This window comes from Halomonas heilongjiangensis (genome assembly GCF_002879645.1).
Lineage (GTDB): Bacteria > Pseudomonadota > Gammaproteobacteria > Pseudomonadales > Halomonadaceae > Halomonas > Halomonas heilongjiangensis.
This window is the reverse complement of sequence record NZ_PNRE01000036.1, coordinates 59,302-169,787: the sequence shown is the minus strand read 5'-3', so window position 1 is coordinate 169,787 and position 110,486 is coordinate 59,302. Positions and strand designations below refer to the sequence as shown.

Below are 110,486 nucleotides of genomic sequence, written 5' to 3'. Positions count from 1 at the left end.
CCGGGTATCGAGTTCGGGGGCTGCCTTCTGCAGGTTGCGTGCTGCGCCCTCGACTTCACCGAGCTGGAGCTGGGCCGTGCCCAGTCCCAGCAGCGCCTCCGCGTTCTCGATGTCGAGAGTGAGCGCAGTACGGAACGCCTCCTTGGCGGCCTCCGCGTTACCGGCGGCGAGGCGTGCCTTGCCGAGCCGAACGTGGATGTCGGGGGAGTCATCCGACATTTCCAGGGCTCGCTCGTACATGGCGGCGGCAGTCGCATGGTCGCCGCGCTGGTTGATGTCATCTGCCAGGCCGAGCAACCGGGCTTCCTCCCCTCGCGGGCCGGTGGTCGTGCAGGCAGCCAATGCCACGCAGGACAGCAGGAGAGAAAGGCGTAAATGGGGACGTCTCACTGTCGGGTTCTCCTTCTTCCGGGCTCTTCGGGGTCCTTGGAATCACGGGCAAGGACGAGTCGGGTATGCCTGTGCCGCATCAAGGACTTCATTGCATGACGTAACGCGGTGGCTGCAGCAATGGCGTGATGATTCATCGCGATATTATTCGAAACCTTCTCTCCTTGATACATCGGGTGGTGAAAATATCGAGATCGGCAATGGCACGGAAGGACGACGGGTATCCAGTCTCCCTTCCGAGGTTGGCTTGGGTATGTCCTGGGCCGGGGGGATGCCACGCAAGCGTCTCGGAAGATGGTTGCGTCTCATCGGTTTTATCATCATGACATCCGTCGTCAGTTTCGTCTGGTCAACGGATACTTCAGCCAGCGATGACGCAGGATGGCTCGGTGACGAGTGGCAGGATCGTGAGTATCGCTATGTCATCATCGATCAGGATGTTCGCGACGTATTGAAGGAACTGGGCCACAACCTGTCCATGCCCGTGGAGATTTCTCGTGAGGTAAGAGGGCGCGTGCGTGGTGATATCCGCTCCGGAAGTGTCGAGGAATTTCTCGAGCAGGTCAGTGCCTCGAATGGTCTGGCCTGGTTCTTCGATGGTGGCGCCCTGCATGTCACCACTCGCCAGGAGATGGCCCAGCGTCGCTTCGACCTGGAGGGGATCGATTCGCAGCGCCTGATGGAAGAGATCGACCGCGCCCGTATCGGTAACCCCCTGAGAGCAAGATTGATAAACGGCGACTCGACACTGCAGGCCTGGGGACCCGAGCCCTGGATCGACAGTGTGGCACGGCACGTCGAGCGCCTGAGGCAACCGGCCCCGAGAGGCCCTTCCGGGGTCCGGGTATTTCGTGGAGGAACGGCGACGGAAACCTCGGTCGCCGAATGAGTGAACTGCATAAGGAGAAGTGACATGGCGACTATCGAACCCACCGGTACTCCGGGACCCAACGACGTCGCGGGGTCCGATCAGCAGGCCTTCGATGCGGCGGTCGACAATGCCAGAGTGACGGAGATCGTCGGCGAGGCCGTTGGCTCCTTGGCGGCATCTCACCTGTTGGGCTACGCCGGGGACATGCTCAAGGACGAAGGCTGAATCTTCGCCTGGTCGCGTGCGGTGTGATCCAACGGGTGACGCCGCACTTCCCATGATGGCAGCGAGGGAGGGAGCGAGATGACCCCCACGACAGCGATAGGCGCAGGCCCGATGCCGGCGTCGGCCAGTGGCCCCGATCTCGGGGCCCTGGCCTCGCAGAATCTGTTCGAACACATGGCGAGCACATCCGGCGCGACGCTGCAGGCCGTGACGCCTGCCGAGCTGGGCGGCAACCTCATGAGCAAGCTGGAAGGCACTATCGAACGGGTACAGAACTTCTCCGGCAGGGTCGGCGGAGACGCCGGTGCACCACCGTCCATTGCCGATGGCGAAGGCATGCGCAGCGAGGAGGCCAGCGGCTTGGGTGACCCCCAGTTCGACCGCATGATCGAATCGTTCGGCGCCATGTTCGATCATGCGGTCGAGGCGCGACTGATCTCGTCCTGTGCTTCCCAGGTGTCAGGGGCCTGCACGACCTTGCTGCGGGGACAATGAGCCTTGTTCTCTACGGATCGGACCCGGGCACCACGCTCCCAGGCCGCCAGGCTGCTGCTGATCATCGTCGCTGCCCTGCTGCTGCAGGCCTGCGATGCCGAACTCTATACCGGCCTGAGCGAGCGTGAAGCCAACGTCATGGTGGCGACCCTGGCGCGGCATGGCATTCCTGCCAAGCGGGTGGCCGAGGATGAGGGGCGCATGACCGTCACCGTCGACGAGGACAGCTTCGCCGAGGCGGTCGAGATCCTCGACCGCCTCGGCCTGCCCCAGGAGAGGTTCACCAACCTCGGTGAGGTCTTCCAGAACAACAGCCTGGTGTCATCGCCGGTACAGGAACGGGCTCAGATGATCTATGCGCTCAGCGAGGAGCTGTCGCATACGGTCTCCCAGGTCGACGGTGTGCTCTCGGCCAGGGTGCACGTGGTGTTGCCCGAGAACGACCTGATGCGCCAGAACAGCACGCCGTCGTCGGCATCGGTGTTCGTTCGTCATGCCCCGGAACTCGACGTCGGCCCCTTGATCCCGCGGATCAAGACGCTGGTCGCCAATGGCATCTCGGGGCTCGCCTACGACAATGTCTCGGTGGTGCCGGTCGCTGCCATGCGGCTGGAATCCCGGGTCGACGTCGCACCGTCGACGAGCTCCTTTCTGGGCATCGCCATGCCGGCCACGAGTGTGGGGCGTGCCGGATGGATCTTCGGCATCCTCATCGTACTGGTGCTGGGACTGGCCGGTGCCCTGGGCTGGATGGCCTGGCAAAGACGCCGACGGGATACCTATGAACTGGAAACCCCGCCATGAGCTCCACTTCTCGCGTCTTGCGCCCTGGGCGATCCGCCGGCGGCAGCCCCCGGAGGCCGGCCTTCCTCGACTCACCGGCACGCTGCATCGCACCGCGATGGCTGCGCGACTGCCTGGGCGATATCGCCGACGACGCCACCATGGACAGCCTGGCAGGTCATCCCCGCTTCCAGCGGCGCTTGCTGCAGTTGTTGATCCGACGGCATGACTTGCCGCCTCCCGAGTCGCTGCCCGTGCCAGGGGCGTCCGATCTGACACTGCTGCGGCTGCCATCCGATGCCGGTGACACCCTGGTGCACTACTGCGGCATGATCTGCCACGCCATGGCCTTCGTTCGGGAGATACGTGCACCGCGGGTGGTCGCCCTCAAGGAGCGTTTCGGCGAGGCCGCCTTTGCCGCTGCACTGGCCAACCGGGAATTGGCGATCTCCGGCGCCACCTTCGCCGACGATGATGCGCTCGCCCTTGCCGTCCGTCGCGATGGCTCGGCCTGTGTCGCGGCATGGCTGTCGAGTCAGCCGGCAGAGCTCGTCGCCTGGCTACGCCTGGGACTGGCCTGCGACCTGGAAACGAGTGACGCCGGCATGACGCCGGACATTCAGGCACGGGGCGTCCCCATTACCCGCCGTGCCGCGGCCATCCTCGCCGATATCGAGCCCAGGGAATCACACCATGAACGAGCTACCGACACGTCCGAGCAAGACGATTCTGCGTAACGGCGAAGCGCAGGCATGGATAGACGGCTACGCCTTCCTCGAACGCGCCAGGGCGCGTGCCAGCGAGATCGACGCCGAGACGCGCCGTACCACCGCCACTGCCTATGCCGATGGTTTCGAGGAGGGGCGCCGCGAGGGCGAAGCCCAGGCGGCCGAACTGCTGGCACAGACCACGCAACGCGTGACGCGCTACCTGGGCGGCCTCGATCGATCGATGGCCGAGCTCTGCCTGCAGATGGTGCGCCGCATCCTGGGCGAGTTCGACGATGCCGAACTGATCGGCCGCTGCGTGCGCCAGGCGCTGTGCGAGTATCGCCATGACATGAACGTGACCGTTCGCGTCGCCCCAGAGCGAGTGGCGGATGTCGAAGCGCTGCTGGCCGCCGTGCCGGGCGCACCCGATGGCCCGGCCTATCGGGTCGAGGGCGATGCCCAGTTAGGCCCCGGGCAGTGCCTGCTGGTCAGCCCGGTCGCGGTGGTCGACGTCGGGCTCGACTCTCAGCTGACGACCCTGCGCCGTGCGCTGATGACCAGGACGGAGCCGCGTCGATGAGCGCCCCCGAGATCGATTTCGACTCGCTGCTGCCGCGCCTGGGCGAGCGCCTGGCCGAGGCCGAACTGCGCCCGGTGCACGGTCGCGTACGCCGCATCCGCGGCTTGCTGGTGCATGCCAGCGTCGATGGCACCGGCATCGGCGAGCTGTGCTACCTGCGCGACCCGCTGAGCGGCCGCCATGTGGCCGCCGAGGTGATCGGCTTCGAGGACGAGGACGCCATCCTGTCGCCGATCGGCGATCTGCAGGGCATGTCGACCCGCGCCGAGGTCATCGCCACCGGCGGCCCCCAGGGGGTGCCGGTGGGGGAAGCGCTGCTCGGCCGGGTGATCAGCCCGCTGGGAGCGTTCGTCGATGCTGCCCCGGGGGTCGATGTCGGCACCTTGAGCGCCTATCCCGTCCATGCCGAGCCGCCCATGCCGTTGTCGCGACAATTGATCCAGCACCCGCTGGCGTTGGGCATTCGCGCCATCGATGGGCTGATGACCGTGGCCAAGGGCCAGCGCGTGGGGATCTTCGGTGAACCGGGGGTCGGCAAGTCGTCGCTGCTGTCCGCCATCGTGTGCGGTAGCGAGGCGGATGTCATCGTGCTGGGGCTGATCGGTGAGCGTGGCCGCGAAGTGCGCGAGCTGCTGGACGTGCAACTGGATGCCAAGGCACGCCGGCGCACGGTCTGTGTGGTGGCCACTTCCGATCGCCCGGCCATCGAGCGGGCCCGGGCCGCCATGGTCGCTACCAGCGTGGCGGAATACTTTCGCGACCAGGGGCGCGACGTCCTGCTGCTGGTCGACAGCATCACCCGCTTCGCCCGCGCCCAGCGCGAGATCGGTCTGGCCGCCGGCGAGCCGCCGACCCGGCGGGGCTACCCGCCCTCGTTCTTCGCGGCCCTGCCGCGTCTGCTGGAACGCGCGGGGCCGGGTGCCACCGGCAGCATCACGGCGCTCTATACCGTGCTCACCGAGGGCGACGGCACCCTCGACCCGGTGGCCGAGGAGACCCGTGCCATCCTCGACGGCCACATCATGCTCAGCGCCGACCTGGCCCGACGCGACCACTTCCCGGCCATCGACGTGCTCGCCAGCCGCAGCCGCCTGATGGATACCGTCACCTCGAGCGAACAGCGCCGGAACGCCAGCCGGATACGCGACCTGCTGGCCCGCTACCGCGATGTCGAGCTGTTGCTGCAGGTCGGCGAATACCGCGAAGGCAGCGATGCCCGCACCGACGAAGCGGTCAGCAAGCACGCCGCCATCGAGGCCTTCCTGCGCCAGGACGGCGCGGAGCACAGCGATTTCGAGGAGACCCAGCGACGCATGAGCGAGCTCCTGTCATGAGCGACCGCCAGCGCCTCGAACGACTGATGATGTTGCGCGAGCGTCGCGAACGCCTGGCCCAGGCCGCCCTGCAGGAGCAGCACCACCGCTGTCAGGCCGAGGCGCGGCGCATCGACAGCCTGGACGGCGACCTGGCCCGGGAGCGCAGCGACTTCGATCGCCTCGAGCGCGAGTGGTTCGACGCCATGCAGGGCACGACCCTGTCGGCACAGGAGCTGGAACAGGCGCGGCAGGCCATCGACGATCACTACCGGCGCCAGGCCGAATTGACCGAGGCCCGACGCGCCGCCGACCTCGAGCATCGCCGGCAACTCGCCGAACGCGAGCGGTGTGCCAGCGAGTGGGTCCGCCGGACCCGTGCCAGGCAAGCCCTTGGCACCCTGCTGGAGCGTCACCGCCATGCCGACCACATCGCCGCGGAAGGGCGCCAGGAACTGGATATCGAGGACGACGCACCCCGGGGAGGAAAGTGATGGTGGAGCTCGAGGTGCCGCGCGACGATGAGCGGCAGCATGTCCCAGCGGATTTCCCGGCCGGCGCCGTGCCTCCACGGCTGCCGAGCCTGGACCCGCAGCTCGTCGACACGCTGAACGCCCTGAATCGCCCCCGCCTGGCGTTGACGCTGCCCCTTGGCGAGCGTGAGCTGCTGGTGCGACTCGACAAGGGGGCCGAGCCGGTATCCCCGTGGATCGCGATCGCGGCAAGCATCGGTGAAGCGCCAGCCGTGCTGCACGTTGCTCACGAGAGCCTGGCGGTGCTGACGGCACATCTGGCGCTGCACCGCTCGCTGTCGGAGTGCACGCCCGACCAACGGGCGCTGTGGCTGGAGTACGCCCTGCTGGAGTGGATCGAGCCCCTGGAGGAGCATCTGGGCCAGCCGATCCGGTTGCTCGGCGATGCCCCCGAGTCCGAGGCCGGGCTGCCCATTCGTCTGCCGCTGCGCCTGGAGGTCGACGGCCAGGCCTGTCGCCTGTCGCTGTCGCTGGGCGTCGCCACCGCCCGGACCCTGCTGCCACTGCTCGATGAGCACTGCCCGTGCACACCGACGTCCTGCTCGGCGCTGCCGCTGCCGCTGCAATGGATCGCCGGCTACCAGGACCTGGCGCTGGCCGAGTTGCGCAGTCTCACGCCCGGCGACGTGGTGCTGCTCGAGCGACCGGAGATGGCGGTGGCGGTTGCCGGTCGCCTGATGATCCGGGTGGCCGAGCAACGCGGCGGTCTTCACCTGGCCGTGCCACCGGCCGCCTGGCACGGCGGCGACCTCGACGCGTCTCCGGCGCCCGCGAACAACGACAACCCCCAGAGGAGGAGTGACGACATGGAAGACGACCCTCGGAAACCGGCACCGCCACGTCTGGATACGGCGACCCTGGACCGCCTGCCGGTACGCCTGGTGTGCGAGCTGGGCCGCCTGGAACTCTCCCTCGGCGAGTTCCGCGAACTGGACCAGGGCAGCGTGCTGCCGCTGTCGCGGCCGGCGGAGAACGCCGTGGATATCGTGGTCAACGGCCGGCACATGGGGCGCGGCCGGCTGGTGGAGATCGGCGACAGCCTGGGCGTGCAGATCGTGAGGCTGTCCAGTGATGAGTGACTTCGAGCCCAACCTGATCGGGATGATCATCGTTGTCGCCTCGCTGGGCCTGTTGCCACTGGCGGTCGTCACCATGACCTCGTTCCTCAAGATCGCCGTGGTGCTGTTTCTGATCCGCAATGCGCTGGGCATCCAGCAGACGCCGCCCAACCTGGTGCTGTACGGCATCGCCCTGGTGCTGACCGTGTACATCACCACCCCCCTGGTCGGCGAGATGGTCTACCAGTTCGAGAGCCACACCGGCGAGCTGGAGAACGTGGAGGACATTCGTGCAACCGGCGCGCTGCTGCGCGAACCGTTGCAGGACTATCTCTCGCTCTATGCCAACGAACGCGAGCGCGCCTTCTTCATCGATGCCACCCAGAACATCTGGTCGGAGCAGGCGCGCGAGAACCTCGAGAGCGACGACCTGGTGGTGCTGATGCCGGCCTTCGTCACCTCCGAGCTCGCTCGCGCCTTCGAGATCGGTTTCCTCATCTACATCCCGTTTCTGGTCATCGACCTGATCGTGGCCAATGTGCTGATGGCGATGGGCATGGTGATGGTGGCCCCCCCGCTGATCTCGGTGCCGTTGAAGATCTTGCTGTTCGTCGCCGTCGACGGCTGGTCGCGGCTGATGCATGGCCTGATTCTCAGCTATGGGGGGTAGTAGTAGCCGATGACGGATGACATCTTTCTGACGTTGATGAACAACGCCCTGTGGACGGTGCTGCTGCTGTCGGCACCGGCGCTGCTGGCCGCGATCGTGATCGGTTTCGGCATCGGCCTGCTGCAGGCGCTGACACAGATCCAGGACCAGTCCCTGCCGCAGTCGATCAAGGTCATCGTGGTGATGCTGGTGCTGATCGTGGCGGGGCCACTGCTCGCCGGCCAGCTGGTCAACCTGACCGACCAGGTGCTGGACAACTTCGCCGTCTGGTCGCGTTAGGTTCCGGCATGGTGTTCGACGAGATCGTCCGTTTTCTCACCGAGCTGGTCTATCCGCTGCTCGCCGCCGCGGCCATCGGCATGGCCCGGGCGATGGGCGTGATCCTGATCACCCCGGCGTTCAACCGTCTCGGCCTGACCGGCCTGATCCGCACCGCCGTCGCCGTGACCATCTCGCTGCCGATGATGGTGCCGATCTTCGCCACGCTATCGTCGATGGATTCCCTTTCGAGTTTCACCATCGCCGCCCTCCTGATCAAGGAACTGCTGATCGGCGCGATCATCGGCCTGGTGTTCGGCATCCCGTTCTGGGCGGCGGAGGTCGCCGGCGAACTGGTCGACCTGCAGCGAGCCTCGACCATGGGGCAACTGCTCGACCCGATGGGCAGCACCGAATCCGGCGTGACCAGCACGCTGCTGGTCGTCACGCTGGTGGCGCTGTTCTTCGTGACCGGTGGCTTCATGGTCATGCTCGATGGCTTCTACCGCAGCTATGCGCTATGGCCGGTGGAGGCCTTCGTCCCGGTGCTGGAAACCCGGGCCGCGCTGGCCGTGCTGGGCCTGCTGGACCAGGTGATGCGCGTCGGGGTGCTGATGGTCGCGCCCCTGGTCATCGCCATCCTGGTCGCCGATCTGATGCTTGCCTACCTGGCGCGGATGGCGCCCAACCTTCACGTGTTCTCGCTGTCGCTGGCGATCAAGAACCTGCTGTTCACCTTTCTGATGCTGCTCTACATCGTGTTCCTGGTGCCGCAGATGTTCAGCGAACTGGGGGCGTTGGGCGACGACTACCAGCGTCTCGAAGCGCTGATTCGTACGAGGTCGTGATCCCCCGGCACAAAGGAGGCATCCGCCATGAGCGACAAGCCCAGCGAAGAGAAATCGCTGCCGCCATCGGAGAAGAAACTGCGCGATGCGCGCCGGAAGGGGCAGGTGGACAAGAGCTCCGACATGGTCACCGCCATGACCATGCTCGGCTGCACGCTCTATCTCGCCAGCGCCGCCGGCGACATCGAGGACCGGGTGCGCAACCTGATCAATACCACGACCCGGCTCTATCACGAGCCCTTCGATACCCTGTGGCCGCGCCTGCTGGGGCTGGGCTCGGAGATCGTGGTGCGTGCGGTGCTGCCGCTGATCGTCATCACCATCGTGGCGGTCGTGTTGACCAACATCGTCATCATGCGCGGCATGCTGTTCTCGGCCGATCCGGTCAAGCCGAAATTCGAACGCATCAACCCGGCCGAAGGCGCCAAGCGCATCTTCTCGGCCCGCGGCATCATCGAATTCATCAAGTCGCTGATCAAGATGGGCTCGCTGGCCGTGGCCTTCGTGGTCGTCTATCGGCTGGGGCTGCAGGCGCTGATGGATTCGCCCCGCTGCGGCTTCGGCTGCCTGGAGGGCATCCTCGTGGCGCTGCTCCGGCCATTGATCATCACCGCGCTGGTTGCCTTTCTCATCGTCGGCTTGATCGACGTGCAGATGCAGCGCTGGCTGTTCCGGCGCGATCAGCGCATGACCCGGACCGAGCACAAGCGCGAGCGCAAGGACATGGAGGGCGACCCGGAAATTCGCCGGGCACGCCAGAAGCGGCGCCGCGACATGCAGGCCGGCTCTGCCCGCACGGGCATGCAGCATGCATCGATCATGCTCGGCGCCGCCGGCGACTGGCTGGTGGGCCTGCGCTACGTGAGCGGCGAAACGCCCGTGCCCGTGGTGGCCTGCCAGGCGGATCCGGAGCAGTCCACGGCGATGCTCGAGGACGCCGCCAGGCACGGCGTGCCGGTGGTCGACGAGCGCGAACTGGCGGCGAGGATCGCCAGGCGCGCCGCCAACGGCGAGGCGATCCCCGACGACACCTTCCAGCCGGTGGCCGACGTGCTGGTCGCGGCCGGGCTCATCTAGCCCGTGACGATGTCGCGGGGCTCCATGCTGCTAAGCTGAGAGCAGGCGAGTCAGCGCCTGGCCAGGTGGAGGGGAGGTATGTTGCCGGAACTGTTGATGGTGGTCGCGCTCGGCCTGGAGTCCGATCCCTTGTCGGCGGCCCTGTCGCATTTCGAGCGGGTGCCTGCCTACCAGTTGACCGTGCGCAGCGAGGGGCGGCGTGGCGAGGAGGTCATCCGCTACAGCTATCGTCGCCCCGGGTTCATCCGCATGGACATGGTCACGCCCTACCGCGGGGCCGTGCTGATCTACAGCCCCGAGACCCGACGGGTCCGGCTCTGGCCCTTCGGCTCCCCCGAGCGACGTGCCGGCCTGTCCCTCAGCCCCCTCAACCCCCTGGTACGCAGCGCCCGAGGGCACCGGGTGGACGAGTCGGACGTGGGCACCCTGCTGCGCAACGTGCAGCGACTGCAGCAGCAGGGGGAACTGCATCACCTGGGCGGCGCCGTGGTCGATGACCGGCGCAGCCAGCATCTGGTCGTGCAGGGCGAGGAGGGCCATCGGGTGGGCGAGGTCGCCCGTTACGAGCTGTGGCTCGACGACGAGACCCTGTTCCCGCTCAAGGTCATCAGCTTCGACCGGCTGGGGAGCGTGATCGAGAGGGTGCGGCTGGAGGAGCTCGCCATCGACCCCGACCTGCCGGAGGACTTCTTCTCGCCCTGAGCGCTGGTCGTGAGCGCACGCAAGGACCCCGAGCATGGCGGAATTCCGGTTCGTCACCACCTGGCGGTTCGAGGCGCCGATCGACGAGGTGTATCGGGCCATCAGCGACTCGCCGTGCTGGCCGGCCTGGTGGGAGAGCCTCTGCTCGGTGGAGGAGCTGGCGCCGGGTGATGCCAACGGTATCGGCCGGCGGTATCGCTACACCTGGAAGAGCCGCCTGGGTTATCGCCTGCGCTTCGAGATCCGCGTCACCCGCGTCCGGCCGGGCCGGTCGATCGAGGGAAGCGCCAGTGGTGACGTGCAGGGTAGCGGCCGCTGGCAGTTGACCGAGGAGGGGCGAGTCACCCGGGTGCGATACGAGTGGCGGGTGCGTCCCGTCCGGCGCTGGATGGCCCTGGTGGCCCCCGTCGCGGGGCCGCTGTTCGCCTGGAACCATCATGCCGTGATGCAGGACGGTGCCACCGGGCTCGCCCGGTGGCTCGATGTGCGGCTGCTCGGGACCAGCCGTGAGTGATGCGGCCATCGACATCACCCGCGCCCTCGATGCGCTGTCGATTCGCACCGCCGTCGCTCGACCCTTGAGCAGGCAGCGCCTAGGCTGCTTGGCAATCGAGGAGATTTCGACATGCAATACATGCTGATGTGCTGTATCGACGAGGCACTGTGGGAGGCGCTGCCCGAGGCATCGCGCGATGAGGTGATGGACGACTACCATGCGCTGATCCAGGAGATGGTCACCAGCGGCCACTACCGGGGCGGGGCACGGCTGCAGTCGGTGGCCACCTCCACCACCCTGCGCGAGCAGGACGGCAAGGTGGTGACCCTCGACGGCCCCTTCGCCGAGGCCCGCGAACAGCTGGGGGGCTTCCACGTGGTGGAGTGTCGTGACCTGGACGAGGCCCTGGCCCTGGCCCGGCGCATCCCGCCGCTGCGGGTGGGGGGCGCGGTCGAGGTGCGGCCGGTGGATCCGGCCTATCGCATGTGATGGGCGCGCAGGTGGATCTGGCCGCCCTCTATCGCCGTGAGTATGGCCGCCTGCTCGCCGGCCTGATCCGCCGCTTCGGCGATTTCGCGCTGGCCGAGGATGCCCTGCAGGCGGCCTTCGAGGCCGCCATGGTGCAGTGGCCGGCCGAAGGCGTGCCGCCGACCCCGGTCTCCTGGCTGGCGGCCACCGCCCGCCACAAGGCCGTCGACCAGCTGCGCCACCGGCAGATGCGCGAGCGCAAGCAGGGCGAGCTCACGACCCACCTGGCGCTGCTGCTCGAGTCGGCGGCGGATCCCGACGATCCCGAGCCGCTGGACAGCCTGCGGCTGATCTTCACCTGCTGCCATCCCGCCCTGTCCCGGCCCGCCCAGGTGGCGCTGACGCTGCGTACCCTGGGCGGGCTCACCACCGAGGAGATCGCCCGGGCCTTCATGGTGCCGGTGCCCACCCTGGCCCAGCGGCTGGTGCGTGCCAAGGCCAAGATCCGCGACGCAGGCATTCCCTTCGAGGTACCGGGCGACGGCGACCTGGCCGAGCGCCTGGAGGCGGTGCTGGCGGTGATCTACCTGATCTTCAACGAGGGCTATGTCGCCAGCTACGGCCACCGGCTGATACGCGTCGAGCTGTGCCATGAGGCGATTCGCCTCGGCCGCCTGCTGGTCGGCCTGCTGCCCGCCGAACGCGAGGCCCGGGGGCTGCTGGGGCTGATGCTGCTGCATGACGCCCGGCGCGAGACGCGTACCGATGCCGCCGGTGACATCGTGCTGCTCGAGGACCAGGACCGCACGCGCTGGGACCGGGAGGCGATCGACGAGGGCGTCGCCCAGGTCGAGCTGGCCCTGCGCGGTCGCGCGCCGGACGCGCGTTCCCTGCTGGCCGGGCCTTACACGGTCCAGGCGGCGATCGCCGCCCTGCATGCCCAGGCGCCCACGGCGGCCGAGACCGACTGGCGGCGCATCGCGGCACTCTACAGCCTGCTCCACGGCCTCCAGCCCACCCCGGTGGTGGCCCTCAACCGCGCCGTGGCCATCGCCATGGCGGACGGCCTGGAGACGGGCCTTGGCCTGCTCGAGCAGATCCACCTGCCCGGCTATCACCTGCTGCCGGCGACCCGGGCCGACCTGCTGCGTCGGCTGGGCCGATACGGCGAAGCCGCCGGGCAGTACCGCGAGGCCCTGGGCCTGGTGAGCCAGGCGGCAGAGCGGCGCTTCCTCGAGCGGCGTCTGGCCGAGGTCGAACGCCTGCGGGATTGAGCGCGTTCGCCGGCTCAGACCAGCCAGGCCAGTACCAGCCCCGCCAGCAGCGAGGCGAGCATCGGCAGGGCGACCCGCTGGCCGAGCCGGCGGGTGCCGAAGCCGGCCGCGAGGCCGGCCTTCACCAGGTTGTTCACCGCGGCGGCGATGACGATGCCCAGCACCGCGGTGGAGGGGTCGATGCGGCCCAGCGACATGCGGGTCAGCGACAGGGTGATGGCGTCGACGTCGGCCAACCCGGAGGTGGCGGCCAGCAGGTAGATGCCGGCCTCGCCCAGCCACTCCCTGAGCCACTCGCCGAGCAGCATGATCAGCGCCAGCAGGGCGCCGAACAGCAGTGCCGTGCGCAGCTCCAGCGGGTTCTGGATCAGCGCCGGTCGGTCGAGCTTGAGCGCCCGATGCCGGGTGCGCCAGAAGTAGAGGGCCGGAGCATAGAGCAGCGCCCCCATCACCGTGACCGGCAACAGCAGTCGAGGCAACAGGCCGGGGCTGACCACCGCGGCGTAGATCAGGATGCGCGGGAACATGGTGCCGCAGGCGAGCAGGATGCCGGCGGCCAGCATCGCCTGGACCTCCTGGTTGTGGCGCGACTGGCGGGCGAAGTGCAGGGTCAGGGCGGTGGAAGAGCTGAGCCCGGCGAACAGGCCGGTGAAGAGGATGCCCTTCTCGGGGCCGCCGACGCGAATGGCGAAGTAACCGACGAAGGAGATCGAGGCGATCAGCACCACCATCCACCAGATCTGGTAGGGATTGAGGGCCTCGCCCGGCCCCATCCCCTGGTTGGGCAGTAGCGGCAGCATCACCACGGTGATCAGCAGCAGCTTGAGACCGGCGTCGAGCTCGTGGGCCTGCAGCTTGCCCAGCAGGCCGTGGATCTCGCGCTTGTTGTCGAGGATCACCGCGGTGATCACCGCACAGGCGGTGGCCAGGGTCAGGTCGATGGCCACCGCGATGGCACCGAAGCAGAAGGTGAGCAGCAGCCCGATCAGGCCGGTGATGCTGTAGTCGCGGTATTCGCTCACCCGGGCCCGCCAGGCCACCAGGCCGATGGCCGCCACGGCCAGGAACAGCAGTGGGAAGGCCCAGGCGATGAGCCGTTCGGCGAGCAGCGCGGCGATGCCGCCGAGCAGCCCCACCAGGGCATGGGTACGGATGCCGGCGATGCGTTCGCCGGACTTCTGTTCCCGTGCCACCCAGCCCCGCTCGAGGCCGATCAGCGCCCCCAGCAGCAGCGCCACCGCCAGTCGGAGGGCGGTCTCGTTGGCAGTGATGAACTGGCTGGCGACCTCGTCCATGGGCATGGGATCCTGGCCTGCAGAGAGGCGACGCTTTCATGGTGGACCGTGCGACGGGCGGCATCAATCGCGGTGCTTGCGAGAGTTTCACTGTATTGCGAAACCCCGGGCTCGAGCCTCGATTTTCTCGCTATGCTGGAGAAGGACCGACTGGATAGGGATGTCCTGCCGACCACTCCTCATGACGACAACGGTTTGGAGGCAGACATGTCCGACGACAAGAAGGCAAGAGGGTTACGCGAGCTCTACGACCAGGACCCCGAACGCGCCGACTGGCTGACGTTCGGGCGCATCACCGGTACCAATCGCCGAGGCTTTCTCAAGGGTGCGGGACTCGCCGCCATGACCGCTGCGGTGGGCGCCGCCTCGATTCCCTTCGCCCGGCACATGCCCGGCGGGCTGATCCCGGCGGCGCTGGCCGACGAGGTGGGCAACTTCGAGATCCTCGGCAAGGAGGGCATCATCATCCGCAACGACCGGCCGGTGAACCTGGAGACGCCGCCGCACCTGCTCGACGACGACGTCACGCCGATCCGCCACTTCTTCGTGCGCAACAACGGCGGCCTGCCCGACGAGGCAGCGGACCCCGACGGCTGGACCCTGAGCGTCGACGGCGAGGTCGACGAGCCCTTCGAGATCACCCTGGGCGAGCTCAGGGAGCGCTTCGAGACGATCACCCGCCAGGCCCAACTGGAGTGCGGCGGCAACGGCCGCGCGGGCTTCAACCCCTCGCCGCGGGGCAACCAGTGGGTCATCGGGGCCGTGGGCAACGGCGAGTGGACCGGTTGCCGGCTCAAGGACGTGCTCGAGGCGGCGGGCGTCAGGTCGTCGGCGGTCTACACCGCCCACTACGGCGCCGACCCGCATCTCTCCGGTGACCCGGAGCGGGAGGCGCTCAGCCGCGGCGTGCCGATCGAGAAGGCGCTGGAGGAGCAGAACATGCTGGTCTGGGAGATGAACGGCGAGCCGCTGCCGCTGGCCCACGGTGGGCCGCTGCGGATCCTGGTGCCCGGCTGGCCCGGCTCCTGCTCCCAGAAGTGGGTGACCCGGATCTGGGTGCGCGACCGGGAGCATGACGGCCAGGGCATGACCGGTCACTCCTATCGGGTACCGCGCCATCCGGTGGAGCCGGGCGCCGAGGTGCCCGACGAGGACATGGTGGTGATGGAATCGATGCCGGTGAAGTCGGTCATCACCCATCCACAGACCCGGGTCGAGGCGCCCAGTGGCGAAGCGCTGGCGGTGCGTGGCCACGCCTGGGCGGGGGACCGCCAGGTCGCGGCCATGCACCTCTCCATCGACTTCGGTGCCACCTGGCAGGAGGCCGAGTTGGACGAGCCGGCCAACCCCTATGCCTGGCAGCACTGGCGTGCCGAGATCGCGCTGCCGTCACCGGGCTACTTCGAAGTGTGGGCCCGGGCCACGGACGACCACGGCGACATGCAGCCGGCGGTGGTGCCGGGATGGAACCCCCGGGGCTATCTCAATAACTCCCAGCACCGCATCGCGGTCGTCGCCGTCTGACCCGGGGGTGACGATGAATCGATGCCTGCCGGTCGCGCTGCTCGGCATGGCGCTGGCCGTGCCGCTGCAGGCCAGCGATGACGACTTCGATGGCCTGCCCGAGGGGGAGGGACGGCTCGAGACCTACCAGAACTGTGTTGCCTGCCATTCCACGGCGATCATCCGCCAGCAGAACCTGTCCCGGGAGACCTGGGACGAGGTGCTCGACTGGATGGTCGAGGAGCAGGGCATGTGGGAGATGGCCCCCGAGGTACGGGAGGCGGTGCTGGACTACCTCGCCGAGCAGTTCGGGCGCGAGTGAACACCGGGCGGCAGGGTGGCCGGACGGGATGCTTCACGGCACACAACCCTGTGACGCGATATTTGCCAAGCGTCACGGACTGCCGGATACTGTATGTAGATACAGTTATTCTGGGAGATGTCCATGTCGTTCGCTGCTCGGGTGTGCGTGAGTGGTCGCGCCGTCCTCGGATCCGGGGGCGGGGCGCAGCCGCTGATGGGCTGCCGGGTACGGGCCGGTTTCCCCAGCCCCGCGGATGACCATCTGGACGTCGAGATCGACCTGCACGCCCATGTGGTGCGCCGGCCGGCCTCGACCTACTTCGTGCGCGCCGAGGGCGACTCCATGCTCGGCGACGGCATCCACGACGGTGACCTGCTGGTGGTCGATCGTAGCCTCGAGCCGCTGCCCGGCCGGGTGGTCGTCATCGCCGTGGACGGCGAGCCCACCGTCAAGCGGCTGGCTCGCCTCGGGGCGCGCACCGTGCTGCTGGCCAGCAATCCGCGGTTTGCGCCGATCCCGCTGGAGGGACGCGAGTGCCAGGTGTGGGGCGTGGTGACCCATGTGCTCCACGCCCTGCCGGGGGCGGCGCCGTGATCGCCCTGGTCGACGTCAACGATTTCTATGTCAGCTGCGAACGCGCCTTCGCCCCGCGCCTCGAGGGGCTGCCGGTGGGGGTGCTCTCCAACAACGACGGCTGCGTAGTGGCTCGCTCCCGGGAGCTCAAGGCGCTGGGCGTCGCCATGGGGGCGCCGATGCACCTGCTGCCACCGGCCATTCGGCGCCAGGCGGTGCTGCTCTCGAGCAATTACGCGCTCTACGGCGACATGTCGCGGCGGGTGAATGCGATCCTCGCCGAGTTCTCGCCGGACGTGGAGGTGTATTCCATCGACGAGAGCTTCCTGGGCTTCGCCGGTATCGAGCCGGCTACCCTCGAGGCCCATGGCCAGCGGCTGCGCGAGACGGTGCGCCGCGACACCGGTTTGCCGGTCTGCGTGGGTGTGGCGCCGACCCGGGTGCTGGCCAAGGTGGCCAATCGGCTCGCCAAGCGGCAGCCCGCCTTCGAGGGCGTCTGCCCGCTCGAGGCCGACAGCGACGTGACCCGCCATGTCCTCGAACGGCTGCCGGTGGTCGAGCTGTGGGGCGTGGCGCGCCGCACCGGTGAACGGCTGGCGCTGATGGGCATCGACACGGCCTGGCAGCTACGCCAGGCGGACCCCGCGCGCATTCGCCGCGCCTTCTCGGTGGTGATGGAACGCCTGGTCTGGGAGTTGCGTGGCCATCCGGCCATCGACATCGAGGATCTGGCCGAACCGCGCCAGCGGATCCTGGTGTCGCGCTCCTTCGGCCGCCTGACCGGCGAGCCGAGCGACCTGCAGGCAGCGGTGCGCCAGCACGCCGCCCGGGCGGCCGAGAAACTGCGCCGCCAGGGGAGCCTGGCCCGGGCCGTCCAGGTGTTCCTGCGCACCAGCCCCTTCCCGGTGGGCGCTCCCCAGTACCGCAATAGCGTGGTGGTGCCGCTGGCACGGCCCTCCGCCGATAGCCGCGACCTGCTCGAGGCCGCCGGCCGTGGACTCGCGGCGATCCTTCGCGAGGGATATCGCTACCAGAAATGCGGCGTCATGCTGCTCGACCTGGTGAGTGGGCAGGCGCGCCAGCTCTCGCTGCTGGAAGAGGTGCAGAGCGAGACCACACGCGGCCGTAGCCAGCGCCTGATGGCCACGGTGGACCGCCTCAACCGCGAGATGGGGCGCGATACCGTGCGCTTCGGCCTGCCTCGCCAGGACAGCCCCTGGGCGCTGCGCTGCGAGCGTCGCACTCCGCGCTACACCACCCGCTGGGACGAATTGATGAGGGTCAAGACCGGCTGAGCAGCGTGCCGGGGCAGGGCGAGCGGCCGGCGTGACGCTGCCTGCCGCCCGTATGGCGCGGCGGCGACGAGGCTGCCATGCTGAAAGGGCATTCACTCTGCCGCCGGCACGATCCTGCCCAACCGTCGGGGCCGGCGGTCGCGAGGCGCCCATGTCCCCCACCTTTCTGCCGTCGCTCCGGCGCCTCCTGGCGCTGTCGTTGCTCGTCGTGCTGCTGGTTGCCTGGGGGCAGGCGGCCGCACGGGAACTCGCCGCCGAACCGGACACCATGGTCGAGGTGGAAGTCGCCACCGTCGGCATCGCCGGGTTCGGTGGCGTGCCGGTGGTGTTGCTGCGCGAACCCGGTGCCCGGGAAGTGATCCCGATCTTCATCGGCCCGGTGGAGGCCGGCGCCATCCTGCGAGGCCTGAGCGGCGATCGGCCCCGTCGACCGATGACCCACGAACTGCTCGGCGACGTGCTCGATGGCATCGAGGTGAGCCTGGAGCGGGTCTATGTCGACGCCATCGTCGACAACACCTTCCTCGGCATGCTCGAGCTGCGTCTGGCGGGGCGTGACGATCCGGTGCGCATCGACAGCCGGCCCAGCGATGCCATCGCCCTGGCCCTCACCGCCGGGGCGAGCATCCACGTCGCCCCCCAGGTGCTGGAAGCCGCTCGCGAGATCGAGTACGAAGGGTTCGCCGACCAGGTGGTGGTGGCACTGGGCATCACGGTCACGCCTCTCGACGACGACCTGCGCGAGGCCCTCGGGTTGCCGGAAGAAACCGGCCTGCTGGTCAGCGACGTCAGCGGCCCGGCCCTGGAAGCGGGCATGGCCCCGGGGTCGATGCTGCTCGAGGTGAACGGCGAGCCGCCGGAGACCCCGATGCACTTTCTCGAGCTGGTTCGCGACACGCCCGAGGATGAGGATGCCCGGCTGCGCTACTGGCAGGAAGGCGAGGAGCACGAGCTCGAACTCTCCACCGATGTTCCCACGCCCCGCCCGCGTGCGCGCGAACCGGCCACCCCGGGCATCGAGACCTGAGTGCGCCCCGTGCAGACGAAGACAGCCGCGCGGCATCTGCCGGGCGGCTGTCTCGTGGTGTCTTCTGGTGCCGGTGATAGGAGTCGAACCTACGACCTACGCATTACGAGTGCGTTGCTCTACCGACTGAGCTACACCGGCGTTCGTAGGCGATGATAGTGACAACCCCGGGGCATTGCCAGTGGCGGGGAGAGGGCGGTGCCTCAGCGCCGCCGCGTCAGCCCCTCCTGGGCCGTGGAGGCGACCAGTCGACCGCGGCGGTCGTAGATGCTGCCGCGGGCAAAGCCACGGGCACCGCCGGCCCAGGGGCTGTCCATGTCGTAGAGCAGCCAGTCGTTGAGCTTGACGTCGTGGTGGAACCACAGGGCGTGGTCGAGGCTGGCGATCTGCAGCGCCGGATCGCCGAAGGTGATCCCGTGGGGCACCAGTGCCGTGGTCAGCAGATTGAAGTCGGAACTGTAGGCGAGCAGGTAGCGGTTGAGCGCCGGGTCGTCGGGCAGCTCGCCGGCCAGGCGGAACCAGAGCCGCTTGCGGGCGGGCTGGCCCGGGTCGGCCTCGTCACCGAGGTGCAGGAACTCGATGGGGTGGCCGGGGAAGCGTTCGAGCCGTGCATTGGGGCTCTCCAGAGACTCGGGGAGGGGTACCGCGGGGATCGCCGGCTGGTGGGTGAAGCCTGCCTCCTCGCCCTGAAAGGAGGCGCTGCAGAAGAAGATCGGTCGCCCCTTCTGGATGGCGGTGACCCGGCGGGTGGTGAAGCTGCCGCCGTCGCGTACCGCATCGACCTGATAGACTACCGGGCGATGGGCGTCGCCGGGGCGCAGGAAGTAACCGTGCAGCGAGTGGGCGCGCCGCGCCGGGTCGACGGTCTGGCTGGCGGCCGACAGGGCCTGCCCCAGCACCTGGCCGCCGAACAGTTGGGGTAGCCCGAGATCCTGGCTGGTGCCGCGGAACAGGTTTTCTTCGAGAGCCTCCAGGCCGAGCAGGTCCACCAGGGCATTCAGGGCGTCAGACATTGTCGCTATCCTCCAGGAGCGGCCGGCATGGCGCGAGGCCGGCGCTGTCATACGGTCGTTTCATGGCGTTCAGTCTATCGGAGTCGATGCCGATGCGCAGTGACGAATTCTACATGCACCGGGCTCTCGATCAGGCCCGCGCGGGGCTCGCCGCCGGCGAGGTGCCGGTGGGCGCGGTGGTGGTGGACGCCGCCGGCGAGATCGTCGGGGCCGGCTACAATGCCCCGGTCTCCGGCCATGACCCCAGCGCCCATGCCGAGATCCGCGCCCTGCGCGACGCCGGGGCGCGGCTCGGCAATTACCGGCTCGACGGTTGCACCCTCTACGTGACCCTCGAGCCCTGCCTGATGTGCACCGGGGCGATCATCCATGCGCGGCTGGCACGGGTGGTCTACGGTGCCGCCGAGCCACGCACCGGCATGGTCGAGTCGAAGGCCAATCTCTTCGCCCAGCCCTGGCACAACCACCGGGTCGAGGTGGAGGGCGGGGTGCTGGCGGCACGCGCCACGCGGCTGCTCAGGGGGTTCTTCGCTGCCCGGCGGGAAGGCGAGGAGGCCGGCTGATCCGCCCTACATGACCGGGGGGACGAGTTCGAACACGCTGCTCTCCTGGGCGTCGGGCAGCCGGGCATTGAGGCGATGGAACTGCTGCTGGCTGCGGTCCATGTAGGCGAGAATCTCGTGGTAGCGACGGATATTGCGTACGTAGAGCACCGGCTCGCCACCGCGGGCATAGCCGTGCCGGGTCTTGCTGTGCCACTCCCGTTCCTGCAGCAGCGGCAGCGCCTCGCGGACGTCGGCCCAGCGATCCGGGTCGCCGCCGCGCCGCTCGGCGATGTCACGGGCGTCGTAGAGATGCCCGAGCCCCACGTTGTAGGCGGCCATGGCCATGAACAGCCGGTCGTCGCCGGTGATCGACTCGGGCAGGCGGTCCTTCAGGCTGCGCAGGTAGCGGGCCCCGCCCGAGATGCTCTGCTCCGGATCGAGACGGTCGTCGACGTCCAGCTCGCCGGCGGTGGGCAGGGTCAGCATCATCAAGCCGCGCACCCCGGTGGGGGAGGTGGCCTCCGGGTCCCAGTGGGACTCCTGATAGCCCAGTGCGGCCAGCAGCTTCCAGTCGAAGCGAGTGTCCCTCGCGGCGTCGCGGAACAGCTCGGCGTACCCCGGCAGGCGCTCGTTCACATGGGTGATGAAGGTGCGGGCGCCGACGTACTCCAGATAGTCGTCGTGACCGAAGTAGCGGGCCACCAGCTGATCCAGCTCGCCCTCCACCCGCAGTGCCTCGAGGAAGCGGTTGGCCTCCTCGACCAGCCCAAGGCCGCGTCCGGCGGGGAAGGCCCAGGCCATGGAGAGCGGCTCGCCGAGTACGAAACCTCGCTCCACGCCGGGGAAGAACAGCCGGTTGAGACGGAACTGATGGTCGAAGACCACCGCGGCGTCCAGGGTGCCGTTCTCGACCAGGCCGAGCAGTTCGGCCACCTCCAGGTCGATGGATTCCCGCCAACTCAGCCCGGGGTGCTCGGCCTGTAGTTCGCGAAGCACCAGATCGGTACCGGAACCGCCCAGGGTGGCGATCGCCAGGCCGTCCAGATCGTCGAGGCGCTTCACCGGCGGCAGTCCCCGGCGGTAGACCAGCAGTGGCTGCAGGTCGAGGATCGGCCGGCTGAAGATCACGCCGTCCAGGGTCGGGTCCAGCGGCAGGGCGGCGGCACCCAGATCGCCGTCACGCCGGACCGTCTCGAGCACCTCCGGGATGTTGTGACTGGCATCCAGGGTCAGGCTGACGCCGAGGTGATCGACGAAGCGTCGCATCAGCTCGTATTCGAAGCCGGTAGGGCCCTGTCGCCCCTCGTAGTAGGTGGTGGGGGTGTTGCGGGTGTGCACGCTGAGGAAGTCGCGCGCCAGTATCTCGTCCAGATGCCGGCCATCGGGTACTCCGGGGTGCTCCGGCAGGAGCCCCAGGGTCAGCGCGATGGCCAGGGCGGCGTAGCCGCGCCGGAAGCGCCGGAAGTGGTCGGACAGGGCTGCAGGCATTCGGGTACTGGATGACGACGGGGGACCCGTTACCATAACCAGCGGGGGGCACGCTGTCATCCGTGCGATTTCTCGCCACCCTCGCTTTCCAGTATCATGTGCGCTCGTTGCCGCAGGCCGCGGCCCCCCGATAGATATCCGTTTCAGAGGCTCCAAGACATGCTCGAACTGCGAGGCGCGCCCGCCCTCTCCGCTTTCCGTCATGCCAAGCTGCTGGCCGCCCTGCGCGACACCGTTGCCGACGTCGAGTCGCTGCACGCCGACTATGTGCATTTCGTCGACCACGACGGCGAGCTGGCCGGCGACGACCTGGCCGTGCTGGAGCGGTTGCTGGACTATGGGGCCAGGGACGAGGGCGCCAGTGCCGAGCCGCCGGCCGTCGGTTCCGATGCTCACCGGGATGGGCAGCTGTTCCTGGTGGTACCGCGCATCGGCACCCAGTCGCCCTGGTCTTCCAAGGCCACCGACATCGCCCACAACTGCGGTCTGGCCCAGATCCGACGGATCGAGCGTGGCATCGCCTACCGGGTCAGGCTCAAGGGCATGTTGTCGGAGAAGGCCTTCGACCGGATCGTGGCCACCCTGCACGATCGCATGACCGAGACGGTGCTGGCCGATGCCTCCGATGCCGCCCGCCTCTTCGCTCACCATGAGCCGGCACCGCTGGGCAGCGTCGACATCCTCGAGGGGGGGCGGGAAGCGCTGGCAACCGCCAACGTCGAGCTCGGCCTGGCGCTGGCCGAGGACGAGATCGACTACCTGGTCGATGCCTTCCGGGGGCTCGGCCGCAACCCCGCGGACGTCGAGCTGATGATGTTCGCCCAGGCCAACTCCGAGCACTGTCGCCACAAGATCTTCAACGCCGACTGGGTGATCGACGGCGAGGCGCAGAGCCACTCGCTGTTCAAGATGATCAAGAACACCCACCAGGCCTCGCCCGATAACATTCTCTCGGCCTACAGCGACAATGCCGCGGTGATCCGGGGCTGCGAGGCAGGGCGCTTCTTCGCCGCACCGCTCACCGGCAAGGCCGCCGAGAAGGCCGTCTACGGCACCTCCCAGGAGCCGATCCAGATCCTGATGAAGGTCGAGACCCACAACCATCCCACCGCCATCGCGCCTCACCCCGGAGCGGCCACCGGTGCCGGCGGCGAGATCCGCGACGAGGGTGCCACCGGTATCGGCGGCAAGCCCAAGGCGGGCCTGACCGGCTTCACCGTCTCCAACCTGCGCATTCCCGAGTTCGTGCAGCCCTGGGAAGCCTTCGACTACGGCAAGCCGGATCGCATGCAGTCGGCACTGACGATCATGCTCGATGGCCCCATCGGCGGAGCCGCCTTCAACAACGAGTTCGGCCGCCCCAACCTCGCCGGCTACTTCCGTAGCTACGAGCAGGACGCCCTGGGGGCGGACGGCATCGAGCGCCGCGGCTTCCACAAGCCGATCATGATCGCCGGCGGCTACGGCAACATTCGCGACGGCCATGTGCAGAAGGGCGAGATCCCGGTGGGCGGCAAGCTGATCGTGATGGGCGGGCCGGCGATGCTGATCGGCCTGGGTGGCGGGGCGGCCTCCTCCATGGCCTCGGGGACGTCGAGTGCCGATCTCGACTTCGCCTCGGTGCAGCGCGGCAACCCCGAGATCGAGCGGCGCGCCCAGGAGGTGATCGACCGCTGCTGGGCGCTGGGCGAGGCCAACCCGATCCGTTTCATCCACGACGTGGGCGCCGGCGGGCTCTCCAACGCCCTGCCGGAACTGGTCAAGGACGGCGAGCGCGGCGGACGGTTCGAGCTGCGCGCCGTGCCCAACGCCGAGCCGGGCATGAGCCCGCTGGAGATCTGGTGCAACGAGGCCCAGGAGCGCTATGTGCTGGCGGTGGCGCCGGAGGATCTCGAGACCTTCGATGCGCTGTGTCGCCGCGAGCGTTGCCCCTATGCGGTGGTCGGCGAGGCGCTCGAGGCGCACCGTCTCGAAGTGCGCGACGGCCACTTCGACAGCCAGCCCGTCGACTTGCCGATGAGCGTGCTGTTCGGCAAGCCGCCGAAGATGCAGCGCGAGTTCACCCGCGAAGTGAACGAATTGCCGGGGGTGATGCTCGACAACCTCGACCTGCGCGAGGCCATGGACCGGGTGCTGCGACTGCCCGCCGTGGCGTCGAAGGGTTTCCTGATCACGATCGGCGACCGCTCGATCACCGGCCAGGTGGCCCGCGACCAGATGGTCGGCCCCTGGCAGGTGCCGGTGGCCGACGTCGCCGTGACCACGGCCAGCTTCGACACCCACGCCGGCGAGGCCATGGCGATGGGCGAGCGCCCGCCGGTGGCATTGATCGACCCCGCCGCCAGCGCTCGGCTGGCGGTGGCCGAGGCGATCACCAACCTGGCCGCGGCTCCCATCGACAAGCTCGGCGACATCAAGCTCTCCGCCAACTGGATGAGCGCCGCCGATCATCCGGGCGAGAACCAGGCCCTCTATGACGCCGTGCACGCGGTGGGCATGGAGCTCTGTCCGGCGCTCGGGATTGCCATCCCGGTGGGCAAGGACTCCATGTCGATGCGCACCGCCTGGCGGGAGCGGAAGGGCTCTGGCGACGGGGCGGGCGAGGCCGATGAGAAGAGCGTCACCTCGCCGCTGTCGCTGGTGGTGACCGGCTTCGCCCCGGTGACCGATGCGCTCAAGACCCTGACCCCGCAGATCAACCTCGAGCAGGACGAGTCCGACCTGATCCTGATCGACCTCGGTGGTGGCCGCAACCGCCTGGGCGGTTCGGCCCTGGCCCAGGTCTACGGCCAGGTGGGCAACGAGTGCCCCGACCTGGACGACCCGGAGGACCTCAAGGCGTTCTTCGCCGTGATCCAGGGCCTCAACGCCGAGGGCAAGCTGCTCGCCTACCACGACCGCAGTGACGGCGGCCTGCTGGTGACCCTGCTGGAGATGGCCTTCGCCGCTCACGCCGGCCTCGAGATCAAGCTCGACTGGTTGATCGACGAACCCTACGAGGCGGTCGATGCGCTGTTCGCCGAGGAGCTCGGGGCGGTGATCCAGGTCAACCGCCGGCACACCGAGGAGGTGCTGGCCCAGTTCGCCGCGGCGGGTATCGAGACCTGCGGCGTCATCGCCCGCCCGCGTTACGATGACCAGGTGCGCGTGACCCTGTTCGAGGAGCCGCTGCTCGAGACCACCCGGCTGCTCACCCAGCGCACCTGGGCCGAGACCAGCTACCGGATGCAGGCGCTGCGTGACAATGCCGATTGTGCCAAGAGCGAGTTCGACGGCTTGCTCGACGACCGCGACCCCGGCCTCTCGGCGAGCCCGACCTTCGAGGTGGACGAGGATATCGCCGCGCCGTTCATCAACCGTACCCGTCCGACGGTGGCGGTGCTGCGCGAGCAGGGAGTCAACGGCCAGCTCGAGATGGCCTGGGCCTTCGACCACGCCGGCTTCGAGGCGGTCGACGTGCACATGAGCGACATCCTGGAGGGGCGGGTGTCGCTGGCGCGCTTCCAGGGGCTGGTGGCCTGCGGCGGCTTCTCCTACGGCGATGTGCTCGGGGCCGGCGGCGGCTGGGCCAAGTCGGTACTGTTCAACGCCCGGGCCCGGGAGCAGTTCGCGGCCTTCTTCGGCCGCGACGACAGCTTCGCGCTCGGCGTCTGCAACGGCTGCCAGATGCTCGCCCAGCTCAAGGAGCTGATCCCCGGTGCCGAGAGCTGGCCGCGCTTCGTGCGCAACGAGTCCGAGCAGTTCGAGGCCCGTGTCGCTATGGTGCAGGTAGAGAAGAGCCCGTCGGTCCTGCTGGCCGGGATGGAGGGCTCACGCCTGCCCATCGCCGTGGCCCATGGCGAGGGGCGCGCCGAGTTCCGCGACAGTGCCCACCTGCGCCGCATACAGGGCAGTGGCCAGGTGGCCCTGCGCTACGTCGACAACTACGGCCAGGTGACCACTCGCTATCCGGCCAACCCCAATGGCTCGCCCTCCGGCATCACCGGCCTGACCACGCCGGATGGGCGGGTCACCATCATGATGCCCCACCCGGAACGGGTGGTACGCGCGGTGACCAACTCCTGGCGACCGGCGGAGTGGACCCGGGATGGGGCCTGGGTGCGGTTGTTCCGCAACGCCCGGGTCTGGCTGGGATGATCCTTCGGCAGCAGTGATAGCCTGAACGGCAAGCGGCGACCCTCGGTCGCCGCTTGCCGTTCAGGGGGAGCTTGGGGCTAACACAGGGCGGCGGGCTGGGTGAGGCCATCGCCGTCGGTCAATCTCTCGCTGAGTGCGCCAAGCTCGGCCTGTTTCTGCCGGACGATGGTGGCCAGCAGGGAGTGAAGGGTGGCGGGGCTGGCCTCGAGCAACTGCTCATAGAAGCGGCGTGACGCCTCGGCGTCCATCATTGCCTGGGACAGGGCTTCGATGGCCATGCCCTCGCTGCCGATGAAATGGTAGGGATCGGTGTCCTTCTTTCTCAGCTGGGCGTGCAGCATGGCGTAATAGCGGTCGCTGCTCGATAGCGGGTACAGCAGTTCCAGCCGCTGGGCGATGTGAGCCAGCTTCTTCAGGCGCATCTCGCACTCGATACCCAGGCCAGCCAAGACGCGGCTGATCGCGGTGTTGAAGGTCAGAAAGCTGAAGGCGAGGCGGCGGTAGCGAGTGAGCTCGGCCAACTCGTGGGTGCCGGCAAGGGCCAGGAGCTGATCGACACGCCAGATGTTGCGGCAGGTGGATAGCGGGGGAGGCGTGGGACTTCGGGTGGATATCGTCGGCATGGCGGTGTCCTCTCGCAGGAAGGAGTGACATCGAGTCTTCCGACAGCCGCATGCGGAACAAGGGCGACCGGCCGGGGGGATGCCCGTCGGCGATCAACGTCCGGTTGATCGGCGATCTCATACCTCTGTGATGAGAAATATCAAACCCACGTGATGAGTATCGCCATCACGTCTAGCACATTGGTCTGATACCTGGCGGTCAGCTCACTATAGTCCAGGCGCCGGGGTTTCCAGATGAAAGTTCTTCAAGGCGAAAGCCCTTCATCAGTGCCTCAGGACAGTTGCCGGCCGTCGGCCACGCGTCTGCCCCCTGACGGGGGCGGTGGTGGCGGGTAAGATGGCGGCTTTGCGTCGTCACTACGGTCTCCCATGCCTGCCGAACCCATGCCCGCGCCCCCGTCGCTGCGCCCCTACCAACGGGAGGCGGTCGGCCGGGTGGTGGCGCACTTCCGTGGCTCCGACGACCCGGCGGTGGTGGTGCTGCCCACCGGCAGCGGCAAGTCGCTGGTGATCGCCGAGCTGGCGCGGTTGGCGCGGGGGCGGGTGCTGGTGCTGGCCCACGTGCGCGAGCTGGTCGAGCAGAACCACGCCAAGTACCTCGCCTATGGGCTCGAGGCCGACATCTTCAGCGCCGGCCTCGGCCGCAAAGAGGCGGCCCGCCAGGTGGTGTTCGGCTCGGTACAGTCGGTGGTACGCAATCTGGAGCGCTTCGACGACAGGGATTTCACCCTGCTGGTGATCGACGAGTGTCATCGGGTCGCCCTGGACCAGGACGCGAGCTACCGCCGGGTGATCGACCGCCTGCACGCCTGCAATCCGCGCCTCAAGGTGCTGGGGTTGACCGCGACGCCCTATCGGCTGGGCCAGGGCTTCATCTACCATCGCCACCACCACGGCATGGTGCGTGGCGACGACGACTGCTTCTTCCGCGACTGCGTGTTCGAGCAGCCGCTGCGGCTGATGGTCAAGCAGGGCTACCTGGCGACACCGACGCGGATCGATGCCGCCCTTTTCAAGGACGGACAAGAGATGCGCTACGACTTCTCGCGGCTCGTGCCCTCGTCCGACGGTGGACTGTTCCGCGAGGAGGAGCTCAACCGGGTGGTGGCGGGCCACCGTGCCACGCCGGGCATCATCGCCGAGGTGGTCGAGCGTGCCCGCGAGCGCCGGGGCGTGATGCTGTTCGCCGCCACGGTGGCCCACGCCGAGGAGGTCCTCGGCTACCTGCCGGCCCACGAGGCGGCGCTGGTCACCGGGGCGACGCCCGGCGCCGAGCGCGAGGCAATCATTGCCGCCTTCAAGGCGCAGCGGCTCAAGTACCTGGTCAACGTGGCGGTGCTGACCACCGGCTTCGACGCCCCCCATGTGGACCTGATCGCCATCCTGCGTCCCACCGAGTCGGTGAGCCTCTACCAGCAGATCGTCGGCCGCGGCCTGCGCCTCGCCCCGGGCAAGGCCGACTGCCTGATCCTCGACTATGCCGGCAACCCCTGGGACCTCTATGCCCCCGAGGTGGGCAGCCCCAGGCCCGCCGGCGACACCGAGCCGGTGCAGGTCGCGTGCCCCGCCTGCGGCCACGCCAACCTGTTCTGGGGCCGGCGCGAGGGGGAGTTCGTGATCGAGCACTTCGGCCGCCGCTGCCAGGGCCTGGTCGAGGAGGAGAGCGGCAAGCGCCGGCAATGCGACTTCCGTTATCGTTTCAAGGTGTGCGACGGCTGTGGCGCCGAGAACGATATCGCCGCCCGGCGCTGCCATGGCTGCCAGACGCTGCTGGTCGACGCCGACGACAAGCTGCGGGAGGCGCTGCGCCTGAAGGACGCCCGAGTGCTGCGGGTCAGCGGCATGCAGCTCGAGGCGACCACCAACGGCCGCGGCCTGCCCCGCCTGAAGGTGACCTATCACGACGAGGACGGCGCCACGCTCGCCGAGTGGTTCGCCCTGGAGACGCCGGCCCAGCGTCACGCCTTCGCCGCGGTCTTCCTGCACGAGCACCTGCGTGCGCCGGGCTCGCGCTGGCAGCCCACCACGCCCGAGGCGGTGATCGAGGGGGAGCGGCGGCTGCGTGCCCCGGACTTCGTGGTGGGCCGCCAGGTGGGCCGCCACTGGCAGGTGCGCGAGAAGCTCTTCGACTACACCGGTCGCCATAGAAGAGCGGCCGAGGCCGGCTGAATTACCCCCGATGGCGAGGAGTTGATAAACTGACGGATCGATCATCCGCCGATTCGTCGAGAGGCCAGGCCACGCGTGAGCGAAACGCCCCAGACAGCAGCGCCCCAGAGTGTCGCGCCGCCGGCCGCCGAGCCGGCCGTGGCGCTGGGACGACTGTTCGACGAGCCGATCACCGAGCTGCCGGAGGACCTCTACATTCCGCCGGAGGCGCTGCGGGTCTTCCTCGAGGCCTTCGAGGGGCCGCTCGACCTGCTGCTCTACCTGATCCGCCGCCAGAACCTCGATATCCTGGCCATCGACGTGGCCGCCATCACCCGCCAGTACATCGAGTACGTGGAGCTGATGAAGGCGATGGAGATCGAACTGGCCGGGGAGTACCTGCTGATGGCGGCGATGCTCGCCGAGATCAAGTCGCGCACCCTGTTGCCGCGCCCGCCGAAGGCGGGTGGCGACGACGACGAGGAGGACCCGCGCGCCGAGCTGATCCGCCGCCTGCAGGAGTACGAACAGCTCAAGAACGCCGCCGAGGCGCTGGCCGAGCTGCCGCGCCTGGGGCGCGACTGGTTCCCGGCGCGGGCCGTGCTGCCGCCGCTGGAGACCCGGGTGATCCACCCCGACGTCGCGCTCGACGAGCTGCTCGGCGCGCTGGCCGGCATCCTGCGTCGCGCCGAGCTCAACCAGGCGCACCAGATCAGCCGCGAGGTGCTCTCGACCCGGGAGCGGATGCTGCGGATCATGGAGCGGCTGAACCACGAGCACTTCACCCCCTTCGAGGCGCTGTTCACCCTGGAGGAGGGCCGGGCCGGGGTGGTGGTGACCTTCATGGCGATCCTCGAGCTGGCCAAGGAGGCGATGATCGAGATCGTGCAGAACGCTCCGCTGTCACCGATCCATGTGCGGGCCCGGGCGGTGCTGGCGGCGGATGAGGAGGACGTCTTCGCGGCGGAGGATGACGCGGGCGGCGAGAGCCCCTTCGAGGACGATGACGGGGGCGCGCCGGCATGACCGCCATGGAATTTCCCGATGCCCTGGACGAGATCCTCGAGGCGGCGCTGCTGGCCGCCGGGGAGCCGCTGGGCCTCGACCGGCTGGAGGCGCTCTTCGACGATCACGAGCGCCCGCCGCGACGCGCCCTGCGCGAGGCGCTGGAGCGGCTCGGCATTCGCCACGAGCGCGGCGCCATGGAACTGATCGAGACCGCCTCGGGCTACCAGCTGCGTATCCGCCCGCGGCTCTCGGCGTGGGTCTCGCGGCTGTGGGACGAGCGGCCCCAGCGCTATTCCCGGGCACTGCTCGAGACCCTGGCGCTGATCGCCTACCGCCAGCCGGTGACCCGCGGCGACATCGAGGAGGTGCGCGGGGTCACGGTGAGCGGCTCGATCGTGCGCACCCTGCTCGAGCGCGGCTGGATCCGCGTGGTGGGGCACCGCGACGTGCCGGGGCGGCCGGCGGTCTATGCCACCACCCGGAGTTTCCTCGACGACTTCGGCCTCAAGACCCTCGACGAGCTGCCACCGATGCACGAGCTCAAGGAGTTCGACGAGCCGATCTTCGAGGAGGACACGCCACCGCCGCCCCAGGAGGCGTTGCTGGCCCAGGCCGACCCCCCCCTCGACGAGGGCGAGGGGCTCGCGGCGGATGACGACACGAATCACGAGGGCCTCGAGGCGGCCGATGCCGCCGCCGAGGCCGTCGAACCGACGGCCGGGACGGCCGACGATGACCACGCCGGGAAGGCGTCAGAGCGGACCGGGTTGAGCTTCGCCGATCTCGAGGCCCGCCTGTCCGATCGTGCCCGGGGCCGCGTCGATGATGACGCTGCCCCGGGCACGGAATCCACATCCAGTGAGACAGACGACCGATGAGCAACACCAGCGAAAAACTGCAGAAGGTCCTGGCCCGCGCCGGGCTGGGCTCGCGCCGCGAGATGGAGACCGCCATCGCCGATGGCCGGGTCAAGGTCAACGGCAAGGTCGCGACCCTGGGCGATCGCATCGAGATGCGCGACCGGGTCAGCGTCGACGACCGCCCGGTGACCCTGCGAGGCGCCGAGGAGGTGCCGCGCCGGGTGATCATGTACAACAAGCCCGAGGGCGAGCTCTGCACCCGCAAGGACCCGGAAGGACGGCGTACCGTCTTCGACCGCCTGCCGCGGCTCAAGGGCGAGCGCTGGATCGCCATCGGCCGTCTCGACATCAACACCAGTGGCCTGCTGCTGTTCACCACCGATGGTGAGCTGGCCAACCGGCTGATGCACCCCTCCACCCAGGTGGAGCGCGAATACGCCGTGCGCGTCATGGGCGAGGTGGCCAGGGAGCAGATCGTGGCCATGGTCGAGGGGGTGATGCTCGACGACGGTCCGGCACGCTTCACCGACGTCCAGGAGTTCGGTGGCGAGGGTATCAATACCTGGTTCCATGTGGTGATCATGGAGGGCCGCAATCGCGAGGTGCGTCGCCTGTGGGAGTCCCAGGGGCTCACCGTCAGCCGCCTCAAGCGGGTGCGCTATGGCAACATCTTCCTCGACAAGCGGGCCAAGGCCGGCGAGTGGACGGAGCTGACCCAGGACGAGATCGACGACCTGGCGGTTCAGGCCGGCCTGGCGCCGCGCAAGGTGCCGGAGCTGACCCCGGACGAGAAGAATCGCTGGAGCCGCGACAAGCACAAGCGCCGGCCGGTACAGGCGATGCGCAAGCCGAAGGGCCACCGCAGCCGCTGAGGGCGATACCTGCGACCAAAGGCAAAAAAGCGCTTGCTTTCAGGGGGCTGGATCAGTAGTATCTGCACCCGTTCGGGCGGGTCGTTAGCTCAGTTGGTAGAGCAGTTGGCTTTTAACCAATTGGTCGTAGGTTCGAATCCTACACGACCCACCATCCGAACCTGTATGCTTGTCCGCAAGCACCGGGTCGTTAGCTCAGTTGGTAGAGCAGTTGGCTTTTAACCAATTGGTCGTAGGTTCGAATCCTACACGACCCACCAGATTGCCAACAAAGCGCCCTCGCTTCAGAAAGCGAGGGCGCTTTGTCGTTATGGGTCCGGTTGATTGTTTCCCTAATGCTCCAGCCGTACCCGGCGCAGGTTGTAATCGCCACCATGATTCACCAGCACGAAGCCCTGGAAGCCTTGGCGCAGGCGCAGGTCGTGTGCCTGCAGCACACGCCGGCCATCCACCCAGACTTGCATGTTCCCGCTCTCGTCGCGGGCCCAGCTCAGCATATGGAAACGGCCATCCTCGAGGTCGAGCGTGCCCTCGCTGCTGGCGATCACCTCGCCCCCATCGGCCGTCATCCGTACCAGGCTGAGCCCGGGCCGTGAGCCGGGATTGTAGACCAGGCGGTAGCCTCCTCCGGGCTGGTTGCCCTGGAACAGCCCCAGTTCCAGGCTGCCCGGCCGCTGGTAGGAGGCCAGTTCCAGCTCCAGTCTGAAGGCGTTGTCGACCGGGGCATGGACGAAAATCCGTGCCGCGTCCCCGAACTCGACCTCCGCCGCCTCCGGCGATGCCGCCTCTCGCGACAGCCCGCCCGCCTGCTCGAGGATCAACTGGAGCATCGCCAGGCCGATCTCCTCCGGTCGCTCCGGGCGGAGCGTCGGTGAGGCGGGCGTGACCACCTGCGGTTTCTCCACGATGCTGCGCAACCCGCCATCATCGATGTCGAAGCGTCCGCTGAGCACGGTCCAGGGTGGGTTGCGTCGGAAATCGCCGTCGCTGAAGGCGTCGTCCAGGGCGACCCGTCTTGCCGGGGTCGGCTCCGGCTCGGGGGGCACTGTGGCCGCCGGCTCCCGGCCCGTCTGCCGTAGTCGGGCCAGCAGTGCCGTCGTCGGCTGACCATCCTGGGCCAGGCCCACCGTGCCCTGGTAATCGCGAATCGCATTTCGGCTGCGAGTTCCCATCAGGCCATCCACCGGGCCGGCATCGTAGCCGAGCCGGTTGAGTTCACGCTGGACTTCGGCCACCAGCTGTTGGCCGGATAGACTCTCGACGGGAGGCGATGGTTCGGGCGCGCTCCCTGACGGTGTCGCCCGGGGCTGCCAGGTACGGGCTGTCTGTTGGGCCTCGCTGATCTGTTGCGCGGTCATCCGCGCCGCCACTGCATCGCGCGCCGCGGCGGCATGGCGGTGGCCGCGAGCCGCGGCCAGGTTGTACCACTTGTGCGCCTCCACGAAGTCCTGGGGGGTCCCTTGGCCGGCTTCGTGCATTTGCCCCAGCATGTACTGGGCGTCGGCGTCGCCGGTGGTGGCAAGCCGATCGAACATTTGCAAGGCCTGGCGGTACTCCTGCCGCTCGTAGCTCTGCAGGGCGTCGGTGTAGCGGTAATCGGCACTGGCCAGCGCGATGTGACCGAACAGAAAGAGCAGGAACACGAATCCCTTGATGATGGTCACGGGGGCGTCTCCAGTGAACGGGGTCTTCGGCCTGCAACCTCCCGGCTTCACCGTGCTGTCTTGCCAATCCACTTCTCTCGTCGCCTGTCTCAACGCAGACCGAGAACGGAGAGAATCACCAACACGATGACGATTGCGCCGACGATATAGATGATGTTGTTCATGAAGCTTTCCTCTGCGGCGCATTATCCTGTTCAGGATGCTGCGGGATGGTTCGTGTCATGATGGCGTCGCAGTCCGTGCGACGCGTGGTGCAACTCCCTGTACAGGCCGTTCCCTTGCCACACCCATGTTGAGGGTATGTCATGGGTGGCCTCCCATCTGTGCGCTGGCGTACATGGCGCCTCACAACCTGGGGCCTGGTGGAACGATCTTCGGCTAGAAGTCGAAAAAGAATTGCGACGGCCGGAGGGGGCGATGCAGACCCGGTTCGAGCCGCCGTCGTTGAATGGGCAGGGTATTCATCTCGGCCGTGAAGCACTGATGCCCATTTCGGCCATTTCGCTTGGTGTGATACATGGCCGTGTCGGCGTTGTGCATGAGGGTGTCGACATCGTCGGCATCATCCGGGTAGAGGCTGATGCCGATGCTGAGCGTGATGAGGAGTTCGTGACCCTGGATGCGGTACGGTCTGCTCAGGACGGCAAGCAGTTTTTCCGCGACCTTGGTGGCATCTTCGGCTTGCCTGATCTCGGCAAGCAGGATCACGAATTCGTCGCCCCCCTGACGGCAGACGGTGTCGATGTCGCGCATGCAGTCCTGAAGACGGCCCGCAACCGCCTGGAGCAGGCTGTCACCCAGGGCATGGCCGAGCGAGTCATTGATGGGCTTGAAGGCATCAAGGTCAAGATAGAGCAGGGCGACCAGGTGTCGGTGTCGTCGGGCCAGGCCAATGGCTCGCGAGAGCCGTTCCGTCAGCAGGGCACGATTGGGCAGGCCGGTGAGTGCATCATGCTGCGCCAGGTAGGCCATCCTCTCCAACATGACCTGAGACTGGGAGGCGTCGTGGAACACGATCACGGCGCCGGTGACTCGACCTTCCCGGTCATGGATGGGCGCCGCTGAATCCTCGATCTCGAGCTTGCTGCCATCCGGGCGGACGAGCAGGCAATCCAGGGCGAGGCCTACCGTTGTGTTCTCCTCGATGGCGCGCTGCCCAGGGGTGATGGTCGTTTGATGTGTCTTGCCATCGACACGATGGAACACGCGCGTCAGTGGCTTGCCGATCGCCTCCGTTTCCGACCAGCCTGTCAGGGTTTCAGCCACTCGGTTCATGTAGGTGACCGTGCCGTGACGATCGATGGTCAGGACGGCATCGCCAATGGCGTTGAGGGCCACCCGAGCCCATGCCGTCTCGGCATCCAGGGCGGCTGCGACTTCCCGTCTCGAGGCGTGGATCTGGGGGTGTCCTTGCCGCACCGGCTCGTCGGTGCATACGGAGGCCGAAGCGAGCTGCGTCCTGGCGCTGCCCTGAAGCATCGAGTCGTCTTTCATGCACTCGGCCCGGGCACGCGCATTGCCCATGGGCCGCACGCCCAGGGAGGGTGCAAGAGCGGCGTGGCCCGGTGCGGCGCGCGAGTCGCTGAGACAGGAGACGTGATCATCAGAAACGTTGGCACTACCATGAGTCGGTTTCCTGTTCCGCCTGCGTGTGAGCCCCGGTGGGGCGGCACTGCCTGACCTGAGCCCCGGGGCTGGGTCGGTATCTCGCGAGCGTAGTGGCGTGACGGAGTCGCTTCCGTGCGCTAGCGTACACAGTATGTGCTTCGGTTCCTGCGCCGTGTCGGCGGGTGGGGGGGAGTCCAGCTAGAACCAGCGGACGAGTCCGCTCTTCGTACCCTGTGGTCGGGGGTAGCTTGCCCGATACGGGAGTGTCAGTCATGACCCTGCAACATGATCCTCGTCAGAACCACTTGTTGGCGGCCCTGTCGAGGGATGAATACCAGTGCTTGGCGCCCCACCTCGAGTGGGCCGAGCTGAAACTGGGGGACTCGCTGGTCGAGTCGGGAAAGGTGATGCACCATGTCTATTTTCCGACGGATTCCATCGTATCGCTACTGTGCGTCATGGAGGATGGCGACTCGACAGAAATTGCCGTCGTCGGTGCCGAGGGTATCGTCGGCATTTCGCTGTTCATGGGCGGCGAGACCACGCCGAGCCGTGCCATCGTGCAGAGTGCCGGCAGCGCCTATCGCCTCAGGGGACAGCTGCTGAAGGACGAATTCGATCGTTCGTCGACCCTTCAGCACCTGTTGTTGCGTTACACCCAGGCCCTGATCACCCAGATGGCGCAGACGGCGGTATGCAACCGGCATCACAGCCTGGATCAGCAGCTGTGTCGCTGGCTGTTGCTGAGCCTCGACCGCCTGCCGACCAACGAGCTGGTCATGACCCAGGAACTGATCGCCAATATGCTTGGCGTACGTCGTGAGGGCGTCACCGAGTCGGCCGGCAAGCTGCAGAGGGCCGGCCTGATTTCCTACCATCGCGGGCATATCAGGATCCTGGACAGGCCTGGCCTGGAAGCGCGGGTCTGTGAATGTTATGCGGTCGTCAAGAAGGAGTACGATCGCCTGCTGAGCTATCATCGCCCCGGGTGAAGCGACCATGTCCCTCGCGGACCGGTATGCTTGTCGAGCAGGGCGTGTCCTGGGTGTGTATCCTGGCGCCCCGTTGGGTATAGTAGTCTTGATCGCGGTTTTTCGGCGGTGTTCAGTCAGCGGGGGCACATCGTGCCCCCGCTGACTGCAGGTCGGATTAATCGCGCTCGTACTTGGGCGAGTTCCGCAGTGTTTCCTCATCAATATCCGTATAGAACACGGATTCGTCATCTTCCATGGTGTGCTCTATGTGATCCCAACCCAGTCCAATGTCCTCTTCGCCGAGCCCCAGGAAGCCACCCGACTTCACCACGACGCCGATGAGGCGGCCGTCTTCGCCGATGACCAGATCCTGGATCTCGCCAACGTCTTCATCTGACCCGCGGTGCTTGACGGTCTTGCCGATGACGTCGTCGGCGTAGAACGCACCAGCTGGCTTACTGCTCATCTGCTGTTCGCCGGCATGCTGCTCAGCGTCTGCCTGCATGTCGCCGTGGTCCTCCGCCATTGCGGCCGTGCTCAGTGCCAATGCCGGGACAAAGGCAGCGGAAAGGATCAACGCGGTTAGCTTCTTCATCATTGTTCTCCTCTGTTTGACGGCAGTCTGCCGCCCCCTCCTGGGTCTAGAGCGCAGTTCCCGAGTCGCGGGTATGCCATTTCATCTTGGACATGAGCGAACGAGTTGTCGGTGCGGTGCCACACACAGAGTCGTCGATCTTTGACTCATCTATGAGAAAATTGAAGTCAACATGAGGGATGATGCAGGGATTACAGGTAGCTGTTCGTTCGGAAATTACGGTGTGATCTGTTACGTGTGCACGATTTCCAATGGGAGCGATAGTCTAGTGATCGAAGGCCGATTGCGATTGGCGTGCTCACTGCCTGCTCATGACGACGGTCTTGACAGCGAGATGCGTACCCATGCTCAGGAGCCGGGCGGTATCCCGAACGAATGCAGTGATCAGAGCAAACAGGGTGGCGACGTCGGCGAACACGCCGCCACCTTTTGTTTCTCCGTCGCTGAAGGCGCGTTCCTATTCCTGCCCCGGGCGGTCGCCTCGACGGCCTCGGCGTTCTGAATCCCGTGCGTTACCGGCGACGCGTCAGCGACGAGTACAGCACGCCAGCGATAAAGGCGATGCCAATGGACATCAGCGGCTTCTCGCGGACGTAGCTGGTCACGCGTTCGAGCACATCATCGGCCCGCTGGCGCCCATGGGCTGCTGCCTCGCGAACGCGCTCATCGGCGTGGGATGCGTGCTGCCGAGCGTACTCCTCGGCCTTGCCAGCGGTCTGGGCGGCCCTGTCCACCGCTTCGTGAGCCTTGCCTGCAACCTGATCGGTGGTCTCGTGTTCGCTTGCTTTCGTCGCCATGATCGTACCCTCTTCTGTCGCTGTGTAGACGGGTGAAGATGCCCCGTCAGCTGTGACGATCATCGTCGCCAGTGGTTTCGATGAGTATCTGCCGGTCGATTTCATCAGTCCATATCGTGGTGGGTAGCCTGCTTTTCACGTGCTTCCCGAGGGTGAGGAGGAACGCTGTCAGGGGGACGGCGAGGATCATGCCGACGACCCCTCCCAGCGCAGTCCCCCAGAACAGGATCGAGATCACGACCAGTGCCGGGTGCAGGCCCGAGCGGTCGGCCATGATCTTGGGCGTGAGCAGCACGCTCTCCACCAGCTGTGTGACAGCGATGACTGCCAGCACCAGCATGACGAGCTGGGTGCCCCCGGCGGGCTGTAAATAGGCGATGGGAAGCACGGTGATAACGCCAACGATGAAGCCAAGGTACGGCACGATGTTCAGCAGCCCCAGGGCGAGGCCGATGTAAATCGCGGCCTCGAGCCCGATGACGGTAAAACCGACCGCCATCATGACGCCCATGATCAGTGCGATCGTCAGCTGTCCTCGGAAGAACGCGGTGAGGTAATCGATAAAGAGCTGACCCAGGTACACCACCTCGTTCTGCCTCTTCTGCGTGAACAGAAACAGCATGGCCCTGGCGTATGCCTTCATGCGGTTGCCGGAGAGCAGCGCAAAGAAGAGGTACAGGGGGACGAAACCAAGACCCACCAGGAAACCGATGTAAGACATGGTGCGGTCAGCGGCTTCCTCTGCATCCGGGAGCATCGACTGGATCTCCATTTCGGTGATGGCGTCTTCCAGTATCGGCAACGCTTTCGGGAATCGAGCCGACAGGCTTTCGTGCCCGCGCTGGGCTATCTCCGGCACAGACTGGAAGAATTGGCTGCCCTGATATATGGCCGTGGGCAGGACCAGCACCATCACCGTAAGAAACAGGCCGAACAGGATCACAAACAGGGAAACCACGGCGCCGAGCCGATTCATGCGCAAGTGGCGCTCGAACAGTTCCACGACCGGGAACAGGACCAAGGCCATCACGCCCGCGATGGCCAGGGGGAAGACCAGGGCGTGCAGGGCGCCAATGATTTGTCCGAGAACCCAGATAATGAACCCGATCGTGCTCACCAGAGTGACGGCGCTGAGGGCGAGAATGGTGTAACGGAGCAGCCGTTTCTCGCCGGGTGCGAATTCAATATACGTTGTCTTCTCGGAGCTCATGGGTGTTCTTTACCCTCTGTGTACGGTCCTGGCACGCTCTGATCCATCTGTGGAAGGCGGGTGTGGAGGTGAGCGGCCGGCCAGCGGGCCCCCGATGCGCAAGCTTCGCACCGTGGTGTTCAGGCACCTGTGGCAAGATTTCTCCCGCTGTCTGTGGGTTGAATCAATCGCGCTCGTACTTGGGCGAGTTACGCAGCGTTTCCTTGTCAACAGCGGTGTAGAACGAGCCAGCGGGATTACCGCTTTTCTGTTGCTCGCCGGCCCCTCTGGGTCTGGTAGGCAGTTCCCGAGGCACAGAAAAGCCATTTCAGCATAGGCATAAACGAACGATTTTTCGGTGCGGTACCACACACAGAGTCGCCGCCCTGTGACGCAGCGAGCCGAAGACCTGTCTGAAAAAAAGACTCCGCATAGGTTGGATACCGCACAGACCAGACCTCGAGCATCAACTATCTTTGGAGATTCACCCTGCATCTATATGTGTTCATGGTGAGAGGAAGAACCCAAACGGAACCATCATCTGGAGATCAGCTAATGGACAGGAGTCAGGTCAAAGATAGTGCGAGCGAACAGAAGGGGAAGGCCAAGAGGGTGGCCGACGGCGAAAGTGCGGAGCACAAGCGTAAATCCGAGAAGCATGGCGGCAAGGATGGATCCGTGTTGGCAGACATCAATGACAGTCCCAAGAAGGAAGAAAATGAACGATTCAGCGACTAAATCAAACAGTAGTTTCGACGCCGGCGGCATGCAGGTTGGCGCCACGTTGCTGAGTGCCTCCACCATTACCGGCGACGAAGTCTGTAACATGCAGGATGAAAAGCTTGGCAAGATTCAGGACGTCATGCTCGATACTACTGAGGGAAAGATACGCTACGCAGTCCTGGCGTCGGGTGGTTTTCTGGGCATGGGCGATCGCCTGTTCGCTGTTCCGTGGAAGGCCTTGAAGCATGATAAGGAGAACAGGCGTTTCATGCTCGACGTCGATGTCGAGCGCTTAAAGAACGCGCCGGGCTTCGACAAGGATCAATGGCCGAATATGGCCGACGCCACCTGGAGTTCGACAGTCGAGTCTTACTACACCCGGTGATTGGATTGCCGGAAGGCTGAGTGCGGAAGGTCCGGATAGTAACTCCTATCCGGATCAACCGTGCCGACGAGGCTGGCTATGTGTCATGGCCCTTCCGTCACGAGTTCAAATCCTTGCGCAGGGCTTGTTCCAATTCCTTGGTCGCGGTGATATCGACAAGGGTGATCACCACACCATCAATCACATTATCAAGTCGGCGATAGGGCATGATACGTACCGTAAACCAGCGACCGTCTGTGGCGAGAATCTGCTTCTCGGAAAATGCCAGGGTGCTCAGGGTGGTAAGGGCGTCGTCGTTCAGTTCCGGATACAGCAGGCTGGTGGTGAGATCACTGAGGGGGCGGCCGATATCGCTCTCACGGATGTTGATGATCTTTGATGCCCTGTCAGTGTAACGGCGGACGTTCAGGTTCTGATCGAGAAAAAGAATGGCTATCTCGATGCTGTTGAGCAGGTTTTTCATATCGCTCTGGGCGAGGGCGAGATCGTCGAGCTTGGTCTGCATTTCCGCGTTGATGGTTTGCAGCTCCTCGTTCATGGACTGCATTTCCTCCTTCGAGGTGGTCAGTTCTTCATTGGTTGACTGCAACTCTTCATTGGTCGACTGCAATTCTTCATTGGCTGACTGCAACTCCTCCCTGGACGCGCGGTTTTGCTCCCGCAGGGTCTGGATTTCATCCTGGTACTGTTGCAGCTCCGTGGCATGAGTATGTTGCGTGGCTGTTTTCGACTTGTGTTTGTTGGCCGGGCTGACATGAATCGGAGTGATATCGCGGAACACGATCATCTTCATCCCGCGCAGGGCGGTAGGTTCTCGCAGCGCCTGGACGGTGATATCGACGCTCTGCGTGGCTCCGCCGGGCAGTTGCACCTGCAGGCCCTGCAAGTGCGTTGGTTCGCTCTGGTTTGCGGCCTGGCGCAGGGCGCTGGCGATGGGGGTGCGCAGGCCTTCCCGTACCATGGCGTGAAAATTCCAGTTGGCCTTGCCGGCGGCGGGTTCCAGGTACTTTCCCGTGCGCCCGCTGATATAGACGATATCACCCTCATCGTTGACCACCACCGCGGCAGGGGCGTAGACCTGCAGTAACACCTGGTCGGCTGCCGCTTGTAGATTATCCTTTGTGTGGGAGGATGAGTGGCTGGGTGACACGGGCAGCTCCTTGGCTATCCAGGTCAGGGGTGGAAACGACTTTACCGGCAACCGGATGTCGCGGCTCTGGGCATTATCCTGGCGCAGGTAAAGTCGCAGTTTGGATTGAATGGGGGCAAACAACTGTGTGTAGCGCCCTACCGTCTCCGAGCTTCCCAGCAACAGTACACCCCCTGCGCGCAGGCTGTAGTGAAACAGGGGAATGAGCTTGCGCTGCAGGCTCTGGTCGAAGTAGATCAGCAGGTTACGACAGGAAATCAGGTCGAGGCGAGTGAAGGGGGGATCGAGCACCACATCCTGCTGGGCGAACAGCACCAGGTCGCGGATATCCCTGTTGATCTGGTAGCCGTCACCATGAACACTGAAAAAGCGCGCCAGGCGCTCGGCCGAGACACTGCTGCTGATGTCGGCGGGGTAATGGCCGCGGCGAGCCGTGGCAATGGCATCCGGACTCAGGTCGGAGGCGAAGATCTGCAGGGTAAAGTCATGGGGTCGTGGCAGCTTGTCCAGCGCCTCCGTGAAGATCATGGCCAGGGAGTAGGCCTCTTCGCCGGTTGAGCAGCCGACCACCCAGGCACGCAGGTGGGGCTCCCTGTGCTGTCGTGCCAGCAGTTCTGGCAGGGTGATATCCGCCAGATACTGCCATACCGGGGCATCACGGAAAAAACTGGTCACCCCGATGAGCACTTCCTTGAACAGCAGGTCGATTTCCTGGGGATTTCGCTGGAGAAAATCGGCGTAAAGCGTCAAGGTGGCGATTTCATGGACCGCCATACGCCGCTGCATGCGGCGGTGCAGGCTGCTGGGCTTGTAGAGGGAGAAGTCGTGGCGAGTTCGCTGTTGAAGCAGACGTAGAATGCGGTTCAGGGGCGTCGATTCCAGTTCAGGTTCAGGTTCTGCCCCTGGTTCTGCCGACAGCTCGCCGGAGGCGGCCGGGGTGGGCGCCTGGGCCAGGCAGGTCAGGATGCGGGCGGGCAAGTCGCCAGGCGGGGCAATGATATCGGCGCAGTTTGCGGCGATGGCGCTTCTGGGCATGGCATCGAACTGTGCCGTGTCGGGCTGTTGTACCGCCGTGAGGCCGCCCACGGCCTTGATCGCCTGTAAGCCCAGGGTGCCGTCGGAGCCCATGCCGGACAGTACCACCCCGATGGCATTCTCTCCCTGGGCGCGGGCCAGGGAAGAAAACAGCACGTTGATGGGCAGACGCATGCCCCTGGGCTCCATGGGTTTTGCCAGGTTCAGCAAGCCGTCGACAACGCTGAGTTCCGTATTCGGCGGAATCACATACACGCAGTCAGGCTCGATGGGCATGCCATGGGTCGCCTGTCGTACCGACATCGGGGTGACGCGCTGGAGCAATTCCGGGAGCAACGCCCTGTGGGTGGGATCGAGATGTTGTACCACCACATAGGCCATGTGGCTGTGGGGCGGAATCCGGGCAAGGAACTCTTCCAGCGGCGCCAGGCCACCGGCGGATGCACCGATGCCCAGGATACGTACAGCCACCTGGGGCTTTATCGGTGCATTGGCAGGGGGCAAGGCAGCCATGGCGTGGTGCTGCTAATAGGGGGTATCTGCACTGGCGCACTCGCAGCAGGCCAACAGAATATGCTCGCCCCCTGGGGGCATGGATGCCAGAAACCGGAGGTGCCGGGAACCCTGTGCCCCACCCGCCTCGGCTAGGCAGCAGTCCCTGGCACCGCTCTGTGCGACACGCTGTAGCAGGCCGAGCAGTAGTGGCCGACTCTGGGCGAGCAGGAATGTGTCGATGGGGTGTCCCTCTAGATCGTCACGCCCCACCCCTAAGAGTTCCGAGGCGGCAAGATTACCCTGAATAACCTTGCCCTCGAAGTCGACGAGACAATAGCCAAGGGGGGCGAAATCGTAAAGCATCCGGTAAAGGCTCAAATCTCCGACAAGTACCCGTTCATTGGCGGCAATCTGCTCGACCTGCAAGTCGAGTTCCACTTGGTGAACCTGCAATTCATGGAGAAGCTTGAGGGCGTCTTCCGCGTTATCGGGATTACTGGACAGCCGGTGGAGCAAGCACAGGGCGTCAACGCCCACCGACCAGTGGTTCGCTGTCGGTGTTGTGCCTGCCTGCAACTGCGCTTCAGCCTTGTCTCGCAGCTGTGTATAGATATAGGATTCATTAATGGTTGTGGGCATGCTGGACTCCAGGCTTGCTCGCCGGCTACTGCTCTCATTGTAGCTTATCTCGGCAGGGATTAGTATGGAGATTTCGGCTGTCTTCGGGTTGTGCGCAGTTTTGATACAAGGGTCTGAAGTGATTGGCATTTAGAGCCTGGTCGTGCCGATGCTACGTGGTTTAGTGACGATGGTCCGGTGTGGAATGTCGGACAATGTTTTTCGACGCTGGGTCAGGAAAAAAAGGGCGACACTACCAGATGCGAACTGTCCCCCGCCGCTTGAAAATACGGAGATGCTGGTTTCGATGAGCGAACAGAAATGATTATCCATCCCTGTCATTGACCACTGCACTTGTTTGCTCCTGAAGCGCCAGGTGACTTGTCACGACAGGGGGGGGGTAGCCAAGTGTGCGGTGGCGTACAGAACAATCTGTGAAATGCTGACATGATATAATCCAGCCTTACCAACCGTGTATGAGTGTTATCGCAGCACGACACGAGAGGTTTTCAATCATTGCGAAATCATCAGATGATGCATGTATCGTGCTAACAGAGTCGTGGGTTGAGTCATGCTCATACGAAAAGCCATTTCAAATCCCATGAAAATTATTCTGGTCGTGCTGGCCCTGCTGCTGGTGATTGCTACGGCTCTGCCGTTTCTGCGGTTCGACCTATGGTGGATTCGTGTTTTCGATTTTCCAAGAGGGCAGATCACTATCGCAGGTATCATGATTCTTGCCCTTTATCTCTATTTTTGGGACCCGCATCGTGTCTACGAATCCGTCGCTCTCGGGCTATTGGTGCTGGCCGTGGGATATCAGGTAGTAAAGATATTTCCGTACACGGTGCTGATGCCCAAGCAGGTATTGACGGCTGAAGCGCACTCGAACGACGCCAACCTCAGCCTGCTCGCTGCGAACGTGCTGATGGACAACCAGGAGTCGGAGGCCTTTCTGGATGTCGTGCGCGAATATGATCCGGACATGATCTTGACCGTGGAGACAGACCAGTGGTGGGAGGAGGCGCTCAGGCCACTGGAAGAGAAATATCCGCATACGCTCAAATATCCACTCGACAACACCTATGGCATGCTCGTTTATAGTCGACTGGAGATGATCGATCCCGAGATTCGCTTTATTCTCAAGGATAGCATCCCGTCGATGCACATGCAGGTAGTGTTGCCGTCCGATGACCGGGTATTCATTCATTTCGTGCACCCCGATCCGCCCAACCCGAAGTATGCGACCAAGACGACGGAACGAGATGCGGAATTGCTGATCGTGGGCCGGGAAGTGGAGAGACGCGATAAGCCAACAATCGTTGCAGGTGATTTCAACGACGTCGCCTGGTCCTATACCACGAGCCTGTTTCAGAAAGCTAGTGGTCTGCTCGACCCGCGCATTGGGCGGGGCATGTACAACACCTACAACGCCAAGAATCTGCTCCTGCGCTGGCCGCTCGATCACGTCTTCCACACCGATCATTTCAAGCTCATCCGTATGGAGAGAGGGCCCGCATGGGGATCGGATCATTTTCCTATCTTCATCGAACTCAGTCTGGAGGCCGGCGCAGAAGCCGAGCAGGAAGAACCGGCTACGAACCGGACGGAAGGCGAGCAGGTGGATGAAAAGATCGAAGAGGGTAAGCAGAACCCGGACGATTGAGCCTGTCAGCATCGGACATCCGTCAGCCACCGCAAAGGCCGTCTATCTGGCGAGAGCGATCAGTGCGATGCGCGTCGATTCAGATACGCATCCATCAGCCTGGCGTTGCGTAGATTGGCCTTGAACGCGACATCGAACACGTCCCCGAGTACCGGAATCGCGCCGACCAGGGTATCCAGCGCGACGTTCAGTACCATGCGCGCAAGTACCCTGGCCGGCACACCGGCGTGCGCCGCCTGCGCAACGATGTAGAGCGACACCCCGGCCGCCGCGAGATCGCCGGCCACCGGAACCAGCCCGATGAGCCCGTCGACCCCGATGCGGAAACCGCCGGGTAGACGCATCGAACTGTCCATCAGCCGCGCGAGCCGGTGCACGCGCGTGCGAGCGTCAGCGGGCCGGCGCTGCTGCGGCGCGTCAGCTGGTGACATCGCGGCGCGCTGGCGAAGACGCCGTGTTCATCGCCTGGCGATGATCCACACGGCGTGAACGATGCCGGGAATATAACCGAGCAGCGTAAGCAGAATGTTGATCCAGAAATGCTTCCCGAGGCCTTCCTGCAGGAAGACGCCGAGCGGCGGCAGGAAGATCGCGATGATGATGCGTAACAGGTCCAATGGCTGTGCTCCTGGGTGCGATGGGATGCCGTTTGGGCACCGGCGCGTGGCCGCTCGCGAACGGGCCGAGAGACACCGCTGCTTGACCCGTCAGGTCCGATGGCTCCGCGCGATATCCCACATTCGGTCGGCATAATGACTGTACCAGACGTCACCGCGCGGCATCCGTCAGTGCTTCGATTTCAGCATGTCGTCGCGCAGGTTCTCAGCCCGCGCGGCGCCGATCGCGGTTTCAACCTTTTTCACTTCCTCGGGGGGCGGCAGGACCGCCGGCAATCCGAGCGACTCGATCCACAATTCGCGGACGAAACCCTTCGTATGGTGGAGGTGATGTTCCTCTTCCTGCCCCACCGCTTCGAACGCTGTTCTGAGTGCGCCAGTGTCCTCCCCCTGGCCGTTCTCTGCCAGGTGCCCGATCAGTTCCCAGTTCTGGAGGTCCTTGGTTTCCGCCAGAACCACGCACTCAGCGGCCACGAGTTGAGCGGCCGCAGCACTGGCGTGCGCCTTCGCCATTTCCATTGCGGTGACCAGCGAATCGCCTAGGTGTGCTACCACTTCCCGGCCTGGGGTGACGGTGTCCGGATTCAGTCTCAGTTCCTCGAACACCTTCAGCAGCACCTGCTCATGGGTGCGAGTCTGCTCCAGGTACTCCTCCCATTCACCTTTGAGGTCCTCGTTCTGCGCACATGACAGCGCGGCCTCGTAGATCTTTATACCACCGCGTTCCGTCTCGAGAGCCTGATACAACAACTCGTGCAACTGCTTCTTGATATACGGTTTCTTTTTCACGGATTTCTCCTGCACACCGGTAGGCGGCGCGCCGACAGGCGGGCTTCGTCATTTGGTCGGGTTCAACAATGCGGCAGATGCCGGCTAGTTGAATGTCCAAAGATAGGTTACGAGGCGCTGCCGGGTCGGTGCAGTAGCGCACATAGCCGCTCGGTCGTCACGAGCAAACAGCAATGGCGATAAATCCATCACGGCGACCGCGCGTTCGGACAGCCGATCACCGACGGTGGCATGTCGACCAGGGCGAGGCACCCAGTGATCGCCAGCGGCTACGAAGCCCAATGCTGGTTGCGCCAGCACGTCACGAAGAATCTCGGCAGCTACGCCTACATCAGCGACCCCGTTGATGCTGCCGAGCTGCGTTGGCTGGCAAGCACACTGCTGTGGGAGTCCGCGCGGCCGTATCTGTATCTGCGCGGCACAGGCGATGGCGGCTGTTGGTCGGTGGTGAAGACGACGACCGCGACGTCCCGGCACGCCGGGATCGGTTGGTCGACCGCAAGGTAACGACTCTGTAGCGCAAGGTCTCCTGACTGTTTCCTCACCTCCATGCACAACCGGCCTTTGCCTGGGTGGGCGTGTGGGTTAGCGTCATCATCGACCCAGCAGCGATTTGCGGAGTGTTCTTGCCGAAGACTTGTCCGAAAAATGACTCCGCATATGTTAGACACCGCACAGATCATGCCTCGAGCTTCCACTATATAGGTAGTGGGAGCCTCGCCCTGCCTTGGCATGAGTCAAGGGTGAGCGGTAGAACCCAACCGGAACCATCATCTGGAGGTCAGCTCATGAACAAGAATCAGGTCAAGGGTCATGCGAACGAGGCGAAGGGGAAGGTCAAGGAGGTTGCCGGCAAGGTGACCGGCGATAAACGCATGGAGTACAAGGGTAAAGCCGAAAAGCATGGCGGCAAGGCTGAAGCCAAGTATGGAGATATCAAGAGCGATACCAAGAAGGCAACGAAATGAACGATTCAACGACACAATCGAATAGCAGGTACGGCGCCACTGATGACATGCAGGCCGGGTCAACGTTGCTGAGTGCCTCCACCATTACCGGCGACGAAGTGTGCAACATGCAGGATGAAAAGCTCGGCAAGATTCAGGATGTCATGCTCGATATAACGGAGGGAAAGATACGTTACGCAGTCTTGGCATCGGGTGGTTTTCTGGGCATGGGTGATCGCCTGTTCGCTGTTCCGTGGAAGGCCTTGAAGCAGGACAAGGAGAACAAGCGTTTCATGCTCGACGTAGATGTCGAGCGCTTGAAGAACGCACCTGGCTTCGACAAGGATCAATGGCCGAATATGGCTGACCCCACCTGGAATTCGACCGTCGAGGCTTACTACGCCAGGTGATCGGATCACCGGATGGCTGGTCAGCGTCATCTGACAGACCATGCGAACTTGCGGGCAGTTCGCTTACCCCGGGGCATTGCGCTAGCGCGTGAATGCACCCGGGGCATTACGCTTGCACGCGAATGCCGCCGGATTCATCGGTGGATCGGAATCGGGGGGCGTGCCAGTCGGGATGTCATGACGGCATCTCGGGGGCGATCGCGTCGATGTCCTGGCTCATCAAGTCATCGTCGCCGAGGGCGGCACGCCTGGCAGGCTCGTCGAACTCCTCGCCGGGAAGTGTCGCAAGTGGTGCTTCGGGCAAGCGTTCTGGCTTGAAGGGATAGCCGTGCTGCTGTTCGCCTGGCGCGCGGTCGGGCAGGCGCGTGAATTTCTTGAATGCAGTCGCGGGAGGGATGGTGCACTGGATGGGGGATGGCATGGCGACCTCGTGTCACTGTCCGGCCTTCACGATGTCGTGAAGCATCGGTAGCACGACGATGGCGGAATGCCGGGCCGCCGTCGGTGCGCTATCACACTGACGCCACCGATGCTCCACCGCAGCTGCCTGCGCGGCGACATGGAGAACCGCATCAAGGGGCTGCAGTGGCTGTTCGCCGACCGCACCAGTTGCCATGACTGGCGAAGATCACGGTTTACTGATCTCGTGGCCTATCACACCGCCCACCGCCGCGCCTCCCACGGTGCCGACAGCGGAGCCGCCGGTGAGTACTGAGCCACCAACGGCCCCCACGCCTGCACCCACCACGGTGCCCCTGTCCTGTGCCGACATGCCGGAGCAGGCGGCGAGTGACAGCAGTGCCAAGAAAAAGGCAGTGCCGAGTATTAGATGTTTGATGTGTTTCATGATGGTGTCACTCGGGTTAAGAGGTCTTGCTCGCAGCGGGAGTTACCTTGGGGTGCGGCGCGGCTACGACGGACCGCCACCCTCAGCATAAGGCAGAACGAGAGTGTCATCCGTTTGGTGGCGCACATAGTCCCCCGCCGCTGGAGAACAAGGGAGGGCTTGGGATGTCGACACCACAGTATGATCCTGGGGGCCAGTTGCTGGTGCTATTGCCGGAGGACGAACTGGCGCGGCTGCTGCCTCATCTTGAGCGAGTGACGTTGCCGTTGGGAAAGTCGCTGTGTGAATCAGGCGGCGTGATGCAGCAGGCCTATTTGCCCCTCAACAGCTTCATTTCTTGAATGCAGTCGTGGGAGGGGGGGAGGGCTCTTGATCCCGCCGGTGGGTGCCCCCATCTTGCCCACATGACGCTTTTCTGGCCGGGGCTGGTCAATACCCCAGCGTTCTGGTCTAGAATAAGGGTTCGGGTCGACCGTGGCGAAAGACGCAAGGATCGGCCCCTGGCGTATCGCCCCGTGCGGAGTGCACGAGCGGCGGTACCTGGTGAATCGCAGGGGGAGCCCCTGCCAGTCACAGTGGTAGACACGATGACGATCATGACTTCCCGTGTGGAGGTGCGCGAGCACCTGGCACGCGCCTACTGCCCCACCCGGATTCCCGCCGAGGACGAGGCCCGCGTCGACGAGATCAAGCGACTCCTCGAGGCCAACAATGCCGTCCTGGTGGCGCACTACTACACCGACGATGCCATCCAGCAGCTGGCCGAGGAGACCGGCGGTTGCGTGGCCGATTCCCTGGAGATGGCCCGCTTCGGCGCCCGCCACGAGGCCGAGACCCTGGTGGTGGCCGGGGTGCGCTTCATGGGCGAGACGGCCAAGATCCTCTCGCCGGAGAAGCGTGTGCTGATGCCGACCCTGGAGGCGACCTGCTCGCTGGACCTGGGGTGCCCGGCCGACGAGTTCGGCGCCTTCTGCGATGCGCATCCGGATCGTACCGTGGTGGTCTATGCCAACACCTCGGCGGCGGTGAAGGCCCGCGCCGACTGGGTGGTGACCTCGTCGATCGCCGTCGAGGTGATCGAGCATCTGCAGGCCCGCGGCGAGAAGATCCTGTGGGCCCCCGACAAGCACCTGGGCGGCTACATCCAGCAGAAGACCGGCGCCGACATGCTGCTGTGGGACGGTGCCTGTATCGTCCATGAGGAGTTCAAGGCCAAGGGCGTCGAGGACCTCAAGGCGCTCTATCCGGAGGCCGCGGTGCTGGTGCATCCCGAGTCGCCGGCGGCGGTGGTCGGCCTGGCCGACGTGGCGGGCTCCACCTCGCAGCTGATCAAGGCGGCGAAGGAGCTGCCCAACGACAAGCTGATCGTGGCCACCGACCGCGGCATCTTCTTCAAGATGCAGCAGGCGGTGCCGGGCAAGACCCTGTTCGAGGCGCCCACTGCCGGCAACGGCGCGACCTGCAAGAGCTGCGCGCACTGCCCGTGGATGGCGATGAACGCCCTGGACAACCTGGCCGGCGCCCTGCGCCATGGCAGCGGCGAGATCGTCGTCGACGACGAACTGCGTCGGGCCGCGCTCAAGCCGCTGGAGCGGATGCTCAACTTCCAGAAGTAAGTCACGCCCCGGCGTTACGCTCGGCGCAGGCACGGCTCGCTTGCGCCGTGACGAAACCCCGACGCTTTACGAACCGGGCGACGCGTCGGACTGGAACAAGGTCCCTCTTGCCAGTCCTCGATCGACATCCCTGTCGATCGCCGCTGCCCGGCTCGTTTGCGTCGGCGTCCCGGCTGAATCGCTTGCATGCCTGCCCCTTGGCGTGGCTAACGCGCGACCATCCTGACTTCCAGCTTCCAGCTGTCAAAACTTCTCCAGCGTTTCCCGGTAGCCGAGGAAGTCCTTGCGGCGCTGCTCGATGCGGCTGGCGGCGGTGGTGTCGCCTTCGCGCTCGGCGACCCCCTTGGCCACGCCGAGCTGGCGGATGGCGCTGTCGATGCGCCCGGTGAGCTGCAGTTGCTCGGCGCGGGCCAGGTGCCCCCAGGCCTCGCGATCGCTGCGCCCGGCGGCCTCGGCCAACAGGGTGAATACCTGGGGATCCTCGGGGCGGCGCTCGGAGAGCTCGCGCAGCACCCGCCACGCCTCGTCGGGGTCGCGCTGCAACAGCGCTTCGCCGAGCAGCCGGGTCGTGGGCACATGACCGGGCATCAAGCGCAACTGGCGCCGGCTGCGTTCGATGGCGTCATCGTAGCGGCCGGCCTTGAACGCCACCTCGGCGGCCGAGGCGGGGAGTAGCGCCAGGTCGGGCAACTCCCGGGCCAGGGCATCCAGCTCGCGCAGGGCGGCATCCACGTTGCCACGCTCGGCGTCGATCAGCGCCGCCAGGTAGCGTCGGGCACTCTCGGGCGTCTCTCCCTGGGCGAGGCGGGTGGCGGCCTGCTGCGGGTCGCGCCGGTGAATCGTCAGCAGCGCCCTGGCCCTGACCAGCGAGTACTGCAGGTCCTCGTCGCGGGGCCTGGCGACCCGGAGTTGGCCGGCGCGATCCTGGGTGTCGCTGAGGCGAGATTCGGTCACCGGGTGGGTCAACAGGAATTCCGGCGGGTTGCCACCCTGCAAGTTGGCCATGCGTTGCATGGCGCGGAACATGCGCACCATGGCCTGGGGGTCGTAACCGGCCTGGGCCATGGCCTGCAGGCCGATCCGGTCGGCCTCCTGTTCGAAGCGCCGGGAGTAGGCGAGCTGGTCCTGGATGAAGGCCGCCTGCGAGCCCATGGCCACGCCGATGCCGGCATCGCCTCCGCCGCCGGCGGCGATCAGCATGCCGGCCAGCATGGCGGCCATGGCAGGGATCTGGATCTGCTCGGCGCGGGCCTGGCCGCGTGAATAGTGGCGCTGCGAGAGGTGGCCGAGCTCGTGGGCCAGTACCGAGATCAGCGCGGCCTCCTCGTCGGCGAAGGCGAACAGGCCGGCATTGACACCGATCACACCGCCCGGCACGGCGAAGGCGTTGAGCATGCGGCTCTCGACCAGGGTGACGAGGGTATTGGTGTCCACCAGGCCGCTGTGGGGCAGCAGTTGGGTGACCAGCCCCTCCACGTACTCCTGGGCGATGGGGTCGTCCCAGCCGGGTGCCCGGGCGCGGAACTGCCTGAGCCAGGCGCGGCCCAGCCGTGTCTCCTCGCCGCTGATCGCCTGGCTGCCGCTGCTGGTCAGGCTGGGCAGGCCGTAGTCGCCGCCCGACTGGTCGTCGATCCACTGGGCGGAGGTCGGCTGAGCAAGCGCCAGGCTCAGCGCACAGGCGGCGAGGCAGGTTATGGCGATCCGGGGCATGGCCATCCTCTTTTGCGGCAGGGCAGACGGCGGGAGTTTCCCTCCGACATTGATTCGGCCTGTAAAGTGCCTTTAAATCTCAAGGGTTTTCATGTCGAGCGGCGCGTGCCTGGCGCCCGGCATGCCCTGAACGCATTCTCCCGGGAGACAACATGGCTGTGCAACCCGATGACGTGCTCGATGCCCGCGGTCTTCCCTGCCCCCTGCCACTGCTCAAGGCCAAGCAGGCGTTGGCGCGCCTCGCGCCTGGCCAACTGCTCGAGGTGATGGCCACCGATGCCGGCTCCTGGCGTGACTTCGAGACCTTCATCGCGCAGAGCGTCCACGAGATGCCAGCCAGGGAAGAGCGCGGCGACGTCTTCCACTACTGGATTCGCAAGGGCGGGGAGCCTGCCTCATGACCCTGCGTGCCGTCTTCAAGAGTTGGATCGACCACTACTTCTCCGACGAGGAGGCGGTGATCCTGCTGGTGGTGCTGGTGCTGGGATTCGCCGTGGTGATCTGGCTCGGACGGATGCTGGCGCCGTTCTTCACCGCCCTGGTGATCGCCTTCCTGTTGCAGGGGGCGGTGAGCTGGCTGGAGCGTCATGGAGTGCCGCACCTGCTGGCGGTGATCCTGGTGTTCCTCGGCTTCCTCGGCATGCTGCTGGCGCTGGCCTTCATTCTCCTGCCGTTGATCTGGAACCAGCTCGTCGGCCTGGTGCAGGAGACGCCACGCATGTTCGCCAGCGGCCAGCAGTTGCTGGATGACCTGCAGGAGCGCTACCCCAACCTGGTGACGCCGGACCAGATACAGAACTGGATCGGTGTGGCCGGGCGCGAGATGACCCAGTTCGGCCAGCGTGCCCTGACGCTGTCGTTGGCCTCGCTGGGCAACGTCCTGGCGCTGATCATCTACCTGGTGCTGGTGCCGATCCTGGTATTCTTCATGCTCAAGGATCGCGACACCCTGGTGGGCTTCACCCTCTCGCTGCTTCCCCAGAATCGCACCCTGATGACGCGGATCTGGCAGGAGATGGACGACCAGATCGCCAACTACGTGCGCGGCAAGTTCATCGAGATCATCATCGTCGGCACCGTTGCCTTCCTGACCTTCGCCTACTTCGGCCTGCCCTATTCGGCGCTGCTGGCAGTGCTGGTGGGGTTCTCGGTGCTGGTGCCCTATATCGGCGCGGCCGTGGCGACCCTGCCGGTGGCGGCGGTGGCCGGCTTCCACTTCGGCATGACCGACCAGTTCCTCTACGTGGTGATCGCCTACGGCATCATCCAGGCGCTGGATGGCAACGTGCTGGTGCCGGTCCTGTTCTCCGAGGCGGTCAACCTGCATCCGGTGTCGATCATCGTGGCGGTGCTGTTCTTCGGCGGGATCTGGGGCTTCTGGGGGATCTTCTTCGCCATTCCGCTGGCGACCCTGCTCAAGGCGCTGGTCTACGCCTGGCCGCGGGGCATCCAGCGCCGAAAGAAGAATGAGGTGGTAGAGACGCTGGCCGAGGAGTGAGCATCACCGCCCGGCGTGCGGGCGGCGGGGGAGCTCATGAGGCGGCGTGCAGCTCCCTGGCGGCGTCGAGTACCTCCTCGGCGTGGCCGGGTACCTTGACCCCGCGCCACTCCCGGGCGAGCCTGCCCTCGGCATCGATCAGGAAGGTGCTGCGCTCGATGCCGAGGTGTTCCTTGCCGTAGAGCTTCTTGAGCTTGATGACCTCGAACAGCCGGCAGACGGTTTCGTCCTTGTCGGAGATCAGCTCGAAGTTGAAGCCCTGCTTGGCCTTGAAGTTCTCCTGGGCGCGGAGGCCGTCGCGGGAGACGCCGAGGATCACGGTGTTGGCGGCATCGAAGGCGTCCTTGCGGTCGCGGAAGTCGCCGCCCTCGGTGGTGCAGCCGGGGGTGCTGGCCTTGGGATAGAAGTAGACCACCACCTGCCGGCCCTGCAAGTCGGCGAGGCTCACGCGGGTGTCGCCGGTGGCGCTGGCGGTGAAGTCGGGCACGGGCTGGCCGATGCTGATGCTCATGGAAGGCTCCTACTGCCGATGGGGGCTCCCGATTACACGCAACCGCGGCCGTGCTGTAAAGTCTCGCCTGCCCGTGCTGTACAGGCTTTGATCGCCTGAGTACCATCTACCCCCTGGCGTTGGTGCCATTGTCCGAGGTGTGTCCCCGCATTCGGGGGCAGACGCAGCAGTCGTATCGCGTAGTTGCATCGAGAGGAATGTGAGGATGATCACTGGCAGTATCGTCGCCCTGGCGACGCCGATGAAGGTCAATGGCGACATCGATTGGGAGGCGCTGCGCCGCCTGGTGAACTTCCACCTCGAGAACGGCACCGACGGCATCGTCGCCGCCGGCACCACCGGCGAGCCCACCACCATGTCCTTCGCCGAGCACTTCGATGTGATTCGTGCCGTGGTGGAGGAGGTCGACGGGCGCATACCGGTGATCGCCGGTACCGGGGCCAACGCTACCTCCGAGGCCGTCGAGCTGGCCCGCTACGCCGGCGAGGTGGGGGCCGACTACTGCCTGTCGGTGTGTCCCTACTACAACAAGCCGACCCAGGAAGGCCTCTACCAGCACTTCAAGGCGGTGGCCGAGGGCAGCAAGCTACCGGTGATTCTCTACAACGTGCCGGGGCGTACCTGTTCCGATCTCTACAACGAGACGGTGCTGCGCCTGGCCGAGGTCGACAACATCATCGGGCTCAAGGATGCCACCGGCAACCTGGAGCGGGCCGAGGACCTGATCGCCCGTCTCAAGGGCAGCGACTTCATGCTCTACTCCGGCGACGACGGGACGGCCTGCGACTTCATGCTGATGGGTGGCCATGGCGACATCTCGGTGACCGCCAACGTCGCGCCCCGGGCGATGCACGAGCTGTGTGCCGCGGCCGTGGCCGGTGACGCCGACAAGGCGCACCAGATCAACACCCGGTTGATGCCCCTGCACACCAACCTCGGCATCGAGTCGAACCCCATCCCCGTCAAGTGGGCGCTGCACCGCATGGGCCTGATCGAGCCCGGCATCCGTCTGCCCCTGACATGGCTGTCCGAGAAGTATCACTCCACCATCGGCGAGGCCCTGCAACTGGCCGGCCTGATCGACGACTGACCGGCGCTCGGGCGCCGGAACCTGGACAACCTGATGCAAGGTGGACGCATGAACTCTGCGCTGAAATGGATGCCGCTGGTGGCGGCCATCGCCCTGGCCACGGCCGGTTGTGCCCGCGACGGCTACTACCACGACCGCAACATCGACTACGCGGACGCCAGCGGCAGCTCGCCGCTGGTCCTGCCCGACACCCGCAACCCCAACCGTTATCGGGATGCCATGCCGGTACCCGAAGCGGCGGGCGATTTCCGGACATCGGAAGACCGCTTCCGCGCGCCGAGTCCCCAGCCGTTGGCGGCCGGGCGTGCCGCCGAGCGTGATTTCGTCGAGCGTCGCAGCATCGGCCGCGACAGCTGGCTGGTGGTCGGCGCCGATCCCGGCACGGTCTGGCCCCAGCTCGAGGACTTCGCCCGTACCCGTGGCCTGCAGGTGACCGCCAGCGATTCCTCGCGTGGCGTGATCGAGACCTCCCAGGCGCGCCTCAGCGTACGCCAGGGGTTGCGTGCGGGTGACAGCGAGGTGCGCTGCGACCAGGGCGGGCGTCCGGTGTCGGCCTGTCTCGAGGAGATGGAGCAGTACTTCGCTGCACGCAGCGCCTCGGCAAGCTCCTCGTCGCTGGCCGCCCAGCGCCTGGCCGGTGAGGAGCGCCTGCGCCTCGAGCAGCGGGGCGACGACTGGGTGGTGGCCATTCCGCTGGATGTCGATCGCACCTGGGCCGAACTCAGCCACCAGCTGCAACAGGACTTCACCGTGGAGGAGCGCCGTGAGCTGCTCGACAGCGATCCCGCCGCCCACGACTTCCTGATCAGCTACATGACCCAAAGCGAGCGCGATCGTAACCCGCTGCAGGTCATCTTCAGCCCCGATGTGCGACAGATGTCCCAACAGATCCGCCTGGTGCTGGAGTCCGCCGGCACCGAGCAGACCGTGCTGCGGGCCGTGAACGCCAGCGAGCGCGCCTTCACCCCCGAGGATCAGCGCGAGCTGCTCGAGCGGGTGTCGGGCCTACTGCGCTGATGGAGACCCGGGTGGCCGAGTCACGCCCACCCGCCGGTACGCTGCGCTTCGCCTCGCTGGGCAGCGGCAGCAAGGGCAACGCGACCCTGGTCAGCGACGGCGAGACCCACCTGTTGGTCGACTGCGGCTTTGGGCTGCGCGAGACCGAGCGCCGGCTGGCCGGCTTCGGCCTGCATCCGCGCCAGCTCGACGCGGTGCTGGTGACCCACGAGCATGGTGACCACGTGCGGGGGGTGGGCCCCCTGGCTCGCCGCCACGGGGTGCCGGTCTACCTGACCCCCGGTACCTGGAGCTCGGGGCGCCTCGGCGAGTTGCCCGATCACCACTGGGTCACCCCCCAGGCCCGCTTCGCCATCGAGGGACTCACCATCGACCCGGTCACCGTGCCCCACGACGCCCGCGAACCGGTGCAGTTCCGTTTCCATGCCGGGGGGCGTAGCCTCGGCGTGCTCACCGACCTGGGCCACCCCACCGACCATGTGGCCAGGGCCTTCGCCGGCTGCGACGCCCTGGTGCTGGAGTGCAACCACGATGTGCGCATGCTCGCCGAGGGCCCCTACCCGCCGCGACTCAAGCGGCGGGTGGGCGGCGACTGGGGCCACCTGGCCAACGCCCAGGCAGCGGCGCTGCTGGCACGGCTGGGGCTCGATCGCTTGCAGCGCATCGTCTGCTCGCACCTCTCCGAACACAACAACCGCCCCGAGCTGGCGCTGGAGGCCCTGGTGCCGCTGCTCGACGGCGACGAATCACGGCTGATGATCGCCGCCCAGGACACCGGCCTGGCGTGGCAGGCCATCGGCTGATTTCCCATACTCTCTCGTATTCGCAGCCTGTGGAGGCTCCCATGGAAAAGCGCCAAGAACTCTACGCCGGCAAGGCCAAGTCGGTCTTCGCCACCGACGACCCGGACCGCCTGGTCCTGCACTTCCGCGACGACACCAGCGCTTTCGACGGCGAACGCATGGAGTCGCTGGCACGCAAGGGGATGGTCAACAACAGGTTCAATGCCTTCATCATGGGCAGGCTCCAGGCGGCCGGCATTCCCACCCATTTCGACGGCCTGCTCTCCGACACCGAGAGCCTGGTCAAGAAGCTCGAGATGATCCCGGTGGAGTGCGTGGTGCGCAACATCGCCGCCGGCGGCCTGGTCAAGCGCCTCGGCGTGGCGGAGGGCCAGGAGCTCACCCCACCCACCTTCGAGCTGTTCCTCAAGAACGACGCCCTCCACGACCCGATGATCAACGAGTCGCTGGCCGAGACCTTCGGCTGGGCCACGCCCGAGCAGCTGGCCGAGATGAAGGCGCTGACCTTCAGGGTCAACGAGGTGCTCAAGGCGCTGTTCGCCGAGGGCGGCCTGCTGCTCGTCGACTACAAGCTGGAGTTCGGCCTGTTCAAGGGCGAGATCGTGCTGGGCGACGAGTTCTCGCCGGACGGCTGCCGCTTGTGGGACGCCAAGACGCGCAACAAGATGGACAAGGACCGCTTCCGCCAGGGGCTGGGGGGCGTGATCGAGGCCTACGAGGAGGTGGGGCGCCGCATCGGCGTCGATTTTGGCTGATCTCGTCTCTCGTCTCGACGCGAAGGGCCCCAGCCGGGCCCTTCGTCGTTTCGGGGCGGTTCATGCCGGGACGATCTCCACGACCCGTAGTCGGATGTCTCCAGCCGGATCGGCCTCGGCACGAAAGCGCACATCCACGTCGCGCAGCCGCACCCCGTAGATCCGCTCCTCTGCCCCGTTGCGGTAGGCGGGCCGCGGGTCCTGGGCCAGTACCTGGTGGATCAGCTCGCGCAGCGAATCGCCGTCGGCGCGCTCGGCCAGGGTCGTCTCGACCTCGGGTGCGAGGGTCACCGGCAGCAGGGGCGGGGCCTCGGGGGCGAAGCCGGCGCGGGCCTCGGGGCGGGCTTCCGCCCAGGGCAGGTAGGGCTTGATGTCGAGTATCGGGGTGCCGCTGACCAGGTCGCACCCACCCAGCACCAGGCGTACCCCGCGGCGGGTGTCGATCTCGAGGAGTTCCACCAGCGAGAGCCCCAGGCGATTGGGGCGGTGGGTGCTGCGGCTGGCGAACACCCCGACCCGGGCATTGCCGCCGAGCCGCGGGGGGCGTACCAGGGGGGACCAGTCCTCGGGGGCGGCCTGTGCGGGACTGAGATGGAAGACGAAGCTGAGCCAGAGGTGGCTGAACGTGTCCAGGCCCCTCACCGCCAGCGGGTCGTCGTAGGGCGGCGTCAGCACCAGGCTGGCGCGGGCGGCCGGGGCCAGCCCCGGCTGGCGGGGAATGCCGAACTTGTCCGGATAGTCGCTCTCGATGACGCCGATCGGGGTCATCGCGAAGCCTGATGGGGCGGGGGAGGGGAGCGTACGGGTCATGGGGCGATTATGCCGGCTCGCCGGCGTCGGGGCGAGGGGGATTGGCCGCGACGCTCGCCTTGTGTAGGCTGCCGCCTGGGGTGGCGGATACGGCCTCCTCCATCACCGACCCAGTCGCAGGGCAGACACCATGAGCCAGAGCATCACCGAGCCCGGGGCAGCGGGTGCCGGGCGGGCACCGCGGATCCTCTACCGTGGCGCCCTGGCGCGGGACGCCGCCGACCAGGCCGAGGTCTTCCATCACGCCGTGATGCAGGGGGCCATGGCCCATTACGGTCTGGCCGAGCGCAAGGCCTGGGCGGCGGCATTGCCGCGAGAAGCCTGCGCCTGGGCGGCGCGTCAGGCGCTCTTCACCACCCTGGTGGCGACCTGTGACGGTCGCTGCGTCGGGTTTCTCGAGCTCGATATTCCCCGGGGGCGCATCGAGACGCTCTATGTCTGGCCGTCGCTGGCCCGTCGCGGCATCGGCTCGACCCTGCTGGTGCATGCCGAACGCTTGCTGCTCGAACACGGGGTGGGGCGGGCCCGCATCGAGGCCAGCCTGGTACTGGCCGGCGGATTGATGCGCCGGGGCTGGCGGGATCTCGGTGAGGAGTGGGTGGAGCGCGGCGGTGAGCGGCTGTGCCGTCACCGCCTGGAGAAATCCCTGGTCGCCGTGGAGACCTGAGGTCAGTCGGCGTTGCCTGGCTCGGTCAGCCGCATCGACAGGTCGATGGCCTTGAGGTCCTTGGTCAGGGCGCCGCTGGAGATGCAGTCGACCCCGGTCTCGGCGATCGTGCGCAGGGTGCTCTCGTCGACGTTGCCGGAGGCCTCCAGCGTGGCCCGCCCCGCGTTGCGCTTCACCGCCTCGCGCATGTCGTCGAGCGAGAAGTTGTCGAGCATCACGATATCGGCGCCGGCGGCCAGGGCCTGATCGAGCTCGTCGAAGGTCTCCACCTCGACTTCCACCGGCAGGTCGCGAGCGATGTTGCGGGCTTCCCGCACCGCCGCGGCGATGCCGCCGCAGGCGGCGATATGGTTCTCCTTGATCAGGAAGGCGTCATAGAGGCCGATGCGGTGGTTGTGGCCACCACCGCAGGTCACCGCATACTTCTGTGCCAGGCGCAGGCCGGGCAGGGTCTTGCGGGTATCCAGCAGGCGCACCCCGGTGCCGGCGAGCAGCTCCACATAGTGGCGGGTACGGGTGGCCGTGGCCGAGAGGGTCTGCAGCAGGTTGAGCGCCGCGCGTTCGCCGGTCAGCAGGCTGCGGGCCGGGCCCTCGAGCTCGAGAAAGACCTGGCCTGCTTCCAGGCGGTCGCCGTCGGCGGCCTGCCAGCGCAAGGTCACCGTGGCATCCAGGCGTCGGAACAGCTCGTCGACCCAGGCGACGCCGCACAGCACGGCGGTCTCGCGGGTGATGACCCGGGCCGTCGCCCACTGGTGGTCGGGGATCAGTTGGGCGGTGATGTCACCGGGGCCGACATCCTCGGCGAGCAGCCGGGCGGCGGCGTCGCGGATCTCTTCGCCGAGCTTTTGGTGGTAAAGAGGGGCGTCCTGATAATGCATGGCGGGCCTGTCACTCTCCAGGGGGTGCGATGAGCGTGCGAGGCGTCCATTATAGGGAATCCACACGGAAGACGTCAGGGGAAGGCGATGCCGATCGATGCGGGATGGCTGTCAGGTGCGCGGCGGGTGCCGTCGCCCAACCGGGATGCACGCCCCGAGGGCGAGGTCTCGCTGCTGGTGCTGCACTCCATCAGCCTGCCGCCCGGGCAGTTCGGTGGCGAGCACATCGAGCGCCTGTTCACCAATCGCCTCGACCCCGAGGCCCATCCCTACTTCGCCGCCATCGTCGACCTGCGCGTTTCGGCGCACCTGCTGATCCGGCGTGACGGCGAGTGCGTGCAGTTCGTGCCCTTCGAGGAGCGGGCCTGGCACGCCGGCCGATCGCACTGGTGCGACGCGGGCTGGCCGCGGACCGCCCTCAACGACTTCTCCATCGGCATCGAACTGGAGGGCGACGAGATCACACCCTATACGCTCGCCCAGTATCGGGCGCTGGCGGCGACCACCGCCGCGCTGCTGACCACCTATCCGGCGCTGACCGGACGCCGCATCACCAGCCATGCCCGGGTGGCGCCGCTACGCAAGAGCGACCCGGGCCCGGCCTTCGACTGGGCCTACTTTCGCCAGCTGCTGGGCTCGTAATGTTGGAAAGACTACGCAGTTCGGGACGGAAGATGGGCATGATCGAACACGCTGAATGGCACGCTTGATTCATACAGTAGTTCGGTTACAAGCCCTTGACCTTGGTCGAAATCGTGGTCTTGACGCGCACGTAATCCCTTGTGTTGCGGCGTAATGCTCTATTTGTGAAAAATATTTCCATTTCTTCTTGAATTGGCAGGGCGGGACGATTACGGTATCTTCTCCCGCACCAGCGGCGGGTATGCCGAGCCGTCTTGTAAAACTACTACATCACCCAACATGCGGCGTGCACGGCATCTCCAAAAGAGATTGCACCCCTGCCCCAGCGTTGCGGGGCAACCGACACCCCCATCGTCATTCGGAGAGACGTCTATGAGTCTGGAGACAAGAGAGGATCTCGATCCGATCGAGTCCGCGGAATGGTTGGATTCCCTGGAATCGGTGCTGGATCGCGAGGGCGAGGAACGCGCCCAGTACCTGCTGACCCGCCTGGCCGATCGCCTGCGCCGGGATGGCATGCAGGTGCCCTTCTCGGTGACCACCCCGCATCGCAACACCATTCCGGTGCACCGCGAGGCGCCGATGCCGGGCGATCTCTTCATGGAGCGGCGCATCCGCTCGCTGATCCGCTACAACGCCATCGCCCAGGTGATTCGCAACAACCGGGCCAACCCCGGCCTCGGTGGTCATATCGCCAGCTTCATGTCGGCGGCCACCCTCTACGACGTGGGCTTCAACCACTTCTTCCGGGCCCCGAATGGCGATTTCGAGGGTGACCTGGTCTATATCCAGGGCCATGTGGCGCCGGGCGTCTATGCCCGTGCCTACCTGGAAGGTCGCCTGACCGAGCAGCAGATGGACAAGTATCGCCAGGAAGTCGACGGCGATGGACTCTCGTCCTATCCGCACCCCTGGCTGATGCCGGACTTCTGGCAGTTCCCCACCGTCTCCATGGGCCTCGGCCCCATCCAGGCGATCTACCAGGCCCACGTGATGAAGTACCTTGACTCCCGCGAGCTCAAGGACATGCAGGACCGCAAGATCTGGTGCTTCATGGGCGACGGCGAATGCGACGAGCCGGAATCCCTGGGCGCCATCTCGCTGGCCGGCCGCGAGAACCTCGACAACCTGATCTTCGTCATCAACTGCAACCTGCAGCGCCTCGACGGTCCGGTACGCGGCAACTCGCGCATCATGGACGAGCTCGAGGGCGTGTTCCGCGGTGCCGGCTGGAACGTGCTCAAGGTGGTCTGGGGCCGCCTGTGGGACCCGCTGTTCGAGAAGGACAAGAAGGGCATCCTGCAGAAGCGCATGGACGAGGCGGTCGACGGCGAATACCAGAACTACAAGGCCAACGGCGGTGCCTATACCCGGGAGCACTTCTTCGGCAAGTACCCGGAAACCGCCGAGCTGGTCAAGGACATGTCCGACGAGGACATCTGGAAGCTCAACCGCGGCGGACACGACCCGTTCAAGGTCTATGCGGCCTACCAGCAGGCGGTCAACACCAGCAACGGCAAGCCCACCGTGATCCTGGCGCACACCGTCAAGGGCTACGGCATGGGCGGCGGTGACGGTGAGGCGGCCAACGAGGCGCACCAGGTCAAGACCATGGAATACGAGGCGCTGCGCAAGTTCCGCGACCGCTTCGGCATTCCGCTGACCGACGAGCAGCTCAAGGAGGTGCCGTACTACAAGCCCGAGGACGACTCCCCGGAGCTCAAGTACATGCACCTGCAGCGCGAGCGCCTGGGCGGCTACCTGCCCCAGCGCCGCAGCGACTTCGAGGCGCTGCCGATCCCCGACCTCGACGACAAGATCTTCGCCTCCCAGACCGGCGGTTCCAAGGGCCGCGAGGTCTCCACCACCATGGCCTTCGTGCGTATCCTCAACGGCCTGGTCAAGGACAAGAAGATCGGCAAGCAGGTGGTGCCGATCATCCCCGACGAGGCCCGCACCTTCGGCATGGAGGGCATGTTCCGTCAGTTGGGGATCTACACCTCGGAAGGCCAGAAGTACGAGCCCGTCGACAAGGGCCAGATCATGTTCTACCGCGAGGACAAGCAGGGCCAGATCCTCGAGGAGGGCATCTCCGAGGCGGGTGCCATGTCGGCGTGGATCGCCGCGGCCACCTCCTACAGCAACAACAACCTGACGCTGTTGCCGTTCTACATCTACTACTCGATGTTCGGCTTCCAGCGCATCGGCGACCTGGCCTGGGCCGCCGGCGACCTGCAGGCGCGCGGCTTCCTGGTCGGCGGCACCGCCGGTCGCACCACCCTCAACGGCGAGGGCCTGCAGCATCAGGATGGCCACAGCCATATCCAGGCGTCGACCATCCCCAACTGCCGCAGCTACGACCCGACCTATGCCCACGAGGTCGCGGTGATCGTCCAGGACGGCCTGAAGCGCATGTTCGCCGACAAGGAGAACTGCTTCTACTACCTGGCGGTGATGAACGAGAACTACGAGCATCCCGCGCTCGAGACGGTGCCCGCCGAGGACATCATCAAGGGCATGTACCTGCTGCGCGAGACCCGGGGCGACAAGGGGCGCGTCCAGCTGATGGGCTCCGGCACCATCCTGCGCGAAGTCGAGGCGGCCGCCGAATTGCTCGCCTCCGACTGGGGTGTGGGTGCCGACATCTGGAGTGTGACCAGCTTCAACGAGCTGCGTCGCGAGGCGTTGGGTCTGGAGCGCGAGGCGTTCCTGAATCCGGACGCCGAGCCGGCCAAGCCGCATGTCACCCGCTGCCTGGAGGGCCGCCAGGGGCCGGCCATCGCGTCCACCGACTACATGCGACTGTTCGCCGATCAGGTTCGAGCCTGGGTGCCGACCGACTACCATGTGCTGGGGACCGACGGTTACGGCCGCTCCGACACCCGCGAGAAGCTGCGTTACTTCTTCGAGGTCGATCGCTACTTCGTCACCGTGGCCGCGCTCAAGGCCCTGGCCGACCGCGGTGAACTCGACCGCAAGGTGGTGGGCGAGGCGATCGCGAAGTACGGCATCGATCCCAACAAGCCCAATCCGCTGACCAGTTGATCAGGTGGCTGGCGGGCCCCCGGCCCGCCTGTTCCAGGCACGATTTGGAAGGAGCGCGACCTTGAGTAGCGAAATTATCAAAGTTCCCGACATCGGTGGCGATACCGATGTCGAAATCATCGAGATCGCGGTGTCGGAAGGCGACGTGATCGACGCCGAGGATACCCTGATCACCCTGGAGTCCGACAAGGCCTCCATGGATGTGCCGGCGCCGAAGGGTGGCAAGGTCATCAAGGTGTTGGTCAAGGAGGGCGACACCGTCTCCGAGGGCGACGACATCGTCGAGCTGGAGCTGGCGGGTGCCGATGGTGGTGCGGCCGAGGAGCCGGCGTCACCGGCCCCCGAGAAGGCGCCCGAACCCGCCGCGGAGAAGCCCGCGGCGAAGCCGGCGAGCGGTGGCGGCAAGCGCACCGTGGAGATCAAGGTGCCGGACCTGGGTGGCTCCTCCGACGTGGAGATCATCGAGGTGGCGGTGGCCGAGGGCGACGAGGTCGCCGAAGAGGACACCCTGATCACCCTGGAGTCCGACAAGGCCTCCATGGACGTGCCCAGCCCCCATGCCGGCAAGCTGGTCAGCCTGACCGTCAAGGAGGGCGATACGGTTTCCGAGGGCGATGTCATCGGTACCATGGAGGTCGCCGGCGAGGGGGGCGATGACGCTGCGGCACCCGCCGAGCCGGCCCGTGCCACCGAGCCCGAGGCCGAGGAAGCTCCGGCCGAGGAAGAAGAGGCGTCCGGCGGCGAGCCCGAGCGCAAGGAGATCCGCATACCGGACCTCTCCGGCTCCAGTGACGTGCCGGTGATCGAGATCGCCGCCACCGTGGGCGACGAGGTCGACGAGGAAGACCCGCTGATCACCCTGGAGTCCGACAAGGCCTCCATGGACGTGCCGAGCCCCTACAAGGGCAAGCTGGTCGAGCTGACCGTCAAGGAGGGCGACACCGTCTCCGAGGGCGACCTGATCGGCTATATCGAGGTGGCGGGCAGCAAGCCTGCGCCCAAGGCGGCTGCCAAGAAGACGGAGCAGAAGGCCGAGGCGCCGAAGGCCGACAAGCCGGCACCGACCCCGGCCGGCACGCCGAGCCCGGAAGCCCAGATGGCGGCCCACAAGCCCCGCGACGGCAAGTTGGTCCATGCCGGCCCGGCGGTGCGCATGCTGGCCCGCGAGCTGGGGGTCGACCTGGGGCTGGTCAGGCCCAGCGGCCCGAAGGAGCGGGTGCTGAAGGAGGACGTCCACGCCTACGTCAAGCAGGCGATCGCCGGCAAGGCCCAGACGCCTGCCGCCGCCCCGGCGGCCGCCGGCGGTGCCGGCATCCCGCCGATCCCGGACCAGGACTTCAGCCAGTTCGGTGAGGTGGAAGAGAAGCCGATGGGCCGCCTGATGAAGATGGGCGCCACCAACCTGCATCGCAGTTGGGTCAACCTGCCCCACGTCACCCAGTTCGACGAGGCGGACATCACCGAGCTGGAGGCCTTCCGCAAGTCGATGAAGGCCGAGGCCGAGGCCCAGGGGGCCAAGCTCACGCCGCTGCCCTTCCTGATCAAGGCGTGCGCCTTCGCCCTGCGCCAGTACCCGCAGTTCAACGTCAGCCTGAAGAGCGACGGCGAGACGGTGGTGCACAAGAAGTACGTCCACATCGGCATTGCCGTGGACACCCCGGACGGCCTGATGGTGCCGGTGATCCGCGACGCCGACAGGAAGTCGCTGATCGAGCTGGCCAAGGAGTCCGTGGAACTGGCCAAGAAGGCCCAGTCGAAGAAGCTCAAGCGCGAGGAGATGACCGGTGGCTGCTTCACCATCTCCAGCCTGGGCTCCATCGGCGGCACCGCCTTCACCCCGATCGTCAACGCCCCGGAGGTCGCCATCCTCGGCATCTCCAAGGCGCAGATGAAACCGGTGTGGGACGGCAAGGCCTTCGAGCCGCGGCTGATGATGCCGCTGTGTCTCTCCTACGACCACCGGGCGGTCAATGGCGCCGATGCGGCGCGCTTCACCGCCCTGCTCGGTCAGCTACTGACCGATATCCGCCGCCTGCTGCTGTAATTCCGGGTGGTGGATCGACGACGGCGCCATGAGGCGCCGTCGTTGTTTGTAGAACGGGCACGATGACGCAGGGAAGACCAAAGTGTTATTCGGCCGTCAGTGGGTTGATGTGCAACCGGTTTTCGCTTCTTTTTCCACAAGATTCGAGTCGGGTCGCTTGTCTACGGACGATGCCACGGTTATCGTTCCTTCCCATCCCTTTTTTCGCTTGTGACGACCACTTACCTACCGAGGTACAAGAACATGCGTTTGATCCTGTTGGGCGCCCCGGGTGCCGGCAAGGGCACCCAGGCCCAGTTCATCTGCGAGCGGTTCAAGATCCCGCAGATCTCCACCGGCGACATGCTGCGCGCCGCGGTCAAGGAGGGCAGTGAGCTGGGGCTCAAGGTCAAGGAGATCATGACCAGCGGGGGCCTGGTGTCCGACGACATCATCATCGCCCTGGTCAAGGAGCGCATTGCCCAGCCGGACTGCGAGAACGGCTTCCTGTTCGACGGTTTCCCGCGCACCATCCCCCAGGCCGACGCCATGAAGGACGCGGGCGTCAAGCTCGACCACGTGCTGGAGATCGCCGTCGCCGACGACGAGATCGTCAAGCGCCTGGCCGGTCGTCGCGTGCACCCGGGCTCCGGCCGTGTCTACCACGTCGAGTACAATCCGCCCAAGGAGCCCGGCAAGGACGACGTCACCGGCGAGCCGCTGATCCAGCGCGACGACGACCGCGAGTCCACCGTGCGCAACCGCCTGGCGGTCTACCACGAGCAGACCGCGCCGCTGGTCGACTACTACCAGGCCTGGGCGGAGCAGGACCCCGAGGCCGCCCCGACCTACCACCGCGTCGAGGGGGTCGGCAGCGTCGACGCCATCACCAGTCAGGTGCTCGAGGCCCTGGAGGGCTGATACCTTCCCCGCCCTGTCACGCTCGATGGCCCGCTCAAGCGGGCCATCGTCGTTTCTGGCCAGGCCACGTATAATGGCTGCCCATTTCGCTGTGATGGCCGAGCCCCATGTCGATCCTGCTGGCCCTGGATGCCTCCTCGAGCGCCTGTTCCGTCGCCCTGCTGCGGCGCCGCGCGGGGGCCGATGACGAACTCCTCTCCCGCTTCGAGCTCGCCCCCCGGGAGCACACCCGGCGGCTGCTGCCCCTGGTCGACGAGGTGCTCGCCGAGGCCGGCCTCGCGCCGGCGTCGCTGGATGCCGTGGCCTACGGCCATGGCCCCGGCTCCTTCACCGGGCTGCGCATCGCCGCCGGTGCCGCCCAGGGGCTGGCCTATGGCCTCGATCGCCCGCTGATCGGCGTCTCGACCCTCGCCGCCCTGGCGCTGGGCGGCCATCGTCGTCACCACTTCCGTTACCTGGTCACCGCCCTGGACGCCCGCATGGGGGAGATCTACGTGGCCGCCTGGCAGTGCCGCGACGGCCTCCCCGAGCCGCTCGCCGAGGAGGCGGTGATGCCGCCGGCGCGGCTGCGCCTGCCGGCGGGCCATGCGGATCACGACTGGGTGGGGATCGGGTCCGGCTGGGGGCTGTGGGATGCCATGCCCGCCGAGGTGCAGGCCGGTATCGGCCAGCACCTGCCCGACCTGGAGGCCGACGCCGCCGACATGGTGCTGCTGGCGGCGCGGGCCTTCGAGGCCGGCGAGGCCCGCCCGCCCCATGAGGTCCAGCCGGTCTATCTGCGCGATCAGGTGGCCTGGAAGAAGGCGCGATGAGCGAGCGTCCGCCCCTGGTGGTGGGCGGTGCGGGGCTGGCGGAACTGGCGGCCCGGCTCGGGCTGCCCCTGGGCGAGGCGGGGGAGGCCGAGCTGTCCCTGGAGATTCGCGACGGACGCCTGGTCCTGGTCGGCGACCCGCGGCGCTACGGCAACCCGCTGGCGGTGGATTTCGTCGCCGGCCGGGCCGCTCACCGGCGCCATTTCGGCGGCGGTCGCGGCCAGCTGATCGCCCGCGCCTGCGGCCTGGGCAAGGGGGTGACGCCGTCGGTGGTGGATGCCACCGCCGGGCTCGGCCGCGACGCCTTCGTGCTGGCGAGTCTCGGCGCCGAGGTGCTGATGGTGGAGCGGGTGGCGGCGATCTTCGCCCTGCTCGAGGATGGCGTGGCGCGCGCCCTGGCCGATCCCGAAACCGCCGGGATCGCCGCGCGGATGCACCTGGCCCGTGGCGACGCCACGCGGGAGCTCGATGCCCTGGTGGCGGAGGGGGGCGTGTCGCCCCAGGTGGTCCACCTCGATCCGATGTTCCCGCACCGCGACAAGTCGGCGCTGGTCAAGAAGGAGATGCGGCTCTTCAGGGTGCTGGCCGGCGACGACGGCGATGCGCCGCGGCTGCTGGAGGCGGCGCTGGATGTGGCCACCCACCGGGTGGTGGTCAAGCGTCCGCGCCAGGCCCCCCCCATCGCGGGGCCCGCGCCCCGGCACGTCATCGAGGGCAAGACCAGCCGCTACGATCTCTATGTCCATCGGGCCTTGACCGCCGCCTGAGTCACTCGTTGGGGCGGCGGGTGATCAGCTGCAGCCGATGGCGCAGCGCGGGATCGAACAGCTCGCGCGAGCGCCGGGCGGCCAGGCGCAGCCGCTCGTCGAACACCAGTCGCTCCTCCTCGCGCCATAGCCAGCCCTCTCGCTCCAGGCTCTCCACCAGGCTGGCGAACAGCCGGGTATCGAAGAACTCCGGGGCATCGAGCCCCGACAGCAGGGCCAGCCGCTCGGCCAACTGGCGGCTGCGCTCGGCCAGCGCCTCGGCGACCAGCTCGCCCGGGCCGGCGTCGAGCAGCACCGCCAGCAGCAGATAGCCGCGCTCCAGCGAGGGCTGCATCAGTTGCCCGAGCAGGCGCAGCCGTTCGCCGGCCTCGAGGGGTTCCTCGGGGCAATGCCACCCCTCCTCGGTGCGTTCCAGCAGCCCCTGGTCGACCAGCAGGTCGAGCATCTCGGTCACCCCTTCACGCAGCGAGGCCGGTGGCTCGATGACCAGTTCCCGGGCCAGTATTGGCCAGCAGGGGGCGAGCAGTGCCTCCAGGGCTTCCAGGCGGTGCGTCGGCCGGTGGCGAAAGGCGAAGGCGACCAGGCCGGCCAGGGCGAAGAGATGCATCACATTGTTGCGATACCAGGCCAGCAGGCCGGCCTGGCCGGCATCGGCGAGCAGGATGTCGCCCTGGGGATGGGGGCGCCGTTCGACCATGCCCAGGGCCACCACTTGGTCGATCCAGTCGCTGGGGGTGCCCGCCGGGAGGCTGGCATGGACGCCGCCGGGACGGCGCCGCTGCAGGTCGGCGAGCAGGGCGAGCTGGCGCTCGAGCAGGCTGACCTCGATGGCGTGGTGGGGGGTGGCCAGCAGCACCAGGGCCACCAGGTTGACCGGGTTGAGGGCCGCGGCGGCGTTGATGCGCCGACACAGCTCCTCGCCGAGCCGGGGGATCAACGGCGTGAGCCAGGCGGGGCGCTCCTCGCCCAGGGCATGGCGCCAGTCGCCGACTTCCCGGTCCAGATAGGCGGCCAGGGTGAGGGGCTCACCGACGTTCACCGTCACCCGGCCGAAGGGCTGGCGCAGCTGGCCGAGCACGCGTAGCAGAGCCAGCGGGCTCTCCTTGCGCTTCTTGCCACCGCGCAGCTCGCGCTGGTAACTGGCATTCTCGATGATCCGCTCGTAGCCGATATAGACCGGCACGAAGGCGAGCCGCTGCTGGCCGCTGCCGGCGGCGCTGCGCAGATAGGAGCGCAGGGTCATGGCCAGCATGCCGGGGCGGGCGGCGAGCATTCGCCCGCTGCGCGAGCGCCCGCCCTCGATGAAGTATTCCAGCGGGTGGCCGCGGGAGAGCAGCCGGTGCAGGTACTCGTTGAACACCGCCGCATAGAGCCGGTTGTCGCGGAAGCTGCGGCGCAGGAAGAAGGCGCCGCCACGGCGCAGCAGCGGGCCGATCAGCGGCATGTCGAGGTTGCGTCCGGCGGCGATGTGCGGTGGCATCAGGCCATCCCGGTAGAGCACGTAGGAGAGCAGCAGGTAGTCGATATGGCTGCGGTGGCAGGGTACGTAGACCAGGGTATGGTCGCCGGCCAGCGCCTTGACCCGTTCCAGGCCATGGACGTCCACGCCATCGTAGAGCCGGTTCCAGAGCCGCTTGAGCAGGCCGTCCATGAAGCGCAGTACCGGGTAGGCCATGTTCGAGGCGATCTCGCGCCCGTAGCGCCGGGCACGCTTCTGCAGTCGCGCGGGCGAGCGGTTCTCGCTCGTGGCCTGTTCGGCGATCACCTGGCGTACTTCGGGGCTGCGCGACACGCCTTCGATCAGGATGCGACGGTGGGAGAGATCCGGCCCCAGTACCCGGGTGCGCAGGCGGCGGAAGTGCACGCGCAGCAGCCTGGCCGTCTTGCGGTTGGCGAGGGTCGCACCGCGCGCGTCGAGCAGGTCGCCGAGCTTGAGCGGGGCGCCGAAGTGCAGCTCCACGTTCTTGCCGTTGACCAGCACCGAGAGCGCCCGGCGCAGGCGGCCGGTGAACTGCCAGCTGTCGGCGGCCAGCATCTTCCAGAACCCGAACCGTTTGCCCGGGGCCCGGCCCCAGAAGACGCTGACCGGGACCAGTTGCACCTCGTGCTCGGGGTGACTGCGACGCTGCTCGAGCAGCCCCAGGAAGGGGGCCTCGAGCCGTGCGGTGCGTCGCCACAGGCGCCGGCCGGGAGAGGGCAGGGCGAGGCAGGCCGGCAGGGTGATCTCGCCCACCTGGCGCCGGCCGGCGGCCGAGGGCAGACCGTGGGCGCGGCAGAGCGATTCGAGCAGCAGGGCATCCGAGAGGGCCGGGTGGGGCAGGACATAGAGCACCGGCAGCGCCGGATCCAGATCGAGCTCATCGACGGCGGGCTCGATCAGGCGAAGCTCCACCCAAGCGGCGATCAGCCGCCGCAGCGGCGCGCGCAAGGGGATCATCAGCGTGCGTATGAAGGCCATCCGATTGCCTTGGCTGAGGAGACGAGGTGGCCAGTATAGCCATCGCGGCCCCGTCGGTCAGGGGCGCGGCTTTTCCTGGCCCGGCAAACGTGCGTCAATGCGGTGGAGAATCGCACAGGGACGCGGCCATGCACGGCATGTGGAGAGACGGCAATCACTTCCAGCTGCTGCCGGAATCGGCGCGCTTCCTGCCAGCCATGTTCGAGGCGGTCCAGGAGGCGCGCGAGTCGATCCTGATCGAGCTCTACCTGATGGAATCCGGCCGCCTGGCCTCGGCCTTGGTCGATGCCCTGCTCAAGGCCGTCGAGCGCGGCGTGACGGTGATGCTGATGCTCGACGGCTATGGCGCCATGGGGCTCTCCGGGGGGGATCGGACGCGCCTCGAGACAGGCGGGGTGGCACTGCGCTTCTTCAACCCCCTGGGGTTCCACTCGTTGGCTCGCAACCTGACCCGCGACCACCGCAAGCTGCTGGTGGTGGACGGCCGAGTGGCCTATACCGGCGGCTTCGGCGCGGTCGACGAGTTCCTCGACGCCTGGTATGAGGTGGCCGTGCGCATCGAGGGGCCGGTGGTGGCCGACTGGGTGCGGCTGTTCTGCCGCCTGTGGGACTCGCCGCTGACCCGGGGCAGCGGCCAGCCTGATCTGGTGCACAACCTGCGCCTGGACGTGTCGCCCCACGAGGACTACCGGGGCATGCGCGGACGGGTGGTCTGGGGCCAGGGCTATCGCTACCAGGCGATCCGCCATTCGTTGCAGCGCCAGGTGTCGTCGGCACGCCGGCGCATATGGATCTGCACGCCCTATTTCGTGCCCACCTTCAGCCTGCGCCTGCGCCTGGCGCGGGCGGCCCGCCGCGGGGTCGACGTGCGCCTGTTGTTGCCCGGCGAGATGCATGACCACCCCGGCGTGCGCTACGCCGGCCAGCGCTTCTACGGTCGTCTGCTCAAGGCCGGGGTGCGGATCTTCGAGTTCCAGCCCACCTTCATCCACGCCAAGTTCTCGCTCGCCGATCACTGGACGAGCATCGGCTCGTGCAACTTCGATCACTGGAGCCTGCACTGGAACCTGGAGGCCAATCAGGAGGTGGATGACCGTCGCTTCGCCGAGGAGGTGGTCGAGCTGTTCGAGCGCAGCTTCGCCACCAGCCGCGAGATCCGCCGGGAGGAGTGGTCCCGGCGCCCCCGCTGGCAGCGCCTCAAGGAGTGGTTGTTCGGCAGCCTGGACGGGCTGCTGACGCGACTGAGGTAGCCCGGCTTCGCCGGGCCAGCAGCTTACCGCTTGCGTTTGCCATCGCGACCGACGGGCTTCTTCTTGCGCGGGGTAGGCTTGGGGGTTTCCGGCGGCACGCGGTAGTGCAGATAGAGATCCAGCACCAGCTCCGGCAACTGGGCGACCAGGGCCTCGAGCCGCGCGGTGTCGGCGGTGAATTCGGCCATGTCCGGCTCCTCGTCGAACAGGCCCGACAGTGCCATGAAGGGCAGCAGCAGGGTGGCGGCAGTCTCCTCGTCCTCCTCGAACCAGGCCGCCTCGTCGAGGAAGACCCCTTCCATGAAGCCGGCACACCAGTCGCCGATCGGCGTCTCCTCGGCAGCCAGGCCGTCGAGAACGAGCTCGAAGGGCAGTTCCGGCAGCAGGCCCTGCTCCAGGGCGGCGATGGCGTTGCGCCTGAGCGCTTCCAGCAGTCCGAGGATGGTCTCGCGCTCGGCGTCGTCGGCGAAGGTCGGCTCGCCGTGGAAGAGCTCGGCGACCCAACTGGCGGGGGGCACGTCGCTGGGCGCCACGGCCAGTGCCACCAGGAAGCCGTGGGCACCGATCAGGTCCAGGGCCTCGGCGTCGACGCGTTCCGAATCGAGAAAGTCGTCGAGCAGGTCGAGGTCGTCGTCGTCGAGCAGCGGTTGAGGCTGGGGGGTATCGGACATCGGGCATCTCGCTGTGTGGCAGGGGTGTCGCGTGGCTTGCCGCCCCGTGGCTGGCGCGTCATTCTAGCATCCCATGGAGACCCCCGTGCTGCCCCATCCCGATCCCGACCGGCTGGCCGCCCTCGACCACGAGGCGCTGCTGGCCGCCCTGCACGAACGGGTCGAGGCCGCCTGGCGGCTGTGTCGTGAGGTACACTCCGGGCTGCCGCGCCCCCGGGTGTGGTGCGACCTGCGCGGCAAGTCCGCCGGCCAGGCCCATTTCGGCCGCGGCGGGCTGCGTTTCAATCCGGTGCTGCTGGCCGAGAACCGCGAGGCCTTCCTGGTCGAGGTGGTGCCCCACGAGATGGCCCACTGGCTGGTGCAGCACCTCGACGATGGTCACCTGGCCCGGCCCCATGGCCGCGAGTGGCAGACGGTGATGCGTCGGCTGTTCGGCCTCGAGCCCCGCACCACCCACCGCTTCGACACCCACCGGGCGAGTCCCGCGCCGCACCGCTACCGCTGCGCTTGTCGCGAGCATGGCTTCACCGCCCGCCGCCACGCCCTGGCCCGCCGGGGGCATCGCTACCGCTGCCGTCACTGTGCTCAGACCTTGGTCTATCTCGGCCTCGCCATGCCCGAAAATGGTTCGTAAGTTGTTGTGCTAAAAAGGAAAAATGTTGCTACCAATGTCTAAAGGGAAGGCCGTGGCCAGCGGTATATGCTGGTGTCACCTTTAAGGTGCCGGCTCGCCCGACGATGCGGCCGGCGACGTTAACCAGGGTGCATCTCCCGGAAGAGGCAATTCCATGACCGAACAGCAGAAAGTCCATCCGGTACGCGACGACTTCGCCGCCAATGCCCATGCCGACAGGGCCAAGTACCAGGCCATGTATCAGCAGTCGCTGGATGATCCGGAAGGGTTCTGGGCCGAGCAGGCGAAGCGTCTCGACTGGATCAAGGCGCCGACGAAGATCAAGCAGACGAGCTTCGATTCGCACAATGTGGACATCCGCTGGTTCGAGGACGGCACCCTCAACGCTAGTGCCAACTGTCTCGACCGCCACCTGGCGACCCGCGGCGACCAGACCGCCATCATCTGGGAAGGCGACGACCCCGCCGATTCCCGGCACGTCACCTACCGCGAGCTTTACGAGCACACCTGTCAGCTGGCCAATGGCCTCAAGGAGCTGGGTGTCCGCAAGGGCGACGTGGTGACCCTTTATATGCCGATGATCCCCGAGGCGGCCGTGGCCATGCTGGCCTGCGCGCGCATCGGCGCCGTCCACTCGGTGGTGTTCGGCGGTTTCTCGCCGGATGCCCTGGCCCAGCGTGTCGTCGGCGCCGATTCCAAGCTGGTGATCACCGCCGACGAGTCGGTGCGTGGCGGCAAGCAGGTGCCGCTGAAGGACAACGTCGATGCGGCCCTGACCCGCCCGGGCACCGGGGTCTGCGAGAAGGTGCTGGTGGTCAAGCGTACCGGAGGCGAGATCGACTGGCAGGACGGCCGCGACGTCTGGTATCAGGACCTGGTCGATCGCCAGCCCACCGAGTGCCCGGCCGAGGAGATGAACGCCGAGGATCCGCTGTTCATCCTCTACACCTCCGGTTCCACCGGGGCGCCCAAGGGTCTCAAGCACACCACCGGGGGGTACCTCGCCTACGCCAGCCTGACCCACCAGTACGTCTTCGACTACCAGGACGGCGAGGTCTACTGGTGCACCGCCGACGTGGGCTGGGTCACCGGCCACAGCTACATCGTCTACGGGCCCTTGGCCAACGGTGCCATCACCCTGATGTTCGAAGGGGTGCCGAGCTATCCGACCCATGGCCGCATGGGCGAGATCGTCGACAAGCACAAGGTCAGCGTCCTCTACACCGCGCCGACCGCGGTGCGTGCCCTGATGGCCCATGGCGATGACGTCATGGCCTCGAGCCGGCGCGACAGCCTGCGCCTGCTTGGCTCGGTGGGCGAGCCGATCAACCCCGAGGCCTGGGAGTGGTTCTACCGGGTGATCGGCAACTCGAAGTGCCCGATCGTCGATACCTGGTGGCAGACCGAGACCGGCGGCATCATGATCTCGCCGCTGCCGGGGGCCATGGACCTCAAGCCCGGCTCGGCGACCCTGCCGTTCTTCGGCGTGGTGCCGGCGCTGGTCGACAGCGAGGGCAACGAGCTGAAGGGCGCCACCGAGGGCAACCTGGTGATCCTGGACTCCTGGCCCGGCCAGGCGCGCTCGATCTGGGGTGACCACGACCGTTTCGTCCAGACCTACTTCTCCACCTACCAGGGCATGTATTTCACCGGCGACGGCTGCCGTCGCGACGAGGATGGCTACTACTGGATCACCGGCCGCGTCGACGACGTGCTCAACGTCTCCGGCCACCGCATGGGCACCGCCGAGATCGAGTCCTCGCTGGTCGCGCACGATGCCGTGGCCGAGGCGGCCGTGGTCGGCTTCCCCCATGATATCAAGGGCCAGGGCATCTACATCTACGTCACCCTGACCGAGGGGGTCGAGCCCACCGACGCGCTCAAGAAGGAGCTGACCCAGTGGGTGCGCAAGGACATCGGGCCGATCGCCTCGCCGGACGTCATCCAGTGGGCCCCGGGCCTGCCCAAGACCCGTTCGGGCAAGATCATGCGCCGTATCCTGCGCAAGATCGCCGCCAACGAGTGCGATGGCCTGGGTGACACCAGCACCCTGGCCGATCCGTCGGTGGTCGACGAGCTGATCGAGCACCGCGCCAATCGCTGACGGCAGGGACCGTCGGCAGGGGCGCCACTCGCCCATCGGCGCCCCGCCTGCCCCTTTTCTGCCGGCCCCCGTGGTCGGCTTTTTCGTGTTCGTTGACGCCGCTTGTCGACAACCCTCGTCGAGCGCTTGGGAAAGCCTTCCCGCATGGGGTAACATGCCGTCATCGATAGAAGAGCCCAGTATGGCGGCCGTCGGCCCGCTGCTCGAGGAACCGGAGGAGAATCCATGGCCTTTGCCCAGAAATTCATCGTCGCCGATGACCATCCGCTGTTCCGTGCGGCCCTGACCCAGGCACTGCGGCAGCTGGCGCCCCAGGCCGAGATCGTCGAGTCGGACACCATGGAGGCCACCACCGAGGTGGTGACCCGTCATCCGGATGCCGACCTGATCCTGCTCGACCTGCATATGCCGGGAGCGCATGGGTTTTCTGGTCTCATTCAGTTGAGAGGCCAGACCCCGGATATCCCGGTGGCGGTGGTCTCCGGCAGCGACGAGCCCCATGTGGTGCGCCGTGCCATCGACTACGGCGCCTCGGGGTTCATTCCCAAGTCGTCGTCGCTTGCGCTGATCGCCGAAGCGGTGGGCGAGATCCTCGACGGCGAGGTGTGGTTGCCGGCGGAGCTCGCCGCGGCCATGGGCGAGTCCGACGAGGAGGAGACCCGCTTCGCCGAGGCGATCGCCTCGCTGACCCCGCAGCAGTTCCGGGTGCTCAACATGCTCACCGAAGGCCTGCTCAACAAGCAGATCGCCTATGAGCTCAACGTCTCCGAGGCGACCATCAAGGCCCATGTCACCGCCATCCTGCGCAAGCTCGGGGTGCACTCCCGCACCCAGGCGGTGATCGCCGCCCAGAAGCTCGAGGTCGAGCCGCCCAAGGTCGAGTCCTGAGCCGCACTTCGGGCAGCCTGTAGGAGCCCAGCTCTGCTGGGCGAATGGAGGCCGAAGGCCTCCTGATGGTGGCAGCCCACGGTTAGACCATAATGCCTGGCCGCTTGTCGGGGATCCGAAATCGCGGCTTCCCCGGCGACAGGCCTTCGCGGGGGCGCTGTGAACCCCTCCCTGGGCGCTACATTCTTCATCCATGAAGAATGACCCCCGCTCCGGCCTGTCCCCGGCGCCGCTTGCGTCGGCAGTCGCCCGGTACCATTTGGCTTCCAGCTTCCAGCTTCCAGCTTCCAGCTTCCAGCTTCCAGCTTCCAGCTCTCGCGCAGCGCGCTACCCCTCCTGCCTGGCCGCCCGGCTCGCCTGCAGGGTGCGGGTGAGCAGGGCGCGCAGGGCGGCGGGGCGCACCGGCTTGAGCAGCAGCTGGTAGCCGCTGCGCTTGATCTCCTCGGCCACCTCCTCGGTACGGTCGGCGGTGATCACGATGCCCGGTATCGCACCCTCCAGCCGCTCGCCCAGGGCCTCCAGGGCCATCAGGCCGGTGACCTCGTTGTCCAGGTGGTAGTCGGCGAGGATGGCATCCGGGTCGCCGTCGAGATGGCGCAGCACCGACTTGGCGCCACCGATGGTGGTGGCGGTGAACACCTCGCAACCCCACCCCGAGAGCATCGCCTTCATGCCCTCGAGGATCAGCGACTCGTTGTCGATGCACAGCACCCGGGTGCCGGCCAGCTTGTTGCCGGCGCGCCTGGGGGTGGCCTCCTCGGCCTGCTCGGCCTCGCTGCGCGCCGCCACCACCGGCACGCTGACCGAGAACATGGTGCCGGCGCCTTCCCGGGAGCGCACCTTGATGGGGTGGTCGAGTACCCGGCTCATGCGGTCGGCGATGGAGAGGCCCAGGCCGAGGCCCTTCTCGCTCTCCTTGTGTCGCGAGGCCTGGTCGAGGCGGCGGAACTCCTGGAAGATCTCGGCCTGCTTGGAGTCGGGGATACCCGGGCCCGAGTCCCACACCTCGATGGCGAGGCGGCCGGCGTGGCGGCGACACCCCAGCAGCACGCGCCCCTCCTGGGTATAGCGGATGGCGTTCGAGAGGAAGTTCTGAACGATGCGGCGCAGCATCTGGGGGTCGCTGTCGACCCAGGCGCGGGTCGGTACCACCACCAGGTCGAGGCCACGCTCCTCGGCCATTACCTCGAACTCGGCGCGCAGCGGGCGGAAGACATCGGCCAGGGCGAAGTGGTTGCGCCGCGGGGTCAGGGCCCCGGCGTCGAGCTTGGAGATGTCGAGCAGGGTGCCGAGCAACTCCTCGGCGGCCTGCAGCGAGTTGTCGATATGGCCGATGGTGCGCCGCATGTCCACCGCATCCATCTCCTGGGAGAGCGCCGAGGTGAACAACCGCGCGGCATTGAGCGGTTGCAGCAGGTCGTGGCTGGCCGCGGCCAGGAAGCGGGTCTTGGAGGCGTTGGCGTCTTCGGCAAGTTGCTTGGCCTGGCGCAGCGCCAGCTCCGCCTCGGCGCGCACCCGGTTCTCCTGACGCAGGGCGGCGTTGGCCTCGGAGAGCGCCTGGGTCCGCTCGCGGACCCGCTCCTCCAGGGTCTCGTTGGTCTCCTTGAGGGCGATCTCGGCCAGACGCCGCTCGGTGATGTCCTGGTAGAGCGAGAAGAAGCCGAGGATCGCGCCGCTGTCGCCGAAGTGCGGCGTATAGGTGACCAGCATGTGGCGGGTTCCCTCGGGCAGGGCCAGCGAGACCTCGAAACTGACCCGCTCGCCGGCCAGGGCGCGCTCGATCCAGGGGGCCCGGTCGCGGGCCATCTCCGGGGAGATCACCTGCTCGATGCGCTTGCCGATCACCGCGTTGCGGTCGATGCCGAAGGCCTGCTCGTAGGCGCGGTTGGTGAAGAGATAGCGGCACTCCTTGTCGAAGTAGGCGATCAGCGCCGGCACGTTGTCGGTGTAGATGCGGATGTTGTTCTCCGAGCGGATCAGCGCCTCCTCGATGCGCTTCTGCTGGGTGATGTCCTGGTAGGTATAGACGAAGCCGCCGCCGGGCATGGGGTTGCCCTGGACCTCGAGCACGCTGCCGTCCTGGCGATAGCGCACGTAGCGGTGGGGCTGGCCCTCGCGGATGTTGTCGAGCAGCAGCTGCACGTGCTCCTCCGGGTCGCCGGGGCCGTACTCGCCGTTGTGGGCGTTGTAGCGGAAGATACGGTCGATGGGGGCGCCGACCCGGATCAGGTGGTCGGGGAAGCGGAACAGCTCCAGGTAACGCTGGTTCCACACCACCAGCCGCAGGTTCTGGTCGACCACGCTGATGCCCTGGTTGATGTTCTCGATGGTGGCCTGCAGCAGGGCGCGGTTGAACTCCAGTACCTGGGAGGCCTCGTCGACGATGGAGATCACGTCCGAGATGCCGATGCCGCGCCCCTGCAGCGCCGAGTTGACCACGATGCGCGCCGAGGAGGCACCGAGCACCGAGGCCAGGAAGCGCTCGGTGAACTGGATCACGTCGATGGAGGCGCGGGTGCTGTCGTCCAGCGTCTTGCCGGTGCGCCGGGCGTAGTCGTCGAAGGCACGGCTCACCTGGCCGGCGCCGAGGAAGCGCTCGCACAGTACCTTGAGGTCGCCGACGGTGGTGGCGCCGGTCCAGGGGCGGTTCACCGAAGTCTGGCGGGTCTCGACGCTGTCGACGAACAGCGAGGCCTGGATGCGCTCGACCACCCGCTGGGGCGTCATCTGCGAGACGAAGATGTAGCAGAACAGGTTGATGCCGAGCGAGAGCATGACGCCATGGGTGAAGCTGTCGCCGACATTGAGGCCGAACAGCGAGGTGGGCGTGAGCCAGGCGATGCCGAGCGGCCCGCCGGCGAGCCAGTGTGCCGGCAGCACGCCGGCGGAGATCATCGCCGGCATCAGCAGGCTGTAGGCCCAGATGGCGAAGCCGACGTTCATGCCGACGATCACCCCGAGGCGGTTGCCGCGCTTCCAGTAGAGCCCGCCGATCAGCGCCGGGGCGAACTGGGCGGCAGCCGCGAACGACAGCATGCCGATGGAGGCGAGCGAGGTGAATTCGCCGATCAACTGGTAGAAGCCGTAGGCCATGGCCAGGATCGCGGCGATGGTGATGCGCCGCGCGCGCAGCACCAGGCGGCCGTAGTCGCGGGCCTTGGTGTCGAACCAGCGCAGACGGAACAGCGCCGGGATCACGATCTCGTTGGAGATCATGATCGACACCGCCACGGCGGCGACGATCACCATGCCGGTGGCCGCCGAGAAGCCGCCGATGAAGGTGAGCAGGGTCAGCCACTCGTTGTTGGCGGCCATGGGCAGCGCCAGCACATAGGTATCCGGCTCGATGCCGCTGTCGGCGAACATCGTCAGGCCGGCGGCGGCCAGCGGCAGCACGAAGAAGGCGAAGGCCACCAGGTAGAGCGGGAAGAGCCAGCGTGCCTTGGTGGCATCGTCGCGGTGGGTATTCTCCACCACCGCCACGTGGAACTGGCGGGGCAGGCAGAGGATGGCCAGCATGGCGAGCAGGGTCTGGGCCCAGAAGCTCTGGCCGAAGTCCTGCTGGGCGAGCTGACGCTGCAGCTCGAGCTGGGTCTCGGCCCGTCCCAGCAGGTCGCCGAGGCCGTCGAACATGCCCCAGGTGACGTAGGCGCCGAGCACCAGGAAGGCGATCAGCTTGACCAGCGACTCGAAGGCCACGGCGTGGATCAGCCCCTCGTGGTGCTCGGTGGCATCGGTGTGGCGAGTGCCGAAGAGGATGGCGAAGGCCGCCATCACCAGCGCCACGTAGAAGGCGGTGTCACCGAACAGCGGGGTGCGGGTGATGTCGGCGGCATCGGTGAGCACGGCGAAGGAGGTGGACACCGCCTTCAGCTGCAGGGCGATGTAGGGCAGGGTGCCGATCAGCGCCACCAGGCTGGCGAAGGCCGCCAGGGATTGGGTCTTGCCGTAGCGCGAGGCGATGAAGTCGGCGATCGAGGTGACGTTCTGGTGCTTGGCGACACGGATCATCTTGGCCAGCACCGGCCAGAACAGCAGGAACGTCAGGATCGGCCCGACGTAGATGCTGGCGAAGGACCAGCCGGCGGTGGCCGCCTGGCCGACGGCGCCGTAGAAGGTCCAGGAGGTGCAGTAGATGGCCAGCGCCAGGCTATAGATCACCGGGCGGCGCCGGCTCGCGCCGTGCTCGCGGGCATGCCGGTCGCCCCGCCAGGCGATGGCGAACAGCACGGCGATATAGAGCAACGAAACGGCGATCAGCAGCCAGCCGGCGAACATGCGCACTCCCCCTCTCTGTGCGCCCATTCTAGGGCAATGGCGGCCGAGAGGGCAGCCGGGAGTCGCTCGGTCGACCGCTGGCCGTCAGTTGCCAGGGACGGCAGACTCACTCCTCGGTGCAAAGCGCCTGGAACAGTGGCGTGTCGGCATCGACATCGCTCAGGTCCTCGAAGCGTGGCCGGCGCTCCTCGCCCACCAGGGGCAGCTGGGATCGGGTGGTGCAGTTCATCAGCCAGGCCTGGTGCGTCACCTGGTCCACGTACTGTCGTTCGAAGCGATAGCGAATGAACTCGACCAGTCGGTGGTCTTCCACCTGCGTCGGCACCAGGTTGTCCCGGTCCACGACACTGAACGCCGTGGTCATGGGGAAGACGTAGGTCCAGGGCCGCCAGAAGGCCCCGCCCTTCTCGATGGAGACGACCCGGGCCGACTCGGGCAGTTGGCCCTGTTTCTGGCTGAACCAGGAGTACTCGTAGTGGATCTGGTACCCCAGCATGCCGAGACCGGCACAGACGGGAATGATCCAGCGCGGCAACCGCTTGCCGCTGATGAAGCGCAACATCAGGCCGATCCCCGCGGCGCCCAAACCAGCAAAGATCGCGCCAATCAAATGCCATAACATAAATCGACCTTCCTCAAAGAAATCGGGCTTCCCCATGGAAGCCCGATCCGGTTTGGTTCCATGACGCAGACTCGCTGCGTCAGGAACCCATTATGGCTTAGTGGTCAATCGCTACGCCAGCGCCTTTCGGGAAGCGAACGCTCTCGACCAGGTCCTGGATCTCCTGCGGAGGTTCTTCGGTCGCACTGGAGACGGCGAAGGCCACGGCGAAGTTGATCATCGCGCCGATGGCACCGAAGGAGAGCGGCGAGATGCCGAGGATCCAGTTGTCCGGCGTGTTCGGCAGCATGTTGGTGCCGGGGATGAACAACCAGCCAAGGTAGGTGAAGATATACAGCAGGGTGGCGATCAGGCCGGCCAGCATGCCGGCAACTGCGCCCTTGTTGTTCACCCGCTTGGAGAAGATACCCATCATCAGGGCCGGGAACAGCGAGGCGCCCGCGATACCGAAGGCCAGGGCCACCGTCTGGGCCGCGAAGCCCGGAGGGTTCAGGCCCAGGTAGGTGGCCAGCAGGATGGCACCGCCCATGGAGATGCGCGCCGCCAGCATCTCGCCCTTCTCGGTGATGTTGGGGTTGATGGTGGTCTTGATCAGGTCATGACTGATGGCCGAGGAGATCGCCAGCAACAGACCCGCAGCGGTGGAGAGTGCCGCGGCGATACCCCCGGCGGCGATCAGGCCGATGACCCACCCGGGCAGGTTGGCGATTTCCGGATTGGCGAGTACCAGGATGTCGTTGTTGACGGTCAGTTCGTTGCCTTCCCAGCCACGCTCTGCGGCGGTTGACGCGAAGGCCTCGTTGCCTTCGTTGTAGAACTGAATGCGGCCGTCGTCGTTCTGGTCGTTGAAGGTGATCAGGCCGGTCTCTTCCCAGGTCCTGAACCAGTCGGGCCGCTCCTCGTAGAGCAGGGCATCGCCCATCGCCTCCTCGTAGTTCTCCACCTGGCCACTCGCTTCCGGATAGACGGTGGTCAGCAGGTTCAGGCGTGCCATGGAGGCCACCGCCGGTGCGGTCAGGTAGAGCAGCGCGATGAACACCAGGGCCCAGCCGGCGGACCAGCGCGCATCGGCCACCCGGGGAACGGTGAAGAAGCGGATGATCACGTGGGGCAGACCCGCGGTACCCACCATCAGCGACAGGGTGAACAGCACCATGTTGAGCTTGTTGTCCACGTCGGCGGCGTAGTCCTGGAAGCCCAGCTCGACCAGCACTTCACTCAGCTTGGCCAGCAGCGGCATGCCGGATTCGTTGTGCACGCTGAACATGCCGAACATGGGGATGGGGTTGCCGGTCAACTGCAGGGCGATGAAGACGGCGGGAATGGTGTAGGCGACGATCAGCACCACGTACTGGGCCACCTGGGTGTAGGTGATGCCCTTCATGCCGCCGAATACCGCATAGAGGAAGACGATGAAGGCGGCGATCCAGATGCCCCAGGTGTTGCTGACTTCCAGGAAGCGGGAGAAGGCCACGCCGGCACCGGTCATCTGGCCGATGACGTAGGTGACGGAAGCCACCACCAGGCAGACCACGGCCACCAGGCGGGCGGTATTGCTGTAGAAGCGGTCACCGATGAAGTCGGGCACGGTGAACTTGCCGAACTTGCGCAGGTAGGGCGCCAGCAGCATCGCCAGGATGACGTAGCCGCCCGTCCAACCCATGAGGAAGGAGGAGTTGGCGTAACCACCCGAGGCGAGCAGGCCGGCCATGGAGATGAAGGAGGCCGCGGACATCCAGTCGGCGGCGGTCGCCATGCCGTTGGTGATCGGGTGCACGCCGCCACCGGCGACGTAGAAGTCCTTGGTCGAACCGGCTCGGGCCCAGACCGCGATACCGATATAGAGGGCGAAGGAGGCGCCCACGAACAGCAGGTTGATGGCAAACTGACTCATGCTGGCTTACTCCCCGAGGCCAAACTGTTTATCCAGCCTGTTCATTCTCCAGGCATAGAAGAAAATGAGGCCGATGAAGGTCAGGATGGACCCCTGCTGGGCGAACCAGAAGCCCAGGTCCGTACCACCGATGGGGATGCCCGACAACAGGGGGCGCAGCAGGATCGCGAAGCCGTAGGACACCAGCGCCCAGACAATCAGGCATCCGGTAATCAGGCGGACATTCGCCTTCCAGTAAGCAGCGGCATTGGATTTCTCATCTGCCATGGTGTTGCTCTCCACTTGTTATTGGGGGGGGTGAGAAGTTGCACCGATCGATCCCAGGCCCATCAGGGCAATCGTACGTATACAACGACTATCCATCGGAAGGCTGTCCTGTACGAGGATGTTGCCTGCCTGTGGACGGCAAGGATTGTCGACGTGCGATTACCCTGCATGGCTCTTGGTTGATACTGGGCAATGAGTGGGAAAAATAAATCCCAGACTTTGGTATCATGAAAAAATACCGATGGAAGAGTGTCATTTTTTTTCACTATAAATCATGCGGTTATGCAGCATCGTCTCTGTTGTTTCCGGGCCCCGCAAGGCGAGCATAGGACGATGGTCTAGCCGGTCATGCATGGGACGATAGTCTAATCACGTGTCCGTTATGACGTTGGTCTAAGTCGGTAAGGATAGGACGATTGTCTAGGTTCTTTCTTGAATCGCCACTTTGCTATCTTGAAGCCACCGTGGCTGTCATGTGCTTATGAACCTGCGGGGTGAGACAGCCGCCTAACGAGGACAGCCCCATGGTCGATGTCGATCTCTCTCAACCGCCATTCACCTTTCTGGATGATGAAGGACGCGAGCGCGTTCGCAGTGGCGTCGACCTGGCCTACTTCGACCGTGACGAGATCATTCTCGAAACCGGTCAGCCCGGAGAGTTCGTCTTCATCATCCACAAGGGCGAGGTCGCGGAACTGGACACGACCCTCCCCAGCGCGCGTGAGCGCATCGGCCACTACACCCAGGGCGACCTGTTCGGCGCCATCAGCATCCTCAATGGCAAGAGCCGCTACCGCTTCCGTGCCGAGCAGGAGAGCCTCTGCTATCTACTTCCCAAGGCGCTGTTCCTGCAACTGTGCGAAGAGTATCCCCCGTTCGCCGAGTTCTTTCGCCAGACCCTGGCCCACAAGGCTCGCCTGTTGACCGAGCAGCGTGCCGAGGGCGGCGTGACCATGGCCGGTTTCATGCTTGCCAGGGTCAGCGAGTGCATGCGCGAGCCGCTCTGCGTGGGGCCGGCCTCGACCATCGCCGAGGCGGTGGCCACCCTGCATGACAGTCACGCCGACAGCCTGCTGGTCAACGGCGACCAGGGGGCGGGCATGGTCACCAAGACCGATCTGCTCAACGCCCTGGTGCTGGAAGGGCGCGCGCAGGACAGCCCGGTGCAGGCGGTCGCACATTTCGAGCTGGTGACGGTGACCCCCGACCAGTACCTGTTCGAGGTGCTGGTGGTGATGACCCGCCACCAGGTCGAGCGGGTGGTCGTCATGGAGCAGGACGCGCCCTGCGGCGTGGTGGAGCTGACCGACGTGCTCAGCTACTTCTCCAGTCGCAGCTATGTCGTCAGCCTGCAGGTGGAACAGGCGGACAGCCTCGAGGCGTTGGCCGCCGCCAGTCGGCGAACGCCGGAGCTGGTGAGGGCGCTGATGGCCCAGGGGGTCAAGCTGCGCTTCGCCATGGGCCTGCTGGCGGCCCTGAACGGTCGCATCATGAACAAGGCCTGGGGCTTTTTGATCGACGAGCCCCATCGCCGCGACAGCTGCCTGATGGTGATGGGCAGCGAGGGGCGCGGGGAGCAGATTCTCAAGACCGACCAGGACAATGGCCTGATCCTGGCCGATGACCTCGATTGGCCCGACTGCGCCGAGCAGATGCAGCGGTTCACCGAGACCCTGATCGAGCTCGGCTATCCGCCCTGCCCGGGCAATATCATGGTCTCCAACCCGGAGTGGGTCGGCAGCGTGACCCAGTGGCGCGGCCGCATCGCCCGTTGGGCGACCAGTCGCGATGGCGACAGCCTGATGAAGCTCGCCATCATGCTCGACTCCCACGCGGTGGCGGGCAATCCGGTGTTGCTCGAACAGGTCCGCGAGGAGCTGTTCGAGCGCTGCTCCCGGGACGAGATCCTGCTCTCCTACTTTGCCCGCCCGGCGTTGCGTTTCTCCACGCCGCTGACCCTGTTCGGCTCGTTGAAGAAGCCCCAGCACGGCATCGACATCAAGAAGGGCGGCATCTTTCCCATCGTCCACGGGGTGCGCGCCATGGCGCTGGAGCGAGGCATCCACGTTACCTCGACCCTGGAGCGCCTGGAGGCACTGGCCGAGGACGGCCGCCTGGAGGCTCGCTTCGCCGAGGACCTGGGCGAGGCGCTGTCGCTGTTCACCCAGTTGCGCCTCGAGCAGCAACTGGCACGCCTGGGCGGTGAGGGCGACAAGGGCAAGAAGCCCGACCGGGTGGTGGTCCAGGAGCTCTCGTCGCTGGAGCGCGACCTGCTTCGCGAGGCGCTGCATATCGTCAAGGATTTCAAGCAGCGTCTGTCGCACCGCTTTCACCTGGAATATTCGTGATACGGGGCGTGCTTTCAGGGATCGACACTACCTACAGGAGGTCAACCCATGCTCAAGGTACTGCGCCGGGTCGCCGATCGGCGCCGCCAGGCCGACGGCTACTACGCCTGGCTGTTCCAGCCCTACACCGGTGACGAGCTGGTCGCCATCGACAGCGAGACCACCGGGCTCGATACCCGCAGTGCCGAGCTGGTATCGCTGGCCGCGGTGAAGATCCGCGGCGACCGGGTGCTGGCCAGCGAATCGCTGGACCTGCGTCTGCAGCGTCCCGCCTCGTTGAGCGGAGACTCGATATGCATCCACGGCCTGCGTGGCATCGACCTGGAGGGTGGCGAGAGCATCGAGACGGCGCTGAGCCGCTTCCTGGAGTTCATCGGCAACCGGCCGCTGGTGGGCTGGTGCCTGGACTTCGACCTGGCGATCATCAACCGGGAGCTGCGACCGCGCTTCGGCTTCGACCTGCCCAATGCCGGCATCGACGTGGCGCATACCTATGTCCGCCAGTTACGCCGTAGCCATCCCGAGATCGAGCCCGGCCTGCGCTTCGAGCAGGTGGCCGGCGCCCTGGGAGTGCCGGTGATGGGGCGGCACACCGCGCTGGGCGATGCGGTGACCACGGCACTGATGTACCTGCGCCTGGAGCGAGGCGCCATGCTGGCGAAGCGCACCTCGTGAGGCCGAGCCTCCAGGGTGGTGCTTGGCATGGGGCCCGGCGGGGGAACGGTGGCCTACCGTCGCCAGGGGGCGGTGGCGGTGGTAGGATGGGCGCCCGTCATTTCCAGCCGCTCTGGCAGTGCCCCGACCATGCAAGATGCCGTGATCTTCGACCCTAGCCCCGTTGACGCTCCTGTCACGGAAGATGACGCCACGCCCCTTGGTACCCTCGATGGGAAGGGCAGGCGCGAGTTCAACAAGCTGCAGAAGCGCCTGCGACGCCAGGTGGGCAATGCCATCATCGACTACGAGATGATCGGCGAGGGCGATCGGGTGATGGTCTGCCTGTCCGGCGGCAAGGACAGCTACACCATGCTCGAGGTCCTGCGCAGCCTGCAGCGCAATGCCCCGGTCAACTTCTCGCTGGTGGCGGTCAATCTCGACCAGAAGCAGCCCGGTTTTCCCGAGCATGTGTTGCCCGAGTACCTGGACGGCATCGGGGTGGAGTACCACATCCTCGAGCGCGACACCTATTCGGTGGTCAAGGAGAAGACCCCCGAGGGCAAGACCACCTGTGCGCTCTGTTCGCGGCTGCGTCGCGGCTCGCTCTACGGCTTCGCCGAGGAGATCGGTGCCACCAAGATCGCCCTGGGTCACCATCGCGAGGACATCCTCGAGACGCTGTTCCTCAACCTGTTCTTCGGCGGCAGCCTCAAGGCGATGCCGCCCAAGCTGCTCTCCGACGACGGCCGGAACATCGTCATCCGCCCGCTGGCCTATTGCCGCGAGGCGGATATCGCCGAGTTCGCCCGGCTGATGGCCTTCCCGATCATCCCCTGCAACCTTTGCGGCTCGCAGCCCAACCTGCAGCGCCAGGTGGTCAAGGAGATGCTCGCCGAATGGGAAGCCAGGCACCCCGGCCGGCTCGAGAGCATGTTCAAGGCGGTGACCAACGTGGCGCCCTCGCAACTGGCCGACCGTGAGCTGTTCGACTTCGCCGGCCTGGAGGAGAAGCAGGCCCGGCTGCAGGCCGACCGCATCGATATCCTCAACGAGTTGTAGAAGACCGCTGTCGGCGCTATTGCCATTGATACGAGAAACCCCGCCGGGCGATGAGTCAGGCGGGGTTTCTGTTCGAATGACGGCAGTGCCTGAAGTCGCGGCTTGTCCGGCGACAGGGCCTTCGTGGAGGCGCTGTGAACCCTTCCCTGGGCGCTACATTCTCCATCCATGGAGAATGACCTCCACTCCGACCTGTCCCCGGCGCCGCTCGCGCAAGGCGTTACCCACCATGATCCTGCTTGGCGCTTGGCGCTTGGCGCTTGGCGCTTGGCTCTAGCGGGCGCCTTCCTCCTCGGCGACCTTGGTCAGCGCCGCCAGGTCGAGGATATTGACCTCGCGGCCGGAGACGGCCACCAGTCCCTGCGTCTGGAAGCGGCCGAGGATGCGGCTCACCGTCTCCACCGCCAGCCCCAGGTAGTTGCCGATGTCGGCCCGGGACATGGAGAGGCGGAAGCTGTAGGGCGAGTAGCCGCGGCGGCGGAAGCGGTCGGAGAGGCCGGCGAAGAAGGTCGCCAGGCGCTGGTCGGCGGTCTTGCGCGACAGCAGCCGCATCATGCGGCGATCGTCGCGCATCTCCTTGCTCATGCTGCGGTAGAGCTGGGCGCGCAGCTCCGGCAGCTCCTCGGAAAGGGCATCGAGGCGGTCGAAGGGAATCTCGCACACGGTGGTGGTCTCGAGCGCGACCACCGTGCCGGGATAGCGCGCCTCGTCGATGCCATCGAGGCCCACCAGTTCGCTGGGCAGGTAGAAGTTGGTCAGCTGGTCCTCGCCGCTGCCCTCGGTGGTGACCTGCTTGAGGCTGCCCGAGCGCACGGCGTAGACGCTGGTGAAGGCGCTGTCCTGGCGGAACAGTGCCTCGCCCTTCTTCAGGGGGGCGCGGCGCCGGATGATGGCATCGAACTGGTCCATGTCCTGGAGCTCGAGCGCCAGCGGCAGGCAGAGCGAACTGAGGCTGCAGGTCTGGCAGCGGGTCTCGTGCAGCAGGGAACGCCGCCTGCCGGTCGCGGTATCAGGCATGCTCTCCTCCATGATGGTGACTCTGTCGCCATTATGGAGGATTAGCCCAGGCCGGCAAAGCATCCCTTTGGAGGTAGCCTCCGGCCATTGGAGGTAGTCCCTCACGCGTTGCGGGAGTCGCTCGTTGCCAGCTGCGGCGGCGCGTGGGCGTCGAAGGCCATGGCGAGGTGCTGGATCAGTAGCCGGCCGATCGGCGTGACGACGAGCCGGGGGCCCACCCGCGTCACCAGGCCGTCGCGTTCGGCCACCTCCAGCCGGATCAGGGGATCGGCCAGGTGGGTCTCGGCATCGACCCCGAAGGTGCGGCCCAGTGCCCCGAGGTCGAGCGCCATGTCGCACATCAGTCGTTCGATGGCGTGTCGCCGGAGGCGGTCGTCGAATGTCAGGCGCCGCCCTCGGTCGGTGGCCATGTGGCCGGCGTCCAGCGCCCTCTCGTAGGCGGCGAGTTCCGCGGGATTCTGGGCATAGACGTCATCGACCCGGCTGATCGCCGAGACGCCGAGTCCGATCAGGTCACACGGGGTATGGCTGGAGTAGCCCTGGAAGTTGCGCGTGAGGGTGCCCTGGCGCTGGGCTATCGCCAGGCTGTCGTCGGGGCGGGCGAAGTGGTCCATGCCGATATGCACATAGCCCGCCGAGGAGAGCATCTCGAGGGTGGCATGCAGCATCGCCAGCGTCTCCTCGGGACCGGGCAGGTCCTCGACATGAATGCGGCGCTGGGAGGTGAAGCGCTCGGGCCGGTGGACGTAGTTGAAGACCGACAGCCGGGCCGGGGCCATGGCGATCACCTGCGCCAGGGTCTCGGCGAAGCTGTCGCGGGTCTGCAGCGGCAGGCCGACGATCAGATCGAGGTTGAGCGAGCGAAAGCCGAGACGGTCGGCTTCGTCGATCAACGACTCGGTGAGCACCCGGGGCTGAACCCGGTTGATGGCCCGCTGCACCCTGAGGTCCAGGTCCTGGACACCGAGGCTCAGGCGGTTGAAGCCGAGGGCCTGCAGATGGCGCAGGGTGAAGACATTGGCCTCCCGGGGGTCGATCTCGATGGCGTAGTCACGCTCCCTCGAGCCCGAGAGCCCGAAACGGGCATCGAGGCGGTCGATGAGGTCGCTCATCTGGTCGAGGGCGAGGAAGGTCGGGGTGCCGCCGCCCCAGTACAGCTGCTGGATCTCCCGCGAGGCATCGAGGTGGCGGGAGCTGAGCACCATCTCCCGATCGAGGCGCGACAGATAGGCTTCCGCCAGCCGTGTGTCCCTGGTGACGATCTTGTTGCGGGTGCAATAGAAACAGCCGTTGCGGCAGAACGGTACATGAATGTAGAGCGACAGCGGTTGGCCCTGGTCGTTGCTGCGCGCGAGAGCCGCGCTGAAGTCGTCGGGCCCGAAGCCCTCATGGAAGCCGCGAGCCGTGGGGTAGGAGGTGTAACGTGGGCCGCGGGTGTCGTAGCGGCGCAGCAGTGCCATGTCCCAGGCGAGCCGGGCGGAATCCTCTGGGCCTTCGCGCTTGACGTGAGCGGTCATGGCGGCACTCCGGATGATGGATATGCTCCGATGGTAGCGGGGCCGGCCCGGGGCCGTGTTGAGCTGCGTCAAGCGGGGGCGAATTCGTCGGGCGGGGTCAGGCGTGGCCGGCACCCGGCAGCAGGCCCCAGAGCTGCCACAGGGCGAAGGCGATGATCGACACCGCGGCCAGGGTGCGGGTGGCACGGTGGCGGATCAGGCCGCCGAGCTGGCGTGCCGCCAGCCCGGTGGCCAGCAGCGCCGGCAGGGTACCCAGGCCGAAGGCGCCCATCAGCAGGGCGCCCTGGTGCGGGGCCGCGGTCGCCAGGCTCCAGGCGAGCATCGAGTAGACCAGCCCGCACGGCAGCCAGCCCCAGACGGCCCCCAGCGCCACCGCCTGGGGGACCCTCACCACCGGCATCAGCCGCCGGCCCACGGGTTCCAGGTGGCGCCACAGCCGCTTGCCCAGGGCCTCCACCCTGAGCAGCCCCTTCCACCAGTCGGCGATATAGAGCGCCATCAGGATCAGCATCACCGCGGCCAGCCCCTGCAGCACCAGGCGGGTGACCGGGGTGATCGCGACCAGGGTACCGAGCCCGGCCGCCAGGGCACCGGCGACCATGTAGCTGGCGATGCGCCCGAGGTTGTAGCCGAGCAGTAGCCCGGAGAGTCGGGCCGTAGAGCGCATGCTGGGGGGGACGGCGAAGGTCAGGGCACTCATGATGCCGCCACACATGCCGATGCAGTGGGCGCCGCCGAGCAGGCCGAAGACGAAGGCCGCCAGCAGGGGCGGTAGACCCAGGCCGGTGGGATCCATCAGCGCGGTGGCTCCTCCCGGTCAGCGGGGGGGTGGTCGACCTCGCCCCGCGACCGTCGCCGGCGCTCGCGTTCCTCGGGGAGAAGATCGTTCTCGTCCTCGTCGAAGAGGATGCGATGGGCGGGGCCCTCGAGGTCCTCGAACTGGTCATGCTTGACCGCCCAGAAGAAGGCCCACACGGCCAGCCCCAGCAGGATCAGCGACAGTGGAATCAGCAGGTAGAGGATGCTCATGCGTTCACCAGCCGGGGCGTCGGGACGAATGGCGTGACGGCCGAGCGGAAGCGGTTGAGCCGCAGGGCATTGCCCACCACCACCAGGGAGCTGGCCGACATGCCGAGAGCGGCGACCCAGGGCGGCACGATGCCGATGGCCGCCAGTGGCAGCGCCGAGACGTTGTAGCACACCGACCAGATCATGTTCTGGCGCATGATCCGGCGGGTGGCCCGACTGATCTCGATCGCCTCGACGATACGCGTCAGCCGCGGGCTGAGCAAGACGGCGTCGGCGCTGGTGCGGGCCAGGTCGGTGGCACCGTTCATGGCGATGGCCACGTCGGCGCCGGCCAGCACCGGCACGTCGTTGATGCCGTCGCCGACCATCGCCACCTTCTCGCCCCCGGCCTGCAGGGCCTGGATACGCTCGAGCTTGTCTTCGGGACTGGCCGAGGCCCGCCAGGTGGCGATGCCGAGACGCGCGGCGAGCCGGCCCACCGCCTCGGGGGTATCACCGGAGAGCAGCTCCACCTGCAGCCCCAGCGCCTGGAGGGCGGTGACGGTGGCGGCCGCCTCCTCACGGAGATGGTCGTGCAGGGCGAACCAGGCACGCGGCTCGCCCGCCTCGGCGAGCAGCAGCCACTGTCCCTCGCCCGGTGGGCTCGGGGCCTGCGTCGGCGCGGCGAAGGCGGGCTTGCCGAGCCGCCAGGGGCGGCCCGCGATCTCGCCCTCCAGGCCCTGGCCGGTGCGGCTGACCACGTTCCGGGCGCGCACCGTGGCGTCGCGGTGTGGGTGGAAGGCGCGGGCGATAGGGTGCTCCGAACTCGCCTCCAGGGCCGCGGCCAGCACCCGGGCGCGTGCCTCGTCGAGGTCCCCGAGTGGGCGGGTCTCCACCAGCGCCATGCGGCCGGTGGTCAGGGTGCCGGTCTTGTCGAGGATCACCCGGTCGAGTTGGGAGAGCGCCTCGATGGCATTGGCGCGGGTCACCAGCACACCGCGGCGGCGCAGCTGGCCGTGGCCGGCGGTCAGCGCCGTGGGGGTGGCGAGCGCCAGGGCACATGGACAGGTCACCACCAGCACCGAGAGCGTGACCCAGAGCATCCGCGACGGATCGATGAACCACCAGACGGTGGAGACACAGGCGGTCACCAGCAGCAGCCGCAGCACGAAGAGGTGCGACATGCGGGCGGCCATCTGGGCGAGCCGTGGACGGCTGGCGAAGGCGCGGTCGGTGAGGTCGACGATGCCGGCGACCCGGGTCTCGCGCCCGGCGTGGGTGACGCGTACCACCAGCGGGCTCTCGATGTTCTGGCTGCCGCCGGTGACGGTCTCACCCGGGCGGCGGGTCACCGGCAGGTACTCGCCGGTGAGCATCGATTCGTCGAGGCTCGACTCGCCGTCCTCGATCACGCCGTCGGCGGGCACGCCATGGCCGGGCTTGACCAGCACCCGGTCGCCGGGGGCGAGCTCGCTGGCCGGCAGGATGCGCTCCTCGCCCCCGTCGGTGAGGCGAATCGCCGAGAGCGGCAGGGCGCCGGACATTGCATTGCCGCTGTGGCCGCTGCGGCGCCGGGCGCGGGCCTCCACGTAGCGGCCGAAGAGCAGGAAACAGGTGAACATGGCCACCGAATCGAAGTAGACCTCGCCGGTGCCGGAGAGCACCGCATAGCCACTGGCGAGGTAGGCACCGCCGATGGCGATCGACACCGGCACGTCCATGCCGAGCACCCGGGTGCGCAGGTCGCGCGCGGCATTGCGGAAGAAGGGCAGGGCCGAGAAGAACACCACCGGGGTGGCCAGGGCGAAGGAGAGCCAGTGGAAGAGGGCGAGGAAGTCGTCGCTGATCTCGCCGGGCGCGGACACGTAGATGGGGATCGAGAACATCATCACCTGGGCCATGCCCACGGCGGCGACGATCAGCCGGCGCACGTTCATGCGCTCTTCCCGCTGCAGGCGGCTCTGGGCCTCGTCGGGCTCGTAGGGCTGGGCCTGGTAGCCGATCGCCGCCATCTCGGCGAGGAGTCGCGACAGCTTGATCCGCTGCGGGTCCCAGCCCACCCGTACCCGATGGTGGGTCAGGTTCACCGCGCTGGAGTCGACGCCCTCCAGGGCGTTGAGCCGGTGCTCGATCAGCCAGGCGCAGGCGGCACAGGTGATGCCGTCCACCGCCAGGGTGGCGTGGACGCGCCCACCGTCGGCCTCGGGGTGCACGAACTGGCGCTGCAGGCCGGGGTCATCGAACACCGCCCAGGTCTCGGCCTTGACCGCCTGGCGCTCGTCCGGGCGCTCGGGCAGTTCGGTACGGAAGCGGTAGTAGCTCGCGAGGCCGCCGTCGACGATGGCATGGGCCACCGCCTCGCAACCGGGGCAGCAGAGCGGCCGCGCCCGGTCGTCGAGGGTGATCGACCAGGAGGCCCCGGCGGGCACCTGGTTGCCGCAGTGGTAGCAGTCGCGGTCGATATCGGCGGTGGCTTCTACGGTCATGGGGTGGGCGGGGTGACGCCGCCGCGGTGGATTACGGTCATTCTGCCGCCGGGCGGCCCGGCGTCAGGGCGATGACGTTCTCGTCGGGGAAGCGCGCCTCGCCGACCAGGCGCCACTCGGGCGAGTCGCCCTCGGGCTGCAGCTGCAGGTACCAGCGATAGCGCAGGTTGTCCGGCGCCTGTCCCAGGTAGCGGCCGTCGCGCACATGTTCCAGCACCAGCTCGATATCGCGGTCGTCCTGGGTGGGGAAGATCAGTTCCAGGTCGAGCCGCTCCGGGCGGGAGTCCCCCTCGAGGTCGAGCACCACGTCGCTGGTGAGGGGGTCGATGCGCAGCCGGGCCTGCAGGCCCAGGTCGGCGGCGCGTTCCTGCTTGGCCAGCACCATGTTGATGGCACGACCGTGCTCGTAGTAGTCCTCCTGCACCATGCCATCGGCGCTGAGCACCGCGAGGAAGGCGAAGGTCGAGCTGACGCCGATCGACAGCATCAACAGGCCGATCAGGAACCAGGGCCAGAACTGCTTGTACCAGGGGGGCGCGGGGTGGGCTTGCACGGTTATCTCCGGATCTGTCCGATGAAGCGCGCCTCGCGCTCCAGGTGAATGCGTTCGTTGTCCTCGGCGGCGAGATGCAACTGGATGGCGTGGCTCGGCAACTCGATCACGTCCGGGGTGGCGGTGATCTGTACCACGGCTCGGCGCGATTCGCCGGCGGGTACGCGGATACGGTCGGTGTCCAGCTCGAGACCGGGTAGACCGCGTGCCGCGAGACGATAGACATGATCCTCGCGGTCGAGGTTGCGCACGGTCAGGGTGTAGACGTTACTGACGCGGCCCTCGCGGGTCATCTGGAACAGTTGGTTGCGCTCGCGCTCGACCTCGAAGCCCAGCGGCATGCGCTCGGACAGTGCCCAGGCGAAGGCGCCAACCATCACCAGCAGTGCCGCCAGGTAGCCGAGCAGGCGCGGGCGCAGGATGCGACTCGGCTTGCCCTCCAGGGCGTTCTCGGTGGTGTAGCGGATCAGGCCGCGGGGGTAGCCCATCTTGTCCATCACGCTGTCGCAGGCGTCGATGCAGGCGGCACAGGTGATGCACTCGTACTGCAGGCCGTCACGGATGTCGATGCCGGTGGGGCAGACCTGCACGCAGAGGTCGCAGTCGATGCAGTCGCCGTGACCGGCTTCCCGCGCCTGCTGGTGGCTGAGACTCTTCTTGCGTGAGCCGCGGGGCTCGCCGCGGGCCTCGTCGTAGGAGACGATCAGGGTGTCGGCATCGAACATCACCGACTGGAAGCGCGCGTAGGGGCACATGTAGATGCACACCTGCTCGCGCAGCCAGCCGGCGTTGAGGTAGGTGAAGACCAGGAAGAAGCCGACCCAGAAGTAGGACCAGCCATGGGCGTCGAGGGTCGGCAACGCGATCACCAGATCGCGGATCGGCGTGAAGTAGCCGACGAAGGTGATTCCGGTCGCCAGGGCGATGGCCAGCCAGATGGCGTGCTTGGTCGCCTTGCGCCAGGCCTTGTCGAGGGTCATCGGTGCCTTGTCGAGCTTGATGCGTCGGTTGCGCGGCCCTTCCAGGCGATGCTCGAACCAGATGAACAGGAAGGTCCAGACGCTCTGGGGGCAGGTGTAACCGCACCAGACGCGGCCGGCGAAGACGGTGATGAGGAACAGGCCGAAGGCGCAGATGATCAGCAGCCACGAGAGCAGCATGAACTCCTGGGGGTAGAAGGTGGCGGCGAAGATATGGAACTCGCGACCCGGCAGGTCGAACCAGACCGCCGGGCGATCCCCCCACTGCAGCCAGGGCAGGCCGAAGAAGAGCAGCATCAGCCCCCAGTTGGCGCCGCGTCGAAGGCGCTGGAAGACCCCCTGGATCTCGCGCACGTAGATGTGGCGCCGGCTGGCGTACATCTCCTGGGAGACGATTTCCCCCGGTACATGCTGGCCGACCGGGCTCGGGGTGACGTCTGTCGTCGGTATCTTGTCGCTCATGGCAGGCTCACGGAGGGCTCGGCGGGAGGAGGGGAAGAACGACTGTCGTGCATTGTATCTACCCCTCGACCCAACGAGACAGGGTGCGACCCGAGGCCGCACCCTGTCCGTCCAGTGCGGGCCGCCTCAGTCCTGGAGGCGCAGGCTGTAGACATAGGCGGCGACCAGGTGGACCCGCTCCTCGCCGATATAGGCCGCCTGGGCCGGCATGTGGCCGTTGCGGCCGTTGCGCAGGGTCTGGCGCACCGCGTCGGCGACACTCTGGCCCGGGGCCTGGTAGAGCCAGGTGTCGTTGGTCAGATCGGGGGCCCCCAGGGCCTGGTTGCCGCTGCCGTCGGGCATGTGGCAGGCGGCGCACACCGAGGCGAAGAGCGCGGCACCCTGCTCGGCAGGCTCGGCATCATGTTCCAGGTCGGAGAGCGCCAGCACATGCTGGGTGAGGTTCTCGATGTTGTTCTCACCGAGCTGCTGCCAGGACGGCATCAGGCCGTTGCGTCCCCGGCTCAGGGTGGTCAGGATCTGCTCCGGTTCCCCGCCGTAGAGCCAGTCGTCGTCGGTCAGGTCGGGGAAGCCGTAGCCGCCCCGGGCATTGGAGCCGTGACACACCGCACAGTTGTTGAGGTAGATGCGCTCGGCGACCTGCATCGCCTCGGGGTCTTCGGCCAGTTCGGGGATCGGCACTTCCTGGTACTGGGCGAAGATCGGCGTGAAGCGCTCCTCGGCGCGTGCCACCTCCTCCTCCCACTGACCTTCCTGGGTCCAGCCCAGGACCCCGGCGAAGTTGCCCAGCCCCGGGTAGAGCAGCAGGTAACCCAGCGAGAACACCACGGTGCCGACATAGAGCTGGAACCACCAGCGTGGCAGCGGGTTGTCGTACTCCTCGATGCCGTCGGCGGCGTGGCCGGTGGTCTCGACATTGCCCTCGGCGTCGGGGGCCTTGTCGGTTCGGCGGTTGGCATAGAGCAGCCAGAAGGCCAGCCCGATGGAGCCCAGCGTGATGACGATGATCCAGGCACTCCAGAAGCCTGAAAGGGAGTCATCCCAAAGATTGTTCATGTGTTCCTGTCTCCCTTGTCTTCTCGGGAATCGGCCTCGTGCGTCCGCTCTTCCGGCGAGAGGCGCTTGTCACGGTTCGGTTGCTCATCATCGTCGGCGAAGGGCAGGTTGGCCGCCTCGTCGAAGTCCGGCTTGCGGCGCCTGGAATAGGCCCAGACGGTGATGCCGATGAAGGCCAGGATCAGCAGCCCGGTGATGATGCCGCGAAAGGTCCCGGTATCCATGTCAGCGCGTGCCCTCGAGCACGGTGCCCAGCTGTTGCAGGTAGGCCACCAGGGCGGTGATCTCCTGCTGGCCGCGCACTTCGCGGGTGGCGTTCTCGATCTGTTCGTCGGTGTAGGGGACGCCGAGGCTACGCAGGGCCTTCATCTTGCGTGGCGTGGCGCGCCCGTCGAGGGTGTTCTCGAACAGCCACGGGTAGGCCGGCATGATCGACTCCGGCACCACGTCACGCGGGTTGTACATGTGGGCACGGTGCCAGTCGTCACTGTAGCGGCCGCCGACGCGGGCCAGGTCCGGGCCGGTACGCTTGGAGCCCCACAGGAAGTTGTGGTCGTAGACCGACTCGCCGGCCACGCTGTAGTGGCCGTAGCGCTCGGTCTCGGCGCGGAAGGGGCGAATCATCTGCGAGTGGCAGCCGACGCAGCCCTCGCGGCGATAGATGTCACGCCCTTCGAGTTCCAGCGCGGAGAGCGGACGCAGCCCCTCGACGGGTTCGGTCGTCTGCTTCTGGAAGAACAGCGGCACGACCTCGGCCAGGCCACCGAAACTGATCACCACCAGGATCAGCACGGCGAGCAGGCCGACGTTCTTTTCGACGATCTCGTGTCTCATTGGTGTCGGTTTCCCCGGTTGGCTCAGGCAGTCTGCGGAATCGGCTGGCGCACGGTATCACTGCGCTTGACGGTCATGGTGACGTTGTAGGCCATGATCAACATGCCCAGCACCCAGCACAGGCCACCGATCAGGCGCACGATGTAACCGGGGCCGCTGGCCTCGACAGACTCGATGAAGGTGTACATCAGGGTGCCATCGGGGTTGATGGCGCGCCACATCAGGCCCTGCAGGATGCCGTTGACCCACATGGCGGCGATGTAGAGCACGGTACCGATGGTCGCCAGCCAGAAGTGCACGGCGATCATGCCGACCGAGTACATCTCGGTGCGACCGAACAGGCGCGGGATCAGGTGATACATGGAGCCGATGGTGATCATCGCCACCCAGCCCAGTGCGCCGGCATGCACGTGGCCGATGGTCCAGTCGGTATAGTGGGAGAGCGCGTTGACGGTCTTGACCGCCATCATCGGGCCCTCGAAGGTCGACATGCCGTAGAAGGAGAGGGCGACCACCAGGAAGCGCAGGGTCGGGTCGGTGCGCAGTTTGTGCCAGGCACCCGAGAGGGTCATCATGCCGTTGATCATGCCGCCCCAGGAGGGAGCGAGCAGGATGATCGACATGATCATGCCCAGCGACTGGGCCCAGTTGGGCAGGGCGGTGTAGTGGAGGTGGTGCGGGCCGGCCCACATGTAGACCATGATCAGCGCCCAGAAGTGGACGATGGACAGGCGGTAGGAGTAGACCGGGCGCTCGGCCTGCTTGGGCACGAAGTAGTACATCATCCCCAGGAAGCCGGCGGTCAGGAAGAAGCCTACCGCATTGTGGCCGTACCACCACTGCACCATGGCGTCGATGGCACCGGAGTAGATGGAGGTGGAATACATGGCGGTGACCGGGATGGCGGCGTTGTTGACGATGTGCAGCACCGCGACGGTCAGGATGAAGGCAGCGAAGAACCAGTTGGCCACGTAGATATGCGAGGTCTTGCGCTTCTTGATCGTCATCAGGAAGACGATGGCATAGCTGACCCACACCACGGCGATCAGGATATTGATCGGCCACTCCAGCTCGGCGTACTCCTTGGTGGTGGTGAAGCCCAGCGGCAGGGAGATCACCGCCGACAGGATCACCGCCTGCCAGCCCCAGAAGGTGAAGGCCGCGAGCTTGTCCGAGAACAGCCGCGTCTGGCAGGTGCGCTGCACCACGTAGTAGGAGGTGGCAAAGAGTGCCGAACCGCCGAACGCGAAGATCACGGCGTTGGTGTGCAGGGGGCGCAGGCGGCCGAAGCTCGTCCACGGCAGCCCCAGGTTGAGTTGCGGCCATACCAGCTGTGCGGCGAGGATGACACCGAGGGTCATGCCCACGATGCCCCACACCACCGTCATGATCGCGAACTGCCGAACTACCTTGTAGTTGTAGGTCGGGTGTTCAAGTGCTGTGCTCATGTCAGGTTCCCATCGAATGCGGTATTGGGTTGCCCCGCGGCATTCTGCCCCGGGTCGGCCTCCCGCAGGATGATGCAGGTCAAGATCCAGCCGGAATTCTAGCGCAGGCCCGCATCAACCTGAACACATCTACGTGCCATTTCATGAACTCGCGAGGGTCTCGAGTGTCGAATCACTTCTGTCAAGTCGAAGCCAGTATCTCCCCGAGCCGGCTTCGTGATCGCCTGTTGTCGGGTGATCGTGGAGGCTGGCTGGTCGAGGGGCTCGGCCCTCTCGAAGTCCGTGGCGAGGCTCGCGTTGGGCGCCTGTTGATCGCCCATGGGGCGGGGGCTGGGCAGGACTCGGCGCTGATGGTGGCGCTGCGCCAGGCACTCGCCGAGGAGGGCGTCCAGACCCTGGCCATCGAGTTCGGCTACATGCAGCGCATGCGCCGCGAGGCGCGCCGCCGCCCCCCTCCCCGCATCGACCACCTGGTCGACGAGCTGGCCCACTGGTGCGACACCGTGTCGCATCCGGCGCTCGCCCCCCTGTGGCTCGGCGGCAAGTCCATGGGCGGGCGGGCCGCCAGCCTGTTCGCGGCGCGCGACCAGGCGGTCGGGCTGGTGCTCTGCGGCTATCCCTTCCATCCCCCCCGCCGACCCGAGAGCCTGCGCCTGGCCCACTGGCCGCTGCTCGCCTGTCCGACCCTGGTGGTGCAGGGCAGTCGCGACCCCTTCGGTACCCGCGAGGAGCTGGCCGGTCATGCCCTACCCGAGGTGGCCAGGGTACACTGGCTCGAGGATGGCGATCATGACTGGAAGCCGCGGCGCGCATCGCGGCGTGATCAGGGGCAACTGATCGCCGAGGCGGCCGGGGTGATCGCCGCCTTCATGGCCGAGCAGGCATGAACTCCCCGGGCCGCGGGCGATGCCGGCAAGTCGATGAAAGGCGGCGGTTATGTGGCGAACGGGGCGGTGCCACGGGGATGCAAAAAGCGTTGACATTGGGCGGTGCCCCTGTAGAATGCAGCGCCACGTGACCGGGGGTGGTTAGCTCAGCTGGGAGAGCACCAGCCTTACAAGCTGGGGGTCACAGGTTCGAACCCTGTACCACCCACCATTGCCCCGGGTAATGCCCGATCACGTTGGAAGCACGCTGCGGACCGGTAGTTCAGTCGGTTAGAATGCCGGCCTGTCACGCCGGAGGTCGCGGGTTCGAGTCCCGTCCGGTCCGCCATCGTCTTCCGAGCTGCGAGTCATCTTGTGGACCGGTAGTTCAGTCGGTTAGAATGCCGGCCTGTCACGCCGGAGGTCGCGGGTTCGAGTCCCGTCCGGTCCGCCATGATGGCCTGGCAGTCGCAACACGCAGTTCCGATGTTCGTGGGTGATTAGCTCAGTTGGTTAGAGCACCAGCCTCACATGCTGGGGGTCACTGGTTCGAGTCCGGTATCACCCACCATGCGGACCGGTAGTTCAGTCGGTTAGAATGCCGGCCTGTCACGCCGGAGGTCGCGGGTTCGAGTCCCGTCCGGTCCGCCATCACGAATTCCCGAACCCCGAGCCTCTGGCTCGGGGTTCTTTTGTTTCAGGCCTTCGCCGATCCTCCCCGTCCCGGCTCGAACCACTCGACGACCAGCGGGAAGACCTCCCGGGCCGCCTCGGGGTGGGTCAGCATGTCCAGGTGGCCATAGTCGCGCGACAGGCCGAGTGCGGCCCCCGGGCCCTGACCCAGCAGCACCAGGCGCTGCTCGTGGGGGCCGCACTCGGTGGCGAAGCGGGCGACGTCGTCCGGATGCCCCAGGGCCCGATCGGCCCGGCCGGCCAGGTGCAGGGTGGGTGGCAGGCCACCGCTGGCCAGCGCCGCGGCGTAGTCGAAGCCGTCCCGGGTATCGATCCAGGGGCGGGGGCGCACCCAGTCGGCCCCCTGGCGATGGCTGCCGGCGTATTCGTCGTCGCTGCCCCAGTGCAGGGCCCGGGCCGGCAGGTACCCCCACAACCGGCAGGCCACCGGCGCCAGTCCCTTCCAGATCAGGTCCACGTAGAGCAGCCGCTGGAGCGACCAGCTGCGCACGCTGCGCTTGGTGCCGAAGAAGGCCTGACGGTCGATGCGCGCGCGCAGCGCTGGAAAGCGCGCCAGGCTCGACGCCGCCAGCACCCCGCCCCAGGAGTGGGTGACCAGACACAGGCGGGACGAGCCGGCCAGTGCGAGACAGGCCTCGACGGCAGCGGGAAATTCCTCGACGATGACATCGGTCTGGTCGAGGTCGATACCCCGTGCGGGTCGCGGCGGTGCCTGGCCCCGCCCACGCTGGTCGGCGACGAAGACATCGAAGCCCTGCCGAGCCAGCCAGGGGGCGAGGCCCCTGCCCGAGCGGCTGTGGAAGATGCGCCCCGACTCGATGGCGCCGTGCCAGCAGAGCACGACACCGCGGGGCGCGCCGACGGTGCGGAAGCGGGTCAGGTGGATGGCGCCGCGGGAGAGCGGAACCTCCCGGCGTTCGGGTGTCGCGGACATGGGGTCTTGGGCCTTGGTCGGGATTGTCTGTTGGGCGCTGTCGTTGCACTCTGATGGCGACAGTCATACAGTTGTTTGAATCTTGCCGCAAGCGAGGCCCGAGACCGTGACATCCTACCCCTACCTGTTCCGACCGCTCGAGGTCGGCCACCTGACGCTGCCCAATCGTGTGCTGATGGGCTCCATGCACACCAACCTCGAGGAGGCGCCCGGCGGCTTCGCGCGGCTGGCCGCCTTCTATGCCGAGCGTGCCCGGGAGGGCGTCGGCCTGATCGTCACCGGTGGCATCGCGCCCAATCCCGAGGGGGCGGTCTTCGAGGGGGCGTCGACCCTGCAGCACCCCGAGCAGGTGGCGGAGCATCGCGAGGTGGTGGAGGCCGTGCACCGGGAGGGCGGACGGCTCTGCCTGCAGATCCTGCATGCCGGCCGCTATGCCTATACTCCGGCGCTGGTGGCCCCCTCGGCGATCCAGGCGCCGATCAATCCCTTCATGCCCCGGGCGCTCTCCTCCGAGGAGGTCGAGGCCCAGATCGACGACTATGTGCGCTGCGCCACCCTGGCCCGCGAAGCCGGTTACGACGGGGTCGAGGTGATGGGCTCCGAAGGCTATCTGATCAACCAGTTCGTCTGCCCGCGCACCAATCATCGCGACGACGACTGGGGTGGCAGCTTCGAGAACCGCAGCCGCTTTCCCGTCGAGATCGTGCGCCGCCTGCGTGCGGCGGTGGGGGACGACTTCCTGATCATCTTCCGCCTGTCGATGATCGACCTGGTGGAGGAGGGCAGCACCTTCGAGGAGATCGTCGCCCTGGGGCGGGCCATCGAGGCCGCCGGCGCCGACCTGATCAACACCGGCATCGGCTGGCACGAGGCGCGGGTGCCGACCATCGTCACCAGCGTGCCCCGGGCCGCCTTCACCGAGGTGACCCGGCGCATGAAGGCCGAGCTGTCGATTCCGCTGATCACCACCAACCGCATCAACATGCCGGAGGTGGCCGAGCGGGTGCTGGCCGAGGGGCATGCCGACATGGTCTCCATGGCGCGGCCCTTCCTCGCCGACCCGGCCTGGCTGACCAAGGCCGCCGCCGGACGCGCCGAAGAGATCAATACCTGCATCGCCTGCAACCAGGCCTGCCTGGATCACACCTTCCAGGGCCGGATCACCTCCTGCCTGGTCAATCCGCGGGCCTGCCACGAGACCGAACTGGTCATCTCGCCGGCCGAGTCGCCGAGGGAGATCGCCGTGGTGGGCGGGGGGCCGGCGGGCCTGGCCACGGCGGTCACCGCGGCGAGCCGTGGCCACCGGGTCACCCTGTTCGAGCGCGACGCCGAGCTGGGCGGCCAGTTCAACCATGCGCGCCGCATCCCCGGCAAGGAGGAGTTCGACGAGACCCTGCGCTATTATAAGGTGATGCTGGAGAAGCACGGTGTGCGGGTGCGCCTGAACAGCGAAGCGGATCTCTATGCCCTGCGCGAGTTCGATGTGGTGGTGCTGGCCACCGGTGTGCGCCCGCGGCGCCTCGATATCCCGGGCATCGATCACCCCAGGGTGATGAGCTACCCCGTGGCGATCACCCACCCGGAGCGGGTCGGGCGGCGGGTGGCGGTCATCGGTGCCGGGGGCATCGGTTTCGACGTGGCGGAGCTGCTGACCCATGTGGGCCATCCCGCGCTCGACCGCGACGCCTGGTGCGACGAGTGGGGGGTGGACCTGGCGGTGAGTCGCCGTGGCGGGCTCAAGGCGCCGAACCGGCCCGAGACGCCACGCCAGGTCATCCTGCTGCAGCGCAAGGCCTCCAAGCCCGGCAAGGGGCTCGGCAAGTCCACCGGCTGGGTGCACCGGGCGTCGCTGCGCCACCGTGGTGTCGAGGCGCTGGCCGGGTGCGAGTACGTCGGCATCGACGACGAGGGGTTGCATATCCGCGTCGATGGCGAGCCACGGTGTCTCGAGGTGGACAGCATCGTGGTCTGTGCCGGCCAGGAGTCGGTGCGAGAGCTGGTCGACCCGTTGCAGGCGGCGGGGGTGGAGGCGCACGTGATCGGTGGTGCCGATGAGGCCGCCGAACTCGATGCCAAGCGTGCCATCGATCAGGGGACACGGCTGGCGGCCCGGCTGTGACCATCGTCGGGTCACCTCGGGCCTGATCGCCTATCCTCTGCACTGCCCGCCGAGGCCTGCCGGCGGGTAGCGTTCTCTCAACGTTTAAAACTGCACATTTCTTTCGCGAACCGGGCACTTCTGCCGGGTTCATAGGGGATAGGGCTCCGTGCGTTGACTTGATCGGTAAACCGTTATCCGCTGATGCTGTCTACGCTGATGGATACCCACTCCGGCAGGCTCTGCAAATCGAGCGGCCGGGGAACCGGGCATACAGGAGGCATCGATGAGTATCTTCGATCATGTGCAGAATCGCTTCGCTCGTGTCCAGCAGGAAGAGATGTCCCTGCAGGAGTATCTGGAGCTCTGTCGCCAGGAGCCCGTGGCCTATGCCAGTGCGGCGGAACGGATACTGGAGGCCATCGGCGAGCCAGAGGTGATCGACACCGCCAAGGACTCGCGGCTCTCGAGGATCTTCTCCAACAAGGTGATCCGGCGCTATCCGGCGTTTTCCGAGTTCTACGGCATGGAAGAGGCCATCGAGCAGATCGTGGCCTACTTCCGCCACGCCGCCCAGGGGCTGGAGGAGCGCAAGCAGATCCTTTACCTGCTGGGGCCGGTGGGGGGCGGCAAGTCGTCGCTGGCCGAGAGGCTCAAGCTGCTGATGGAGAAGGTGCCCTTCTATGCCATCAAGGGCTCGCCGGTCTATGAATCGCCGCTGGGACTGTTCTCGCCGGAGGAGGACGGTGAGCTGCTCGAGAAGGAGTATGGCATCCCGCCGCGCTACCTCAAGAGCGTGATGTCGCCCTGGGCGGCCAAGCGCCTCAAGGAGTACGGCGGTGACATCTCCCAGTTCCGGGTGGCACGCCTCTACCCCTCGCGCCTCAACCAGATCGCCATCTCCAAGACCGAGCCGGGTGACGAGAACAACCAGGACATCTCCTCGCTGGTCGGCAAGGTGGACATCCGTCAGCTCGAGCTCCATTCCCAGGACGACCCCGATGCCTACAGCTTCTCCGGCGGCTTGTGCAAGGCCAACCAGGGGCTGATGGAGTTCATCGAGATGTTCAAGGCGCCGATCAAGGTGCTGCATCCGCTGCTTACCGCCACCCAGGAGGGCAACTACAACCCCACCGAGGGCATGGGGGCGATCCCCTTCGAGGGTATCGTGCTGGCCCACTCCAACGAGAGCGAGTGGCAGGCCTTCCGCAACAACCGCAACAACGAGGCCTTCCTCGACCGGGTCTATATCGTCAAGGTGCCTTACTGCCTGCGGGTCACCGAGGAGATCAACATCTACAGGAAGCTCCTCGAGCACTCCTCGCTGGCCGAGGCGCCCTGCGCGCCGGACACGCTGCGCATGCTGGCGCAGTTCTCGGTGCTGTCGCGGCTCAAGGAGCCGGAGAACTCCAGCATCTACTCCAAGATGCGCGTCTACGACGGCGAGAACCTCAAGGACACCGATCCCAAGGCCAAGTCGATCCAGGAGTACCGCGACGCCGCCGGGGTCGATGAGGGCATGGACGGCCTGTCGACGCGCTTCGCCTTCAAGATCCTCTCCAAGGTGTTCAACTTCGACAACCACGAGATCGCCGCCAATCCGGTGCACCTGCTCTACGTGCTCGAGCAGCGCCTGGAACAGGAGCAACTGCCCAAGGAGACCTTCGAGCGCTACCTGCGCTTCATCAAGGAGTTCCTGGCGCCGCGCTATGTGGATTTCATCGGCAAGGAGATCCAGACCGCCTACCTGGAGTCCTACTCCGAGTACGGCCAGAACATCTTCGATCGCTACGTCACCTATGCCGACTTCTGGATCCAGGATCAGGAGTACCGCGATCCCGAGACCGGTGAGTTCCTCAACCGCCAGTCCCTCAACGAGGAGTTGGAGAAGATCGAAAAGCCGGCCGGCATCTCCAATCCCAAGGACTTCCGCCACGAGGTGGTGAACTTCGTGCTGCGGGCGCGCGCCCAGAACAATGGCATGAATCCCAGCTGGCAGTCCTACGAGAAGCTCAAGGGGGTGATCGAGCAGAAGATGTTCGCCAATACCGAGGAACTGCTGCCGGTGATCTCCTTCAACGCCAAGGCCTCGACCGCGGATCAGAAGAAGCACGAGGATTTCGTGGCGCGGATGGTCGACCGCGGTTACACCGAGAAGCAGGTGCGCCTGCTCTCCGAGTGGTACCTGCGGGTGCGCAAGTCGCAATGACGAGGTGACGGCCACAAGCCGGGAGGTCACATGACCTATTTCATCGATCGCCGTGCCAATGCCAAGCACAAGAGCGCGGTCAACCGACAGCGCTTCCTCGATCGCTATCGTACCCATATCAAGCGCTCCGTGGAGGAGGCGGTGAATCGTCGCTCGATCACCGACATGGAGCGTGGCGAGAAGGTATCGATCCCCAGCCGGGACATCTCCGAGCCGGTGTTCCAGCACGGCCCGGGGGGCAAGCGCGCCATCGTCACGCCCGGGAACAAGGAGTTCGTCGAGGGTGACCGGCTGCGCCGTCCCGGCGGGGGCGGTGGTGGCGGCGGCGCCGGAGAAGGGGGCGCCTCGAACCAGGGCGAGGGCATGGACGAGTTCGCCTTTACCCTCTCGCGCGAGGAGTTCCTCGACTTCGTCTTCGACGGCCTCGAGCTACCGCATCTGGAGCGCAAGTCCCTGGTGGATCTCGACGAGGTGCGGCCGGTGCGGGCGGGCGTGTCACGCGATGGCGTTCCTGCGAGGATCAATATCGTGCGCTCCATGCGCGAGGCGCATGCCCGGCGCATCGCCATGCGGGCGCCCATTCGGCGTGCCCTGCGTGAAGCCCGGGAGGCGCTGGAAGAGGAGGAGTCCAAGGATCCGGTGCTGCGCAACCCGGCGCGGATCAATGAACTCAAGACCGAGATCGAGCGCCTCGAGAAGCGCCTGGAATCGGTGCCCTTCATCGATACCTACGACCTGCGCTACAACAACCTGATCAATCAGCCGCAGCCCTCGACCAAGGCGGTGATGTTCTGCGTGATGGACGTCTCGGGTTCCATGACTCAGGCCCACAAGGACATCGCCAAGCGTTTCTTCCTGCTGCTCTACCTGTTTCTCGAGCGCAACTACGAGAAGGTCGAGCTGGTCTTCGTGCGCCACCATACCGCCGCCAAGGAGGTCGACGAGGAGGAGTTCTTCTATTCGCGGGAGACCGGCGGCACCATCGTCTCCAGTGCCCTGACCCTGGTCGACGAGATCATCGCCAAGCGCTACCCCCCCGGGCAGTGGAACCTCTACGTGGCCCAGGCCTCGGACGGTGACAACTGGGACGACGATTCGGTCACCTGCCGTGACCTGCTGATGAAGACCCTGATGCCGCGGCTGCAGTACTTCACTTATGTGGAGATCACTCCCCACGCCCATCAGGCGCTATGGGAGGAGTACGAGAGCGTGGCCGACGAGTTCCCCGAGCGTTTCGCCATGCGGCAGATCGTCGAGGCCGGCGACATCTACCCGGTGTTCCGTGAGCTGTTTCGGCGCCGTGTCGTTCAGTGAGACGGCCAAGGAGGCACCATGACCCTGACCCGACGCAAGCCGATCGCCACCGGCTCCGACTGGAGCTTCGAGATCCTGACCGACTTCGAGCACGAGATCGCGCGACTGGCCGACGAGTACCGGCTCGACACCTATCCCAACCAGATCGAGATCATCACCACCGAGCAGATGATGGATGCCTATGCCAGCGTGGGCATGCCGGTGGGCTATCACCACTGGTCGTTCGGCAAGCAGTTCCTGGCGGTTGAGCAGGCCTACCGGCGTGGCCAGATGGGGCTGGCCTACGAACTGGTGATCAATTCCGACCCCTGCATCGCCTACCTGATGGAGGAGAACACCCTGATGATGCAGGTGCTGGTGATGGCCCACGCCTGCTACGGCCACAACTCCTTCTTCAAGGGCAACTACCTGTTTCGCACCTGGACCGACGCCTCCTCGATCATCGACTACCTGGTGTTCGCCCGGAAATACATCGCCGAGTGCGAGGAGCGCCACGGGGTGACGGCGGTCGAGCAGTTGCTCGACGCCTGCCATGCGCTGCAGAACTACGGGGTCGATCGCTACAAGCGTCCTTCACCGATCTCCGCCGCCGAGGAGGCGCAGCGACAGAAGGAGCGCGAGGAGTACCTGCAGGCCCAGGTCAATACCCTGTGGCGGACCATTCCCGGACGGGAGATGCCCGAGGCGTTGGCCGGCGGTGCCGATGAGGAGGATGACCCCCTGGGACTGCACGAGGGGGGGCGTTATCCTGCCGAGCCCCAGGAGAACCTGCTCTACTTCATCGAGAAGAATGCCCCGTTGTTGGCGCCGTGGCAGCGGGAGGTGGTGCGCATCGTGCGCAAGCTGGCCCAGTACTTCTATCCCCAGCGCCAGACCCAGGTGATGAACGAGGGCTGGGCGACCTTCTGGCACTACACCCTGATGAATCGGCTCTATGAAGAGGGCCTGGTGGATGAGGGGCTGATCCTGGAATTCCTGCAGTCCCATACCGCGGTGGTCAGTCAGCCCGCCTTCGACAGCCCCTACTATGGCGGCATCAATCCCTACGCGCTGGGCTTCGCCATCTTCTCCGACCTCAAGCGGCTCTGCGAGGCCCCTACCGCCGAGGATCGCGAGTGGTTCCCCGACGCGGCGGGCAGTGACTGGCGCGCGACCCTGGATTTCGCCATGCGCAACTTCAAGGACGAGTCCTTCATCCAGCAGTTCCTGTCGCCCAAGGTGATCCGCGACCTCAAGCTGTTCATGGTGGTGGACGACGATCAGGAGGAGATGCTGGAGGTGGCGGCGATCCATGACGAGCGGGGCTATCGACGGATTCGCGACTCCCTGGCCACCCAGTACGCGCTGTCGGTGCGCGAGCCCAACATCCAGGTCTACTCGGCGGATATCCGCGGCGACCGCTCGCTGACCCTGCGCCATGTCCAGGACAGCCGTCGGCCGCTGGCCCGCAGCGTCTATCCGGTGATCCGCCACCTGCACCAACTGTGGGGCTTTCCGGTGAAGCTGGAGTCGGTGGAGGGCGAAGAAGTGGTCCGTCGCTACCAGTGGCCCTTGCCCGACGAGGCACGTCAGGAGTAGACGCCGCCAGAATCCGGCGTCGGGAACGACGAGACCCGCGCTCCTGGCGCGGGTCTCGTCTCGGCAGGCAGGGCGGCGCCCTGCGGTGGCTCAGCCCTGGGCGGTCCAGGATTGGCACCATCCGCCGGGTTCGACGCTGTTCTGCGGGAACAGTTGGCAGCCCTCGTTGTCGGCCTGCCAGAACATGCAGTTGTCGCAGGTCTCGCCCTCCTCGTAGGCCGGGTGGTCGCTGGCCTCGCTGGCGTCCTCTACGTAGTTCAGGGCCTGGGCCTGATCGGAGGCGGGGTCGAGGCGCGGCAGGTCCTGGGCGAAGGCGGATCTGGACAGGATTCCGGCACCCAGCGGCAGGGCAGCTATACCCAGCAGGCTGTGGCGCATGAAATCCCGGCGGCTATGCTTGGCCATGGTATCTCCTTGTCATCACGGTAGAGGGTCGTCACGATCGGGCAGCTTGGCACTGCCCATGTCCTTGCGGGTGGTTGGCCACCTCTGTTACGGGGCATTGGTTACCCCTACCTCCGACAGAAACTGCACGCCGGAGTTCGACTGTTCTATGGTAGTGGAGTGCCAGACGCGACGCGAACCGAGCCAGGCCAGTGCGGCATTCGGTCGCGCCACTGTCCATTCGGAGGAGCCGCCATGATCTATACCCGCTTTGACTCCCCGCTCGGCGAGATCCTGCTGTGCGGTGATGACGACGGCCTGCATCGACTGGTGCTGGCCGCCGAGGAGGCCCCCGATCCGGCGGAGGCAGATTGCGACGATGCCGCTCTCTTTGATGCCCGGGAGCAGGTGCTGGCCTATCTGGCAGGCCGGCGTCGTCACTTCAGCCTGACCCTGGCGCCGGGCGGCAGTGAGTTCCAGCGCCAGGTCTGGGCGGCGCTGCTGCGCATTCCCTATGGCGAGACCCGCACTTACGGCGACCTGGCCCGGCGACTCGGTCGCGAGGGGGCGGCGCGCGCCATCGGGGCGGCCAGTGGCGCCAACCCGCTGCCACTGCTGATTCCCTGTCACCGGGTGGTGGCCGCCGACGGGCTCGGTGGCTATAGCGGCGGGCCGGCCCTCAAGCGCCGGTTGCTGACCCTGGAGGGGGTGGCATGAGCGGGTGGGTGCTGCCCGCTGTGCCGCCCTGCTATACTCGCGCCAGTTCCGGCGGCGTCCCGGTCGGCGGGAAAGCCATTCTTGAGCAGGGGAGTGCCCGATGCAGAATGCCGTGATTCTGATCAACACCGAGAAGGGGCAGGTCAAGTCGGTGGCCGAGCGGCTGGCCGATGTCGAGGGGATCAGCGAGGTCTATTCCACCTGTGGCCGCTACGACCTGGTGGCGATCGCCCGCACCCGTGATTTCGAGAGCCTCGCCGAACTGGTCACCGAGCGCCTCAATGCCGTCGAGGGGATCCGCGACACCGAGACCCTCAATGCCATGCAGGTACATTCGCGCCACGACCTGGAGACCATGTTCTCGCTGGGCTGGTAGTCACCGCTGTTACGCGCTCCCGCCCCCCGGCGTGATGTCGGGGCGCCCGCCCGACGCTCACCGACTGGATGTGACACGCTCAAGGATGACTCGCCGCCGAATTCCCGTTCGTTCCCGCTGGCGCCGGCAGGTGCGTCGCTTTGGCATTACCCTGCTGTTCGTGGTGGTCGGCAGCGGCCTCTGGTATACCCAGGAGCGTGACTACCGCGACCGGCTCAGTTGGATGGGGGTGCCGAGTTGGGAGACTCCCTCGCCATTGACCCTGCATCGCGTGCTGCGCAACGAGGGCTTCCTGGTCGGCTGGTCCGACGTGCGGGTCAACCCGCTGTGGGTCAGCTATCTGCTGCATGCGGTGGAGGAGCCCCGAGCCGGATCGCGTCCCGACTTCCGGCGCGACTGGCGCACCCTCTGGCCCATCGCCACCGACAGCTATTTCGGCAGCGGCTACGATCGAGGCCACCTGGCACCAAACTATGCCATCGCCGTGGTGCATGGCCGCGAGGCGCAGCGTGACACCTTCTACATGAGCAACATGTCGCCCCAGCGCCCGGACCTCAACCGTCGCCTGTGGCAACGCCTCGAGGAGGTGGTGATCGACCACTTCGTGCCGCGTTTCGGGGTGGTCCAGGTGATCGCCGGGCCGGTGTTCCCCGAGCGTTTTCTCGACAACGTCTTCAATCGGGTGGGGCTGGTGGAGATTCCCGAGGCCTTCTACAAGATCATCGTGGTGCCGGCCGAGTCGCCCAGGGCGCTGGCCTTCATCATGCCCCAGGAGGTGGGCGGCAATGAGTCGCTGGACGACTATCTGGTGAGTATCGACGAGGTGGAGGCGCGCACCGGCCTGAACTTCTTTCCCCGGTTGCCCGAAGGGGCCGCCGCCGCACTGGAAGGCGAGGTGGTGACCGAGGGATGGGGGCTCGACGAGGTGGCGAGGCTACCGGGCAGGTTCCAGTGAGAATCTTCCGGCAAGCGCCCGGGGAGCGGGCACAAAAAAACCGCGATCGGGTCGCGGTTCTCTTCGTTGCATCTCATGGCATCCGCCGGGGATGCGACTTCGCTGCTCTGCACGACGCGGGCACTGAAGAAGTGGTGCCCAGGAGAGGACTTGAACCTCCACATCCGTAAGGATACTAGCACCTGAAGCTAGCGCGTCTACCAATTCCGCCACCTGGGCGCATCATGCATCACGTCGTGTTCGCGGCCATCACTGCACGCCTGTCGGCGCATCGGGTGATGGTGCCCAGGAGAGGACTTGAACCTCCACGTCCGAAAGGACACTAGCACCTGAAGCTAGCGCGTCTACCAATTCC

The 110,486-nt window shown here is 66.5% G+C and carries 107 protein-coding genes and 10 tRNA genes (2 of these 117 only partly in view); 74 read left to right on the top strand and 43 right to left on the bottom strand.

Translation table 11 applies throughout. The annotated features are described in order from the left end of the window. Positions 1–390, bottom strand: partial view of a tetratricopeptide repeat protein gene (locus tag C1H66_RS08585; RefSeq protein WP_146010701.1) — the start only. It extends 390 nt beyond the left edge of the window; the window shows 390 of its 780 coding nt (coding positions 1–390); its start codon is at positions 388–390; its stop codon lies off the left edge, out of view. A gap of 271 nt (positions 391–661) precedes the next feature. On the opposite strand from C1H66_RS08585, the gene C1H66_RS22585 reads away from it, so the two are divergent. The 17 genes from C1H66_RS22585 (at position 662) to C1H66_RS08495 (ending at position 12,751) form a co-directional block, all read left to right on the top strand. Next, a complete protein-coding gene (locus C1H66_RS22585; RefSeq protein WP_146010700.1) occupies positions 662–1,279 on the top strand; it encodes a hypothetical protein in 618 nt (205 codons plus the stop codon). A gap of 24 nt (positions 1,280–1,303) precedes the next feature. Next, the gene (locus tag C1H66_RS08570; RefSeq protein WP_102627469.1) at positions 1,304–1,486 is read left to right on the top strand and encodes a hypothetical protein; all 183 of its coding nucleotides are present in this window, start codon (positions 1,304–1,306) and stop codon (positions 1,484–1,486) included. A gap of 78 nt (positions 1,487–1,564) precedes the next feature. Further along, positions 1,565–1,981 (top strand): hypothetical protein, encoded by a 417-nt coding sequence (locus C1H66_RS08565; RefSeq protein ID WP_146010699.1) that lies wholly within the window; start codon positions 1,565–1,567, stop codon positions 1,979–1,981. Positions 1,982–1,984: 3 nt separating this feature from the next. Continuing rightward, entirely contained in the window at positions 1,985–2,785 is an 801-nt protein-coding gene (gene sctJ, locus C1H66_RS08560) for a type III secretion system inner membrane ring lipoprotein SctJ (RefSeq protein WP_102627467.1), read from the top strand. Then, on the top strand, positions 2,782–3,501 hold the full coding sequence (locus tag C1H66_RS23030) for a hypothetical protein (RefSeq protein WP_205738643.1): 720 nt from the start codon (positions 2,782–2,784) through the stop codon (positions 3,499–3,501). The genes sctJ and C1H66_RS23030 overlap by 4 nt, the downstream gene beginning before the upstream one ends. Continuing rightward, on the top strand, positions 3,458–4,054 hold the full coding sequence (sctL, locus tag C1H66_RS08550; RefSeq protein WP_102627466.1) for a type III secretion system stator protein SctL: 597 nt from the start codon (positions 3,458–3,460) through the stop codon (positions 4,052–4,054). Before C1H66_RS23030 ends, sctL begins: the two co-directional genes overlap by 44 nt. Next, on the top strand, positions 4,051–5,388 hold the full coding sequence (locus tag C1H66_RS08545; RefSeq protein WP_102627465.1) for a FliI/YscN family ATPase: 1,338 nt from the start codon (positions 4,051–4,053) through the stop codon (positions 5,386–5,388). The genes sctL and C1H66_RS08545 overlap by 4 nt, the downstream gene beginning before the upstream one ends. Further along, a complete protein-coding gene (locus tag C1H66_RS08540; RefSeq protein WP_102627464.1) occupies positions 5,385–5,861 on the top strand; it encodes a hypothetical protein in 477 nt (158 codons plus the stop codon). The genes C1H66_RS08545 and C1H66_RS08540 overlap by 4 nt, the downstream gene beginning before the upstream one ends. Beyond that, positions 5,861–6,979: a type III secretion system cytoplasmic ring protein SctQ gene (gene sctQ / locus C1H66_RS08535; protein ID WP_102627463.1), complete on the top strand. Its 1,119-nt coding sequence runs from the start codon at positions 5,861–5,863 to the stop codon at positions 6,977–6,979. Before C1H66_RS08540 ends, sctQ begins: the two co-directional genes overlap by 1 nt. After that, positions 6,972–7,628 (top strand): type III secretion system export apparatus subunit SctR, encoded by a 657-nt coding sequence (gene sctR / locus C1H66_RS08530; protein ID WP_102627462.1) that lies wholly within the window; start codon positions 6,972–6,974, stop codon positions 7,626–7,628. The genes sctQ and sctR overlap by 8 nt, the downstream gene beginning before the upstream one ends. Before the next feature lie 9 nt (positions 7,629–7,637). After that, a complete protein-coding gene (gene sctS, locus C1H66_RS08525) occupies positions 7,638–7,907 on the top strand; it encodes a type III secretion system export apparatus subunit SctS (RefSeq protein ID WP_102627461.1) in 270 nt (89 codons plus the stop codon). A gap of 8 nt (positions 7,908–7,915) precedes the next feature. Then, entirely contained in the window at positions 7,916–8,734 is an 819-nt protein-coding gene (gene sctT, locus C1H66_RS08520) for a type III secretion system export apparatus subunit SctT (protein WP_102627460.1), read from the top strand. Between the two features lie 27 nt (positions 8,735–8,761). Then, positions 8,762–9,811 carry an EscU/YscU/HrcU family type III secretion system export apparatus switch protein gene (locus tag C1H66_RS08515; protein ID WP_102627459.1) on the top strand — a complete coding sequence of 350 codons (1,050 nt, stop codon included), beginning with the start codon at positions 8,762–8,764 and terminating at the stop codon, positions 9,809–9,811. Between the two features lie 78 nt (positions 9,812–9,889). Further along, positions 9,890–10,513 (top strand): LolA family protein, encoded by a 624-nt coding sequence (locus C1H66_RS08510; protein WP_102627458.1) that lies wholly within the window; start codon positions 9,890–9,892, stop codon positions 10,511–10,513. A gap of 34 nt (positions 10,514–10,547) precedes the next feature. Next, positions 10,548–11,027, top strand: coding sequence for an SRPBCC family protein (locus tag C1H66_RS08505; protein WP_102627457.1), 480 nt, complete (start codon positions 10,548–10,550; stop codon positions 11,025–11,027). Between the two features lie 111 nt (positions 11,028–11,138). Beyond that, positions 11,139–11,498, top strand: coding sequence for a YciI family protein (locus C1H66_RS08500; RefSeq protein ID WP_102627456.1), 360 nt, complete (start codon positions 11,139–11,141; stop codon positions 11,496–11,498). Positions 11,499–11,509: 11 nt separating this feature from the next. Further along, positions 11,510–12,751, top strand: coding sequence for an RNA polymerase sigma factor (locus C1H66_RS08495; protein WP_240618252.1), 1,242 nt, complete (start codon positions 11,510–11,512; stop codon positions 12,749–12,751). Between the two features lie 14 nt (positions 12,752–12,765). On the opposite strand, the gene C1H66_RS08490 is transcribed toward C1H66_RS08495, so the two are convergent. Further along, on the bottom strand, positions 12,766–14,046 hold the full coding sequence (locus C1H66_RS08490; RefSeq protein WP_102627454.1) for an MgtC/SapB family protein: 1,281 nt from the start codon (positions 14,044–14,046) through the stop codon (positions 12,766–12,768). Between the two features lie 207 nt (positions 14,047–14,253). On the opposite strand from C1H66_RS08490, the gene C1H66_RS08485 reads away from it, so the two are divergent. From C1H66_RS08485 to C1H66_RS08465, 5 genes are all read left to right on the top strand, one after another. After that, positions 14,254–15,570: a sulfite oxidase gene (locus tag C1H66_RS08485; protein ID WP_102627453.1), complete on the top strand. Its 1,317-nt coding sequence runs from the start codon at positions 14,254–14,256 to the stop codon at positions 15,568–15,570. A gap of 13 nt (positions 15,571–15,583) precedes the next feature. Continuing rightward, positions 15,584–15,871 (top strand): hypothetical protein, encoded by a 288-nt coding sequence (locus C1H66_RS08480; RefSeq protein WP_102627452.1) that lies wholly within the window; start codon positions 15,584–15,586, stop codon positions 15,869–15,871. A 123-nt stretch (positions 15,872–15,994) separates the two neighbouring features. Further along, on the top strand, positions 15,995–16,447 hold the full coding sequence (locus C1H66_RS08475; RefSeq protein WP_276308830.1) for a LexA family protein: 453 nt from the start codon (positions 15,995–15,997) through the stop codon (positions 16,445–16,447). Further along, on the top strand, positions 16,444–17,721 hold the full coding sequence (locus C1H66_RS08470) for a Y-family DNA polymerase (protein ID WP_102627450.1): 1,278 nt from the start codon (positions 16,444–16,446) through the stop codon (positions 17,719–17,721). The genes C1H66_RS08475 and C1H66_RS08470 overlap by 4 nt, the downstream gene beginning before the upstream one ends. Positions 17,722–17,872: 151 nt before the next feature. After that, positions 17,873–18,748, top strand: coding sequence for a bifunctional nuclease domain-containing protein (locus tag C1H66_RS08465; RefSeq protein ID WP_102627449.1), 876 nt, complete (start codon positions 17,873–17,875; stop codon positions 18,746–18,748). Between the two features lie 65 nt (positions 18,749–18,813). Here the strand turns inward: C1H66_RS08465 and C1H66_RS08460 are convergent. Beyond that, a tRNA-Thr gene (locus tag C1H66_RS08460) sits at positions 18,814–18,889 on the bottom strand. Between the two features lie 62 nt (positions 18,890–18,951). After that, positions 18,952–19,761, bottom strand: coding sequence for an acyl-CoA thioesterase (locus tag C1H66_RS08455; RefSeq protein WP_102627448.1), 810 nt, complete (start codon positions 19,759–19,761; stop codon positions 18,952–18,954). A gap of 92 nt (positions 19,762–19,853) precedes the next feature. On the opposite strand from C1H66_RS08455, the gene tadA reads away from it, so the two are divergent. Further along, positions 19,854–20,324: a tRNA adenosine(34) deaminase TadA gene (gene tadA, locus C1H66_RS08450; protein WP_102627447.1), complete on the top strand. Its 471-nt coding sequence runs from the start codon at positions 19,854–19,856 to the stop codon at positions 20,322–20,324. Between the two features lie 6 nt (positions 20,325–20,330). Here tadA and mltF read toward each other — a convergent pair whose 3' ends face one another. Then, positions 20,331–21,794, bottom strand: a complete 1,464-nt coding sequence (gene mltF / locus C1H66_RS08445) for a membrane-bound lytic murein transglycosylase MltF (protein ID WP_102627446.1) — start codon at positions 21,792–21,794, stop codon at positions 20,331–20,333. 159 nt (positions 21,795–21,953) lie between these two features. Between mltF and purL the strand changes: the two genes are divergently transcribed. Beyond that, a complete protein-coding gene (purL, locus tag C1H66_RS08440) occupies positions 21,954–25,931 on the top strand; it encodes a phosphoribosylformylglycinamidine synthase (protein WP_102627445.1) in 3,978 nt (1,325 codons plus the stop codon). A 77-nt stretch (positions 25,932–26,008) separates the two neighbouring features. On the opposite strand, the gene C1H66_RS08435 is transcribed toward purL, so the two are convergent. Beyond that, positions 26,009–26,554, bottom strand: coding sequence for a hypothetical protein (locus tag C1H66_RS08435; protein ID WP_102627444.1), 546 nt, complete (start codon positions 26,552–26,554; stop codon positions 26,009–26,011). Between the two features lie 369 nt (positions 26,555–26,923). On the opposite strand from C1H66_RS08435, the gene radD reads away from it, so the two are divergent. From radD to C1H66_RS08405, 6 genes are all read left to right on the top strand, one after another. After that, positions 26,924–28,723: a DNA repair helicase RadD gene (radD, locus tag C1H66_RS08430; protein ID WP_479723837.1), complete on the top strand. Its 1,800-nt coding sequence runs from the start codon at positions 26,924–26,926 to the stop codon at positions 28,721–28,723. A 75-nt stretch (positions 28,724–28,798) separates the two neighbouring features. Continuing rightward, entirely contained in the window at positions 28,799–29,728 is a 930-nt protein-coding gene (locus C1H66_RS08425) for a segregation and condensation protein A (RefSeq protein ID WP_102627443.1), read from the top strand. Further along, complete coding sequence (gene scpB / locus C1H66_RS08420; RefSeq protein ID WP_102627442.1) at positions 29,725–30,588, top strand: SMC-Scp complex subunit ScpB; 864 nt, start codon at positions 29,725–29,727, stop codon at positions 30,586–30,588. The genes C1H66_RS08425 and scpB overlap by 4 nt, the downstream gene beginning before the upstream one ends. Next, the gene (rluB, locus tag C1H66_RS08415; protein ID WP_102627441.1) at positions 30,585–31,442 is read left to right on the top strand and encodes a 23S rRNA pseudouridine(2605) synthase RluB; all 858 of its coding nucleotides are present in this window, start codon (positions 30,585–30,587) and stop codon (positions 31,440–31,442) included. Before scpB ends, rluB begins: the two co-directional genes overlap by 4 nt. A gap of 78 nt (positions 31,443–31,520) precedes the next feature. Beyond that, positions 31,521–31,596: transfer RNA gene (locus tag C1H66_RS08410), tRNA-Lys, on the top strand. A gap of 30 nt (positions 31,597–31,626) precedes the next feature. Continuing rightward, positions 31,627–31,702: transfer RNA gene (locus tag C1H66_RS08405), tRNA-Lys, on the top strand. Between the two features lie 72 nt (positions 31,703–31,774). On the opposite strand, the gene C1H66_RS08400 is transcribed toward C1H66_RS08405, so the two are convergent. Then, entirely contained in the window at positions 31,775–33,106 is a 1,332-nt protein-coding gene (locus C1H66_RS08400; protein ID WP_170064123.1) for a peptidoglycan-binding protein, read from the bottom strand. Positions 33,107–33,484: 378 nt separating this feature from the next. Beyond that, on the bottom strand, positions 33,485–34,630 hold the full coding sequence (locus C1H66_RS08395; protein ID WP_102627439.1) for a diguanylate cyclase domain-containing protein: 1,146 nt from the start codon (positions 34,628–34,630) through the stop codon (positions 33,485–33,487). Between the two features lie 356 nt (positions 34,631–34,986). Here C1H66_RS08395 and C1H66_RS08390 point away from each other — a divergent pair, with 356 nt between their 5' ends. Further along, entirely contained in the window at positions 34,987–35,706 is a 720-nt protein-coding gene (locus tag C1H66_RS08390; RefSeq protein WP_102627438.1) for a Crp/Fnr family transcriptional regulator, read from the top strand. Positions 35,707–35,863: 157 nt separating this feature from the next. On the opposite strand, the gene C1H66_RS08385 is transcribed toward C1H66_RS08390, so the two are convergent. Beyond that, positions 35,864–36,283, bottom strand: coding sequence for a PRC-barrel domain-containing protein (locus C1H66_RS08385; protein ID WP_102627437.1), 420 nt, complete (start codon positions 36,281–36,283; stop codon positions 35,864–35,866). A 268-nt stretch (positions 36,284–36,551) separates the two neighbouring features. Here C1H66_RS08385 and C1H66_RS22580 point away from each other — a divergent pair, with 268 nt between their 5' ends. After that, positions 36,552–36,785, top strand: coding sequence for a hypothetical protein (locus tag C1H66_RS22580; RefSeq protein ID WP_146010698.1), 234 nt, complete (start codon positions 36,552–36,554; stop codon positions 36,783–36,785). 10 nt (positions 36,786–36,795) lie between these two features. Here the strand turns inward: C1H66_RS22580 and C1H66_RS08380 are convergent, their stop codons facing one another. Together C1H66_RS08380 and C1H66_RS08375 are read right to left on the bottom strand one after the other, a co-directional pair. Continuing rightward, positions 36,796–37,080 carry an ElaB/YgaM/YqjD family protein gene (locus C1H66_RS08380; RefSeq protein WP_102627436.1) on the bottom strand — a complete coding sequence of 95 codons (285 nt, stop codon included), beginning with the start codon at positions 37,078–37,080 and terminating at the stop codon, positions 36,796–36,798. Positions 37,081–37,126: 46 nt separating this feature from the next. After that, positions 37,127–38,290 carry an AI-2E family transporter gene (locus C1H66_RS08375; RefSeq protein ID WP_102627435.1) on the bottom strand — a complete coding sequence of 388 codons (1,164 nt, stop codon included), beginning with the start codon at positions 38,288–38,290 and terminating at the stop codon, positions 37,127–37,129. Positions 38,291–38,824: 534 nt separating this feature from the next. Here C1H66_RS08375 and C1H66_RS08370 point away from each other — a divergent pair. Next, complete coding sequence (locus C1H66_RS08370; RefSeq protein ID WP_102627434.1) at positions 38,825–39,007, top strand: hypothetical protein; 183 nt, start codon at positions 38,825–38,827, stop codon at positions 39,005–39,007. Continuing rightward, entirely contained in the window at positions 38,988–39,377 is a 390-nt protein-coding gene (locus tag C1H66_RS08365; protein WP_102627433.1) for a PRC-barrel domain-containing protein, read from the top strand. The genes C1H66_RS08370 and C1H66_RS08365 overlap by 20 nt, the downstream gene beginning before the upstream one ends. 97 nt (positions 39,378–39,474) lie before the next feature. Here C1H66_RS08365 and C1H66_RS08360 read toward each other — a convergent pair whose 3' ends face one another. After that, positions 39,475–42,075 carry a chemotaxis protein CheB gene (locus tag C1H66_RS08360; protein ID WP_102627432.1) on the bottom strand — a complete coding sequence of 867 codons (2,601 nt, stop codon included), beginning with the start codon at positions 42,073–42,075 and terminating at the stop codon, positions 39,475–39,477. 12 nt (positions 42,076–42,087) lie between these two features. Then, positions 42,088–42,696 (bottom strand): PAS domain-containing protein, encoded by a 609-nt coding sequence (locus tag C1H66_RS08355; RefSeq protein ID WP_170064122.1) that lies wholly within the window; start codon positions 42,694–42,696, stop codon positions 42,088–42,090. 580 nt (positions 42,697–43,276) lie between these two features. Here C1H66_RS08355 and C1H66_RS08350 point away from each other — a divergent pair. Beyond that, a complete protein-coding gene (locus C1H66_RS08350) occupies positions 43,277–44,341 on the top strand; it encodes an endonuclease/exonuclease/phosphatase family protein (RefSeq protein WP_170064121.1) in 1,065 nt (354 codons plus the stop codon). A gap of 59 nt (positions 44,342–44,400) precedes the next feature. Here the strand turns inward: C1H66_RS08350 and C1H66_RS08345 are convergent, their stop codons facing one another. From C1H66_RS08345 to C1H66_RS08335, 3 genes are all read right to left on the bottom strand, one after another. Then, positions 44,401–44,772, bottom strand: coding sequence for a DUF4112 domain-containing protein (locus C1H66_RS08345; protein ID WP_102627429.1), 372 nt, complete (start codon positions 44,770–44,772; stop codon positions 44,401–44,403). A 27-nt stretch (positions 44,773–44,799) separates the two neighbouring features. Next, the gene (locus tag C1H66_RS08340; RefSeq protein ID WP_102627428.1) at positions 44,800–44,958 is read right to left on the bottom strand and encodes a YqaE/Pmp3 family membrane protein; all 159 of its coding nucleotides are present in this window, start codon (positions 44,956–44,958) and stop codon (positions 44,800–44,802) included. Between the two features lie 168 nt (positions 44,959–45,126). After that, positions 45,127–45,747: a hypothetical protein gene (locus C1H66_RS08335; protein WP_102627427.1), complete on the bottom strand. Its 621-nt coding sequence runs from the start codon at positions 45,745–45,747 to the stop codon at positions 45,127–45,129. 255 nt (positions 45,748–46,002) lie between these two features. Between C1H66_RS08335 and C1H66_RS08330 the strand changes: the two genes are divergently transcribed. The 3 genes from C1H66_RS08330 to C1H66_RS08320 all read left to right on the top strand — a co-directional run bounded on the left by C1H66_RS08330 (position 46,003) and on the right by C1H66_RS08320 (position 47,104). Beyond that, the gene (locus C1H66_RS08330) at positions 46,003–46,254 is read left to right on the top strand and encodes a hypothetical protein (RefSeq protein ID WP_181423396.1); all 252 of its coding nucleotides are present in this window, start codon (positions 46,003–46,005) and stop codon (positions 46,252–46,254) included. Between the two features lie 281 nt (positions 46,255–46,535). Continuing rightward, positions 46,536–46,715, top strand: a complete 180-nt coding sequence (locus C1H66_RS08325; protein ID WP_102627426.1) for a CsbD family protein — start codon at positions 46,536–46,538, stop codon at positions 46,713–46,715. After that, on the top strand, positions 46,712–47,104 hold the full coding sequence (locus C1H66_RS08320) for a PRC-barrel domain-containing protein (protein WP_102627425.1): 393 nt from the start codon (positions 46,712–46,714) through the stop codon (positions 47,102–47,104). The genes C1H66_RS08325 and C1H66_RS08320 overlap by 4 nt, the downstream gene beginning before the upstream one ends. A gap of 175 nt (positions 47,105–47,279) precedes the next feature. Here the strand turns inward: C1H66_RS08320 and C1H66_RS08315 are convergent, their stop codons facing one another. Next, the gene (locus C1H66_RS08315) at positions 47,280–47,525 is read right to left on the bottom strand and encodes a hypothetical protein (protein ID WP_102627424.1); all 246 of its coding nucleotides are present in this window, start codon (positions 47,523–47,525) and stop codon (positions 47,280–47,282) included. A 108-nt stretch (positions 47,526–47,633) separates the two neighbouring features. Here C1H66_RS08315 and C1H66_RS08310 point away from each other — a divergent pair, with 108 nt between their 5' ends. After that, positions 47,634–47,819, top strand: a complete 186-nt coding sequence (locus C1H66_RS08310) for a hypothetical protein (protein ID WP_102627423.1) — start codon at positions 47,634–47,636, stop codon at positions 47,817–47,819. On the opposite strand, the gene C1H66_RS23520 is transcribed toward C1H66_RS08310, so the two are convergent. After that, the gene (locus tag C1H66_RS23520) at positions 47,733–47,951 is read right to left on the bottom strand and encodes a glycine zipper 2TM domain-containing protein (RefSeq protein ID WP_102627422.1); all 219 of its coding nucleotides are present in this window, start codon (positions 47,949–47,951) and stop codon (positions 47,733–47,735) included. The genes C1H66_RS08310 and C1H66_RS23520 overlap by 87 nt on opposite strands. Before the next feature lie 164 nt (positions 47,952–48,115). Between C1H66_RS23520 and C1H66_RS22845 the strand changes: the two genes are divergently transcribed. Next, positions 48,116–48,292 carry a hypothetical protein gene (locus C1H66_RS22845; protein WP_170064120.1) on the top strand — a complete coding sequence of 59 codons (177 nt, stop codon included), beginning with the start codon at positions 48,116–48,118 and terminating at the stop codon, positions 48,290–48,292. 246 nt (positions 48,293–48,538) lie between these two features. Continuing rightward, complete coding sequence (nadA, locus tag C1H66_RS08300; protein WP_102627421.1) at positions 48,539–49,567, top strand: quinolinate synthase NadA; 1,029 nt, start codon at positions 48,539–48,541, stop codon at positions 49,565–49,567. A 243-nt stretch (positions 49,568–49,810) separates the two neighbouring features. Here nadA and C1H66_RS08295 read toward each other — a convergent pair whose 3' ends face one another. Continuing rightward, the gene (locus tag C1H66_RS08295) at positions 49,811–51,277 is read right to left on the bottom strand and encodes a M48 family metalloprotease (protein WP_370741190.1); all 1,467 of its coding nucleotides are present in this window, start codon (positions 51,275–51,277) and stop codon (positions 49,811–49,813) included. A 152-nt stretch (positions 51,278–51,429) separates the two neighbouring features. Here C1H66_RS08295 and C1H66_RS08290 point away from each other — a divergent pair, with 152 nt between their 5' ends. Both C1H66_RS08290 and C1H66_RS08285 read left to right on the top strand, forming a co-directional pair. Beyond that, positions 51,430–51,678 (top strand): sulfurtransferase TusA family protein, encoded by a 249-nt coding sequence (locus C1H66_RS08290; RefSeq protein ID WP_102627419.1) that lies wholly within the window; start codon positions 51,430–51,432, stop codon positions 51,676–51,678. Next, positions 51,675–52,775: an AI-2E family transporter gene (locus tag C1H66_RS08285; RefSeq protein ID WP_102627418.1), complete on the top strand. Its 1,101-nt coding sequence runs from the start codon at positions 51,675–51,677 to the stop codon at positions 52,773–52,775. The genes C1H66_RS08290 and C1H66_RS08285 overlap by 4 nt, the downstream gene beginning before the upstream one ends. A 34-nt stretch (positions 52,776–52,809) precedes the next feature. Here the strand turns inward: C1H66_RS08285 and C1H66_RS08280 are convergent, their stop codons facing one another. Further along, positions 52,810–53,286 carry a peroxiredoxin gene (locus tag C1H66_RS08280; RefSeq protein ID WP_102627417.1) on the bottom strand — a complete coding sequence of 159 codons (477 nt, stop codon included), beginning with the start codon at positions 53,284–53,286 and terminating at the stop codon, positions 52,810–52,812. A gap of 205 nt (positions 53,287–53,491) precedes the next feature. Here C1H66_RS08280 and dapA point away from each other — a divergent pair, with 205 nt between their 5' ends. The 4 genes from dapA to purC are packed head-to-tail and all read left to right on the top strand — an operon-like array spanning position 53,492 to position 56,951. After that, positions 53,492–54,376, top strand: a complete 885-nt coding sequence (gene dapA / locus C1H66_RS08275; RefSeq protein WP_102627416.1) for a 4-hydroxy-tetrahydrodipicolinate synthase — start codon at positions 53,492–53,494, stop codon at positions 54,374–54,376. A gap of 48 nt (positions 54,377–54,424) precedes the next feature. Then, positions 54,425–55,393: a lipoprotein, NlpB gene (locus tag C1H66_RS08270; RefSeq protein ID WP_240618251.1), complete on the top strand. Its 969-nt coding sequence runs from the start codon at positions 54,425–54,427 to the stop codon at positions 55,391–55,393. Positions 55,394–55,404: 11 nt separating this feature from the next. Further along, positions 55,405–56,196 (top strand): MBL fold metallo-hydrolase, encoded by a 792-nt coding sequence (locus tag C1H66_RS08265; RefSeq protein WP_240618250.1) that lies wholly within the window; start codon positions 55,405–55,407, stop codon positions 56,194–56,196. Positions 56,197–56,237: 41 nt separating this feature from the next. Further along, positions 56,238–56,951 (top strand): phosphoribosylaminoimidazolesuccinocarboxamide synthase, encoded by a 714-nt coding sequence (gene purC, locus C1H66_RS08260; protein WP_102627414.1) that lies wholly within the window; start codon positions 56,238–56,240, stop codon positions 56,949–56,951. A gap of 60 nt (positions 56,952–57,011) precedes the next feature. On the opposite strand, the gene tsaA is transcribed toward purC, so the two are convergent. After that, a complete protein-coding gene (tsaA, locus tag C1H66_RS08255; protein WP_102627413.1) occupies positions 57,012–57,719 on the bottom strand; it encodes a tRNA (N6-threonylcarbamoyladenosine(37)-N6)-methyltransferase TrmO in 708 nt (235 codons plus the stop codon). 172 nt (positions 57,720–57,891) lie between these two features. Here tsaA and C1H66_RS08250 point away from each other — a divergent pair, with 172 nt between their 5' ends. Beyond that, complete coding sequence (locus C1H66_RS08250) at positions 57,892–58,428, top strand: GNAT family N-acetyltransferase (RefSeq protein ID WP_102627412.1); 537 nt, start codon at positions 57,892–57,894, stop codon at positions 58,426–58,428. 2 nt (positions 58,429–58,430) lie between these two features. On the opposite strand, the gene nadC is transcribed toward C1H66_RS08250, so the two are convergent. Further along, a complete protein-coding gene (gene nadC, locus C1H66_RS08245; protein ID WP_102627411.1) occupies positions 58,431–59,306 on the bottom strand; it encodes a carboxylating nicotinate-nucleotide diphosphorylase in 876 nt (291 codons plus the stop codon). Between the two features lie 87 nt (positions 59,307–59,393). Here nadC and ampD point away from each other — a divergent pair, with 87 nt between their 5' ends. The 6 genes from ampD (at position 59,394) to C1H66_RS08215 (ending at position 67,516) form a co-directional block, all read left to right on the top strand. Next, positions 59,394–59,948 carry a 1,6-anhydro-N-acetylmuramyl-L-alanine amidase AmpD gene (ampD, locus tag C1H66_RS08240; RefSeq protein ID WP_102627410.1) on the top strand — a complete coding sequence of 185 codons (555 nt, stop codon included), beginning with the start codon at positions 59,394–59,396 and terminating at the stop codon, positions 59,946–59,948. 372 nt (positions 59,949–60,320) lie between these two features. After that, positions 60,321–62,993: a pyruvate dehydrogenase (acetyl-transferring), homodimeric type gene (gene aceE, locus C1H66_RS08235; RefSeq protein ID WP_102627409.1), complete on the top strand. Its 2,673-nt coding sequence runs from the start codon at positions 60,321–60,323 to the stop codon at positions 62,991–62,993. Positions 62,994–63,054: 61 nt separating this feature from the next. Then, entirely contained in the window at positions 63,055–65,037 is a 1,983-nt protein-coding gene (gene aceF / locus C1H66_RS08230) for a pyruvate dehydrogenase complex dihydrolipoyllysine-residue acetyltransferase (protein WP_102627408.1), read from the top strand. 243 nt (positions 65,038–65,280) lie between these two features. Continuing rightward, complete coding sequence (gene adk, locus C1H66_RS08225; RefSeq protein ID WP_102627407.1) at positions 65,281–65,937, top strand: adenylate kinase; 657 nt, start codon at positions 65,281–65,283, stop codon at positions 65,935–65,937. Positions 65,938–66,044: 107 nt separating this feature from the next. Then, a complete protein-coding gene (gene tsaB / locus C1H66_RS08220) occupies positions 66,045–66,749 on the top strand; it encodes a tRNA (adenosine(37)-N6)-threonylcarbamoyltransferase complex dimerization subunit type 1 TsaB (RefSeq protein ID WP_102627406.1) in 705 nt (234 codons plus the stop codon). Next, positions 66,746–67,516: a class I SAM-dependent methyltransferase gene (locus C1H66_RS08215; RefSeq protein ID WP_102627405.1), complete on the top strand. Its 771-nt coding sequence runs from the start codon at positions 66,746–66,748 to the stop codon at positions 67,514–67,516. The genes tsaB and C1H66_RS08215 overlap by 4 nt, the downstream gene beginning before the upstream one ends. A 1-nt stretch (position 67,517) precedes the next feature. Here C1H66_RS08215 and plsB read toward each other — a convergent pair whose 3' ends face one another. Further along, the gene (gene plsB / locus C1H66_RS08210; RefSeq protein WP_170064119.1) at positions 67,518–69,974 is read right to left on the bottom strand and encodes a glycerol-3-phosphate 1-O-acyltransferase PlsB; all 2,457 of its coding nucleotides are present in this window, start codon (positions 69,972–69,974) and stop codon (positions 67,518–67,520) included. 128 nt (positions 69,975–70,102) lie between these two features. On the opposite strand from plsB, the gene C1H66_RS08205 reads away from it, so the two are divergent. Then, a complete protein-coding gene (locus C1H66_RS08205) occupies positions 70,103–71,224 on the top strand; it encodes a phospholipase D-like domain-containing protein (RefSeq protein ID WP_102627404.1) in 1,122 nt (373 codons plus the stop codon). A 23-nt stretch (positions 71,225–71,247) separates the two neighbouring features. Here the strand turns inward: C1H66_RS08205 and C1H66_RS08200 are convergent, their stop codons facing one another. Next, entirely contained in the window at positions 71,248–71,895 is a 648-nt protein-coding gene (locus C1H66_RS08200; protein WP_102627403.1) for a YecA/YgfB family protein, read from the bottom strand. 73 nt (positions 71,896–71,968) lie between these two features. On the opposite strand from C1H66_RS08200, the gene C1H66_RS08195 reads away from it, so the two are divergent. From C1H66_RS08195 to C1H66_RS08185, 3 genes are all read left to right on the top strand, one after another. Further along, positions 71,969–72,529, top strand: a complete 561-nt coding sequence (locus tag C1H66_RS08195) for a SprT family zinc-dependent metalloprotease (protein ID WP_102627402.1) — start codon at positions 71,969–71,971, stop codon at positions 72,527–72,529. A gap of 154 nt (positions 72,530–72,683) precedes the next feature. Then, positions 72,684–74,633, top strand: a complete 1,950-nt coding sequence (acs, locus tag C1H66_RS08190) for an acetate--CoA ligase (RefSeq protein ID WP_102627401.1) — start codon at positions 72,684–72,686, stop codon at positions 74,631–74,633. 225 nt (positions 74,634–74,858) lie between these two features. Next, the gene (locus tag C1H66_RS08185) at positions 74,859–75,521 is read left to right on the top strand and encodes a LuxR C-terminal-related transcriptional regulator (protein WP_102627400.1); all 663 of its coding nucleotides are present in this window, start codon (positions 74,859–74,861) and stop codon (positions 75,519–75,521) included. A 327-nt stretch (positions 75,522–75,848) separates the two neighbouring features. On the opposite strand, the gene C1H66_RS08180 is transcribed toward C1H66_RS08185, so the two are convergent. From C1H66_RS08180 to C1H66_RS08165, 4 genes are all read right to left on the bottom strand, one after another. Beyond that, entirely contained in the window at positions 75,849–79,799 is a 3,951-nt protein-coding gene (locus C1H66_RS08180; RefSeq protein ID WP_102627399.1) for a hybrid sensor histidine kinase/response regulator, read from the bottom strand. 106 nt (positions 79,800–79,905) lie between these two features. Further along, positions 79,906–80,361, bottom strand: coding sequence for a hypothetical protein (locus C1H66_RS08175; RefSeq protein WP_306417644.1), 456 nt, complete (start codon positions 80,359–80,361; stop codon positions 79,906–79,908). A 157-nt stretch (positions 80,362–80,518) separates the two neighbouring features. Further along, positions 80,519–82,315 (bottom strand): sodium:solute symporter family protein, encoded by a 1,797-nt coding sequence (locus C1H66_RS08170; protein WP_102627397.1) that lies wholly within the window; start codon positions 82,313–82,315, stop codon positions 80,519–80,521. A gap of 6 nt (positions 82,316–82,321) precedes the next feature. Then, positions 82,322–82,582 carry a DUF4212 domain-containing protein gene (locus C1H66_RS08165; protein WP_102627396.1) on the bottom strand — a complete coding sequence of 87 codons (261 nt, stop codon included), beginning with the start codon at positions 82,580–82,582 and terminating at the stop codon, positions 82,322–82,324. A gap of 524 nt (positions 82,583–83,106) precedes the next feature. On the opposite strand from C1H66_RS08165, the gene C1H66_RS08160 reads away from it, so the two are divergent. The 3 genes from C1H66_RS08160 to ttcA all read left to right on the top strand — a co-directional run bounded on the left by C1H66_RS08160 (position 83,107) and on the right by ttcA (position 86,646). Then, entirely contained in the window at positions 83,107–84,930 is a 1,824-nt protein-coding gene (locus tag C1H66_RS08160; RefSeq protein ID WP_102627395.1) for a DUF294 nucleotidyltransferase-like domain-containing protein, read from the top strand. A 48-nt stretch (positions 84,931–84,978) separates the two neighbouring features. Further along, positions 84,979–85,605 carry a 3'-5' exonuclease gene (locus tag C1H66_RS08155; protein ID WP_102627394.1) on the top strand — a complete coding sequence of 209 codons (627 nt, stop codon included), beginning with the start codon at positions 84,979–84,981 and terminating at the stop codon, positions 85,603–85,605. Positions 85,606–85,734: 129 nt separating this feature from the next. Continuing rightward, positions 85,735–86,646 (top strand): tRNA 2-thiocytidine(32) synthetase TtcA, encoded by a 912-nt coding sequence (gene ttcA / locus C1H66_RS08150; protein WP_102627393.1) that lies wholly within the window; start codon positions 85,735–85,737, stop codon positions 86,644–86,646. 273 nt (positions 86,647–86,919) lie between these two features. Here the strand turns inward: ttcA and fnr are convergent, their stop codons facing one another. The 11 genes from fnr to ccoN form a co-directional block, all read right to left on the bottom strand. Next, entirely contained in the window at positions 86,920–87,663 is a 744-nt protein-coding gene (gene fnr, locus C1H66_RS08145) for a fumarate/nitrate reduction transcriptional regulator Fnr (protein WP_102627392.1), read from the bottom strand. Between the two features lie 101 nt (positions 87,664–87,764). Then, positions 87,765–89,180 carry an oxygen-independent coproporphyrinogen III oxidase gene (gene hemN / locus C1H66_RS08140; RefSeq protein ID WP_102627391.1) on the bottom strand — a complete coding sequence of 472 codons (1,416 nt, stop codon included), beginning with the start codon at positions 89,178–89,180 and terminating at the stop codon, positions 87,765–87,767. Positions 89,181–89,277: 97 nt separating this feature from the next. Further along, positions 89,278–89,976, bottom strand: coding sequence for a sulfite exporter TauE/SafE family protein (locus tag C1H66_RS08135; RefSeq protein WP_102627390.1), 699 nt, complete (start codon positions 89,974–89,976; stop codon positions 89,278–89,280). Beyond that, complete coding sequence (gene ccoS / locus C1H66_RS08130) at positions 89,976–90,209, bottom strand: cbb3-type cytochrome oxidase assembly protein CcoS (protein ID WP_102627389.1); 234 nt, start codon at positions 90,207–90,209, stop codon at positions 89,976–89,978. The genes C1H66_RS08135 and ccoS overlap by 1 nt, the downstream gene beginning before the upstream one ends. Beyond that, the gene (locus C1H66_RS08125; RefSeq protein ID WP_102627388.1) at positions 90,206–92,674 is read right to left on the bottom strand and encodes a heavy metal translocating P-type ATPase; all 2,469 of its coding nucleotides are present in this window, start codon (positions 92,672–92,674) and stop codon (positions 90,206–90,208) included. Before C1H66_RS08125 ends, ccoS begins: the two co-directional genes overlap by 4 nt. Positions 92,675–92,711: 37 nt before the next feature. After that, complete coding sequence (locus tag C1H66_RS08120; protein WP_276308828.1) at positions 92,712–93,227, bottom strand: FixH family protein; 516 nt, start codon at positions 93,225–93,227, stop codon at positions 92,712–92,714. A 2-nt stretch (positions 93,228–93,229) separates the two neighbouring features. After that, positions 93,230–94,669 carry a cytochrome c oxidase accessory protein CcoG gene (gene ccoG / locus C1H66_RS08115; RefSeq protein ID WP_102627387.1) on the bottom strand — a complete coding sequence of 480 codons (1,440 nt, stop codon included), beginning with the start codon at positions 94,667–94,669 and terminating at the stop codon, positions 93,230–93,232. 126 nt (positions 94,670–94,795) lie between these two features. Further along, positions 94,796–95,725 carry a cytochrome-c oxidase, cbb3-type subunit III gene (gene ccoP / locus C1H66_RS08110; protein ID WP_102627386.1) on the bottom strand — a complete coding sequence of 310 codons (930 nt, stop codon included), beginning with the start codon at positions 95,723–95,725 and terminating at the stop codon, positions 94,796–94,798. Beyond that, the gene (locus C1H66_RS08105) at positions 95,722–95,949 is read right to left on the bottom strand and encodes a cbb3-type cytochrome oxidase subunit 3 (protein ID WP_102627385.1); all 228 of its coding nucleotides are present in this window, start codon (positions 95,947–95,949) and stop codon (positions 95,722–95,724) included. Before C1H66_RS08105 ends, ccoP begins: the two co-directional genes overlap by 4 nt. Position 95,950: 1 nt before the next feature. After that, entirely contained in the window at positions 95,951–96,559 is a 609-nt protein-coding gene (gene ccoO, locus C1H66_RS08100) for a cytochrome-c oxidase, cbb3-type subunit II (protein ID WP_102627384.1), read from the bottom strand. 23 nt (positions 96,560–96,582) lie between these two features. Further along, positions 96,583–98,007: a cytochrome-c oxidase, cbb3-type subunit I gene (gene ccoN, locus C1H66_RS08095; RefSeq protein WP_102627383.1), complete on the bottom strand. Its 1,425-nt coding sequence runs from the start codon at positions 98,005–98,007 to the stop codon at positions 96,583–96,585. 227 nt (positions 98,008–98,234) lie between these two features. On the opposite strand from ccoN, the gene C1H66_RS08090 reads away from it, so the two are divergent. The 6 genes from C1H66_RS08090 to C1H66_RS08065 all read left to right on the top strand — a co-directional run bounded on the left by C1H66_RS08090 (position 98,235) and on the right by C1H66_RS08065 (position 99,524). Further along, positions 98,235–98,894 carry an alpha/beta family hydrolase gene (locus C1H66_RS08090; protein WP_102627382.1) on the top strand — a complete coding sequence of 220 codons (660 nt, stop codon included), beginning with the start codon at positions 98,235–98,237 and terminating at the stop codon, positions 98,892–98,894. A 135-nt stretch (positions 98,895–99,029) separates the two neighbouring features. Then, positions 99,030–99,105, top strand: a tRNA-Val gene (locus tag C1H66_RS08085). Between the two features lie 40 nt (positions 99,106–99,145). Next, a tRNA-Asp gene (locus tag C1H66_RS08080) sits at positions 99,146–99,222 on the top strand. Positions 99,223–99,250: 28 nt separating this feature from the next. Next, positions 99,251–99,327 (top strand) — tRNA-Asp (locus C1H66_RS08075). Between the two features lie 40 nt (positions 99,328–99,367). After that, positions 99,368–99,444 (top strand) — tRNA-Val (locus C1H66_RS08070). A 3-nt stretch (positions 99,445–99,447) separates the two neighbouring features. Beyond that, positions 99,448–99,524, top strand: a tRNA-Asp gene (locus tag C1H66_RS08065). A 46-nt stretch (positions 99,525–99,570) separates the two neighbouring features. On the opposite strand, the gene C1H66_RS08060 is transcribed toward C1H66_RS08065, so the two are convergent. Further along, positions 99,571–100,500, bottom strand: a complete 930-nt coding sequence (locus C1H66_RS08060; protein ID WP_102627381.1) for an alpha/beta fold hydrolase — start codon at positions 100,498–100,500, stop codon at positions 99,571–99,573. Positions 100,501–100,606: 106 nt separating this feature from the next. Here C1H66_RS08060 and C1H66_RS08055 point away from each other — a divergent pair, with 106 nt between their 5' ends. The 4 genes from C1H66_RS08055 to C1H66_RS08040 all read left to right on the top strand — a co-directional run bounded on the left by C1H66_RS08055 (position 100,607) and on the right by C1H66_RS08040 (position 107,699). Further along, positions 100,607–102,619, top strand: a complete 2,013-nt coding sequence (locus C1H66_RS08055; protein WP_102627380.1) for an NADPH-dependent 2,4-dienoyl-CoA reductase — start codon at positions 100,607–100,609, stop codon at positions 102,617–102,619. Positions 102,620–102,884: 265 nt separating this feature from the next. Continuing rightward, complete coding sequence (locus C1H66_RS08050; protein WP_102627379.1) at positions 102,885–104,807, top strand: PrkA family serine protein kinase; 1,923 nt, start codon at positions 102,885–102,887, stop codon at positions 104,805–104,807. Between the two features lie 30 nt (positions 104,808–104,837). Next, complete coding sequence (locus tag C1H66_RS08045) at positions 104,838–106,121, top strand: YeaH/YhbH family protein (protein ID WP_102627378.1); 1,284 nt, start codon at positions 104,838–104,840, stop codon at positions 106,119–106,121. 18 nt (positions 106,122–106,139) lie between these two features. Then, entirely contained in the window at positions 106,140–107,699 is a 1,560-nt protein-coding gene (locus tag C1H66_RS08040; protein ID WP_102627377.1) for a SpoVR family protein, read from the top strand. A 90-nt stretch (positions 107,700–107,789) separates the two neighbouring features. Here C1H66_RS08040 and C1H66_RS08035 read toward each other — a convergent pair whose 3' ends face one another. Beyond that, positions 107,790–108,104, bottom strand: coding sequence for a high-potential iron-sulfur protein (locus tag C1H66_RS08035; RefSeq protein WP_102627376.1), 315 nt, complete (start codon positions 108,102–108,104; stop codon positions 107,790–107,792). Positions 108,105–108,338: 234 nt separating this feature from the next. Between C1H66_RS08035 and C1H66_RS08030 the strand changes: the two genes are divergently transcribed. The 3 genes from C1H66_RS08030 (at position 108,339) to C1H66_RS08020 (ending at position 110,131) form a co-directional block, all read left to right on the top strand. Then, on the top strand, positions 108,339–108,800 hold the full coding sequence (locus C1H66_RS08030) for a methylated-DNA--[protein]-cysteine S-methyltransferase (protein WP_102627375.1): 462 nt from the start codon (positions 108,339–108,341) through the stop codon (positions 108,798–108,800). A 100-nt stretch (positions 108,801–108,900) separates the two neighbouring features. After that, positions 108,901–109,176 (top strand): Lrp/AsnC family transcriptional regulator, encoded by a 276-nt coding sequence (locus C1H66_RS08025; RefSeq protein ID WP_102627374.1) that lies wholly within the window; start codon positions 108,901–108,903, stop codon positions 109,174–109,176. A gap of 85 nt (positions 109,177–109,261) precedes the next feature. Next, positions 109,262–110,131: a DNA/RNA non-specific endonuclease gene (locus C1H66_RS08020; protein WP_102627373.1), complete on the top strand. Its 870-nt coding sequence runs from the start codon at positions 109,262–109,264 to the stop codon at positions 110,129–110,131. A gap of 132 nt (positions 110,132–110,263) precedes the next feature. On the opposite strand, the gene C1H66_RS08015 is transcribed toward C1H66_RS08020, so the two are convergent. Both C1H66_RS08015 and C1H66_RS22840 read right to left on the bottom strand, forming a co-directional pair. Further along, positions 110,264–110,350, bottom strand: a tRNA-Leu gene (locus tag C1H66_RS08015). Positions 110,351–110,410: 60 nt separating this feature from the next. Next, positions 110,411–110,486 (bottom strand) — tRNA-Leu (locus C1H66_RS22840) (it continues 89 nt past the right edge of the window).

What these genes read in the sequence shown, in the direction of transcription:
- nadC (WP_102627411.1), bottom strand. Translation starts at nt 59,306, where the DNA reads ATGCATTATCAGGACGCCCCTCTTTACCACCAAAAGCTCGGCGAAGAG.
- C1H66_RS08125 (WP_102627388.1), bottom strand. Translation starts at nt 92,674, where the DNA reads ATGACCGTAGAAGCCACCGCCGATATCGACCGCGACTGCTACCACTGC.
- C1H66_RS08020 (WP_102627373.1), top strand. Translation starts at nt 109,262, where the DNA reads ATGACTCGCCGCCGAATTCCCGTTCGTTCCCGCTGGCGCCGGCAGGTG.
- C1H66_RS08435 (WP_102627444.1), bottom strand. Translation starts at nt 26,554, where the DNA reads ATGCCGACGATATCCACCCGAAGTCCCACGCCTCCCCCGCTATCCACC.
- C1H66_RS08385 (WP_102627437.1), bottom strand. Translation starts at nt 36,283, where the DNA reads ATGAAGAAGCTAACCGCGTTGATCCTTTCCGCTGCCTTTGTCCCGGCA.
- C1H66_RS22845 (WP_170064120.1), top strand. Translation starts at nt 48,116, where the DNA reads ATGTCGACACCACAGTATGATCCTGGGGGCCAGTTGCTGGTGCTATTG.
- ccoS (WP_102627389.1), bottom strand. Translation starts at nt 90,209, where the DNA reads ATGAGCATCCTCTACCTGCTGATTCCACTGTCGCTGATCCTGCTGGGG.
- C1H66_RS08155 (WP_102627394.1), top strand. Translation starts at nt 84,979, where the DNA reads ATGCTCAAGGTACTGCGCCGGGTCGCCGATCGGCGCCGCCAGGCCGAC.
- C1H66_RS08135 (WP_102627390.1), bottom strand. Translation starts at nt 89,976, where the DNA reads ATGGATCCCACCGGCCTGGGTCTACCGCCCCTGCTGGCGGCCTTCGTC.
- C1H66_RS22585 (WP_146010700.1), top strand. Translation starts at nt 662, where the DNA reads ATGCCACGCAAGCGTCTCGGAAGATGGTTGCGTCTCATCGGTTTTATC.
- mltF (WP_102627446.1), bottom strand. Translation starts at nt 21,794, where the DNA reads ATGCCTGCAGCCCTGTCCGACCACTTCCGGCGCTTCCGGCGCGGCTAC.
- C1H66_RS08280 (WP_102627417.1), bottom strand. Translation starts at nt 53,286, where the DNA reads ATGAGCATCAGCATCGGCCAGCCCGTGCCCGACTTCACCGCCAGCGCC.
- C1H66_RS23520 (WP_102627422.1), bottom strand. Translation starts at nt 47,951, where the DNA reads ATGAAACACATCAAACATCTAATACTCGGCACTGCCTTTTTCTTGGCA.
- C1H66_RS08490 (WP_102627454.1), bottom strand. Translation starts at nt 14,046, where the DNA reads ATGGACGAGGTCGCCAGCCAGTTCATCACTGCCAACGAGACCGCCCTC.
- C1H66_RS08485 (WP_102627453.1), top strand. Translation starts at nt 14,254, where the DNA reads ATGTCCGACGACAAGAAGGCAAGAGGGTTACGCGAGCTCTACGACCAG.
- acs (WP_102627401.1), top strand. Translation starts at nt 72,684, where the DNA reads ATGACCGAACAGCAGAAAGTCCATCCGGTACGCGACGACTTCGCCGCC.
- C1H66_RS08565 (WP_146010699.1), top strand. Translation starts at nt 1,565, where the DNA reads ATGACCCCCACGACAGCGATAGGCGCAGGCCCGATGCCGGCGTCGGCC.
- C1H66_RS08160 (WP_102627395.1), top strand. Translation starts at nt 83,107, where the DNA reads ATGGTCGATGTCGATCTCTCTCAACCGCCATTCACCTTTCTGGATGAT.
- C1H66_RS08360 (WP_102627432.1), bottom strand. Translation starts at nt 42,075, where the DNA reads ATGGCTGCCTTGCCCCCTGCCAATGCACCGATAAAGCCCCAGGTGGCT.
- C1H66_RS08285 (WP_102627418.1), top strand. Translation starts at nt 51,675, where the DNA reads ATGACCCTGCGTGCCGTCTTCAAGAGTTGGATCGACCACTACTTCTCC.
- C1H66_RS08370 (WP_102627434.1), top strand. Translation starts at nt 38,825, where the DNA reads ATGGACAGGAGTCAGGTCAAAGATAGTGCGAGCGAACAGAAGGGGAAG.
- C1H66_RS08475 (WP_276308830.1), top strand. Translation starts at nt 15,995, where the DNA reads ATGTCGTTCGCTGCTCGGGTGTGCGTGAGTGGTCGCGCCGTCCTCGGA.
- ccoN (WP_102627383.1), bottom strand. Translation starts at nt 98,007, where the DNA reads ATGAGCACAGCACTTGAACACCCGACCTACAACTACAAGGTAGTTCGG.
- C1H66_RS08045 (WP_102627378.1), top strand. Translation starts at nt 104,838, where the DNA reads ATGACCTATTTCATCGATCGCCGTGCCAATGCCAAGCACAAGAGCGCG.
- fnr (WP_102627392.1), bottom strand. Translation starts at nt 87,663, where the DNA reads ATGCCTGATACCGCGACCGGCAGGCGGCGTTCCCTGCTGCACGAGACC.
- aceE (WP_102627409.1), top strand. Translation starts at nt 60,321, where the DNA reads ATGAGTCTGGAGACAAGAGAGGATCTCGATCCGATCGAGTCCGCGGAA.
- C1H66_RS08175 (WP_306417644.1), bottom strand. Translation starts at nt 80,361, where the DNA reads ATGTTGCGCTTCATCAGCGGCAAGCGGTTGCCGCGCTGGATCATTCCC.
- C1H66_RS08540 (WP_102627464.1), top strand. Translation starts at nt 5,385, where the DNA reads ATGAGCGACCGCCAGCGCCTCGAACGACTGATGATGTTGCGCGAGCGT.
- ccoG (WP_102627387.1), bottom strand. Translation starts at nt 94,669, where the DNA reads ATGAGCGACAAGATACCGACGACAGACGTCACCCCGAGCCCGGTCGGC.
- C1H66_RS08345 (WP_102627429.1), bottom strand. Translation starts at nt 44,772, where the DNA reads ATGTCACCAGCTGACGCGCCGCAGCAGCGCCGGCCCGCTGACGCTCGC.
- C1H66_RS23030 (WP_205738643.1), top strand. Translation starts at nt 2,782, where the DNA reads ATGAGCTCCACTTCTCGCGTCTTGCGCCCTGGGCGATCCGCCGGCGGC.
- sctL (WP_102627466.1), top strand. Translation starts at nt 3,458, where the DNA reads ATGAACGAGCTACCGACACGTCCGAGCAAGACGATTCTGCGTAACGGC.
- purC (WP_102627414.1), top strand. Translation starts at nt 56,238, where the DNA reads ATGGAAAAGCGCCAAGAACTCTACGCCGGCAAGGCCAAGTCGGTCTTC.
- C1H66_RS08270 (WP_240618251.1), top strand. Translation starts at nt 54,425, where the DNA reads ATGAACTCTGCGCTGAAATGGATGCCGCTGGTGGCGGCCATCGCCCTG.
- C1H66_RS08510 (WP_102627458.1), top strand. Translation starts at nt 9,890, where the DNA reads ATGTTGCCGGAACTGTTGATGGTGGTCGCGCTCGGCCTGGAGTCCGAT.
- C1H66_RS08060 (WP_102627381.1), bottom strand. Translation starts at nt 100,500, where the DNA reads ATGTCCGCGACACCCGAACGCCGGGAGGTTCCGCTCTCCCGCGGCGCC.
- C1H66_RS08185 (WP_102627400.1), top strand. Translation starts at nt 74,859, where the DNA reads ATGGCCTTTGCCCAGAAATTCATCGTCGCCGATGACCATCCGCTGTTC.
- C1H66_RS08310 (WP_102627423.1), top strand. Translation starts at nt 47,634, where the DNA reads ATGCTCCACCGCAGCTGCCTGCGCGGCGACATGGAGAACCGCATCAAG.
- C1H66_RS08380 (WP_102627436.1), bottom strand. Translation starts at nt 37,080, where the DNA reads ATGGCGACGAAAGCAAGCGAACACGAGACCACCGATCAGGTTGCAGGC.
- C1H66_RS08195 (WP_102627402.1), top strand. Translation starts at nt 71,969, where the DNA reads ATGGAGACCCCCGTGCTGCCCCATCCCGATCCCGACCGGCTGGCCGCC.
- C1H66_RS08325 (WP_102627426.1), top strand. Translation starts at nt 46,536, where the DNA reads ATGAACAAGAATCAGGTCAAGGGTCATGCGAACGAGGCGAAGGGGAAG.
- sctQ (WP_102627463.1), top strand. Translation starts at nt 5,861, where the DNA reads ATGGTGGAGCTCGAGGTGCCGCGCGACGATGAGCGGCAGCATGTCCCA.
- ampD (WP_102627410.1), top strand. Translation starts at nt 59,394, where the DNA reads ATGCCGATCGATGCGGGATGGCTGTCAGGTGCGCGGCGGGTGCCGTCG.
- C1H66_RS08350 (WP_170064121.1), top strand. Translation starts at nt 43,277, where the DNA reads ATGAAAATTATTCTGGTCGTGCTGGCCCTGCTGCTGGTGATTGCTACG.
- C1H66_RS08025 (WP_102627374.1), top strand. Translation starts at nt 108,901, where the DNA reads ATGCAGAATGCCGTGATTCTGATCAACACCGAGAAGGGGCAGGTCAAG.
- C1H66_RS08030 (WP_102627375.1), top strand. Translation starts at nt 108,339, where the DNA reads ATGATCTATACCCGCTTTGACTCCCCGCTCGGCGAGATCCTGCTGTGC.
- C1H66_RS08215 (WP_102627405.1), top strand. Translation starts at nt 66,746, where the DNA reads ATGAGCGAGCGTCCGCCCCTGGTGGTGGGCGGTGCGGGGCTGGCGGAA.
- C1H66_RS08035 (WP_102627376.1), bottom strand. Translation starts at nt 108,104, where the DNA reads ATGGCCAAGCATAGCCGCCGGGATTTCATGCGCCACAGCCTGCTGGGT.
- purL (WP_102627445.1), top strand. Translation starts at nt 21,954, where the DNA reads ATGCTCGAACTGCGAGGCGCGCCCGCCCTCTCCGCTTTCCGTCATGCC.
- C1H66_RS08050 (WP_102627379.1), top strand. Translation starts at nt 102,885, where the DNA reads ATGAGTATCTTCGATCATGTGCAGAATCGCTTCGCTCGTGTCCAGCAG.
- C1H66_RS08505 (WP_102627457.1), top strand. Translation starts at nt 10,548, where the DNA reads ATGGCGGAATTCCGGTTCGTCACCACCTGGCGGTTCGAGGCGCCGATC.
- C1H66_RS08570 (WP_102627469.1), top strand. Translation starts at nt 1,304, where the DNA reads ATGGCGACTATCGAACCCACCGGTACTCCGGGACCCAACGACGTCGCG.
- C1H66_RS08390 (WP_102627438.1), top strand. Translation starts at nt 34,987, where the DNA reads ATGACCCTGCAACATGATCCTCGTCAGAACCACTTGTTGGCGGCCCTG.
- dapA (WP_102627416.1), top strand. Translation starts at nt 53,492, where the DNA reads ATGATCACTGGCAGTATCGTCGCCCTGGCGACGCCGATGAAGGTCAAT.
- hemN (WP_102627391.1), bottom strand. Translation starts at nt 89,180, where the DNA reads ATGACCGCTCACGTCAAGCGCGAAGGCCCAGAGGATTCCGCCCGGCTC.
- radD (WP_479723837.1), top strand. Translation starts at nt 26,924, where the DNA reads ATGCCTGCCGAACCCATGCCCGCGCCCCCGTCGCTGCGCCCCTACCAA.
- C1H66_RS08180 (WP_102627399.1), bottom strand. Translation starts at nt 79,799, where the DNA reads ATGTTCGCCGGCTGGCTGCTGATCGCCGTTTCGTTGCTCTATATCGCC.
- C1H66_RS08365 (WP_102627433.1), top strand. Translation starts at nt 38,988, where the DNA reads ATGAACGATTCAGCGACTAAATCAAACAGTAGTTTCGACGCCGGCGGC.
- C1H66_RS08500 (WP_102627456.1), top strand. Translation starts at nt 11,139, where the DNA reads ATGCAATACATGCTGATGTGCTGTATCGACGAGGCACTGTGGGAGGCG.
- sctS (WP_102627461.1), top strand. Translation starts at nt 7,638, where the DNA reads ATGACGGATGACATCTTTCTGACGTTGATGAACAACGCCCTGTGGACG.
- C1H66_RS08545 (WP_102627465.1), top strand. Translation starts at nt 4,051, where the DNA reads ATGAGCGCCCCCGAGATCGATTTCGACTCGCTGCTGCCGCGCCTGGGC.
- sctR (WP_102627462.1), top strand. Translation starts at nt 6,972, where the DNA reads ATGAGTGACTTCGAGCCCAACCTGATCGGGATGATCATCGTTGTCGCC.
- C1H66_RS08250 (WP_102627412.1), top strand. Translation starts at nt 57,892, where the DNA reads ATGAGCCAGAGCATCACCGAGCCCGGGGCAGCGGGTGCCGGGCGGGCA.
- C1H66_RS08105 (WP_102627385.1), bottom strand. Translation starts at nt 95,949, where the DNA reads ATGGATACCGGGACCTTTCGCGGCATCATCACCGGGCTGCTGATCCTG.
- plsB (WP_170064119.1), bottom strand. Translation starts at nt 69,974, where the DNA reads ATGGCCTTCATACGCACGCTGATGATCCCCTTGCGCGCGCCGCTGCGG.
- C1H66_RS08200 (WP_102627403.1), bottom strand. Translation starts at nt 71,895, where the DNA reads ATGTCCGATACCCCCCAGCCTCAACCGCTGCTCGACGACGACGACCTC.
- C1H66_RS08165 (WP_102627396.1), bottom strand. Translation starts at nt 82,582, where the DNA reads ATGGCAGATGAGAAATCCAATGCCGCTGCTTACTGGAAGGCGAATGTC.
- C1H66_RS08375 (WP_102627435.1), bottom strand. Translation starts at nt 38,290, where the DNA reads ATGAGCTCCGAGAAGACAACGTATATTGAATTCGCACCCGGCGAGAAA.
- C1H66_RS08295 (WP_370741190.1), bottom strand. Translation starts at nt 51,277, where the DNA reads ATGCCCCGGATCGCCATAACCTGCCTCGCCGCCTGTGCGCTGAGCCTG.
- sctT (WP_102627460.1), top strand. Translation starts at nt 7,916, where the DNA reads ATGGTGTTCGACGAGATCGTCCGTTTTCTCACCGAGCTGGTCTATCCG.
- C1H66_RS08355 (WP_170064122.1), bottom strand. Translation starts at nt 42,696, where the DNA reads ATGCCCACAACCATTAATGAATCCTATATCTATACACAGCTGCGAGAC.
- C1H66_RS08320 (WP_102627425.1), top strand. Translation starts at nt 46,712, where the DNA reads ATGAACGATTCAACGACACAATCGAATAGCAGGTACGGCGCCACTGAT.
- C1H66_RS08515 (WP_102627459.1), top strand. Translation starts at nt 8,762, where the DNA reads ATGAGCGACAAGCCCAGCGAAGAGAAATCGCTGCCGCCATCGGAGAAG.
- C1H66_RS08290 (WP_102627419.1), top strand. Translation starts at nt 51,430, where the DNA reads ATGGCTGTGCAACCCGATGACGTGCTCGATGCCCGCGGTCTTCCCTGC.
- ttcA (WP_102627393.1), top strand. Translation starts at nt 85,735, where the DNA reads ATGCAAGATGCCGTGATCTTCGACCCTAGCCCCGTTGACGCTCCTGTC.
- C1H66_RS08040 (WP_102627377.1), top strand. Translation starts at nt 106,140, where the DNA reads ATGACCCTGACCCGACGCAAGCCGATCGCCACCGGCTCCGACTGGAGC.
- tsaB (WP_102627406.1), top strand. Translation starts at nt 66,045, where the DNA reads ATGTCGATCCTGCTGGCCCTGGATGCCTCCTCGAGCGCCTGTTCCGTC.
- ccoO (WP_102627384.1), bottom strand. Translation starts at nt 96,559, where the DNA reads ATGAGACACGAGATCGTCGAAAAGAACGTCGGCCTGCTCGCCGTGCTG.
- C1H66_RS08455 (WP_102627448.1), bottom strand. Translation starts at nt 19,761, where the DNA reads ATGTCTGACGCCCTGAATGCCCTGGTGGACCTGCTCGGCCTGGAGGCT.
- adk (WP_102627407.1), top strand. Translation starts at nt 65,281, where the DNA reads ATGCGTTTGATCCTGTTGGGCGCCCCGGGTGCCGGCAAGGGCACCCAG.
- C1H66_RS08205 (WP_102627404.1), top strand. Translation starts at nt 70,103, where the DNA reads ATGCACGGCATGTGGAGAGACGGCAATCACTTCCAGCTGCTGCCGGAA.
- C1H66_RS08170 (WP_102627397.1), bottom strand. Translation starts at nt 82,315, where the DNA reads ATGAGTCAGTTTGCCATCAACCTGCTGTTCGTGGGCGCCTCCTTCGCC.
- tadA (WP_102627447.1), top strand. Translation starts at nt 19,854, where the DNA reads ATGCGCAGTGACGAATTCTACATGCACCGGGCTCTCGATCAGGCCCGC.
- C1H66_RS08465 (WP_102627449.1), top strand. Translation starts at nt 17,873, where the DNA reads ATGTCCCCCACCTTTCTGCCGTCGCTCCGGCGCCTCCTGGCGCTGTCG.
- C1H66_RS08395 (WP_102627439.1), bottom strand. Translation starts at nt 34,630, where the DNA reads ATGGGCAATGCGCGTGCCCGGGCCGAGTGCATGAAAGACGACTCGATG.
- C1H66_RS08315 (WP_102627424.1), bottom strand. Translation starts at nt 47,525, where the DNA reads ATGCCATCCCCCATCCAGTGCACCATCCCTCCCGCGACTGCATTCAAG.
- tsaA (WP_102627413.1), bottom strand. Translation starts at nt 57,719, where the DNA reads ATGACCCCGATCGGCGTCATCGAGAGCGACTATCCGGACAAGTTCGGC.
- scpB (WP_102627442.1), top strand. Translation starts at nt 29,725, where the DNA reads ATGACCGCCATGGAATTTCCCGATGCCCTGGACGAGATCCTCGAGGCG.
- nadA (WP_102627421.1), top strand. Translation starts at nt 48,539, where the DNA reads ATGACGATCATGACTTCCCGTGTGGAGGTGCGCGAGCACCTGGCACGC.
- C1H66_RS08480 (WP_102627452.1), top strand. Translation starts at nt 15,584, where the DNA reads ATGAATCGATGCCTGCCGGTCGCGCTGCTCGGCATGGCGCTGGCCGTG.
- rluB (WP_102627441.1), top strand. Translation starts at nt 30,585, where the DNA reads ATGAGCAACACCAGCGAAAAACTGCAGAAGGTCCTGGCCCGCGCCGGG.
- ccoP (WP_102627386.1), bottom strand. Translation starts at nt 95,725, where the DNA reads ATGAACAATCTTTGGGATGACTCCCTTTCAGGCTTCTGGAGTGCCTGG.